The 112,061-nt window shown below is 69.3% G+C and carries 109 protein-coding genes (2 of these 109 cut by a window edge); 36 read left to right on the forward strand and 73 right to left on the reverse strand.

The genetic code is table 11. The annotated features are described in order from the left end of the window. From EV139_RS04485 to EV139_RS04505, 6 genes are all read right to left on the reverse strand, one after another. Window positions 1–545, reverse strand: the 5' portion of a protein-coding gene (locus EV139_RS04485; protein ID WP_157992990.1) for a recombinase RecT. 238 nt of this gene lie to the left of the window's left edge; only the first 545 of its 783 coding nucleotides appear in the window; it begins with the start codon at window positions 543–545; its stop codon lies beyond the left edge, outside the window. Next, window positions 542–1,480, reverse strand: coding sequence for a YqaJ viral recombinase family nuclease (locus tag EV139_RS04490; RefSeq protein WP_130453122.1), 939 nt, complete (start codon window positions 1,478–1,480; stop codon window positions 542–544). The genes EV139_RS04485 and EV139_RS04490 overlap by 4 nt, the downstream gene beginning before the upstream one ends. Before the next feature lie 270 nt (window positions 1,481–1,750). Then, entirely contained in the window at window positions 1,751–2,098 is a 348-nt protein-coding gene (locus EV139_RS04495) for a hypothetical protein (protein ID WP_237464556.1), read from the reverse strand. A 129-nt stretch (window positions 2,099–2,227) separates the two neighbouring features. Beyond that, complete coding sequence (locus EV139_RS15835; protein WP_157992991.1) at window positions 2,228–2,404, reverse strand: hypothetical protein; 177 nt, start codon at window positions 2,402–2,404, stop codon at window positions 2,228–2,230. A gap of 222 nt (window positions 2,405–2,626) precedes the next feature. After that, window positions 2,627–3,298 carry an HNH endonuclease signature motif containing protein gene (locus EV139_RS16290; protein WP_130453124.1) on the reverse strand — a complete coding sequence of 224 codons (672 nt, stop codon included), beginning with the start codon at window positions 3,296–3,298 and terminating at the stop codon, window positions 2,627–2,629. Window positions 3,299–3,454: 156 nt separating this feature from the next. Then, a complete protein-coding gene (locus EV139_RS04505) occupies window positions 3,455–3,895 on the reverse strand; it encodes a hypothetical protein (RefSeq protein WP_130453125.1) in 441 nt (146 codons plus the stop codon). Window positions 3,896–4,307: 412 nt separating this feature from the next. Here EV139_RS04505 and EV139_RS04510 point away from each other — a divergent pair, with 412 nt between their 5' ends. Further along, window positions 4,308–4,499 (forward strand): hypothetical protein, encoded by a 192-nt coding sequence (locus EV139_RS04510; protein ID WP_130453126.1) that lies wholly within the window; start codon window positions 4,308–4,310, stop codon window positions 4,497–4,499. On the opposite strand, the gene EV139_RS04515 is transcribed toward EV139_RS04510, so the two are convergent. The 4 genes from EV139_RS04515 to EV139_RS16295 form a co-directional block, all read right to left on the reverse strand. After that, window positions 4,461–4,931, reverse strand: coding sequence for a hypothetical protein (locus EV139_RS04515; protein WP_130453127.1), 471 nt, complete (start codon window positions 4,929–4,931; stop codon window positions 4,461–4,463). The genes EV139_RS04510 and EV139_RS04515 overlap by 39 nt on opposite strands. Further along, window positions 4,928–5,719 (reverse strand): BRO-N domain-containing protein, encoded by a 792-nt coding sequence (locus tag EV139_RS04520; RefSeq protein ID WP_130453128.1) that lies wholly within the window; start codon window positions 5,717–5,719, stop codon window positions 4,928–4,930. The genes EV139_RS04515 and EV139_RS04520 overlap by 4 nt, the downstream gene beginning before the upstream one ends. A 70-nt stretch (window positions 5,720–5,789) precedes the next feature. Continuing rightward, window positions 5,790–5,987 carry a hypothetical protein gene (locus EV139_RS04525; RefSeq protein WP_130453129.1) on the reverse strand — a complete coding sequence of 66 codons (198 nt, stop codon included), beginning with the start codon at window positions 5,985–5,987 and terminating at the stop codon, window positions 5,790–5,792. Then, on the reverse strand, window positions 5,984–6,196 hold the full coding sequence (locus EV139_RS16295) for a helix-turn-helix domain-containing protein (RefSeq protein ID WP_130453130.1): 213 nt from the start codon (window positions 6,194–6,196) through the stop codon (window positions 5,984–5,986). Before EV139_RS16295 ends, EV139_RS04525 begins: the two co-directional genes overlap by 4 nt. A gap of 130 nt (window positions 6,197–6,326) precedes the next feature. Between EV139_RS16295 and EV139_RS04535 the strand changes: the two genes are divergently transcribed. The 3 genes from EV139_RS04535 to EV139_RS04545 all read left to right on the forward strand — a co-directional run bounded on the left by EV139_RS04535 (window position 6,327) and on the right by EV139_RS04545 (window position 8,546). Next, a complete protein-coding gene (locus EV139_RS04535; protein ID WP_157992993.1) occupies window positions 6,327–6,821 on the forward strand; it encodes a helix-turn-helix transcriptional regulator in 495 nt (164 codons plus the stop codon). Window positions 6,822–6,888: 67 nt separating this feature from the next. Continuing rightward, window positions 6,889–7,371 (forward strand): hypothetical protein, encoded by a 483-nt coding sequence (locus tag EV139_RS04540; protein WP_130453132.1) that lies wholly within the window; start codon window positions 6,889–6,891, stop codon window positions 7,369–7,371. Then, the gene (locus EV139_RS04545; protein ID WP_130453133.1) at window positions 7,371–8,546 is read left to right on the forward strand and encodes a site-specific integrase; all 1,176 of its coding nucleotides are present in this window, start codon (window positions 7,371–7,373) and stop codon (window positions 8,544–8,546) included. Before EV139_RS04540 ends, EV139_RS04545 begins: the two co-directional genes overlap by 1 nt. Window positions 8,547–8,590: 44 nt before the next feature. Here EV139_RS04545 and nrdF read toward each other — a convergent pair whose 3' ends face one another. The 9 genes from nrdF to EV139_RS04590 all read right to left on the reverse strand — a co-directional run bounded on the left by nrdF (window position 8,591) and on the right by EV139_RS04590 (window position 18,054). Next, window positions 8,591–9,559, reverse strand: coding sequence for a class 1b ribonucleoside-diphosphate reductase subunit beta (nrdF, locus tag EV139_RS04550; protein ID WP_130453134.1), 969 nt, complete (start codon window positions 9,557–9,559; stop codon window positions 8,591–8,593). A 49-nt stretch (window positions 9,560–9,608) separates the two neighbouring features. Then, entirely contained in the window at window positions 9,609–11,750 is a 2,142-nt protein-coding gene (nrdE, locus tag EV139_RS04555) for a class 1b ribonucleoside-diphosphate reductase subunit alpha (RefSeq protein ID WP_130453495.1), read from the reverse strand. Further along, window positions 11,750–12,151: a class Ib ribonucleoside-diphosphate reductase assembly flavoprotein NrdI gene (gene nrdI, locus EV139_RS04560; protein ID WP_130453135.1), complete on the reverse strand. Its 402-nt coding sequence runs from the start codon at window positions 12,149–12,151 to the stop codon at window positions 11,750–11,752. Before nrdI ends, nrdE begins: the two co-directional genes overlap by 1 nt. 104 nt (window positions 12,152–12,255) lie before the next feature. Then, on the reverse strand, window positions 12,256–12,492 hold the full coding sequence (nrdH, locus tag EV139_RS04565) for a glutaredoxin-like protein NrdH (RefSeq protein ID WP_130453136.1): 237 nt from the start codon (window positions 12,490–12,492) through the stop codon (window positions 12,256–12,258). A gap of 330 nt (window positions 12,493–12,822) precedes the next feature. After that, entirely contained in the window at window positions 12,823–13,212 is a 390-nt protein-coding gene (locus EV139_RS04570) for a hypothetical protein (protein WP_130453137.1), read from the reverse strand. A gap of 199 nt (window positions 13,213–13,411) precedes the next feature. Continuing rightward, complete coding sequence (locus EV139_RS04575; RefSeq protein ID WP_198677456.1) at window positions 13,412–13,870, reverse strand: 23S rRNA (pseudouridine(1915)-N(3))-methyltransferase RlmH; 459 nt, start codon at window positions 13,868–13,870, stop codon at window positions 13,412–13,414. Continuing rightward, window positions 13,867–15,093, reverse strand: coding sequence for a pyridoxal phosphate-dependent aminotransferase (locus EV139_RS04580; RefSeq protein WP_130453138.1), 1,227 nt, complete (start codon window positions 15,091–15,093; stop codon window positions 13,867–13,869). Before EV139_RS04580 ends, EV139_RS04575 begins: the two co-directional genes overlap by 4 nt. A 9-nt stretch (window positions 15,094–15,102) precedes the next feature. Continuing rightward, the gene (locus EV139_RS04585; RefSeq protein WP_237464558.1) at window positions 15,103–16,983 is read right to left on the reverse strand and encodes an ABC transporter ATP-binding protein; all 1,881 of its coding nucleotides are present in this window, start codon (window positions 16,981–16,983) and stop codon (window positions 15,103–15,105) included. A 195-nt stretch (window positions 16,984–17,178) separates the two neighbouring features. Continuing rightward, complete coding sequence (locus EV139_RS04590) at window positions 17,179–18,054, reverse strand: M48 family metallopeptidase (RefSeq protein WP_130453139.1); 876 nt, start codon at window positions 18,052–18,054, stop codon at window positions 17,179–17,181. Between the two features lie 68 nt (window positions 18,055–18,122). On the opposite strand from EV139_RS04590, the gene EV139_RS04595 reads away from it, so the two are divergent. Continuing rightward, a complete protein-coding gene (locus tag EV139_RS04595) occupies window positions 18,123–18,317 on the forward strand; it encodes a hypothetical protein (RefSeq protein ID WP_130453140.1) in 195 nt (64 codons plus the stop codon). 47 nt (window positions 18,318–18,364) lie between these two features. On the opposite strand, the gene EV139_RS04600 is transcribed toward EV139_RS04595, so the two are convergent. Further along, entirely contained in the window at window positions 18,365–18,694 is a 330-nt protein-coding gene (locus EV139_RS04600) for a thiamine-binding protein (protein WP_130453141.1), read from the reverse strand. A gap of 99 nt (window positions 18,695–18,793) precedes the next feature. After that, window positions 18,794–19,192, reverse strand: coding sequence for a nuclear transport factor 2 family protein (locus tag EV139_RS04605; protein ID WP_130453142.1), 399 nt, complete (start codon window positions 19,190–19,192; stop codon window positions 18,794–18,796). An 88-nt stretch (window positions 19,193–19,280) separates the two neighbouring features. On the opposite strand from EV139_RS04605, the gene EV139_RS04610 reads away from it, so the two are divergent. Then, complete coding sequence (locus EV139_RS04610) at window positions 19,281–19,877, forward strand: TetR/AcrR family transcriptional regulator (RefSeq protein ID WP_130453143.1); 597 nt, start codon at window positions 19,281–19,283, stop codon at window positions 19,875–19,877. Between the two features lie 176 nt (window positions 19,878–20,053). On the opposite strand, the gene EV139_RS04615 is transcribed toward EV139_RS04610, so the two are convergent. From EV139_RS04615 to EV139_RS04630, 4 genes are all read right to left on the reverse strand, one after another. Continuing rightward, window positions 20,054–21,505, reverse strand: a complete 1,452-nt coding sequence (locus EV139_RS04615) for a DHA2 family efflux MFS transporter permease subunit (protein WP_130453498.1) — start codon at window positions 21,503–21,505, stop codon at window positions 20,054–20,056. A 92-nt stretch (window positions 21,506–21,597) separates the two neighbouring features. Next, complete coding sequence (locus EV139_RS04620; protein WP_130453144.1) at window positions 21,598–21,993, reverse strand: cytidine deaminase; 396 nt, start codon at window positions 21,991–21,993, stop codon at window positions 21,598–21,600. 209 nt (window positions 21,994–22,202) lie between these two features. Next, window positions 22,203–23,354: an ABC transporter permease gene (locus EV139_RS04625; protein WP_130453145.1), complete on the reverse strand. Its 1,152-nt coding sequence runs from the start codon at window positions 23,352–23,354 to the stop codon at window positions 22,203–22,205. Next, a complete protein-coding gene (locus EV139_RS04630) occupies window positions 23,351–24,250 on the reverse strand; it encodes an ABC transporter ATP-binding protein (protein ID WP_130453146.1) in 900 nt (299 codons plus the stop codon). Before EV139_RS04630 ends, EV139_RS04625 begins: the two co-directional genes overlap by 4 nt. Before the next feature lie 123 nt (window positions 24,251–24,373). Between EV139_RS04630 and EV139_RS04635 the strand changes: the two genes are divergently transcribed. Continuing rightward, window positions 24,374–25,678, forward strand: a complete 1,305-nt coding sequence (locus tag EV139_RS04635; protein WP_130453147.1) for a sensor histidine kinase — start codon at window positions 24,374–24,376, stop codon at window positions 25,676–25,678. Next, on the forward strand, window positions 25,675–26,517 hold the full coding sequence (locus EV139_RS04640; RefSeq protein WP_130453148.1) for a response regulator: 843 nt from the start codon (window positions 25,675–25,677) through the stop codon (window positions 26,515–26,517). Before EV139_RS04635 ends, EV139_RS04640 begins: the two co-directional genes overlap by 4 nt. A gap of 702 nt (window positions 26,518–27,219) precedes the next feature. Here the strand turns inward: EV139_RS04640 and EV139_RS04645 are convergent. From EV139_RS04645 to EV139_RS04680, 8 genes are all read right to left on the reverse strand, one after another. Then, window positions 27,220–29,949, reverse strand: coding sequence for an ABC transporter ATP-binding protein/permease (locus tag EV139_RS04645; protein WP_130453149.1), 2,730 nt, complete (start codon window positions 29,947–29,949; stop codon window positions 27,220–27,222). After that, entirely contained in the window at window positions 29,946–30,893 is a 948-nt protein-coding gene (locus EV139_RS04650) for an ABC transporter permease (protein ID WP_130453150.1), read from the reverse strand. Before EV139_RS04650 ends, EV139_RS04645 begins: the two co-directional genes overlap by 4 nt. A gap of 230 nt (window positions 30,894–31,123) precedes the next feature. Next, entirely contained in the window at window positions 31,124–32,671 is a 1,548-nt protein-coding gene (locus EV139_RS04655; RefSeq protein ID WP_130453151.1) for an ABC transporter substrate-binding protein, read from the reverse strand. An 87-nt stretch (window positions 32,672–32,758) separates the two neighbouring features. Further along, the gene (locus tag EV139_RS04660) at window positions 32,759–33,187 is read right to left on the reverse strand and encodes a RidA family protein (RefSeq protein ID WP_130453152.1); all 429 of its coding nucleotides are present in this window, start codon (window positions 33,185–33,187) and stop codon (window positions 32,759–32,761) included. A 1-nt stretch (window position 33,188) separates the two neighbouring features. Further along, on the reverse strand, window positions 33,189–34,043 hold the full coding sequence (locus tag EV139_RS04665; RefSeq protein WP_130453153.1) for a fumarylacetoacetate hydrolase family protein: 855 nt from the start codon (window positions 34,041–34,043) through the stop codon (window positions 33,189–33,191). Further along, window positions 34,040–34,501: a YybH family protein gene (locus EV139_RS04670; RefSeq protein ID WP_241988964.1), complete on the reverse strand. Its 462-nt coding sequence runs from the start codon at window positions 34,499–34,501 to the stop codon at window positions 34,040–34,042. Before EV139_RS04670 ends, EV139_RS04665 begins: the two co-directional genes overlap by 4 nt. Beyond that, window positions 34,498–35,790 (reverse strand): FAD-dependent monooxygenase, encoded by a 1,293-nt coding sequence (locus EV139_RS04675; RefSeq protein ID WP_130453154.1) that lies wholly within the window; start codon window positions 35,788–35,790, stop codon window positions 34,498–34,500. Before EV139_RS04675 ends, EV139_RS04670 begins: the two co-directional genes overlap by 4 nt. 87 nt (window positions 35,791–35,877) lie before the next feature. Then, the gene (locus tag EV139_RS04680; RefSeq protein ID WP_130453155.1) at window positions 35,878–36,687 is read right to left on the reverse strand and encodes a dienelactone hydrolase family protein; all 810 of its coding nucleotides are present in this window, start codon (window positions 36,685–36,687) and stop codon (window positions 35,878–35,880) included. A 300-nt stretch (window positions 36,688–36,987) separates the two neighbouring features. On the opposite strand from EV139_RS04680, the gene EV139_RS04685 reads away from it, so the two are divergent. Next, a complete protein-coding gene (locus tag EV139_RS04685) occupies window positions 36,988–38,037 on the forward strand; it encodes an amidohydrolase family protein (protein WP_130453156.1) in 1,050 nt (349 codons plus the stop codon). Window positions 38,038–38,057: 20 nt separating this feature from the next. Further along, window positions 38,058–39,410: a DUF3500 domain-containing protein gene (locus EV139_RS04690; protein WP_130453157.1), complete on the forward strand. Its 1,353-nt coding sequence runs from the start codon at window positions 38,058–38,060 to the stop codon at window positions 39,408–39,410. A 136-nt stretch (window positions 39,411–39,546) separates the two neighbouring features. Here EV139_RS04690 and EV139_RS04695 read toward each other — a convergent pair whose 3' ends face one another. After that, the gene (locus EV139_RS04695; RefSeq protein WP_130453158.1) at window positions 39,547–40,215 is read right to left on the reverse strand and encodes a GntR family transcriptional regulator; all 669 of its coding nucleotides are present in this window, start codon (window positions 40,213–40,215) and stop codon (window positions 39,547–39,549) included. Window positions 40,216–40,291: 76 nt separating this feature from the next. Beyond that, entirely contained in the window at window positions 40,292–41,314 is a 1,023-nt protein-coding gene (locus EV139_RS04700; RefSeq protein ID WP_130453159.1) for a LysR family transcriptional regulator, read from the reverse strand. A gap of 224 nt (window positions 41,315–41,538) precedes the next feature. Here EV139_RS04700 and hpaD point away from each other — a divergent pair, with 224 nt between their 5' ends. After that, window positions 41,539–42,534 carry a 3,4-dihydroxyphenylacetate 2,3-dioxygenase gene (gene hpaD / locus EV139_RS04705; protein ID WP_130453160.1) on the forward strand — a complete coding sequence of 332 codons (996 nt, stop codon included), beginning with the start codon at window positions 41,539–41,541 and terminating at the stop codon, window positions 42,532–42,534. Between the two features lie 530 nt (window positions 42,535–43,064). Here hpaD and EV139_RS04710 read toward each other — a convergent pair. Continuing rightward, window positions 43,065–44,084 (reverse strand): LacI family DNA-binding transcriptional regulator, encoded by a 1,020-nt coding sequence (locus EV139_RS04710; RefSeq protein WP_130453161.1) that lies wholly within the window; start codon window positions 44,082–44,084, stop codon window positions 43,065–43,067. 227 nt (window positions 44,085–44,311) lie between these two features. On the opposite strand from EV139_RS04710, the gene EV139_RS04715 reads away from it, so the two are divergent. The 7 genes from EV139_RS04715 to EV139_RS04745 all read left to right on the forward strand — a co-directional run bounded on the left by EV139_RS04715 (window position 44,312) and on the right by EV139_RS04745 (window position 52,146). Then, window positions 44,312–45,841 carry a sugar ABC transporter ATP-binding protein gene (locus tag EV139_RS04715; RefSeq protein WP_130453162.1) on the forward strand — a complete coding sequence of 510 codons (1,530 nt, stop codon included), beginning with the start codon at window positions 44,312–44,314 and terminating at the stop codon, window positions 45,839–45,841. Further along, a complete protein-coding gene (locus EV139_RS04720) occupies window positions 45,838–46,872 on the forward strand; it encodes an ABC transporter permease (protein ID WP_130453163.1) in 1,035 nt (344 codons plus the stop codon). The genes EV139_RS04715 and EV139_RS04720 overlap by 4 nt, the downstream gene beginning before the upstream one ends. Continuing rightward, the gene (locus tag EV139_RS04725) at window positions 46,869–47,939 is read left to right on the forward strand and encodes an ABC transporter permease (protein WP_130453164.1); all 1,071 of its coding nucleotides are present in this window, start codon (window positions 46,869–46,871) and stop codon (window positions 47,937–47,939) included. The genes EV139_RS04720 and EV139_RS04725 overlap by 4 nt, the downstream gene beginning before the upstream one ends. A gap of 61 nt (window positions 47,940–48,000) precedes the next feature. After that, window positions 48,001–49,050, forward strand: coding sequence for a rhamnose ABC transporter substrate-binding protein (gene rhaS, locus EV139_RS04730; RefSeq protein WP_130453165.1), 1,050 nt, complete (start codon window positions 48,001–48,003; stop codon window positions 49,048–49,050). Window positions 49,051–49,126: 76 nt separating this feature from the next. Then, window positions 49,127–49,480, forward strand: a complete 354-nt coding sequence (locus tag EV139_RS04735; protein WP_130453166.1) for an L-rhamnose mutarotase — start codon at window positions 49,127–49,129, stop codon at window positions 49,478–49,480. A gap of 28 nt (window positions 49,481–49,508) precedes the next feature. Then, the gene (gene rhaI, locus EV139_RS04740) at window positions 49,509–50,678 is read left to right on the forward strand and encodes an L-rhamnose isomerase (RefSeq protein ID WP_130453167.1); all 1,170 of its coding nucleotides are present in this window, start codon (window positions 49,509–49,511) and stop codon (window positions 50,676–50,678) included. Window positions 50,679–50,682: 4 nt separating this feature from the next. Then, the gene (locus EV139_RS04745) at window positions 50,683–52,146 is read left to right on the forward strand and encodes a rhamnulokinase (RefSeq protein WP_130453168.1); all 1,464 of its coding nucleotides are present in this window, start codon (window positions 50,683–50,685) and stop codon (window positions 52,144–52,146) included. A gap of 80 nt (window positions 52,147–52,226) precedes the next feature. Here the strand turns inward: EV139_RS04745 and xylB are convergent, their stop codons facing one another. Both xylB and EV139_RS04755 read right to left on the reverse strand, forming a co-directional pair. After that, window positions 52,227–53,684, reverse strand: a complete 1,458-nt coding sequence (gene xylB, locus EV139_RS04750; protein WP_130453169.1) for a xylulokinase — start codon at window positions 53,682–53,684, stop codon at window positions 52,227–52,229. A 2-nt stretch (window positions 53,685–53,686) separates the two neighbouring features. Continuing rightward, entirely contained in the window at window positions 53,687–54,505 is an 819-nt protein-coding gene (locus tag EV139_RS04755) for a class II fructose-bisphosphate aldolase (RefSeq protein ID WP_130453170.1), read from the reverse strand. 49 nt (window positions 54,506–54,554) lie between these two features. On the opposite strand from EV139_RS04755, the gene EV139_RS04760 reads away from it, so the two are divergent. Continuing rightward, the gene (locus EV139_RS04760; protein WP_130453171.1) at window positions 54,555–55,502 is read left to right on the forward strand and encodes a 1-phosphofructokinase family hexose kinase; all 948 of its coding nucleotides are present in this window, start codon (window positions 54,555–54,557) and stop codon (window positions 55,500–55,502) included. 34 nt (window positions 55,503–55,536) lie between these two features. On the opposite strand, the gene EV139_RS04765 is transcribed toward EV139_RS04760, so the two are convergent. The 8 genes from EV139_RS04765 to EV139_RS04795 form a co-directional block, all read right to left on the reverse strand. Further along, on the reverse strand, window positions 55,537–56,901 hold the full coding sequence (locus EV139_RS04765; RefSeq protein WP_157992994.1) for an FGGY-family carbohydrate kinase: 1,365 nt from the start codon (window positions 56,899–56,901) through the stop codon (window positions 55,537–55,539). Next, entirely contained in the window at window positions 56,898–57,929 is a 1,032-nt protein-coding gene (locus EV139_RS15840; protein WP_157992995.1) for a class I mannose-6-phosphate isomerase, read from the reverse strand. The genes EV139_RS04765 and EV139_RS15840 overlap by 4 nt, the downstream gene beginning before the upstream one ends. 89 nt (window positions 57,930–58,018) lie before the next feature. Next, complete coding sequence (locus EV139_RS04770; RefSeq protein WP_130453173.1) at window positions 58,019–59,029, reverse strand: ABC transporter substrate-binding protein; 1,011 nt, start codon at window positions 59,027–59,029, stop codon at window positions 58,019–58,021. Window positions 59,030–59,106: 77 nt separating this feature from the next. Then, on the reverse strand, window positions 59,107–60,141 hold the full coding sequence (locus EV139_RS04775) for an ABC transporter permease (RefSeq protein WP_130453174.1): 1,035 nt from the start codon (window positions 60,139–60,141) through the stop codon (window positions 59,107–59,109). Window positions 60,142–60,143: 2 nt separating this feature from the next. Then, entirely contained in the window at window positions 60,144–60,920 is a 777-nt protein-coding gene (locus tag EV139_RS04780) for an ATP-binding cassette domain-containing protein (protein WP_130453175.1), read from the reverse strand. Between the two features lies 1 nt (window position 60,921). Next, window positions 60,922–61,647: an SDR family oxidoreductase gene (locus tag EV139_RS04785; RefSeq protein ID WP_130453176.1), complete on the reverse strand. Its 726-nt coding sequence runs from the start codon at window positions 61,645–61,647 to the stop codon at window positions 60,922–60,924. A gap of 62 nt (window positions 61,648–61,709) precedes the next feature. Next, window positions 61,710–62,471 (reverse strand): class II aldolase/adducin family protein, encoded by a 762-nt coding sequence (locus tag EV139_RS04790; RefSeq protein WP_130453177.1) that lies wholly within the window; start codon window positions 62,469–62,471, stop codon window positions 61,710–61,712. After that, window positions 62,468–63,946 carry a rhamnulokinase gene (locus tag EV139_RS04795; protein ID WP_130453178.1) on the reverse strand — a complete coding sequence of 493 codons (1,479 nt, stop codon included), beginning with the start codon at window positions 63,944–63,946 and terminating at the stop codon, window positions 62,468–62,470. Before EV139_RS04795 ends, EV139_RS04790 begins: the two co-directional genes overlap by 4 nt. A gap of 159 nt (window positions 63,947–64,105) precedes the next feature. Between EV139_RS04795 and EV139_RS04800 the strand changes: the two genes are divergently transcribed. Next, complete coding sequence (locus tag EV139_RS04800) at window positions 64,106–64,885, forward strand: DeoR/GlpR family DNA-binding transcription regulator (protein ID WP_130453179.1); 780 nt, start codon at window positions 64,106–64,108, stop codon at window positions 64,883–64,885. Between the two features lie 21 nt (window positions 64,886–64,906). Here the strand turns inward: EV139_RS04800 and EV139_RS04805 are convergent, their stop codons facing one another. Then, complete coding sequence (locus EV139_RS04805) at window positions 64,907–65,674, reverse strand: SDR family oxidoreductase (RefSeq protein ID WP_130453180.1); 768 nt, start codon at window positions 65,672–65,674, stop codon at window positions 64,907–64,909. A gap of 160 nt (window positions 65,675–65,834) precedes the next feature. Beyond that, window positions 65,835–66,611, reverse strand: a complete 777-nt coding sequence (locus EV139_RS04810) for a DeoR/GlpR family DNA-binding transcription regulator (RefSeq protein WP_130453181.1) — start codon at window positions 66,609–66,611, stop codon at window positions 65,835–65,837. Between the two features lie 140 nt (window positions 66,612–66,751). Here EV139_RS04810 and EV139_RS04815 point away from each other — a divergent pair, with 140 nt between their 5' ends. Beyond that, a complete protein-coding gene (locus EV139_RS04815; protein ID WP_130453182.1) occupies window positions 66,752–68,797 on the forward strand; it encodes a bifunctional aldolase/short-chain dehydrogenase in 2,046 nt (681 codons plus the stop codon). Window positions 68,798–68,913: 116 nt separating this feature from the next. Continuing rightward, on the forward strand, window positions 68,914–70,143 hold the full coding sequence (locus tag EV139_RS04820; protein WP_130453183.1) for an alpha-hydroxy acid oxidase: 1,230 nt from the start codon (window positions 68,914–68,916) through the stop codon (window positions 70,141–70,143). Window positions 70,144–70,638: 495 nt separating this feature from the next. Here the strand turns inward: EV139_RS04820 and EV139_RS04825 are convergent, their stop codons facing one another. Together EV139_RS04825 and EV139_RS04830 are read right to left on the reverse strand one after the other, a co-directional pair. Further along, window positions 70,639–71,256, reverse strand: coding sequence for a GNAT family N-acetyltransferase (locus EV139_RS04825; protein WP_130453184.1), 618 nt, complete (start codon window positions 71,254–71,256; stop codon window positions 70,639–70,641). Between the two features lie 5 nt (window positions 71,257–71,261). Continuing rightward, on the reverse strand, window positions 71,262–72,386 hold the full coding sequence (locus EV139_RS04830; RefSeq protein WP_241988965.1) for an alpha/beta hydrolase: 1,125 nt from the start codon (window positions 72,384–72,386) through the stop codon (window positions 71,262–71,264). Between the two features lie 128 nt (window positions 72,387–72,514). Here EV139_RS04830 and EV139_RS04835 point away from each other — a divergent pair, with 128 nt between their 5' ends. Further along, complete coding sequence (locus EV139_RS04835) at window positions 72,515–73,327, forward strand: DUF1684 domain-containing protein (protein WP_130453185.1); 813 nt, start codon at window positions 72,515–72,517, stop codon at window positions 73,325–73,327. Window positions 73,328–73,559: 232 nt separating this feature from the next. Here EV139_RS04835 and EV139_RS04840 read toward each other — a convergent pair whose 3' ends face one another. The 8 genes from EV139_RS04840 to EV139_RS04875 form a co-directional block, all read right to left on the reverse strand. Further along, complete coding sequence (locus tag EV139_RS04840) at window positions 73,560–75,983, reverse strand: FAD/NAD(P)-binding protein (protein ID WP_130453186.1); 2,424 nt, start codon at window positions 75,981–75,983, stop codon at window positions 73,560–73,562. Then, window positions 75,980–76,993 carry a transporter substrate-binding domain-containing protein gene (locus EV139_RS04845; RefSeq protein ID WP_130453187.1) on the reverse strand — a complete coding sequence of 338 codons (1,014 nt, stop codon included), beginning with the start codon at window positions 76,991–76,993 and terminating at the stop codon, window positions 75,980–75,982. The genes EV139_RS04840 and EV139_RS04845 overlap by 4 nt, the downstream gene beginning before the upstream one ends. 91 nt (window positions 76,994–77,084) lie before the next feature. Then, the gene (locus EV139_RS04850; RefSeq protein WP_130453188.1) at window positions 77,085–78,098 is read right to left on the reverse strand and encodes an ABC transporter substrate-binding protein; all 1,014 of its coding nucleotides are present in this window, start codon (window positions 78,096–78,098) and stop codon (window positions 77,085–77,087) included. Window positions 78,099–78,268: 170 nt separating this feature from the next. Further along, complete coding sequence (locus EV139_RS04855; RefSeq protein WP_130453189.1) at window positions 78,269–79,171, reverse strand: amino acid ABC transporter ATP-binding protein; 903 nt, start codon at window positions 79,169–79,171, stop codon at window positions 78,269–78,271. 11 nt (window positions 79,172–79,182) lie between these two features. Next, on the reverse strand, window positions 79,183–80,229 hold the full coding sequence (locus tag EV139_RS04860; RefSeq protein ID WP_130453190.1) for an amino acid ABC transporter permease: 1,047 nt from the start codon (window positions 80,227–80,229) through the stop codon (window positions 79,183–79,185). Then, a complete protein-coding gene (locus tag EV139_RS04865) occupies window positions 80,226–80,774 on the reverse strand; it encodes a GNAT family N-acetyltransferase (RefSeq protein ID WP_198677457.1) in 549 nt (182 codons plus the stop codon). Before EV139_RS04865 ends, EV139_RS04860 begins: the two co-directional genes overlap by 4 nt. Beyond that, window positions 80,771–82,198: an NtaA/DmoA family FMN-dependent monooxygenase gene (locus EV139_RS04870; protein ID WP_130453191.1), complete on the reverse strand. Its 1,428-nt coding sequence runs from the start codon at window positions 82,196–82,198 to the stop codon at window positions 80,771–80,773. Before EV139_RS04870 ends, EV139_RS04865 begins: the two co-directional genes overlap by 4 nt. Then, the gene (locus tag EV139_RS04875) at window positions 82,195–83,520 is read right to left on the reverse strand and encodes an LLM class flavin-dependent oxidoreductase (protein ID WP_130453192.1); all 1,326 of its coding nucleotides are present in this window, start codon (window positions 83,518–83,520) and stop codon (window positions 82,195–82,197) included. Before EV139_RS04875 ends, EV139_RS04870 begins: the two co-directional genes overlap by 4 nt. 260 nt (window positions 83,521–83,780) lie before the next feature. Here EV139_RS04875 and EV139_RS04880 point away from each other — a divergent pair, with 260 nt between their 5' ends. Next, entirely contained in the window at window positions 83,781–84,338 is a 558-nt protein-coding gene (locus EV139_RS04880) for an NADPH-dependent FMN reductase (protein ID WP_130453193.1), read from the forward strand. Continuing rightward, window positions 84,335–84,871, forward strand: a complete 537-nt coding sequence (locus EV139_RS04885) for a flavin reductase family protein (RefSeq protein ID WP_130453194.1) — start codon at window positions 84,335–84,337, stop codon at window positions 84,869–84,871. The genes EV139_RS04880 and EV139_RS04885 overlap by 4 nt, the downstream gene beginning before the upstream one ends. 37 nt (window positions 84,872–84,908) lie before the next feature. Here EV139_RS04885 and EV139_RS04890 read toward each other — a convergent pair whose 3' ends face one another. Next, window positions 84,909–85,514 carry a TetR/AcrR family transcriptional regulator gene (locus EV139_RS04890; RefSeq protein WP_130453195.1) on the reverse strand — a complete coding sequence of 202 codons (606 nt, stop codon included), beginning with the start codon at window positions 85,512–85,514 and terminating at the stop codon, window positions 84,909–84,911. A 131-nt stretch (window positions 85,515–85,645) separates the two neighbouring features. Between EV139_RS04890 and EV139_RS04895 the strand changes: the two genes are divergently transcribed. The 4 genes from EV139_RS04895 (at window position 85,646) to EV139_RS04910 (ending at window position 90,663) form a co-directional block, all read left to right on the forward strand. After that, complete coding sequence (locus EV139_RS04895) at window positions 85,646–86,872, forward strand: MFS transporter (protein ID WP_130453196.1); 1,227 nt, start codon at window positions 85,646–85,648, stop codon at window positions 86,870–86,872. 60 nt (window positions 86,873–86,932) lie between these two features. After that, a complete protein-coding gene (locus EV139_RS04900; RefSeq protein ID WP_130453197.1) occupies window positions 86,933–88,588 on the forward strand; it encodes an amidohydrolase in 1,656 nt (551 codons plus the stop codon). A 72-nt stretch (window positions 88,589–88,660) separates the two neighbouring features. Next, the gene (locus EV139_RS04905; RefSeq protein WP_130453198.1) at window positions 88,661–89,530 is read left to right on the forward strand and encodes an alpha/beta fold hydrolase; all 870 of its coding nucleotides are present in this window, start codon (window positions 88,661–88,663) and stop codon (window positions 89,528–89,530) included. Window positions 89,531–89,613: 83 nt separating this feature from the next. Continuing rightward, a complete protein-coding gene (locus EV139_RS04910) occupies window positions 89,614–90,663 on the forward strand; it encodes a lipoate-protein ligase LplAB (RefSeq protein ID WP_130453502.1) in 1,050 nt (349 codons plus the stop codon). Window positions 90,664–90,909: 246 nt separating this feature from the next. Here EV139_RS04910 and EV139_RS04915 read toward each other — a convergent pair whose 3' ends face one another. From EV139_RS04915 to EV139_RS04955, 9 genes are all read right to left on the reverse strand, one after another. Next, window positions 90,910–91,875, reverse strand: a complete 966-nt coding sequence (locus EV139_RS04915) for a quinone oxidoreductase family protein (protein WP_130453199.1) — start codon at window positions 91,873–91,875, stop codon at window positions 90,910–90,912. 100 nt (window positions 91,876–91,975) lie between these two features. After that, window positions 91,976–93,334 (reverse strand): aldehyde dehydrogenase family protein, encoded by a 1,359-nt coding sequence (locus EV139_RS04920; RefSeq protein WP_130453200.1) that lies wholly within the window; start codon window positions 93,332–93,334, stop codon window positions 91,976–91,978. Window positions 93,335–93,392: 58 nt separating this feature from the next. Further along, the gene (locus EV139_RS04925; RefSeq protein WP_130453201.1) at window positions 93,393–94,571 is read right to left on the reverse strand and encodes a fumarylacetoacetate hydrolase family protein; all 1,179 of its coding nucleotides are present in this window, start codon (window positions 94,569–94,571) and stop codon (window positions 93,393–93,395) included. Continuing rightward, a complete protein-coding gene (locus tag EV139_RS04930) occupies window positions 94,564–95,043 on the reverse strand; it encodes a VOC family protein (protein ID WP_198677458.1) in 480 nt (159 codons plus the stop codon). The genes EV139_RS04925 and EV139_RS04930 overlap by 8 nt, the downstream gene beginning before the upstream one ends. Beyond that, complete coding sequence (locus tag EV139_RS04935) at window positions 95,024–95,464, reverse strand: cytidine/deoxycytidylate deaminase family protein (RefSeq protein ID WP_130453202.1); 441 nt, start codon at window positions 95,462–95,464, stop codon at window positions 95,024–95,026. The genes EV139_RS04930 and EV139_RS04935 overlap by 20 nt, the downstream gene beginning before the upstream one ends. Next, complete coding sequence (locus EV139_RS04940; protein WP_130453203.1) at window positions 95,464–96,387, reverse strand: ABC transporter permease; 924 nt, start codon at window positions 96,385–96,387, stop codon at window positions 95,464–95,466. Before EV139_RS04940 ends, EV139_RS04935 begins: the two co-directional genes overlap by 1 nt. Before the next feature lie 3 nt (window positions 96,388–96,390). Next, window positions 96,391–97,488: an ABC transporter permease gene (locus EV139_RS04945; protein WP_157992996.1), complete on the reverse strand. Its 1,098-nt coding sequence runs from the start codon at window positions 97,486–97,488 to the stop codon at window positions 96,391–96,393. Continuing rightward, window positions 97,485–99,041 carry an ABC transporter ATP-binding protein gene (locus tag EV139_RS04950; protein WP_130453205.1) on the reverse strand — a complete coding sequence of 519 codons (1,557 nt, stop codon included), beginning with the start codon at window positions 99,039–99,041 and terminating at the stop codon, window positions 97,485–97,487. The genes EV139_RS04945 and EV139_RS04950 overlap by 4 nt, the downstream gene beginning before the upstream one ends. Continuing rightward, window positions 99,034–100,056, reverse strand: coding sequence for a BMP family lipoprotein (locus EV139_RS04955; RefSeq protein ID WP_157992997.1), 1,023 nt, complete (start codon window positions 100,054–100,056; stop codon window positions 99,034–99,036). The genes EV139_RS04950 and EV139_RS04955 overlap by 8 nt, the downstream gene beginning before the upstream one ends. A 184-nt stretch (window positions 100,057–100,240) precedes the next feature. On the opposite strand from EV139_RS04955, the gene EV139_RS04960 reads away from it, so the two are divergent. From EV139_RS04960 to EV139_RS04975, 4 genes are read left to right on the forward strand one after another with little or no spacing between them, the layout of a single operon-like run. Then, window positions 100,241–101,197, forward strand: a complete 957-nt coding sequence (locus EV139_RS04960) for a C-terminal binding protein (RefSeq protein WP_130453207.1) — start codon at window positions 100,241–100,243, stop codon at window positions 101,195–101,197. 24 nt (window positions 101,198–101,221) lie between these two features. Beyond that, window positions 101,222–101,956, forward strand: coding sequence for a FadR/GntR family transcriptional regulator (locus tag EV139_RS04965; RefSeq protein ID WP_130453208.1), 735 nt, complete (start codon window positions 101,222–101,224; stop codon window positions 101,954–101,956). Beyond that, window positions 101,953–102,729, forward strand: coding sequence for an SDR family NAD(P)-dependent oxidoreductase (locus tag EV139_RS04970; RefSeq protein WP_130453209.1), 777 nt, complete (start codon window positions 101,953–101,955; stop codon window positions 102,727–102,729). The genes EV139_RS04965 and EV139_RS04970 overlap by 4 nt, the downstream gene beginning before the upstream one ends. Further along, window positions 102,726–104,330: an aldehyde dehydrogenase (NADP(+)) gene (locus EV139_RS04975; protein WP_130453210.1), complete on the forward strand. Its 1,605-nt coding sequence runs from the start codon at window positions 102,726–102,728 to the stop codon at window positions 104,328–104,330. Before EV139_RS04970 ends, EV139_RS04975 begins: the two co-directional genes overlap by 4 nt. A 66-nt stretch (window positions 104,331–104,396) precedes the next feature. Here the strand turns inward: EV139_RS04975 and EV139_RS04980 are convergent, their stop codons facing one another. From EV139_RS04980 to EV139_RS05000, 5 genes are all read right to left on the reverse strand, one after another. Beyond that, complete coding sequence (locus EV139_RS04980; RefSeq protein WP_130453211.1) at window positions 104,397–105,404, reverse strand: sugar kinase; 1,008 nt, start codon at window positions 105,402–105,404, stop codon at window positions 104,397–104,399. Continuing rightward, entirely contained in the window at window positions 105,401–106,078 is a 678-nt protein-coding gene (locus tag EV139_RS04985; protein WP_130453212.1) for a bifunctional 4-hydroxy-2-oxoglutarate aldolase/2-dehydro-3-deoxy-phosphogluconate aldolase, read from the reverse strand. The genes EV139_RS04980 and EV139_RS04985 overlap by 4 nt, the downstream gene beginning before the upstream one ends. Beyond that, complete coding sequence (locus EV139_RS04990; protein WP_130453213.1) at window positions 106,075–106,818, reverse strand: SDR family oxidoreductase; 744 nt, start codon at window positions 106,816–106,818, stop codon at window positions 106,075–106,077. Before EV139_RS04990 ends, EV139_RS04985 begins: the two co-directional genes overlap by 4 nt. Further along, on the reverse strand, window positions 106,811–107,818 hold the full coding sequence (locus tag EV139_RS04995) for a C-terminal binding protein (RefSeq protein WP_241988966.1): 1,008 nt from the start codon (window positions 107,816–107,818) through the stop codon (window positions 106,811–106,813). The genes EV139_RS04990 and EV139_RS04995 overlap by 8 nt, the downstream gene beginning before the upstream one ends. Window positions 107,819–107,909: 91 nt before the next feature. Beyond that, window positions 107,910–108,731: an IclR family transcriptional regulator gene (locus EV139_RS05000; protein ID WP_198677459.1), complete on the reverse strand. Its 822-nt coding sequence runs from the start codon at window positions 108,729–108,731 to the stop codon at window positions 107,910–107,912. A 192-nt stretch (window positions 108,732–108,923) separates the two neighbouring features. On the opposite strand from EV139_RS05000, the gene EV139_RS05005 reads away from it, so the two are divergent. The 3 genes in view from EV139_RS05005 to EV139_RS05015 are tightly spaced (at most 32 nt apart) and all read left to right on the forward strand, a layout consistent with a single transcriptional unit that may run on beyond the window. Beyond that, a complete protein-coding gene (locus tag EV139_RS05005) occupies window positions 108,924–109,289 on the forward strand; it encodes a cupin domain-containing protein (protein WP_130453216.1) in 366 nt (121 codons plus the stop codon). A 32-nt stretch (window positions 109,290–109,321) separates the two neighbouring features. After that, on the forward strand, window positions 109,322–111,067 hold the full coding sequence (locus EV139_RS05010; RefSeq protein WP_130453217.1) for an ABC transporter permease subunit: 1,746 nt from the start codon (window positions 109,322–109,324) through the stop codon (window positions 111,065–111,067). An 8-nt stretch (window positions 111,068–111,075) separates the two neighbouring features. Further along, window positions 111,076–112,061, forward strand: the 5' portion of a protein-coding gene (locus EV139_RS05015) for an ABC transporter ATP-binding protein (RefSeq protein ID WP_157992998.1). Its footprint extends 133 nt past the window's final position; only the first 986 of its 1,119 coding nucleotides appear in the window; it begins with the start codon at window positions 111,076–111,078; its stop codon lies off the right edge, out of view.

Genomic DNA, 112,061 nt, shown 5'->3' on the forward strand with positions numbered 1-112,061 from the left:
CGGCTACGGATCGTGTCGGCATCCAGGAACACGTACTGAGACTCGTCAAAGCCCTTCAGTTTCACGTATGCGATCACGCCGACCACCGGCCCTCGGTCACCGCGCGACTTCTTGAAGTCGTAGAACTCGCCACGCTCTGAGTTGGCGCCCTCATCGAAATAGTCCTTCTCGTAGATCAGGAACGCCCCCACCTTCGAGTACAGGCCCGTGTTCATGATGAGCTGCACGTATCCGCCGAACCCGATGATCGGCAGCACCTCGAGCTTGTCGCCACGCTTCCTCGGGGTCAGGTGGAACTGTGCGAGCGGCCCACCGACAGGGAGCTTGAGTTGGGCCGCGAGGAACAAGGAGCCAAACAGGGTCTGCAAGTCTGCCTGCCCCAGCTGAGGCGTCTGCTTGATCGCGGTCAACGCATCCTGCGAGAACTTCGCCGCGTCCATCGACTTACCAAGTGCCCGTTGAAACTGCGGCTCATACTCCGTCAGATAATCCTCAACGGTCTTACTCTTCTTCACCGCAACAGCAGCCTGACTGAGGTCGCTCACTTCTTCGTCTCCTTCGGTTTGATGGTGCGCATGACCATGAACGGGGCACCCTGTGTCGTGTACTCGGCAGCGACATCCGGGCGCTCTTCTCGCAGACGCTTCTGGTCGAACGATGCCCGCCCGGCCTGCCGCTTGTACGTGAGCAGCTTCTTCCCACCAACCGTGAACACCTCCACGTTGTGGTCAAGCATGAACTGGCCCAGCTCCACCTGGATCTTCTTCGCGTCCTCTTCCGCCTCTTTCGCGGTGGCGAGCAAGAACGCGCGCTGCTCGATCCGCTGCTGCAGCTCTTCGGGGGCTTCCATCTCGTCGCCCGAGTCGTGCCAAGCCTCCGAGATCTCCGCGACCGTCGAAGCCTGCGGCGCTATTCCGGCCTGCAGGTCGACCCAAAACTTCGTGAGCGCCGGGATCATGTGATCCTCGATGAACACGTTGTCCCGCTGCTCCCAGAACAGCTTGAACTCACGCCCACCGATCCACACCACCACCGCGGCCCTCTGCGTGCCAGCCACGAGCATTTCGGCCTGCACCTGCACCCGCACATCAGTCGGGATACCTTCATCCCATTTGTGACCCGTGTAGAAGTGGGCCGTCTTGAACTGCCACGTCGTGAACGGATCCGAACTCAGCCGGTCGAACGACGCATGCAGGAACGGGTACTCGATCGAACGAGCCATGAACGCGGGCTCGAGAGTCACCTGCACACCGCTGAACTTCTCCACCCACTCCGCAATGATCGGCTCCGACGCGTGCCCCACGAACGACAAGAGCGGGTCGAACTCCCGATCGATCCCGCTCTTGCTCTTGTAGATGTCCAGCGCCGTGCTGTACGGGCTGAGCCCCATCACTGCCGCAACCTCTGACGCGCCCACCGAAGCTCGGCGTTCATCTAGCCACGCATCCGAGTCCGGCACCACATCGACAACATCAAACATCACCGAACACCTCCCGTTCCTTCTGCATGTCGTGCAAGTAGTCCGCCTCAGCCCACGGATCCCCATACGGTGACTCCGGGAAGTCGTCCTCGTCCTCCACGTACGGGACGATCTGCGAAGCCAGGTAGCGACCCCACCACCCGCACGCGCATTCCTTGTTGTGCCCGAACGGGTTATGAGAATGGCGGCACTCGGTGACATGAGTAGGGGCCGGCACCCCGTAGATGCCAGCCCCCTTTACTGCGCTCCCGATGGGAGGAACTTCGCGCGTCATCCCGCATCTCCTTCGCCTCGTGCGGCGCCCAAGAGCACCGCGAAATCAGTGAGCGTCATCGTCACGTACGTGCCGCCCATGTTCTTCGCCCCGAACCCGCGGCGTTTGTGGGCCACGACACCGAACACAGCGTCATCGTTGCCTCGCTCCGTTTCGGCTTCGTTCACCCAGCCAGATAGGTTCATCGCGCGAACGTCTTTGCACTCGATGACCACACGGCCACCAGTGAGGGTTCGCACGCTGCCAATGTCGCCACGGTCCTTACTGCCGTTCTTCGCGCGCCGCTCAATCCGGTCATCGCCCAAAGCGTCAGCAAGAAACCAGGCCACATGAGACTCGAACAACGAACCAGCCTGCTTCGCGGTCGCTCTACTTCTTCCCACGCCGCTCCTCCCACCGGTACATGAAGTACACGCACGCGAACATGCCGATGTAGATCAGGATCGACAGGCCGTTGAACAGGCCGGCCGCGGTCACATCGCCCGCCCAAGAACGTCATCCCGGACAGTCGCGAGCGCCGATAACACGGCCTGCCCAAGCTCGCCGCCGACCATCGCCGCCGCCAACTCGAGCTGTTGCTTCTGTTCCAACTCGCTGTCGTATTTACCAACCACCACCCACGACACCGCAGGCTTCTTCACTTCATCCACAATTCACTCCCTCCCATAAAAACGATCGCGGCCACGCAAAACACCAACGCAGCCCAAAAAAACCACCACCCACGCCCAAGCCAACGCATCACACAACCCCCAACAAGCCAGCCAAAATGACCAACCCCTGAGCCGCCGTATACACACAAAACCCAAACGTCACACGGAAATACGACTCATCCACGAGCACCTCCAAAAAGCTGTGCGGGCAGTGAACCAGCACTACCCCGGCAGGGCATGCGTGAACAGCGAAGCTCGCAAGGCGCGAGCAGCACGATCCGCTTCTGCCAAATCTGAAAAGTGGCCACCGTAGTGACCGGCGCCGTTGTGCATGGCATGCACCCGGTACTTCCCGTTCTCGACTGTCACCCCGCGGACACCGGTCGCAGAACCTCGAACAGCGCCTCGGTTCTCTGCGTTCTGTTTCGTCGTTGCGAGGCGCAGATGAGAAGGACGCACACAAGATCGGGTGCGGCAAATGTGATCAATCAGTAAGCCTTCTGGGATCCGGCCATTGCGGGCAGCGAAGGCGAACCGATGAGCCGGCATAGCCTTACCAGAGACTCGAAAAGCGCCATACCCTTTCCGCAGGTGTCCATCCCATAGCCAGCACCCACCCGCAGAAATCACAATCTGACGGACAAACCGCGCAGCATCTGTGGCATCAGCTCGCAAAGTCGAGCGTTGCATTCCTGCTCTGATCTGCTGATAGTGGCCGTCACAACTACCACGGGCAGCATGGGGCCGGCCACACCCTGGGTAGTCACACACTCCCTCGGCGATCACTTCTTTGATCGGCCGAAGCTGCTGCCCCTTCTTGGCCTGCATGTAGTGGGAGTGGCAGTACCCCTTTGCTGCGCACTTCCGTCCGCAGCCATCATATGAACATGGCATTCAACCTCCTACGTTTGGCGGGTGTACACGCCATCACGCCAGCCCTTATCTAGCCATGCCCCATCCGGGGTGCGACCGTCCGCCTCCTACCCGAGGGCGCGCCCCAAACGGGGACTTCAGTACCCGCCGCAGCTTCGACACTGCGCCGGGCTGCAACTACTCCGCCAGAACCGGAGCAGCCGTATCCGCAATCGTCGGAACCTGCACCGACATACCCAGCAGCGACTCCGCCACATCCCGGGTCTGCTTCGCCTTCTCGAGCTTCTTCTCCGCGTCCCGCACAGCGCGCTGCGTGGAGCCGATCAGGCCTGCAACATGCGTTTCGAACTCTTCCCGAGTAGACGGGAAGATCTTGAGATCATCGCTCGTGCCGAACACCTTGAGCTCGACGTTCATGCCGTCGCTGTAAGCCTCCTCGTACTCGAGCGCGGTGATCGCCGCATCATCGCCGTTGTGAAGCGTGCCGGTGACGACACCGAACTTGAGCTTCGCGCCGCTGTAAGACGACTCTTCGAGCCGCTTGTACACGTCACCCACCTTGAGTTCCGCCACTCGCGTGATCGTTGCCGACGCCTGGATAAGGTTCTTGGTCTGCATGACACTCCTCTTTCTCTCGTTGGTTGATGTCGTGGCGGTCAGGGGTTCGAACCCTGCGCGTGGCCGGGTATCCCAGTCACCACGCAGCACCTTGCGCCGCCTGGCACGGCAGAGTCACCTCACCTCCGCACCCCGAATGCCTGCGGGACATACCGCAGGACTTCCCCACCACCACCTCCGCACAACGCCCCCACCACGAGACGGCTGACATGCGAACCGATGATTTATGAAGCGCACCACCTGCGATTTGAGCCGGGCCTTGGTAGGCATCGTCCACAGGGATTACATGTCGCGTTATTCGTGAGTTCGCCGCGCTTGATAGCGACGAACCCTGCTTTTGGGTATGCAGCAGCCCAGGTGGGGTCGAAACCCCCGACCCAAGCCGCGCTAGCTAGGTGGTTAGGATCAGTCCATGAGCAAGATCACCGAAGACCTTCAGCGCAAGATCGACGTTTTCGACGCCTGGTTGAAAGGCGGCGACCCCACCGCGATGAACAGGCGAGTCGAAGAAACCCGCGAAGTTCTCGCCCACGTGGTCGTCGCCATCCAAGAGCTCGACGCCCGCCTAGATCGCTTCGAGGCTGCGCACCCGATCAAGGATTGACCGAGAACTAACCACCTCGCCCGACCGAGCCTCGAGCGCTGCTAGCTCGGCATACTTCCGGGCGATACGAGCGTGAAGTCGGGCCGCTGCCCGCCGCGCGTTCGCGGCCTCGACCGTCTCCCACACGGGCGTGCACTCCACCACAACGGCGCTGCCACCCCATGCGTTGATGATGTCCACGCGACGCTGAGCCGCAGACCGCGACCTGTAGATCCGGTCTGTTGCAGGCCAGAAGAACGGCTTGTACCCCTTTGGCCAATGCTCGCCCTCGCGCGGACCATCAGGCCAACGCTCAAGCGCGTACTCACGCCACCCCTGCGGTTCCGGCTGAGACTGGAAGCCGCTGTCGAACAGCTCTTGCTCCCACTCTTCAAGTTCCTCAGTGACGCCCTCGTGCACCCACTCGGCCTTGTACAGTCGCTGCGAACTCATGCTGCAATCTCCTTCGATGGAAGTTCAAGATGCCCGTGCTCACGGACATAGTTTTCGATGCGGGCCCACGCGTACTCGACACCCTTGGGGGTGAGCATTCCCTGCTCGAAGCTGTGGCCGTTATGTCGGTTCTCACCTTTGTCGGTGCGGGACAGTCCACGCCGTTCACCGGAGAGCGTCGCGTGTCCGTGCGAGCGGAGGCCGGTACCGTGCACGAACATGTCGAGCTTCACACCGATGAACGCGTACACCTGGTTCGCGGTGACATTGCATCCCTCCGCCAATGCCCACGAGACGATCTCACGAGCGAACGCTTGCCGCCCCGTGTTCCCCTTGCGATTGTTGAAGTTACGGGCCTGGGAAGCCAGCGGACGAATCTCGACAAGCTCTGCCTGCTGACGCTGCACTTCTTCAGTGAGCTCCGACAGCAGCGCGAGAGACTTCTCCGCCAGCGTCAGAGGCTTCGCGTAGGACCCTGTGCGGGAGAGCTGCGGCATGACCTCGTCAGTGATGAAGTCCTGCACCTGCTCGGCGTTGGCGGCGTTGGACCGGATCACGAGCCGGTTGAACCCTTGCTCGGTCACAACAGCCATGCTCTGCGTCCCGCCAGGGGTACTCACTTCTGAGTACCCTCTGTGATGATCCCGGAGCAGGCGGCCGGCGTTGGCCGCATCTCGGTAGCCGAGGATCCTCGCGATGTCTGCGAGCACGAGAGCGGGCTTACCGTCGAGAGTTGCGGTGCGGATCTGTTCACCGCCGAACTCGAATGGTACGATGTTGCTAGACATTGATTTTCCTATCAGTTGTTCTGGCCCGCGGCTGCAACCGCGGGCTTCTTCTTTTCCGGGGCGCTACTGCTCATGGCCGGACCTCCACACGAGATGACTCGAACACCTTGTGGATCAGTTCCCGCTCGTAAACGTTGATGTTCGTCCTCGGCGGGTTAGAGAACGGGAACAGACGCCGTTCTGCACGCAAGTTCTGAAGCGTCTTGATCGTCTTCCCAGTGAGCTCGGCAAGCTCAGCCTCAGACATCCACTTCTCGTCCACGCTCATGCTGCAACCCTGGACTGCAAGTGCGAGGCCGCGAATCCAGCGACCTTACCTACGTACTCATCAGAGGGAAACAGCTGACCTCTTTCTACTTTTGAGAGGTAGGCGGTCGATGTATCCGCCCCCTCTGCGACCTGTTGAAGCGTCAGGCCTGCCTTCACGCGCAGATGCCGGAGCGCTTCTCCACTGCTGGTTTCTTGTTGTGCTGCCATGCCAAAGAGCAAAGCACGCTCTTTGGCATTGAGCAACCCAAAATGACAACGTTGTTATTCATTTCTTTGTCTTTATGTCAAATATCAGGGGATGATTGCGGCTATTTCATTGACATGCTACGCTCGCACCATGTCAACAAAAGATTTCAACAATTTGACCTCGCAGCAGCGCGCAGACCTCGCCGCGCAGGTCAAGGAAGTTCGACTTCGCGCTGGCCTCACCCAGCAGCAGTTGGCAGACGAAGCAGGCGTGACACGTCAATCCATCGGGAACATCGAAGGGGGAGACACAACGCCACAGGCAAAGACACTTCTCCCTGTACTCAAAGCGCTAGGTATCGCACCTAGCCCAGCCGAGTTCACCCCCGAGACTTCTCGTTGGCTTGCAATAGTCGGCGGCATCATGGACAGCCTCCCCATTGAACGGCGAGCCCACGCCGGCCAGGCAGCCGTGACCGCGGTAACAAACGAACTCGTCACGGCATCCAGCAACGTCATTGTCGGTGGCTTCGGACAGACTGCTCACATCAGTGATGAAGTGGCCATCCCGGAGAACGTGGAAGAAGTCTGGGGTATCGCCGGAGACATCAAGGGCGACGACCCGATCGATCACAGCCAGAACTAACCCCCTGAATACACAGCGGCACCGACGCCGCGTGGATCAGTGCACCCAAAACACGGAAGGAGACGCCATGTTCGTGCCTGAGTACGATCCGGCCTACGACCCTCTTGAGCACCTGGAGCAACTGAAGGTTCGTCACGTTCGCCACACGCTCAACGGGCACAACGCAATTTGGGTACCCGAACGACGCCTTGTGATCTCAGATCGAAACCTACGCTCTGAGCTCCTGCACCCTACGCTCGCGCACGAATGCGACCACGCAGTCAACGACGACTGCGCCGGCCACCACCCACGCAACGAGTCACGAGCAAACCTGCACTCAGCTTTTCGCTTAGTCGATCCCGCACTCTGGGAATCACTGACCGCACTGCACACGGACTACGACCAGATCTGCCTGGAACTTGGGATCACGCGCCGACAGTTCCGCGCCTACTACGACTACAACAAACGCCTCGCGGCCGCTCAAGAACGGCGCGAACGATTCGGCAACGCCGTCTACCTGAACCCCAAGATGGGGGCCGGGCAGTGGCAGAGGAAGCTTGAGGTTGCATAATGGCTGGCAGCATCACGACTTACAGCACGACCGCCGGGAGCAGATATCGCGTCAGGTACCGAAAGCCGAACGGTGCTCAGACCGACAAGCGTGGGTTCAAAACCAAGCGTGACGCGACAGCTTTCCTTGCTAGCGTTGAAGTCGGCAAGAGCAAGGGCGCATACCTCGACCCAACTGAGGGCAAACGCACCGTGGCCGACTTTGCGGAGTCATGGATCGATGGCCATCTCTCGACCCTGAAAGCGTCCTCACAGAACGTGATGGAGACCGCCTGGCGCGTGCATGTTGAGCCCGAGTGGGGCACCCGTGGTGTTGCCTCTATCCGACCGAGCGAAGTGTCCGCCTGGCTAGGGAGGCTCACCAAGGGGAACGACAAGAAGAAGGGACTCGCGGCCCAGACGGTGCGGCGGTGCGCCTTCGTGCTGTCCTTGATACTCGACCGTGCTGTACAGGACGGAGCTGTTCATTCAAATGCTGCTCGCGGAGTGCGGCTTCCCGCTAAGACCCGCAAACCCGTTGTCTATCTGACACACCAGCAAGTCGAGTTGCTCGCGACTGAGTCAACTCAACCGGACCTTGTGCGCCTCCTCGCTTACACCGGGCTGAGGTGGGGAGAAGCTGCCGCACTGCGCGTGAAGCACCTCGAGCTGCCAAAGAGCAGGATCCGCATCGAGGACAACGTGGTGAAGGTGAAGGGCGAAAACAAGTTCGGTACCCCGAAGAGCGGCGCTTCACGGATCGTCCCTATCCCTGACTTCGTCAGCTTCAGTCTTCGCCGCCTCGCAAAGGGGCGGCCGCAGAAGGCGTTCGTCTTCGGGACCGACACTGACCCGATCCCCCGACCCAACGCCGACTACTCATGGTTCGCAGGTGCAGTCCGAACGTCTATGTCCAAAGACGACACCTTCCCGCGAGTGACGCCCCACGATTTGCGGCACACTGCTGCTTCTCTCGCGGTCAGCGCGGGGGCGAACGTGAAGGCTGTCCAGAGGATGCTCGGACACGCGTCGGCGGCAATGACTTTGGATGTCTACGCGGACCTGTTTGACGATGATCTTGATGAGGTCGCGGCGCGGCTGAGCGAGTCGCGGGCGGCGGCACTTGAAATAAAATGTGGGCAAAATGTGGGCACGGACGAAAAAACCCCCGTTGGGCGGTCCGCTACAGCGAACTGACCCAACGGGGGTGATTCTTGGGAAACTATCCCTGAACTGGTGTTTTAGAAGTCCCAGTCCTCGTCTTCGGTGGCCTCAGCCTTGCCGATGACGTAGGAGGAGCCCGATCCCGAGAAGAAGTCGTGGTTCTCGTCCGCGTTCGGCGAGAGCGACGACAGGATCGCCGGGTTGACGTCGGTCATCTCCTTGGGGAACATCGGCTCGTAGCCGAGGTTCATGAGCGCCTTGTTCGCGTTGTAGTGCAGGAACTTCTTGACGTCCTCGGTGAGGCCCACCGGGTCGTAGAGGTCCTGCGTGTACTTGACCTCGTTCTCGTAGAGCTCGTACATGAGCGAGAACGTGTAGTCCTTGAGCTCCTGGCGGCGCTCCTCGCTCAGGGACTCGAGGCCCTTCTGGAACTTGTAGCCGATGTAGTAACCGTGCACCGCTTCGTCACGAATGATGAGGCGGATCAGGTCTGCCGTGTTCGTGAGCTTCGCGTGCGCCGACCAGTACATGGGCAGGTAGAAGCCGGAGTAGAACAGGAACGACTCGAGCAGCGTCGAGGCGATCTTCCGCTTCAGCGGGTCGTCGCCCTCGTAGTAGTCGACGATGATCTGCGCCTTCTTCTGCAGATTCGGGTTCTCGGTTGACCACCGGAACGCGTCGTCGATCTCCTTCGTGGAGCACAGCGTCGAGAAGATCGACGAGTAGCTCTTCGCGTGCACCGACTCCATGAACGCGATGTTCGTGTAGACGGCCTCCTCGTGCGGGGTGATCGCATCGGGGATCAGCGACACGGCGCCCACGGTGCCCTGGATGGTGTCGAGGAGCGTGAGCCCCGTGAACACGCGCATGGTGAGCAGCTTCTCGTCCTCGGTAAGGGTGGCCCACGACTGCACGTCGTTCGACAGCGGCACCTTCTCGGGCAACCAGAAGTTGTTCACGAGGCGGTTCCAGACCTCAAGGTCTTTCTCGTCCTCGATCCGGTTCCAGTTGATCGCCTGCACCGGGTGCCCCAGCTTGAAATTCATGCTTCGTCCTTGTTTCTCGTCGACCTCAGTGATGGATGCGCGCCGCTGGCTACAGCATGCAGCTGACGCACTCCGTCATGTCCGTGCCCTCGAGCGCGAGCTGGCGCAGGCGGATGTAGTAGATCGTCTTGATCCCCTTGCGCCATGCGTAGATCTGCGCCTTGTTGATATCGCGGGTCGTCGCCGTGTCCTTGAAGAACAGGGTGAGCGAGAGCCCCTGGTCGACGTGCTGCGTTGCCGCGGCGTACGTGTCGATGATCTTCTCCGGGCCGATCTCGTACGCGTCCGTGTAGTACTCGAGGTTGTCGTTCGTCATGAACGGCGCCGGGTAGTACACGCGCCCGAGCTTGCCCTCCTTGCGGATCTCCACCTTCGACGCGATCGGGTGGATCGAGCTCGTCGAGTTGTTGATGTAGGAGATCGACCCGGTGGGCGGCACGGCCTGCAGGTTCTGGTTGTAGATGCCGTGCTCCATGACGCTTGCCTTGAGCTCGCGCCAGTCGTCCTGGCTCGGGATCTCAATGCCGGCGGTCACGAACATCTCGCGCACGCGGTCGGTGGCCGGCTCCCAGGCCTCGTCCGTGTACTTGTCGAAGAACTCGCCGGACGCGTACTTCGAGTCTGCAAAGCCGCCGAAGACTTCCTTGCGCTCGATCGCGATCTTGTTCGACGCGGTGAGTGCGTGGAAGAGCACCGCGTAGAAGTAGATGTTCGTGAAGTCGATGCCCTCCTCCGAGCCGTAGTGCACGTGCTCGCGGGCGAGGTAGCCGTGGAGGTTCATCTGGCCGAGGCCGATCGCGTGCGACTGGGCGTTGCCGTCCTCAATCGAGCGCACGGAGGTGATCGAGCTCATGTCGCTGACCGCGGTGAGTGAGCGGATCGCGAGGTCAACGGTGCCGGCGAGGTCGCCGCCGTCCATCGCCATCGCGATGTTCATCGACCCGAGGTTGCAGGAGATGTCCTTGCCGATGGTGTCGTAGCTGAGATCCTCGTTGTACGTGGTCGGGGTGTTGACCTGGAGGATCTCGGAGCAGAGGTTCGACATGTTGATGCGGCCCTTGATCGGGTTCGCACGGTTGACCGTGTCTTCGAACACGATGTACGGGTAGCCCGACTCGAACTGCAGCTCGGCGACGGTCTGGAAGAAGTGGCGCGCGCTGATCTTCGTCTTCTTGATGCGCGCGTCTGCCACCATCTCCTGGTACTTCTCGGTGACCGAGAGGTCGCCGAACGGCACCCCGTAGACGCGCTCCACGTCGTACGGCGAGAAGAGGTACATGTCCTCGTTCTTCTTCGCGAGCTCGAAGGTGATGTCGGGCACCACGACGCCGAGCGAGAGGGTCTTGATGCGGATCTTCTCGTCCGCGTTCTCGCGCTTCGTGTCGAGGAACTTCATGATGTCGGGGTGGTGCGCGTTGAGGTACACGGCGCCGGCGCCCTGCCGCGCGCCGAGCTGGTTCGCGTAGCTGAAGCTGTCTTCGAGCAGCTTCATCACGGGGATGATGCCCGAGGACTGGTTCTCGATCTTCTTGATCGGGGCGCCGGTCTCACGAATGTTCGAGAGCGACAGCGCCACGCCGCCGCCGCGCTTCGAGAGCTGCAGCGACGAGTTGATCCCGCGCGAGATCGACTCCATGTTGTCCTCGACGCGGAGCAGGAAGCACGAGACGAGCTCGCCGCGCTGCGCCTTGCCGAGGTTCAGGAAAGTGGGGGTGGCCGGCTGGAAGCGGCCCGAGATCATCTCGCGCATGAAGCCGCGCGCGAGCTCCTCGTCGCCGCGGGCGAGGCCCAGCGAGACCATGACGACGCGGTCCTCAAAGCGCTCGAGGTAGCGCTTGCCGTCGAACGTCTTCAGCGCGTACGAGGTGAAGAACTTGAACGCGCCGAGGAACGCCGGGAAGCGGAACTTCATGGCGTACGCCTCGTCGGTGAGCTGCTCAACGAACGACACCGAGTACTGGTCGAGGAGTTCCTTCTCGTAGTACTCGTTGTCGATGAGGTAGCGCACGCGCTCCTCGAAGTTGTGGAAGAACACCATGTTCTGGTTGACGTGCTGCAGGAAGTACTGCCGCGCGGCCTCGCGATCCTTGTCGAACTGGATCTTGCCGTCGGCGTCGTACAGGTTGAGCATCGCGTTCAGTGAGTGGTAATCCATCTCGCTGATCTTCGACGATTCGAGCCCTGGCTCCATTACTGCTGCTTCCAAAACTGCTCCAATCCGTCGTGGACGGCGGTGACGTCGTCCGGGGTTCCAAATAGTTCAAATCGGTAGAGGACGGGCACGTGGCACTTGCGCCCGATGATGTCCGCTGCGAGGCCGTACGCCTCGCCGAAGTTTGTGTTGCCGGCGGACATGACGCCTCTGATCTTGCTCCGGTTTCGCTCGTCGTTGAGGAAACGAATGACCTGCTTCGGGACCGCCTTCGTCGAGGGGCCGCCGCCGTAGGTGGGGACGAGGAGCACGAACGGCTCCTCGACCAAGAGGGGATCTTCTCGCGAGTAGAGGGGGATGCGCAGCGCTGGGCGTCCGAGCTTCTCGATGAATCGGTGGGTATTTCCCGAGACACTGGAGAAGTAGACCAGGTCAGCCATGCGTATCGCCTCCGCTCGAAGTTGATTCCTGACAGCTCTGAAAACGCCCGCGTCCGGTCGCGGCTCTCGCCACCGACCGCCGCGGGCGTTTTCAGAGAAAAGCGCTACTCCGCGAGGCGGCCGGCGAGCTCCGAGATCTTGTCGGGGCGGAAGCCTGACCAGTGTTCCTCGTCGGTCACCACGACGGGCGCCTGCAGGTAGCCGAGCTCCTTGACGGCTTCAAGTGCGGCTTCGTCCTGCGAGAGATCGAGGATGTTGTACTCAATCCCCTTGCTGTCGAGCGCCCGGTAAGTCGCGGTGCACTGCACGCACGACGGCTTCGTGTATACCGTAATGGCCATTTCACGCCCTTCGTCAAAACCTTCGCGCCCCACGCCGAGGCACTACATCTAGTGAACCACACCTATGCCAACCACAACATGATGTAGTTACACCAATGTAGTTTTCCACGCGGTTTCCACCGATTGCCACCCCGGCTTGGGGAGAACTTTCGGCGCGGTTCCGCCCCTCTCGGGGGGTTATCCACAGGGCTGGGGGTGCTGAAGAATTTTGCTCCACACCCTTTCCTCGGCGTGTCGCGGGAGCCGCGATTCGGACCCCGCGCATCGCCCGCTCGGGCACCCACCATCGCACGGTCTGCGGCACCCCACAGCCGCCGCACGGGGACCTCACTAGAGCGCGATCGGCCACAGCAGCTCCGTCCCATCGGGCTGAAACCAGCGGAGCACCAGCATTGCGTCGGGCGCCACGGCGGCCGCCTCGGAGTGCGTGCCCCGGAGGGTCACCCGCAGCCGCTCCCCCGGACCCACCGTGCGCGGCAGCGACAGGCCCAGCATGCCGCTCCCAGCGAGCGCAAACCGCACCGAGTGGAGTGGCCGATCGCCGCACTGCTGCACCTCGATCACCCCCGACGCGGAGCGCAGCGTGACCCGCCACGGCACGGGCACCGGGGCCGGCTCCGCGGTGGGCGGGCGCTCTCCGCACGCGCCGCCCCGGGCGGCCGCGCGCACGCGCACTCCCGGCGGCGGCTGCAACCGAGTGGCGAGTCTGAACGGGTTCATGCAATGAAGCTACCCGGTACCTCGGACATTCATCGCGCGCCGCGGAGGTGCCCCGGCGCGCGGGGCACGGGCACATGGCAGCGGCGAAAACGGGGCCGAGCGCGCGGACCCGGGGCGCGCGCGGGCGCGGGGCGCGCGGGCGCGGCAGCTGCGCCGGGCACCCCGGGCTCGCGGCAGCAGCGCCGACTGGTCCCCGCGCCTACACGTGGTGGTACGCGCGGCCCGCGGAGATCTCCTGCGCGCGGTAGATCTGCTCGGTCAGGATCAGCCGCACCAGCTGGTGCGGGAACACGAGCGCCGACAGGCTCCACACGAAGTCTGCGCGCCGCCGCAGCTCCTCGGTGACCCCGTACGCGCCGCCGATCACCACGACGATCGGGCGACTCGCGTCGAGCGCCGTCCGCAGCCGCTTCGCGAGCTCGGGCGAATCGACGTTGCGGCCGCGCTCGTCGAGCACCACCACGAACGCATCGCGGTCGAGCTTGGCGGCGATCCGCTCGGACTCCTCGGCTCGCGCGGCGTCGCCCTCGCGCGCCGAGTGCGGCAGCAACTGCCACGTCACGTCGAACGGCTTGCGCAGCCGCTGCTCGTAGCGCCCGATCCCGTCGGCGACCCAGGACTCGTGCTTCTTCCCGACCGCGAGCACCTTGACGCTCACGAGACGCGCACCCCGTCGAGGTACTCCCCGATGCGGCCAATCGCCTCGGTCAGCACTTGAACGCTCGGCAGAGTCACGAAGCGCAGGTGATCCGGCGTCGCCAGGTTGAAGCCGCGCCCGTTAGTGACCAGCACGCGGGTGGCGCGCAGCAGGTCGATCACGAACGCCTGATCGTCCTCGATCGGATACCGCTCGGGGTCGAGCCGGGGGAAGAGATACATTGCACCGCCGGGGAGCACGCAGCTCACTCCCGGGATCTCAGTGAGGAGCCGGTGCGCTACGTCGCGCTGCTCGCGGAGCCGCCCGCCCGGCGCGCACAGCTCGGCGATGCCGGACCAGTTCGAGGCGGGATCGAGCGCGATCGGGATCGCGTGCTGTGCCGGCGCGTTGGCGCACATCCGCATGTTTGCGAGCAGGGTGAGCCCCTCGATGAAGTCCTGCGCGCGCTCGCGGTCGCCCGAGAGCGCCACCCAGCCGGCGCGGTACCCGGCGACGCGCTGCGCCTTCGACAGGCCACTGAACGTGAGGCAGAGGGTCTCGTGCACGTGCGCGGCCGCGTGCTCGTGCACCGCGGTGCCGTAGAGGATCCGCTCATAGATCTCGTCGGCCATGAGCACGATCCCGTGCCGCTCAGCGAGCGCCGCGAACCCGCGCACCAGCTCGGCCGAGTACACGCCGCCCGTGGGATTGTTGGGGTTGATCAGCACGATCCCCTTGGTCGCGGGCGTAATGAGGCGCTCGATCGCCGCGAGATCCGGCAGCCACCCATCCCCCTCGTCGCAGGGGTAGTGCACGGCGCGGCCGCCGGAGAGGGTCACCTGGGCCGTCCAAAGCGGGTAGTCGGGTGCGGGGACCAGGATCTCGTCCCCCACGTCGACGAGCGCCTGCAGCACGAGCGAGATCATCTCGCTGACCCCGTTGCCGAGGAACACGTCGTCGGGGCCAATCCCGGGGATCCCCTCGCGCGCGTAGTACTGCGCCACCGCCTCGCGCGCCGGGCGGATTCCGCGCGAGTCAGTGTACCCCTGCGCCTCGGGCAGCACGCGGCGCAGCTCCTCGAGAATCTCGGGCGGCGCCTCGAAGCCGAACGGCGCCGGGTTGCCGATGTTCAGTTTGAGGATCTGCTCGCCCGCGCGCTCGAGGCGCTCGGCCTCCTGCAGGATCGGCCCGCGCACGTCGTAGCGGACTCCGGCCAGTTTGCGGGACTGCGTGATCTTGCGCACGGGAAAATCTTACTGCTGCTGCTCGTACAACTCCGCGTAGGCGCCGCCCAGGTCGAGCAGTTCGGCGTGCGAACCCTGCTCCAGGATCCGCCCGGCGCCCACCACGTAGATGCGGTCGGCGTCCACCACCGTCGAGAGGCGGTGCGCGATCGCGATCGTGGTGCGGCCGCTGCGCGCGTCTTCGAGCGCCTGCTGCACGATCCGCTCATTGACCGTGTCGAGCGCGCTCGTCGCCTCGTCGAGCACGAGCACGCGCGGGTTCTTCAGGAGCACGCGCGCGATCGCGAGGCGCTGCTTCTCTCCGCCGGAGAGCCGGTACCCGCGCTCGCCCACGATCGTGTCGTAGCCCTCGGCGAAGCTCACAATGGTGTCGTGGATGTTCGCGAGCCGCGCCGCGGCCTCCAGCTCCTCGAGGGTCGCGTCTGGCTTCGCGTAGCGGAGGTTCGCCGCGATTGAGGCGTGGAACAGGTAGGCCTCCTGGGTGACCACGCCGATCCGATCCATCAGCGCCTCGTGCGCGAGCTCCTGCACGTCGTCGCCGCCGTACCGCACCGCCCCGGAAGACGCATCGTACAGCCGCGGGATCAGGGATCCGATCGTGGTCTTTCCCGACCCGGATGCGCCCACGAATGCGACGAACTCGCCAGGCTCCACCGCGAACGAGATCCGGTCGAGGGTGGGCCGGTCGTCCGCGCGCGCGTCCGGGTAGCGGAACGTGACCTCGTCGAACTCAATCCGGCCACCGCGGCCCGGCGCGTCAGAGGGCTGCCTGGCGTCCGGTGCGTCAACAATTGCCGGCTTGAGGTCGAGGTACTCGAAGATGCGCGCGAACAGGGCGCTCGACGTCTGCAGATCGAGCGCGATCCGCATGAGCGCCATGAGCGGGAACAGCAGCCGCGACTGCACCGTGGTGAACGCGACGATCGTGCCGGCGGTGATCCCGGGATCGAAGTCGGTGCCGAGTGCGCGCACCATCAGCCAGCCGGACACGAGGTACACGATTGCCGGCACCGCGGACAGGAACACCTGCACGAGCGCGAAGAACACCTGCCCGCTCATGGTCTGCTGCACCTGCAGCGCGATCTGGTTGCGGTTCTCGTCCGCGTAGCGCTCGGTCTCCGCCCGCTGCCGCGAATAGGTCTTGGCGAGCAGCACGCCCGAGACCGAGAGCGCCTCCTGGGTGATCGCCGTCATCTCCGACAGCGATTCCTGCGTGCGCCCAGCGATGCGCGCGCGCACCTGCCCCACGCGGCGCTGCGCGATCACGAGAACCGGCATGAGCACGACCGCGACGAGGGTGAGCTGCCAACTCAGGAGGAGCATCGCGACGGCCGCGGCCACCACGGTGACGGTGTTACCAATGATGTTCGACACCGTGTTGGTGAGCACGTTCGCGACGCCGCCCACGTCGTTCTGGAGCCGGGACTGGATGATGCCCGTCTTCGTGCGCGTGAAGAAGCCGAGCTCCATCGACTGCAGGTGCGCAAACAGCTTGACGCGCAGGTCGCCCATCACGCGGTTGCCCACGCGGGCCGTGAAGTACGTCTGCACGATCCCGAGCCCCGACGACACCACGAACACCACGACCATGGCGAGCACCAGCCAGCTGAGCACCGACATGTTGGGGCCGCCGCCGTCGAGCGGGAACAGGCCGTCGTCGAACACCCGCTGCGTGAGCAGAGGTGGCAGGATCGCGAGCGCCGCCGAAACAATCACGAGCGTGACGATCACGATCAGCGGGCCGCGGTACGGCCGGAACAGCTCAGCGATCCGGCGCCCCAGCCCCGAAACCTTCGGCGCCTGGCGGTTCAGCTCGCGCTGCCGCTCCGCGTCGCCGCCGGAGACCCGGCCCCCGCGTCCGCCGCCGCCCATACCGCCGCCCATACTCATAGTCGGAGACTAGCGGACACCGGCGACGTTGGGCAGGGTTTCTGTGCCCCGCGAGCCCGCCGCTCGGCCGGGGCGCGGTCGTGCGGGGGCCCAGCAACCCCGCGCACTGCACAACTTGCTCTCGCGCCCCACCCGCGACGCCGCGTTCGGCCGCCGCGACGCCATGTTCGGCCGCCGCCACGCCGCGACGCCGCGCTAGAGCATCTTGCCGTGCACGTTCCATCCCTGGCTCGCGGTTTGCTCGATCGCGGCCATTCGACGGAAGCCGAGCGCGTGATCGGCGAAGTAGTTGGCGGCCCTGAGCCAGAGCCCCACCCGGTGACTGCGAATCGAGTCGTAGTATTCCTCCAGGTTGACGCGCTGATACATTCGCTTCCCCGCGAAGAGCACCGCCATGCCCCGCGCCCCTTCTGGCTCGTAGTAGCAGCCCACACGGTCGGCCGAGTATTCCTGCGCGCGGGAAATACTGGGGCGCAGCGTGAGGATCGTGTTCACCGGCCCAAGGATCAGGCGCCAGATGCTCACGTGACGCAGCTTCACGTGTCCCAGCTCGTGCGCGAGCACGAAGCGCACGGTGCGGAAGTCGCCGAGCTCGTAGGCAATATCAAGCAGGTCGCTGTTGATCTGGATATACGCCTTGCGCACCTGGCACTTCGCCGCGGATGCGTTGAGCACACCGTTGCCGTTAATGACGTAGAGCTGCGGCAGCGCCTGCAGTTTTGACCCGGTGAACCCCATCTCAGCGCCGAGCGCTGCGTAGAGTTCGTGCAGCTCGGGGAACTGCTTCGCCGTGACGGGCACCGCATTCGCCATGGTGTTCCAGAATTGGAAACGGATGAAGAACACCGCGAGCACCGGAACAAACAGCGCAGCCAACCCCGCGGATGCCCACTCGGGGATCTCGGTGTCACCCCGCGCGATGAACCAGAGCGCCAGCGCGAACGCCCCCAGCGTCGTGAGTACGCCGAGGATCAGCATCGGCGCCTCAGCGCGATGGCGAAACTGCGCGTTCGTCGGTGCCGAGCCGGAGCCGGGTGTGGCCGATGGGGATGTGGGGGAGAGTGTGGTCACGGACGGTCCTTGTCTCGAAAATGCAGCCCCGGTCCCAGAGCCCTCGCCAGACTACTGCAAAGTGGACCATGAACAATGATTCATGTAGTCCAGAATTCTGCGGCGATCGAGTCCCCCTCGGCGAGGAGCATCGCGAGGCCGCGGACGAGTTCCTCTCACCCGACGCGAACATCTCGCCCACGCACACGATGGCCGATCTGTTCGAGTTGGCCATGGTGCAAGACCACGCCACGGCGACCGAGCTGCTCGACGGCTTTGAGTAGCGCCGCCTGAGCGAGAGGCCGCCATCCAGGGGAGGGCGCTCAGCGCCTCACGCCTCGGCGCCCTCGATCGCCCGCTCCAACCGCTCCAGCTTCCCGTCGAGCTCGCCCTCGAACCCGGGGCGAATGTCGGCCTTCATCACCAGCGAGACGCGGGAGCCGTAGGGCAGCACCGCCTCGGTCGCGCGCTTCACCACGTCGAAGACCTCGTCCCACTCGCCCTCGATCTCGGTGAACATGCTGCTCGTGCGATGGGGCAGGCCCGAGTCGCGGACCACCTGCACGGCGGCGGCGACCGCGTGCGAGACCGAACCCGAGTCGCTCGTTGCCGGGCCAGCGGGGCCGACCCCGTTCGGGGCGACGGAGAATGCGAGGATCATGGCGGGCCTTTCGGTCGGGGCGGGTGTGACAGCAGGCTATCGCGCGGCAGTCGGATCAGGATCAGGATCCCCACCCCGACCCGACCCGCCGCGGGCCGGCTACTGAATCTGGGTGGCCTGCGACCACACCGCCCGCCACTCACTGCCGGAGCGCTCGTACGTGTCCGTGTGCCAGTAGTCGGATCGCGCGACGTGATGCCCTCCAAACGCGACCTCGAGTTCGGCACGGTACCGCAGCGTCGCGGCATCGCCCGCGACTCTCACCTCGATGTCCCCGGCCTCCCAGTGGAGGTAGTCGATCTGCCCGGCGGCGACGGCGCCGAGGTACTGCGCCCGGTCGAGGCGCGCGCCGATCGGCGTGATGAGCTGGAACTCATCGGAGTGCAGCGCCTCGGCCGCGGCGATGTCGGCCGCGACGAGCGCACGCAGCCGCGCCCGCTCGACGCCACGGAGTCGCTCCGCGAGGGCCCCCACATTGTCACTGCTCTGCTCACTCATGGGCACCCCATCCGTCACTGCGTCCGCCAGGTTGGCCCCGCAAGAATGACAGATTGACACTTTGTGATCAAAATGTCAACATTGAGTCATGGCCGTCGCCCCCTCCACCGCAGACCGAATCCTCGACACCTCACTCGGCGTCTTCTGCCGCTACGGGTTCCAGAAGACCTCGATGCAGAACATCGCCGCCGCCGCCGGCATCTCACGCGCGGCGGTGTACCTGCACTTTGCGAACAAGGAGGAGGTGTTCCGCGCCGGATCGCTCCGGGCGCACACGGCGGCGCTTGACGCGGTCGACGCGGCGCTCGGGTCGCCAGCCGACATCTTCGCGGGGGTGCAGGCCGCGCTCACGGCGTACTTCGACGGCCTGATGAGCGAGATCGCCGCGAGCCCGCACGGGCCCGAGCTGTTTGACGCGAACCGCGAGCTCATCGGCGACGTCGTGCGCCACACTCGGGCGGCGCTGCTGGATCGGCTCACGCTGGCGCTTGACGCCGCGGACGCCCGCGGCGAGATCGCCCTCGCCGGCGCCGACATCTCGGGGGCACAGCTCGCGACGCTGCTCGTCGCCACCGCCGAGGGCCTCAAGCACGATCCCCTCGCCGGGGTCTCCCTCGCGGAGGGGATCGGCATGCAGCTGCGCGCCCTGCGCGTCGGGATCGCGGCGTCGCGGGCCGCGGCGTAGTCGCGCGTCGCGGGCAGGCCGCCGGACTCCTGGCCTGCCGGGCCGCCGGACTCCCGGCCTGCCGGGCAGCCGGACCGCCGGACTACCGTCCTGGCCTCCCCGCCCTCCCGGGCAGCCGATGTCCCCGGGCGCTGCAGGCCCCGCTCGGCGGCCGCGCGGCCACCGAGCGCGCGGCCCTACGCGCTCGCGGGCTCCCCAACGACGCGGATCTCGCCGGTGCGCTCGGGTCGCGGGGAGAACCAGATCGCAATGAACGCGCCCACCAGGATCACGGACATGGGCATCACCATCGACTGCATCATCGCGGCGGTGAAGTCTGCGCGCAGCGGCTCGGGGAGCACGGTGAGCCCGCCAGCACCGTGGCCACTGGCCGCGGCGGCGTCACTTCCCAGCAGGGCGGCGATCCGCGATTCCATGAGCATCGCCATCGCGGCAGCTCCCAGCACCGCACCCACCTGGCGGCTCGTGTTGTACACGCCGGATCCGGCCCCCGCAAGCGCCGGGTCGAGGCTGAACGTGGTGAGCGAGGCCATCGGCCCCCACATGCACGCGTTGCCCACGCCGAGCAGTGCGCTCGGGATGAGGAGCACCCAGATCGGGGTGTCCGGGGTCGCGAGCAGCACGTAGCCGAGCATGCCCGCGGCGACGAGCAGCAGACCGAGCACGGGAATGCGGCGCGGATCGCGCCGGTCGATCAGCAGCCCGATCGGGCGTGCCAGCGCGATCGAGAACACGGCCATCGGCACCATCATCAGCGCCGCCTGCGTGGGGGTCTGCCCCAGCACCAGCTGCAGGTAGAACATGAGCGGCAGGCTCATCCCGGTCACGCTGAACCCGACGGTCACGATCGCCGCGGATCCCACCGAGAAGTTGCGATCCTTGAACAGCTGCAGCGGGATCAGTGGTTCGCCGCGCTGCACGCGCTGCCACACCACGAACAGGACGAGCAGCACGAGCCCGGTGATGATCATGCCCCACACCGTGATCGGGCCCCAGATGACGCCCCACTCGTACCCCTGCCCCTCCTGGATGCCGAAGACGAGCAGGAACATGCCGGCGGCGCTCAGGATCACGCCGAGCCAGTCGAAGCGGTGCGCGCTCGTGGGGAGCTTCGGCACGAAGCGCAGCGCCAGGATGAACGCGATCGCGCCCACCGGGACGTTGATGAAGAAGATCCACTCCCACCCCCACGCGTCGAGCAGGAAGCCGCCGAGGATCGGGCCGACGAGCGTCGCCACCCCCGCGGTGACGCCCCACACTGCCATCGCCGAGCCGCGCTCGCGCGGCGCGAAGATCCGCGTGATCACGGCCATCGTCTGCGGGGTCATCAGCGAGGCGCCAAGCCCCTGGAGCACGCGCGCGAGGATCAGCATCTCGATGTTGCCGGCCAGGCCGCAGGCGAGCGAGGACAGCGTGAAGATCGCGAGCCCGAGCAGGTAAATGCGCCGCGTGCCGAAGCGATCGCCGAGGCGGCCCGTGATCAGGAGCGGCACCGCGTAGGCGAGCAGGTAGGCGCTCGTGGCCCAGAGCGTCGCCACCATCGTGGTGTCGAGGCCCTGCATGATCGACGGGTTCGCGACCGACACGATCGTGGTGTCGACCAGGATCATGAAGAATCCGAGCACCATTGACCACAGGGCGGCCCACGGGCGGATGGAGGGGGTGGGCGTCACCTGAGCAGCATTCACCCGCACAGCCTACTCCCGGAGTCAGACAGCGGTCACGGGAGCGCGGCGGGGCCAAACGCCTGGGGCAGGAGCTCGTCGATCGTGCGCGGCCCGGCGGCCGTGGCGAGGAGCATGCCGGGCGCCGCGGCCTCGTGCAGCAGCTGGCGGCAGCGCCCGCACGGGGTGAGCGCGGCGCCCGCCGCGTCGACACACACGAACGCGACGAGCTTTCCACCGCCGCCCAGGTGCAGCGCCCCCACGAGCGCGCACTCGGCGCACAGCGTGAGGCCGTAGCTCGCGTTCTCCACGTTGCAGCCGACGATCACGCGGCCGTCGTCGACGAGCGCGGCGCAGCCGACCGCCAGGCCCGAGTACGGGGCGTAGGAGTGCGCGGTTGCGGCGAGCGCGGCGGTGCGCAGCGCGTCCCAGTCGATCGTGGTCTCGCTCATGCCCCCAGGCTACCCGGGGCGGCGGGTGGGGCGCCCCGGGCCCGGGTCCGGGTCCGGGGCGGCCCCCTCCCCACGAGCGTGCGGCTTCGCCACGAGCGTGCGGCTCCCGCACCGCAGCCGAGCCGCACACTCGTCGCCGGATCCTCCACTCGTGCGGGGTGGGGCTGCGGGCGGGGGCGGGTGGGGCTGCGGGCGGGGCCGGGGCGACCCTACCCCTTGATTGCGTCGCCCAGCTTCACGCGGGCGCCCGTGCGCAGGATCGAGTTGCTGTAGATGCGCGAACCGATCCAGAGCACCACGGCGATCGAGGCGGCGAGGATCCCGAGCGACAGGATCGGCTCCCACCACTCGGCCGTGCCGAGGTACAGGCGCATGGGCATCGCCGTGGGCGCCGAGAACGGGACGTAGCTCATCACCGCGAGCGCCACGGGGTTCTCGAAGAGGAAGATGATCAGGAAGAACGGGATCATCACCAGCATCATCACCGGGCTCGTCACCGATCCGATGTCCTCCTGCCGCGAGACGAGCGCCGCGGCCGCAGCGTAGAGCGCGGCGAGCAGCACGAACCCGAAGGCGAACAGGATCCCGAACCAAATCATCGCCGTCCCCAGCTCGCCGAGCAGCAGGTCCTGCCCCGTCGCGAGCATTCCGACGGCGGCGAGCGCGATGGTCGCAACCACCGTGCCCAGCGCGAGAATGCTGTTGCCGAGGATCTTGCCGGCGAGCATCGCGCGCGCGGACACCGTGGCGAGCAAGATCTCGACGATTCGGGTCTGCTTCTCCTCGACGACGCTCTGCGCGATCGTCGTGCCGAACGTGAGCGCGGTCATGTAGAAGACCATGCCGAACCCCATCGCGATCAGGTACCCGAGCATGAAGCTGGTGCCGCTCGGGTCGAGCAGTTCGACGGTGGGCACCGCCGAGAGCGCCTGCACCAGCTCGGCGGGCGCGCTGTCGGTGGCGATCACCGTGAGGTCGATCGCGGTGTCACCGCCGGGCACCACGGCCGCGGCGACGTCACCGTCACGGACCAGCTGCTCGGCTGCCGCGCGATCCGGCACCGCGCTCACCTCGAATCCGGCGCCCTCAAGCCCGCTCGCCGCGCTCCCCACGGCGGCGACCTTCGTGGGGCCGCCGAAGCCGCCGTTCTGTGAGACCAGCCCGCCGATCACCACGCCGGCGAGGACCACGAGGAGCAGGATCCCCGTGGAGATCAGGAACGCTTTCGAGCGCAGCCGCGTGGTGATCTCGCGCTCGGCGACGATCCAGGCGGCCTGCGGGCCGCTCAGCTGCTGACGGCCGCCGGGGGCGCGCCCGGCGGGAGTTCCGGCGGCCTGGCCGGTGGGTGCGGTGGTGGTCATGCGACGACCTCCTTGAAGATCTGGGCGAGGGACGGGGTGACCGGGGCGAAGCTGCGCACCGTGGTCTCCGGTAGCTCCACCGCACGCGCGAGTACCGCCTGCGCGGCGGCGTCGCTCTCAGCGTCGAAGCGGACGAAGCCACCGTCGAGGTGGGCCACGGTGATGGCCGGCTGCTCGCGCACCCAGCCGGCGTCGGCTGCGGCCCCGGCGAGTTCAAGCTCGAAGGTGCGGCCGGCGTGCTCGGCGCGGAGGGCCTCACGGGAGCCGTGGGCGCGGATCCTGCCCCCGCCGATCACCACGACGTCGTCGCAGAGCCGCTCGACGATGTCGAGCTGGTGCGAGGAGAACAGCACGGGGGCGCCCTGCGCCGCGTAGTCGCGGAGCACGCCGAGGACCACCTCGACGGCCATCGGGTCGAGGCCCGAGAACGGCTCGTCGAGCACGAGGGCGAGCGGCTCGTGCACGAGCGCCGCGGCGATCTGGGCGCGCTGCTGGTTGCCGAGCGAGAGGCTCTCGAGAGTGTCGCCGCTGCGCTCCGCGAGGCCGAGCCGGTCGAGCAGCCCGGTCGCCGACACCTTCGCGGCGGCGGCGCTCATGCCGTGCAGACGGCCGAGGTAGACGAGCTGCTCAAGCACCGCCATCTTCGGGTACAGCCCGCGTTCTTCCGGCATGTAGCCGAACCCGGCGCGATCCGCCGCGGTGAGCGGCGCCCCGTTCATACTCACGGTGCCGCTATCGGCGGAGAGAACCCCGAGGATGATCCGCATCGTGGTGGTCTTCCCGGCGCCGTTCCCGCCGACAAAGCCCGTCATGCGGCCGCTCTGCACCGAAAACGTGACGTCGTCGAGTACCCGGCGGTCGCCGTAGCTGCGAGTGATTCCAGCGATGTCGATCATCCCGCTCCTTTCGTCTCCCCCAAGTCTGGTCACACGCGGCCGCCCGCGCCTCCCCCGCGCGGGTGATCCGGCTCCGCCTCGCGGGGGAGGTCGCTGGCCGCCCCACCGCATACGCTTGAACGCATGACCCCTGTTTCGGCCGAGTGGGCCCGGCCCGCCCCCAGCCGGACACAGCTGCGCACCGACGCACTGATCGCCGGGACGCTCGCCGTTGGTGCCACGACCACCTCGCTGCTCTACGCGCGCACCGGCATCATCGCCGAACCGGCGCCACTGTGGGTGTGGGTGCTGGGGCTCGCCCTGTGCACGCTCCCGCTCGCGCTGCGTCGCCTCGCCCCGATCCCGGTCGCCGTCGTGGTGGCGATCGGGTTCTTCGTGTGCGGCCAGTTCGCGGTGCCCGAGCTCCTGATGGTCAACATTTGCCTCTTCCTCGCGCTCTACACGGTGGGCGCGTGGGAGCGGAATCGCGTTGCGGCGGTCTGGGCACTCATCGGGATCAGCGCCGCGCTCCTGGCCTGGCTCGTGATCGCGCTGATCATTTCGTCCTCGGACGACGAGGAATTTCTCGGGATGCCGCGCTCGGGCCTGTTCTCCGCATACGCAACGTACGCGGTGATCCAGATCATCACGAACCTGCTCTACTTCGGCGGCGCGTTCTGGTTCGGCTATCGGGCCTGGCGCGCCGCGCGCACCCAGGCGATGCTGGAGGCGCAGGGCCAGGAGCTGGAGCTTGAGCGGCAGACCAGCGCCGCCCAGGCCGTCGCGCTCGAACGCCTCGGCATCGCCCGCGAGCTCCACGACGTGGTCGCGCACCACGTGTCGGTGATGGGGATCCAGGCCGCCGCCGCCCGGCGCAGTCTCCACCCGGATCCGGATCGGGCCGTCACGGCGCTCGGGGTCGTCGAGGGCAGCGCACACACCGCGGTGGAAGAGCTCCGGCGGCTCGTGCACACGCTCCGCACCCCCGAGGTCGAGGACGGCTCGACGACGGTGGGGATCGCGCAGCTCGCGCACCTCGTCGCGGAGTCGCAGAGCGCCGGGACCGGCACCGTGCTCATCGTCGCTGGTGCCCGGCGCCCCGTTCCGCTGCTGGTCGACGTCGCGCTGTATCGGGTGGTGCAGGAGGCGCTCACGAATGTGCGCAAGCACGCGGGGCGCGGGGCCGAGGCGACCGTGCGGCTGCGCTTTGACCACGACGCCGTCGAGGTGGAGATCAGCGACGACGGGATCGTGCAGCGCCTCGCGTCCGGCGGCGCAGGCGGTTTCGGGGGCGCGGGCGGCTCTGGCGGCTCTGGGCTCGGGCTGCGCGGGATGCGCGAGCGGGTGGGCGCCGTCGGCGGCGAGGTGTGGGCCGGACGACGCGAGCGGGGCGGCTTCATGGTGCGGGCGCGCGTGCCGCTTTCGAGCGAACCGGGGGGCACCGCATGATCCGCGTGCTCGTCGTCGACGACCAGGCGCTCGTGCGGTCTGGGTTCCGGATCATCCTCGAGTCGGAGCCCGGGATCGAGGTGGTCGGCGAGGCCGCCAACGGCCGCGAGGCGGTGGCGCTCGCCGCGCGGCTGCGCCCGGACGTGATCTGCATGGACGTCGAGATGCCCGAGCTCGACGGGATCGCGGCGGCGCGCCAGATCCTCGAGGCCGGCCCGGACGGCGGTGCTGCGCCAGCTGGCGCCGCGGGCGCCTCTGACGGCGCCGGCAACGCTGACGTCGCTGGCAACGCTGACGGCGCTGGCACCCCGGCGGCGGCACCCGCGATCCTGATCCTCACCACTTTTGGGCACGAGCGCTACCTCTTCGACGCGCTTGCCGCGGGGGTCAGCGGGTTCCTCCTGAAGACCTCGCGCGCGGAGCAGCTCATCGACGCCGTGCGCGAGCTCGCGGCTGGCCACGCGCTACTCGGACCCGACGTGACGCGGGCCGTGCTCGCCCGGGTCGCGGACGACCGCGGTGGGTCGGGCGGGGTCGCCGGTGCCGGCACTTCCGCCGCCGAGGGCGCGGGTGCGGGTGCTGGTGCGGGCTCGGCCGTCCCCGGCGAGACGCCCAAGCCGGGCGCCGGACCCGACCCGTTCGAGCAGGCAGGGCTCACCGAGCGCGAGCGCGAGGTGCTCGGCCTCCTCGCGCAGGGCGCTTCGAACGCCGAGATCGCGGCCGCGCTCTTTCTCGGTGAAGCGACGATCAAGACGCACGTCTCAAACGTGCTGCAAAAGCTCGGCGTCCGCGACCGCATCCAGGCGGTCGTCTGGGCGCACACCCGCGGCGCGGGGTAGCCGGGGCGGGCACGCCAGGCGCTCAGCTCCGCGCACCCCGCCCGCCCCCGGCCTCCCCGGCCTCCACGGCACCCACGGCCCCCGGCCCCCGGCCCTCCACGAGTGGAGGATCCGCGCACGAGCGTGCGGCATCACAACGGTCGCGAAGCCGCACGCTCGACACGAAGCCGCACGCTCGTGGAGGGGCGAAGGAGCGGAGGAGCGAATGGGCGAATGGGCGTGAGCGAGCGGCTGGTTGTGGGCGAACGGCGCGGGGGGGCTCGGGGAACTCGGACGCCGGCCGGGCGGCGCTCGCCTCGCGGGCCGAACCGGCCTCAAGCGCCGACCGAGGCGGGCCACAGGATCAGGACCGCACGATCGGGACCGGCGACTCGACTCGCTCCCCACGAGTGGAGGATCCGCGCACGAGCGTGCGGCATCACAACGGTCGCGAAGCCGCACGCTCGACACGAAGCCGCACACTCGTCGGGGCCCCGCACACCCGCACACCCGACACGAAGCCGCACGCTCGCATCGGAGCCGCACGCTCGTGGAAGGGCGGAGGGGTGGAAGGGTGGAGGGGTGGAAGGGTGGATGGGGTGGAGGAGCGGTGGGGTGGAGCGGAGGGGCGGAGGGGCGACGGGGTGCGAGTGCGCGCCCGGGCACGCGCGCGCTCGCACCCCACCACCCACCGCCCCCGCTGCCGCCGAACGCGCCGCCCCGCTACGGCACGGGGATCTGCCCGGCCGCGTGCGCCCGCGCGTACTCGACGCGAACGCGCCGCCGCTCCTCGCGCCCCTCGGGGTGGTCGGCGGGCGTCGCGCCCAGCAGCCGCTTCGTGTACGGGTGCTCGGGCGCCTCAAACAGCTGCTCGGTCTCCGCGATCTCGACGAGCTTGCCCGAGCGCATCACGGCGATCCGGTCGCAGATATTGCGCACGAGGCCGAGGTCGTGAGCGATGAAGAGGTAGCTGATGCCGGTCTCCTCCTGCAGCTGGGCCAGCAGCTCGATGATCTGCCGCTGGGTGAGGAGGTCGAGCGCGCTCACCGCCTCGTCGCACACGACGAGCCGCGGCCGCAGCACGAGCGCCCGCGCGATAGCGACGCGCTGCTGCTGCCCACCGGAGAGTTCCGCGGGGCGCCGCCGCATGTGGTCGCCCGTGAGCCCCACCTGCGCGAACGCGGTCTCGGCGAGGTGCTCGCGCTCGGCACGATCCCCGATGCCGTGCCTGGTGAGCGCGGCCGTGAGCGCCGCCGATACGGGTTGCTGCGGGTTGAGCGACATCGACGGGTCCTGGAACACCGCCTGCACCTGCTTGCGGTAGCTCAGCGGGGTGTGCGCACCGAAACTCGTGATGTCGGTGCCCTCGAACTCGATGCTGCCCGAGGCGACGGGGAGGAGGCGCAGGATCGCGCGGCCGGTGGTCGATTTGCCGGATCCAGACTCGCCCACGAGGCCGAGCGTCTCGCCGGGGGCGATGTCGAAGCTCACGTCGGAGACGACCGGGTGCGCGGCCCCGCCGAACAGGGTCGGGGTGCGGTACGAGAGCGAGAGGTCGCGCACGCGCAGCAGCGGAGGCGCATGGGTGCTTTGCCCGGCCGCTTCGGCCCCCGCGCCCGGGTCGCGCCGCTCCGCGACGTGCAGGGCGGGGTTGGCGGCGAGCAGCCGCTCCGTGTACTCGTGCTGCGGCCTGTCGAACAGCTCCCACACCCCGGCGGTCTCGACGATCTCGCCCTGGTACATCACGACCACGCGGTCGCACGCTTCCGCGGCCACGCCGAGGCCGTGCGTGATGAAGAGAATGCTCAGCCCCATCTCGTCGCGCAGTTCGAGCAGCAGGTCGAGCACCTGGGCCTGGGTGGTGACGTCGAGCGCGCTCGTCGCCTCGTCGGCGATGATGAGCTCGGGGTTCGAGGCGATGGAGATCGCGATCGCGACGCGCTGCGCCATCCCGCCCGAGAACTGGTGCGGGTAGTCGTCGAGTCGCTGGGCGGCGTTCACCACGCCGACGCGGGTGAGGAGCTCGGCGGCACGCGCCCGGGCCGCTGCCCGTGTGAGCTTCGCGTGGGTGCGGAGCGTCTCCGTGAGCTGCTGGCCCACGGTGTGCACGGGTGAGAGCGACGCCATTGGGTCCTGGAAGATCGCAGCGATCCGTGTGCCGCGGATCCCGCGCAAGCCCTTCTCTCCGAGCCCGGCAATGTCCTCGCCGTCGAGCAGGATCTGACCGCGCGCAACGCCGATGCCGGGCTGCATAAGGCCGAGGATCGCTCGCGCCAGCGTCGACTTGCCCGATCCGGACTCGCCGATCAGGCCGACGATCTCGCCGCGGCCGACGGTGAGGTCGACATTCCGCACGAGTGAGCGGGTCCCGTCGGCGGTGTTCAGCGCGATCTCAAGGTCGCGGACGTCAAGGACCGGACGGGGCTCCGATCCGGATCCGCCAACCGCGGCGGCGGCAGGCACAGCATCCGCACCCGCACCGGCAGCACCCGCACCGGCAGCGCCTGCTCCGCGGCTGGGCGCTGCCGTGCGCTTCACCGGCTTCACCGCTTTGCGCTTCTCCCCGGCGAGCGCGTCGTTAATGCCATCGCCGATCATGTTGAAGGAGAGGACGGTGAGCACGATCGCGACGCCCGGCGGGATTGCGAGGAACGGCTGCACGGCGAGCTTCGTCGCGGCGAGGCCAAGCAGCCCGCCCCAGGAGGGGACCGCCGACTGCAGCCCGATGCCGAGGAAGCTCAGCATCGACTCGATGATGATCGCCGAGCCCGTGAGCACCGCGCCCTGGATCACGAGCGGACCGATGAGGTTGGGCAGGATCTGTTTGAACAGGATCGCCGCCTCGCGCAGGCCAGACACCTTCGCGGCGTCGATGTACATCTTGCCGCGCTCCGTGAGCGTGATCGCGCGAGTCATGCGCGCAAAGTTCATGGCGAAGATCAGACCGATCGCGAGCATGAGCGCCGGCAGCCCGCGACCGAGGATCGCGATCACCGCGACCGCGACGAGCAGGCCGGGCAGCGCGTCGAGGATGTCGACGAAGCGGGTGCCGATCCGGTCCCACCACCCGCCACGGTAGCCGAGCAGCAGCCCGATCGGCACTCCGATCACGATCGCGATCAGCACGGATCCCAGGCCGACGAGCAGCGCGATCCTGGCGCCGAAGATCATGCGGCTGAGCACGTCGCGGCCGTTGTCGTCGGTGCCGAGCCAGTGCTCGGCGCTGGGGCCCTGTAGCAGCGCGTCGGGTGTGAACGTGTTCTGGAGCGGGTCGTAGGGCGCGAGCGCGTCGGCGAACACCGCGCACACCACCACCACGAGCAGCCAGGCGAGCGACAGCAGCGTCGCCGGTTGGGTGAGGAGCCGGCGCACGAACGAGGGACCCTTGGTGCGCGAACCGCCGGCACCGGGAACACCGAGCACCTGCGTCTTGGGAGGGGTGGGGTTGGTCACTGCGGCCTCGCCTTCGGGTTGATGATGCCGTAGCAGATGTCGACGATGAGATTGACGGCGATGATGATGATCGCGACCACGAGCACGGTGCCCTGCACCAGCGGGAAGTCCTTGCCGATCACCGCGTTGACGAGCATTGAGCCCACGCCAGGAAAGGCGAAGACGCGCTCCATCACGAGGCTCGTGCCGAACAGGATCGACACGGCGAGCGCGGAGGCGGCGAGCACGGGCACCATAGCGTTCTTGAGCGCGTACACCCAGATGATGCGCTGCCGCGGCACGCCTGCCGCGGTGAGCGTGTCGGCGTAGCGGGACGAGAGCGCCGCGGCGATCGCGGTGCGCGTCTGCCGCGCGATAAGCGCCGACGCGCCTGCACCGAGCGCGAGTGCCGGCAGGATCAGGCCGCGCGCCCAGCCCCAGAAGTCTTGTTCGGGCGGCACCCAGGCAACCACGGGGGCGACGCCGAGCTGGATCACGAAGACGAGCACGAGGAGCAGGCCGAGCCAGAACTCCGGGATTGCCTGCAGCAGCGAGGTGAAGGCGGTGACCCCGCGATCAATCGGGCGCCGCGCGTGCGTGCCCGCGAGCACGCCGAGGCCGATGCCAACGAGCATCGCGACCAGCAGTCCGCCCGCTATGAGGGACAGCGTGGCCGGCAGCTTCTCGGCGATGAGCTCGGCGACCGGCCGGCCGCTCTGGAGCGAGGTACCGAGGTCGCCCTGCAGCGCTGCGCCGATCCAGTCGAAGAGCCGCACGAAGAATGGCCGGTCGAGTCCCAGCTGGGCCTCGACCCGGGCGATCTCCTCCGGGCTGGCGGCGGCGTCGCCGAGGATCAGCGCGGCCGCGCTCCCCGGCACGAGGTACACGAGCAGGAACACCAGCGCCGAGACGAGGAGGAGCTGCGGCACCGCGAGCGCGAGCCGCGTGCCGATGAGCTTCAGCATGGCGCCTCCCTCGGTGTGGTCACTCGTGATGCCATCGGTTCGTTCTCCTCGGGGTTGGGGTGGATCGGTGCGCTCCTGACGCGGGAGGCGCGGCAGGTTCGGCAGGCTCGGCAGGCGCGACGGGCTCGGCATGCGCGGGACAGGCGCGGGAGACCGGATGCGCCCGGCCCGGGGTGCGCGGTCGACACGGCGGTCGCGCACCCCGGGACCCGGGACGAGCCCGGACTCGGCTAGCTCGCGGGCTTCACCGCGCGGTAGTCGATCAGGTTCTGCTCCCAGACCTGGATCGCGGGCTGCACGTCGGCCACCGTGTCGGTGTTGTAGGCAATGCTCTCGAGGTTCACGGAGTGGCTGCACGCAAGCGCCTCGTCTGAGATCTCCTGCATCACTGCCTGCCAGTTCGCGTCGGCTTCGGGGGTTCCGGTGGAGCCGAGCGCCTTACCGGCGAGGCCCGAGAGCTTCTCGCTCACGGTCTTCGACGTGTTGAGCGGCGCGTTCTCAGAGAACCAGCTGCCGTACCAGTCAGCGGGCGTAATTTGGGCGTTGTTGCCCACGCCGAGCGGGTAGCTGCCGTTGTTCCAGGTCGAGAAGTACTGCGGCGCCGTCAGCTCCTGCACCGTAATGTTCACGTTCGGCAGCTGACTCATCTGCTCGGCGCGCACCGTGATCTCCTGCTTGTTGAACGGCGCCGCGCCAACCTGTGCCGTGATCTCGGGGTTGCCGAGCTCTTCCCAGATCTCCTTCGCCTTCTCGAGGTTCGCGTCGTAGCCCACGATCTCCGGGTTGTAGCCGAACTCGCCCTCGACGAAGTGCTGGGTCTCGGCGGTGCGGTCCTCGCTCAGGCTGGCGATCACGTTGCCGTCGATGGCGTAGCAGAGCGCCTCGCGCACCTGCTGGTCCTCGAAGATTCCGCCGGCACCGCGGTCAAGGAAGTTCAGGTTGACGCGGATCGCGGGGTAGTCGAAGGTGTCGACGTTGCCCGCGGACTCAAGGCGGGGCAGCTCGTCGATCTCGGTGTCGGTGACGTCGAGGTCGCCGCTGAGCAGCGCCGCCGTGGCGGCTGTGTCGTCGGCGATACCGAAGAGTTCGACGTTCGCGAACCCGGGCTTCTCACCCCAGTAGTCGGCGTACTCGCCGAAGAACATCTTCGTGCCGTCGATCGAGCGCTCCGCATCGTACGCCCAGGGGCTCGTGCCGACGGGTGTGGTCTTGATCGAGCCGTCGGCGATCGCGGCCGGGGACGCCATGGGCAGGTTGCGCTGGCTGAGTAGGTCAAGGAACGTGCCGAACGGGCGGCTGAACGTGAGGGATACGTGAGTGTCGTCGATCACGTCCACCGATTCAACGCCCGAGGCGAGCGGCCCGCCGAACTGGCCACCCACCACGTCGCGCACGTACTCGATGTTCGTCTTCACGGCCTCCGCGTTGAACGGGGTGCCGTCGTGGAACGTGACATCGTCGCGCAGGGTGAGCGTGAGCGACTTCGCACCCTCGCCGAACTCCCACTCGGTAGCGAGATACGGCAGGATCGTGCCGTCCTTCTCGCGCAGCACGAGGGTCTCGTACGGCACGCGCATGTACCCGGGCTCCATGGCCTGGGAGCCGGGCTCCCAGGTCTCGGGGAAGCCGCCCCAGTTCGCGCGGAGCGTGTCGCTCGTGGCCGCGGCGGAGCTGCCGCCGTCGCCGGAGCCTCCCGAGCTGCCGGAGCAGCCCGAGAGCAGCAGCCCCGCGATACCCAGCGGGACGATCGCCTTCAACATGAATGATCTGGTGGACATGGACGCCTCCTTGCGTCTAGCAGTGCGAGCAGCAACGGCCGCTGCACATTATTGCGAACTTCGGATTGTGGGGCAGGAAGATCGAGGTCAGGGCGAAGATTCTGCGGTGGACACGTCCGCCGGAGCGGATCCATCAGTGATGATCGCGACGAGGTCGCAGTGGATGAGCGCGCCGCCGTCGAGCGTGGCCGCCATGACCTGCCGGGCCGGGCGATTGCCGGGATCGGGAAACATCGTCTCCCACTCGCTGTTGAGCGCGTCGCGATCCCGGTACTGCGCGAGGTGGCAAGTGAGCTTCGCGATGTTGTCCGTGGTGCCGCCGACGGCCGCCATGAGCTCGCGTACGTGCGCAAACACATTGGCGCACTGCGCGTCGATCCCGGCGGGCATCTCGCCGGTGCGCGGGTCGCGGCCCGTGAGCACGCCCGAGTGCACAAACGGGCCGATCCGGCTCGCGACCGGTACCGGGTTCGAGTGGGCGAACCCGGTGAGGTACACGCTCTCCCGCCCCGACACGTCAGTGCTCCCCGACCACGGTGTTTTCGATGGCGCCGAGCCCCTCGATCTCTGCGCGGACCACGTCGCCGACTCGGAGAAAGTTTCCGGTCGGAGCTCCGATCCCCGCCGGAGTCCCCGTCGCGATGATGTCGCCCGGCATGAGCGTCATCACGGTGCTGAGCTCGGCGATCTGCGCGGCGATGTTGTAGATCATGTCGTCGGTACGCCAGTCCTGCCGCACCTCGCCGTTGACCGTGAGTCGCATCCGCAGCGACTGCGGATCCTCGATCTCGTCGGCGGTGGTGAGCCACGGGCCGATGGGGCCGTGCGTGTCGAACGACTTGCCGAGCGTGAACGTGGGCGAGCGGTGCTGCAGCCAGTCGCGCACCGACACGTCGTTCGCGACGAGGTACCCGGCGATCACCGCGTGCGCGTCGGCCGCCGAAACGTGCCGGCACTGCTGCCCGATCACGACGCCCAGTTCGATCTCGTAGTCGAGCGCGTCCGAGACGCTCGGTTTCACGATGTCGGCGTGCGGGCCGACGATGCACGAGACCTGCTTGTTGAACCACAGCTGATTCTTCGGGGTGGGAATCCCGGCTGCCCGCGCCTCCGCGGCGTGCTCGCGGTAGTTCATTCCGATCGCGAGGTACTTCTGGGGGGCGTCGATCGGGGCTTCGAGGGTCACCTCCGCAAGCGCGTGCGACGCTCCCTCCGCGGCCTCGATGGCGGCGCGGAGCCGGTCGAGCTCGGGGATGAGCTCGCGCAGCGAGGAGGTTCCGCCGGTGACGTCGGCGAGATCGACAACACGCTCGCCGTCGACCCTGCCGAGCCGCACGGCGCCGTCGGCCGCGCGGAAGCGTGCGATCTTCACGACTGTCCCCCCTCGTGCGCCTCGGCGCGCTGCTCCGAGGGCAGTTCGCCCCAGACTTTCTCTCCAAACGGGGTCATGTGAAAGCTCACGAACCGCCACGCGCCGTCGGCGCCGCGGTGGAGCACCTGAGTCACGGGACCGCTGAGTGTCCGCTCCCCGCCGCCCGGGGCGCGCATCCGGTTGGTGAGCGTGCCGGTGACGATTGCCACGTCCCCAAAGACCCGCATCGCGAGTTCACCGCGGGTGATCTCAAGGTAGGGCCGCCGCACGGCGACGTGCTCCAGCAGCTCGGCCTTGCCCTGCACGACGCCGGGGGCGTGAACGTGCACGAGGCTCTCGTCAAAGAGCGCATCGAGCGCGTCAGCGTCGCCGTCGATGAGTGCTCGCTGCCGCCGGCGCTCGGCGTCGAGCAGCGCGGCCGCGGTCTCCGCGGTGGCGGTCCGCTCGGCGGCGCTCACGCGCGCACCCCGGTCGCCGGCTCGGACTGCCAAGTGCGGAATCCGCTCGAGTACGTGTCGTGCCCGGCCCGCAGCGGCTGGCCCACCAGTCGGTGGTAGTTCGAGAACAGCTCGTCCGCCTCGGCGAGGGGCAGGACCTCCTCGATGTCGGCGCGGTCCGCAAGGGGCTTCCCGTCGGTGCGCTCGGCCACCATACGCCGGATCACCTCGTAGCCCTCGCCACGCATGTTCATCACGATGCGGTTGACGGGCACCCGACGGGCGGCGTCGTAGGCCAGGAACGCCTCGTGCGGGTCAGCGTGCGCCGCGAGTTGCTCGGACACGACCCGGGCGTCGAGGAACGCCTGGCAGACGCCGTTGCCGCCGCGCGGGTACATCGCGTGCGCCGCGTCGCCGAGGAGCACCACCCGGCCGTCGACCCACGTCTCGAGCGGGTCGTGACGGATCAGCGGGAACAGGTACACCTCGCGCGCGTCGGCGATCAGCTGCTGGATGTCGATGAAGTCGATGTCGACTCCCTCGTAATAGGGCAGAATCTCGTCGACCGAACCGACCTGATTCCAGTCCTCCACTGTTTCGTCGCGCTCGGCCTCGACTACCCAGTTCACGAGGGTCTTCCCGGTGCCCTCGAAGTTGTCGACGATCGGGTAGACGATCATTGACGAGATGCGCGGGTCGCCGATGTGCAGGATCGTGTGGCCGTCGCGGAACGGCTCGCGCAGCGTCGTGCCGCGGTACATCGTGATACCGGAGTAGTGCGGTTCCGAGAGCTCAGGGTGCATCTGCGCGCGCACCGCCGAGTTGATCCCGTCCGCGGCGATCACGGCGTCGTGCCGCACCCGTTCGGTGCGGCCGTCGCGGTGCTCGAGGCGCAGGGTCACGCCCGCGTCGTCCTGCTCGTAGGAGGTCACGCGGGCCCCCAGCACGATCGCGTCGGCACCGAGCCGATCCTGCACCGTGCGATAGAACAGCATCTGCAGCTCACCGCGATGCACGAAGCGCTGCTCGTGCTCGTACCCCATGTGCACGCCGCACTTCTCGGCGTAGATCTCCTGGCCAAAGTGGTTGTAAAACACCGAATCGACCGCGTCCACCGACATCGCACGGAACTCCTCAAGCAGCCCGATCTCCTCGATCTCCTTGAGCCCGTAGACCTTGATGTCCACCCCGACGCCGAGCGGCTTGAGCTCGGGCACCGTCTCGTAGATCGTCGGCGCGAAGCCCTGCTGCTGCAGCCGGAGAGCGGTGATCAGGCCGCCTGGGCCCGCCCCGATGATGGCGATATTCACGGTGTACTCCTCTGTACGGTGGTGCGGCGCGCGGCCGCGGGTCTCGTGTCCGGACCCGAATCCGGATCCGGGCGGTGCTGGGCGCGGTCAGTGCACGCCGGGTGGCTCCGGGAACCGGGCGGGGAAGAGCTCGCGCAGATACCCCAGGGTGGCCCGCCCGGCGCGCGCGGCGTTCTCCGGGTGATAGTTGAAGACGTGCGGCTCCGGCGAGTGTGCGGCGTGCGGGCTCGTGAACGCGTGCACGGTGCCGCTGTAGAGCACGAGCTCCCACTCGAACCCCGCGCGATCGAGCCCGGCCTGGAGGTCGGCGCGCTGGTCCGGGGTAGCCATCGGATCGTCGGCCCCGGCGCAGATCAGCACGCGAGGTGCGCGCGGGGTGGGCGCTGCGGCGGCAGCGCCAGCGGGCGCTGCGGCGGTAGAAACGGCCGGGGCGCGCCACTCCCCGGCGAGCAGGTCAAGACCCGGGTGGATCGCGATGGCCCCGCAGAGAGCGCCGCCCCCGCGCAACAGCTCGAGCACCGAGGACCCGCCGAAGCAGTGGCCCAGGCCGACAACCGCGCGCGGGTCGACCTCCGGCTGAGCGATCGCCGCTTCAAGCCCGGCCGTGAGTCGCGCATGCCACTCGGCCCGATCCCCCACCATCCCGCCAATGAGCGGCCCCACCTCCGCGGGTGATGCTGGCTGCCGCCGCCCCGACCACACGTCGGCCGCAAACACAGCGAAGCCCTGCGAAGCGAGGCGGTGCGCGATCTCCACGGTCTCGCCGCCGAGGCCGAACGCGTCGTGCACGAGAAAGACGGTGGGGGCGGCGGCGGATCCAGCCGGCGCGCACAGCAACCCCAGCATGTCGGTGCCGCCGCTCCGGTAGGCGATATCTCGCGTCTCCAGATCGATCATGTCGCCCCCATTCCTCGTCGAACGTCGTTTTGTATCGTACGCAGAATCACACACGATTTCAAGTGCGATCACCGGCGAAATGCGATTTCACCGCCGAATCACGCGCGATCACCGCGTGTGATTATTTACAGAAAACCCAGTTTGATCTGGGGGTTTCGCGCCTCTCGGGCATCCCGGGCCATCGTGCAGGCTTCCGCGCTTTCGGTGGATCACGTATGATTTCACACACGATCACCTCCCACTGCGAGTGGGAGTGCTCACCAGGACCGCAACGAAGCAGCACCATAAGGAGCACTCGACATGACCGTCGTCGACATCAACATTCACCACCTCCCCGAGGATCTCTTTACGAACGAGAAGATCCTCAACGGCTTCCTGAACAGCGCACCGCGCGGGTTCGGCGAGATCGCCAGCGTCATCACTATGGACAGCGGCAAGAAGCAGCTCGTCCTCGAGAAGCCCAAGGGGTACCAGAACCTCAACTACGTCGAGGGCGACTACTCGGTCGAGTCAAAGCTCGCCGCGATGGACGAGGCGGGCGTCGACTACGGGGTGATGCGCGTGCCCGTGTGGCAGGAGTGGCTCGACGTCGAGACCTGCCGCGCAGTCAACGACAACGCGGCCGACATCGTCTCGCGATCGGGCGGCCGCCTGTTCTCCACCGCGTGTGTCCCGCCGTGGGGCGGCAAGGAGAACATCTACGAGCTTGAGCGCTGCGTGGGCGAGCTCGGGGCCGTCGGGGTGCAGCTCGCCTGCCACTACGGACAGCTCTACCTCGACGACGAGGTGTTCGAGCCCTATCTCAAGGTGATCGAGAAGCTCGATATCCCGGTCGTGGTGCACCACACCCCGCTGCCCGTCGAGTACAAGTCGGTGATCGACTACACAAACCTCCGCCGCGAGTACGGCCGGATCGTGGACCAGGGCGTCGCCGTGGGCCGCGAGCTCTTCAGCGGCATGTTCGATCGCATGCCCGGCCTGCGCTTCATCCACACGATGATGGGCGGCAACTGGTTCGCCAACACCGCGCTGCTCACCCCGCACCAGACGAACAAGGCCGAGGCGATGCAGCGCCTCGACCCCACGGGCGGCGAGAAGATCAAGCAGTACCTCGACGAGAACATCTTCTTCGATATGACGCACCCGCACTCCTGGGGCAAGGACCAGGTGGAGGCCGCGCTCAAGATCAACGGCGCCGACCACTACCTCTTCGGATCCTCGTTCCCCGTCTTCTACAGCTGGATGGGCCAGGGCGTCGACTTCGTACAGAACGAGCTCGAGATCAGCGCCGCCGACCGCGAACTCGTGCTCTCGGGGAACGCGAAGCGCCTGTTCAACCTGCCCATCTAGGCGCGGAGCACACCGGGATCATGTCGCAGCATCGACCGCAGAACGACATCGACGAGTTCTTCTCCACCGACCGCACGCGCGGCCGCGACGAGGCCGTCGAGCTCTCGACCGGGAGCTACCGCGAGCACCTCTACCCGCTCCAGGACGAGGTGCTCGCGCCCTACCGGGGCATGAGCTACGAGGAGTTCACTGCCGACCGGTACCGCGCGCCGTTCCTCCGCGAGCTGCTCGCCGGCTGGCGCGAGCTCTACGACGAACCTTTCGTGGGGATCACCACCGACGGGCGGATCAGGGACGACGTGTACAGACTCAGCGCCGCTGGCACTGCGGCCAGCGCGGACCCCTTCGCGCCAGGGTCCGCCGAAGCGGCGATGCCCGCGGCGGCTCCGGCCGCGACCGCGCTGCTCGACCTCCTCACGGACGAACAGCGCGCCGCGGTGACCTACCCGCTCGACGCCCCTGAGTGGCGGGGGTGGAGCAACCCGGAGTTCGTGTTCTTCCGCACGGGGCTGCGGCTCGAAGATCAGTCGGCGCTGATCGTCGAGGCGGTGCACGAGGTGCTGCGCGCCTCGCTCAGCGCGCCCGGGTACGCCAGGGTGCGAGAGGCGATGGAGCTCAATGGCTATCTCGGCGAACTCGTCGAGCTGCCGACGATCATGAACCCGGGCAGCTACTGGTTCGCGATCTTCGGCGACCCGGCGGCGGGCTCCCCGTGGGGGTGGCAGCTGTTCGGTCACCACGTCGCGCTCAACTTCGTGACCGTGGGCGGCCGCGACGTGATCGCCCCCGTGTTCATCGGTGCGGAGCCCGCGCTCGCGGCCGACGAGCGCCCCCCGCTCTTCGACGCGCGCGAGCAGTGGGCGATCGAGCTCGCAGAGTCTCTCACTCCGGAACAGCGCGAGCGCGCCGTCGTATTCTCGTCGGTCCTCGACCCGGCGATGCCGGCGGGCCGGCTGCATCCCGCCGACGAGCGGCACGTCGCCGGGGCGTTCCGCGACAACCGGGTGATCCCCTACGAGGGGATCAGCGCCGCCGAGCTCTCTGCCGCGCAGCGCAGGCTACTCGAGCGGATCATCGAGGACTTCCTGCTTCTGCTGCGCCCCGAGCAGCGCCGGGCAACCCTCGCCGAGGCCGTGGCTCACCTCGACGAGACGCACCTGTCCTGGTACGGGGCGACCGACGGCTCGCAGCCCTTCTACTTCCGCGTGCACGGCCCGGGGATCCTCGCGGAACTCGACCATCACGCCGGGGTGTGGCTCAGTAATCGACTGCCCGCTCGCTTCCACGTGCACACGACGCTGCGGCACCCCAACGGGAACGATTACGGCAAGGCCTACCTCGCACAGTGGCGGCGCGCGCACCCGGAGGGCTAGGCCGACCCCACCGCGGCGCGGTGCCCCGTTGCGGCGGGCACCGCGCCGCGGTGGGCATAGGACGCGGTCACGGTTGGGCAATGGGCTCCGTCGCAGCGGGCAATAGGCCCCGTCGCGGCGGGCCCCGCAAATTGCCTCAGACGATCGCCGCTCCCGCGCGCGACTGCTCGTCGTGGTCGAGCACCGCGTCGAGCGTGTTGACCTCGTGCTTGCGCGCGGCGGTTTCGATGGTCTCGGCGTCCTCGCCCGCCTCGATCAGATCCAGCAGAGCGTCGTGCTCGCCCAGCGAGGCCACGGCACGCCCCGGCGCGTACCAGTACGCGGAGCGGCGAATGATGTCCATGCGGGTCCACTCAGCCTCCACCATCGCGGCGAGCCGGTCGTCACCGCAGTGCGAGCAGATGAACTGGTGGAAGCGCCGGTTCAGCCGCCCGAAGCGGTTCGTGTCGAAGTTGGCGATCGCGTCGCGCATCTCGGCGTTGAGGGCGCGCGCCGTGGCGATGTCCTCGGCCGTCATGTTCTCGGCGGCGAGCGCCGTTGCGAGCCCTTCAAGCCGGGCCAGCAGGCGGATCGTGCGCTTCCACGCGCCGGTGTCGAACGTTTTCACGACGGCGCCAGCGTTGGGGATGATCTCCACCCAGTCCTCGGCCTCGAGCTTGCGTAGCGATTCGCGCCAGGGCACTGAGCTGATGCCGTGCTCGCGGCCGAGCTGGTCGATGACGAGTCGGTGGCCGGGACCGTAGGTGCCGTCCATGATGCCGGCCTTCAGAATGTCGTAGCACTGCTCAGACTTGCTCTTCGCCATCGTTCTCTCTCCCGTCCGGAGCGCTCGCGCGGGCCAGACGCGGCGCCGCGAGAACACACCCCAATCCTATCTGATTTCACACACGATTCACCGGATCTGATTCAATTCGCTCGAGCAGGCGCCGCAGCGTCGGATCGGTGGCTGCCCCGCGACGCATCAAGACCAGGGCACGCAGTGGCTTCGGGGCCGGCGTCACTGGGCGCACGCTGACGTTGAACCGCGCCAGGCTCGCCCGATCCGGATCCGGCAGGAGCCCCCACGCGAGACCCGCCTCGATGAGCGGCATCCCGCTCTGGATCGTCTCGACCGAGCGCACCGCCCCGGGCTCGACCCCGTACTGCCGGAACGTCGCCTCGACCGCCTCGGGGAGGCTGGGCACGGCGGCGGTGCGGTGCGGCAGCACCACGGTGGCGCCGTCGAAATCGCGCAGCGACACCGCGGGCGGCGACGCCGTGCGCTGCGGGGGCTCGCTCTCCGGCACGCCGATCCCGCCCGGCGCATCGCTGCGGGGTGGCGCACAGCCGGGGCGCACTCCCCCGCCTGAATCCGTCGCGGCGCCGTGGTCGGGCGGCAGCACCGCCACGAGCGGCACCTCCCCCCAGTCGAGGATGTCGAACTCGTCGCGATGGCGCCGCGAGAACCGCCGCGGGTCGGCGACGAGGATCGCGGCGAGATCGACGCGCCCCTGCTGCAGAAGCTCGATCGCGGCCCACGGCGGCGGGTCGACCGGCCGCACCTCGACGTCCGGCGCGACGGCGGCGAACTCGCGCAGGAGGCGGGGCACTCGCGCCCACATCAGCACCGGTACGGCCGCGAGCGAGATCGTGCCGGCGAGCCCCGCGCCGAACCGCCCCAGGGTCGCGGTGATCTCCGCCACGTCGCCGAGCACGCGCGACGAGGCATCGAGCAGGAACCGGCCCGCCGCGGTCGGTTCAACGCCGCGCGGCGAGCGCGTGAGCAACGGCACCCCCACGTCGGTCTCGAGCCGGGAGATCGCGACGCTCAACGACGGCTGCGAGAGACGAAGCTGCGCGGCGGCGGCGGTCAGTGATCCGGCCTCGACGACCGCGACGAAGTAGCGCAGGGTGCGAAGTTCCATGAGGTGATATCCAGGCCCGTTCCATAGCGAGAAACTATGCCCACTCTAGGCGATCCGGACGTTCCTGTCCCGGGTCGATTGGGCGATGCTGGGGCATACCGCCCGGCGCGCTGCCGGGAACGCCGCCGGGCGGGAACGCCGCCGGGCGGGAACGCCGCCGGGCACGGTCGGGCCGGGCACGGTCGGGCCGGCGGCACCCAGATCCCATCTCCGAGAGGACCCCCATGCTCCCCGTCACGAACCACAACCCAGAATTCAGCATCACGCGCGCAAGCCACGTGTCGCTCGGCGTGACCGACCTCGAACGGAGTCGCGACTTCTACCGCGACGTGGTCGGCCTCGTCGTCACCGCTGAAACCGACGACACGGTGTACCTGCGCGGCCTCGAGGAGGCGGCGCACCACAGCCTCATTCTTGAGCGTTCGGACACCGCACAGGCGCACCGCGTCGGACTGCGCGTGCGCACCGACGCCGACATCTACGCGGCCGAGAGGTTCTTCGCCGCGGCCGGCATCGAGCACCAGCGCGTGGAGCGGGATCACCAGGGCCCCACCCTGCAGTTCCGAGATCCGGTGGGCACGCTCATGGAGTTCACGTCATCCATGGACGTGGTTGAGCGCAAGATGCAGCGCTTCGACGAGTTCGTCGGCGGGGCGCCGCAGCGGCTCGACCACTACCAGGTGGTGACCTACGACGTGCAGACCGCGACGGAGTTCTGGACCGGGCTCGGTATGCGCATGTCCGAGTACACCGCGAAGGACGGCACCGACGAGCTCTGGGGATCGTGGATGGAAGTGAAGGGGAACACGCACGACCTGGTATTCACCAACGGGCGCGGCCCGCGCCTCCACCACTTCGCGTTCGCCGTGCCCGACGGGGCCTCGCTGCTGCACGCCGCGGACGTGGCGGGCGCGCTGGGGTTCGGCGACGAGATCGACCGCGGGCCCGGGCGGCACGGGATCAGCAACGCGCTGTTCCTCTACCTGCGCGATCCAGACCAGCACCGCGTCGAGCTGTTCAACACCCACTACCAGTTCATCGACCTGGAGGCGCCGCCCATCCGCTGGGACATCAGCAACCCGCGCCGCGCGCAGCTCTGGGGGATGCCGGCATCACGCCGCTGGTTCTTTGAGGCGAGCGAGTTCCCCGGCGAAGCGGTGGCGGAGCCGCTGCTGCAGGCGTCGCCCGAGACCCTCGAAACCTACCTCGGGCTGCACTAGCCGGTCCGGCGGGCGCCGCACCCGTCCAGGGCCGCCCCGACACACCCGGCCCGACCCGGGCCCTCCCGGCGCCGGCGGCCCCGCCGGCCTCCACGAGTGGAGGATCCACGCACGAGCGTGCGGCTTCACAACGGTCGCGAAGCCGCACACTCGTCGCGGAGCCGCACACTCGTCGCGAGGTGGCGGTGATGGACGGGCGGGACGGGCGAGGGCCGCACGATCGGGACCGACGGCTCGCCTCGCTCCCCATGAGCGCAGGGTTCGCGCTCGGGCGCCTGGCTCCACGCACGAGTGGAGGATCCACGCACGAGCGTGCGGCTTCACACCGGCCGCGAAGCCGCACACTCGCCGCGAAGCCGCACACTCGTGGGAGGGGGCGGGGCATCGGCCCACGGCGCGGGCCACCGCAGCCACCGCAGCCACCGCGGGCCACGGCGCACGCTGCGCCACCGCGGCGCAGCCCCCGCGGGCCACCACCGCAGCCCCCGCAGCGAGCACCCCACCGCAGCCCCCGCAGCGAGCGCCCCGCCCTACCCCTCGGCGGCCGGGCGGGTCGAGGCGCGCACCACGAGCTCGGGCTGGAACACGATCTGCTCGCGCACCCGCTCTCCCCCGGGGGCCGCCTCGCGCAGCAGCAGCTCGACCGCGGTGCTGCCGATCTCGAACGCGGGCTGGCGCACCGAGGTGATGGGTACCACCGCGGAGTGCGTGAAGTCGATGTCGTCGTAGCCGATGAGCGCGATGTCCTCGGGGACGCGCAGCGACCCGGTCATCACGAGCGCCTGCAGCACGCCGAGCGCGAGCAGGTCGTTGGCGGCGAACACCGCGTCGGGGCGGCTCTCCGCCGGCAGCAGCGCGAGCTCCTCGCCGATCCGCCGCCCCTCGAGCACGCTGAGCGCCTCGGTCTCGAACACCTCGAGCGCTGCGCTGCGCTGCCCCGCGAGCACCTCGGTGACGCCGGCGAGGCGGTCGGCGACCTGCTCGATGCTGCGCGGCCCGCCGACGAACGCGATCCTGGTGCGGCCGATCTCGAGCAGGTGCCGCGCGGCGATGCGGCCCCCCTCGACGTCGTCGACCGAGACCGAGGGGAGGGAGCGGTCGCTTGAGCCGCGGTCGACGAGCACCACCGGGATGCCGCTGTCGCGGAGCTTGCGCAGCTGCGCGAGGTCGGTGTGGACCGGGGTAATGAGCACGCCGGCGACGCGGTGCTCCTCGAACATTTCGAGCAGGCTCGACTCGCGGGCGCTCGAGTCGTCGCTGCCGCCCATGAGCACCGTGTAGCCGTCGTCGAGCGCGCGGCTCTGCGCGCCGTGGGCGACGTCCATGAAGAACGGGTTGCGGGTATCGAGCACCACGAGCCCGAAGCTGCGGCTGCGGCCAGCGCGCAGTTGTCGCGCGGCGTCGTTGCGCACGAAGCCGAGCTGCTCGATGGCCGCGTGGACGCGCGCGATAGTGGTGGCGGCGACCCGGTCGGGCCGGTTGAGCACGTTCGAGACGGTGCCGACTGAGACGCCCGCTTCGCGCGCGACGTCTCTGATACTCGCGGTCATGCTGCTCCTCTCGTCCGCCCACCCTGCCGTGATCTGCCTCATCCTAATTGAGCGCGCGCCGAAATTGAAACGCTTCAATAACGGATCCGCAACGCCGCGGTCATCGACTTGACGACAGAAAAAGACTGTGTTTAAACTCTGCGTAACGTGATTGAAACGATTCATTAATCTCGTCACCAGCCCCACCGCGTGATGCCGCCCGAGCGGCAGGAAGCCCCGTGAATTCAATGAAGAGATCACCCAGCCCCGAGCCCCTGCTTGAGCTCGCCGGTGTGACCAAGGCATTCGGCGCCGTGGTCGCGCTGCGAGACGGCACGATCGCCCTCCACCCGGGCTCGATCCACGCGCTCGTCGGCGAGAACGGCGCGGGCAAGTCGACGATCGTGAAGATCATCGCCGGGCTCTACCGCCGCGACGCCGGCGACATTCGCCTCGCGGGCGAGTCGGTCGACTTCACCACCACCGCCGAGGCGAAGGCAGCGGGCATCGCGGTGATCTACCAGGAGCCCACCCTCTTCCCCGACCTCTCGGTCACCGAGAACATCTTCATGGGCCGGCAGCCGCGCGGCCGCTTTGGCCGCATCGACCGGGCCCGCATGCGCACGGAGACCGAGGCGCTCTTCGCCCGGCTCGGCCTGCGCATGGATCCGGATCGGACGGCCGACGGCCTCTCGATCGCCGACCAGCAGATGATCGAGATCGCGAAGGCAATCTCGCTCGACGCCCGCATCCTGATCATGGACGAGCCGACCGCGGCGCTCTCGGGCATCGAGGTGGATCGCCTCTTCGACGTCGCCCGCGCACTGCGCGACGAGGGCCGCGCCCTCGTGTTCATCTCGCACCGCTTCGACGAGGTGTTCGCCCTGTGCGACACCATCACCGTCATGCGCGACGGCAGCTACATCTCCACGCGCGCGATCGCCGACACCGACCCGGACAGCGTCGTTGCCGAGATGGTGGGCCGCGAGATCACCGAGCTCTTCCCCAAGCTTGAGACCACGATCGGCGAGCCACTGCTCGAGGTGACCGGGCTCACGAGCCCCGGCGTGTTCAGCGACATCAGCTTCACCGTGCGCGCCGGCGAGATCGTGGGCCTCGCCGGGCTCGTTGGCGCCGGCCGCAGCGAGGTCGCCCGCGCAATCTTTGGCGTCGACGACTACCGCAGCGGCGAGGTGCGCCTCTCCGGCAAGCGGGTCCGCAAGGGCGTCCCGACCGCCGCGATGCGCGCCGGCCTCGCACTGGTGCCCGAGGATCGCCGCAAGCAGGGCCTGGTCCTCGAGGAGAGCGTCGCCCGCAACACCTCCGCGGTAATCCTCGACTCGATCGCGAAGCTGGGGCTCGTCACCGCGCGCGCCGAGCAGCGCGCCGCACGGCCATGGTCGGAGCAGCTGGAGGTGAAGACCACGGCGCTCAGCACCCTCGCCGGCACCCTCTCGGGCGGCAACCAGCAGAAGGTGGTGCTCGGCAAGTGGCTCGCGACCAACCCGCGCGTGCTCATCATCGACGAGCCCACCCGCGGCATCGACGTCGGCACGAAGTCTGAGGTGCACCGCCTCCTGTCGACGCTCGCGAGCCAGGGGATGGCCGTGCTCATGATCTCGAGCGAGCTGCCCGAGGTGCTCGGCATGGCCGACCGCGTCGTCGTGATGCGCGAGGGCCGGATCACCGCAACGATCGACCGCGCCGAGGCAACTCAGGAGAACGTGATGCGCGCCGCAACCCAGAACCCGACCACGCAGACGGAGCAGGCCGCATGACCGCAACGACCACAGCCCCGCCCACCCGCGGCGCGTTCAGCACCGCGCTCGGCCGGCTGACACGCGCCCGCGAGGCGAGCATCCTGCTCGCCGTGATCCTCGTGATCGCTGCGGCGACGCTGAAGAACCCAAACTTCCTGTTCTCCGTCGACGGATACCGCGACCTGTGGCTCACACCGTCGCTGCTGATGCTGGTGGCCGTGGGCCAGGCGGTCGTGCTGATCACCCGCAACGTTGACCTGTCGGTCGGCTCGGTGCTCGGCCTGAGCGCGTACCTGACCGGCCGCCTCTTCATCGACATGCCGGGGATCCCGGTGATCGCGGTCGTGGTGATCGCCGTGGTATTCGGCGGCCTGCTCGGGCTCATCAACGGCGCGCTGGTGGCGTTCGCCCGGGTCCCGGCCCTGGTGATCACCCTCGGTACGATGTACGCGTTCCGCGGCATCAACGTGTGGTGGACGGGCTCCGACCGCATCAACGCCTCGGACATGCCGAAGGAGTTCCTCGGCCTCGGCACCGCGCAGGTGTTCTCGATCCCGGTGCTCACCATCATCGCCGTGATCGTGCTCATCGCCGTTGCCTGGTGGATGCGCAACACCCGCGCCGGCCGCGAGAACTACGCGATCGGCTCCGATCCCGACGCGGCCCAGCTCTACGGCCTCCCGGTGACGCGCCGCATCATCACCGCGTTCGTGCTCTCGGGTGCGCTCTCCGGCTTCGCCGGCGTGCTCTACGCGGCGCGCTACGGCACGATCAACTCGCAGGCCGGTTCCGGCTGGGAGCTCGACGCGATCGGTGCGGCCGTGATCGGCGGCGTCGCGATCTTCGGCGGCGTTGGATCCGTGTGGGGCGCCGCGATCGGTGCCCTGCTCCTGCTCACCATCAACCGAGCGCTGCCCGTGCTCGGGGTGCCAGATTTCTGGCAGCGCGCCGTCGTCGGCGTCCTGATCATCGGCGCGATCGTGCTCGATCGGGTGATCGCCGTCAGACAACATCGAAAGCTGATCGAAGCACGGGAGACGACGCGATGAGCGCACCGGTAACCGCCCCAGCACCCACCACCGCTGGGTTCCGCCCCATCGCCGACTACGATCGGCCGCTCTGGCAGCGCCTGCTGCTCACCCGCGAGGCCGCGATCATCGCGCTGTTCGTGGTCGTGGTGATCGCCGCCTCGGCGATCGTGCCAAACTTCGGCAGCCAGATCACGATGACCTACCTGCTCCTCGACATGTTCCCGATCCTCATCATCGCGCTGCCGATGACCGCGATCATCGTGACGGGCGAGATCGACCTCTCGGTCGCCAGCGTCGTCGGATTCTCGAGCGTGCTCACCGGGGTGCTCACGCAGGCCGGCGTCCCGTTCGGGATCACGATCATCATCGCCCTGATCGCTGGCGTGCTCTGCGGCCTGTTCAATGGCTTCCTGATCACCACGGTCGGCCTGCCGTCGCTCGCGGTCACCATCGGCACGCTCGCCCTGTACCGCGGGCTCGCGGTCGGGCTGCTCGGCACCACGGCGGTCACCGACTTCCCCGAGTTCTGGTCCGGTCTCGCGAAGGCAAAGATCGGCTCGACCGGGATCCCCGTCGTCATCCTCCTGTTCGTGGCGCTCGCCGTCGTGTTCGCGATCCTGCTGCACTTCACCCGCTTCGGCCGCGGCGTCTTCGCGATCGGGCTCTCCCCGGAGGCAGCGCGATTCTCGGGAGTCAACGTGGCGCGCACCAAGCTGCTGCTCTTTGCGCTCAGCGGGGCCGTCGCCGCGCTCGCCGGGATCTACTACACGCTCCGCTACGGCAGCGCTCGCGGCGACAACGCGACCGGCATGGAGATGCAGGTGATCGCCGCGGTGCTCCTCGGCGGCGTCTCGATCTTCGGCGGTCGCGGCGCGCTCCACGGCGTCGTCGCCGGTGTGCTCCTCATCGGCGTGCTCGCCAGCGCGCTGCGCCTCGCCAATGTCACCTCCGACGTGATCAACATCATCACCGGCGTGCTGCTCATCGCCGCGGTCGTGTCGTCGAGCGTGTTCGCCGCGTTCAGAAACCGGCGCCGCGCCGGCCCAAAACTCACGCTCGCCGGGTCATCCGGCGCAGCCTCCTAAATGTGCACTCTGCTCCACCTCACCACGGCCCCGCATCGCGGGCACTGAAAGGAAACGAACAATGTGGTTCCAGAAGAATAAGAAGGCGGGCGCACTCGTCGCCCTCGCGGCAAGCGCCGCGCTCCTCCTGTCGGGCTGCTCGGGCGGCACCGACGCGGCAAGCGGATCCGGATCCGACTCGGGCTCCGGCGACGCCGCGGGGGCGAGCGTCACGTTCATCCCGAAAAACCTCGGCAACCCCTACTTCGACACGTCGAGCAAGGGCGGCAAGGCCGCGGTCGAGGCGTTCGGCGGCACCTTCAACGAGGTCGGCCCCGCCGAGGCGACGCCCGACGGGCAGGTCAGCTTCATCAACACCGCGACCCAGCAGGGCGTCGACGCGCTCGCAGTCTCGGCGAACGACCCGAAGGCGATCTGTGACGCCCTGACCGAGGCGCGCGACGCCGGGATCAAGGTCGTCACCTTCGACTCGGACACGAACACCGACTGCCGCGACATCTTCGTGAACCAGGCTGACGCCGAGGGCATCGCCAAGGTGCAGGTCGACATGATCGCCGAGCAGATCGGCGACGCGGGCGAGATCGCCGTACTCTCGGCTGCCGCAAACGCGACGAATCAGAACGCCTGGATCGACATGATGAAGGAAGAGCTCGCCGCGAGCCACCCCGACATCGAGCTCGTTGAGGTCGTGTACGGCGACGACGACGATCAGACCTCCTTCGACAAGACGGCGGCGCTGCTGCAGACGTACCCGGAACTCAAGGGCATCGTGTCGCCGACCACCGTCGGCATCGCCGCTGCGGCGCGCTACCTCTCCACCTCGGACGCAAAGGGGAAGGTCGCGCTGACCGGCCTCGGCACCCCGAACCAGATGCGTGAGTACGTCGAAGACGGCACCGTCACCGAGTTCGCGCTCTGGAACCCGGAGGAGCTCGGCTACCTCACGGCCTACGCGGCAAACGCGCTCGTGGCCGGCGACATCACCGGCGCCGAGGGCGACACCTTCGAGGCGGGCGATCTCGGCGAGTACACCGTCGCAAAGGACGGCGTCGTGCTGCTCGGCGACCCGTACCGCTTCAACAAGGAAAACATCGGCGACTTCGACTTCTAGTCGCCCGTGCGGTGCCCCGGCGCGGCCGGGGCACCACACTCCCCCTCCCCACTCCCCAGCTCACACAGGAGAACCGATGCGCGTCTGCTTCGAACTGCAGGTCAAGCCCGAGCGGCTCGCCGAGTACACGGCCCGTCACGCGGCCGTGTGGCCCGAGATGCTCGCCGCGATCGCCGACGCCGGACGCCGCAACTACTCGCTGTTTCTCCGCCCAGACGGCCTCCTCATCGGCTACTACGAGACCGATGACGACGACGCAGCGCAGCGCGCGCTCGCCGCTGACCCGCGCACCACCCGGTGGGAGGCAGACATGGCGGAGTTCTTCGTCGCCGAGGTCGGCCGCCCCGACCAGGAGGCGCCCCGACTTACCGAGGTGTTCAACCTCGAGAACCAACTCGCCCGCACCCCGTCGGGCTCGGATCGCGCGTAAGCGCGAGACACGAAAGAAAGCGCAGATCATGAGCACGCAGCTGACTCCCGAACACTTCGCCACCCTCGCGCAGCAGGCCGTTGAGGTCCCCTCGTGGGCGTACGGCAACTCGGGCACGCGGTTCAAGGTGTTCTCGACGCCGGGCACCCCGCGCGACCCGTTCGAGAAGATCGCCGACGCCGCGGAGGTGCACCGCCTCACCGGCCTCGCGCCCGCGGTGGCGCTCCACATCCCCTGGGACCTCGTTGACGATTACGCGGCGCTCCGCACGCACGCCGAGAACCTCGGCGTGAGCCTCGGCACGGTCAACTCGAACACGTTCCAGGACGAGGACTACAAGTTTGGCGCCCTCACGCACGTGGATCCCGCGATCCGCCGCAAGGCGATCGACCACCACCTGCGCTGCATCGACGTGATGGACGCCACCGGTTCGCGCGACCTGAAGATCTGGCTCGCGGACGGCTCAAACTACCCCGGTCAGGTCGACATGCGCGGCCGCCAGGACCGGCTGCAGGAGTCCCTGCAGGAGGTCTACGCGCGCCTCTCCGGCGAGCAGCGCCTCGTGCTCGAGTACAAGTTCTTTGAGCCCGCGTTCTACCACACCGACGTGCCCGACTGGGGGACCTCGTACGCGCAGGTCAGCGCCCTCGGCGAGCGCGCGATGGTCTGCCTCGACACCGGCCACCACGCGCCGGGCACCAACATCGAGTTCATCGTGATGCAGCTGCTCCGCCTCGGCAAGCTCGGCGCGTTCGACTTCAACAGCCGCTTCTACGCCGACGATGACCTCATCGTGGGCGCCGCTGACCCGTTCCAGCTGTTCCGGATCATCGCTGAGGTGGTGCGCGGCGGCGGGCTCAACAACCCGGACGTGGCGTTCATGCTCGACCAGTGCCACAACATCGAGGAGAAGATCCCCGGGCAGATCCGCTCGGTGCTCAACGTGCAGGAGATGACCGCGCGCGCCCTGCTGCTCGACCGCGATGCGCTGGCCGCAGCGGAGGCCTCCGGTGACGTGCTCGGCGCGAACGCCGTGTTCATGGACGCGTTCTACACGGACGTGCGCCCGGCGCTCGCCGAGTGGCGCGAGTCGCGCGGCCTGCCGGCCGACCCCATGGCTGCCTACGCCGCCTCCGGCTACCAGCAGCGCATCAACGCCGAGCGCGTCGGCGGCGCGCAGGCGAGCTGGGGGGCGTAGCCGAGTGGCACGCACGGTTCCCGGGCAGGTTGCCGCGGTCGATCTCGGAGCGACAAGTGGCAGGGTCATCGTTGGCCGCATCGAGCATGGTCAGACGGGGCCCGAGCTGCGCACGCAGCACATCGCGCGCTTCGCAAACGACCCGGTGCGCACCCGAGACGGCCTGCACTGGAACCTGCTTGAGCTGTACCGGCAGACCCTCGCCGGTCTCGCCCTCGCCGAGCGCGGAGCGCCGGGCGAGATCGCGTCGGTGGGCATCGACTCGTGGGCGGTCGACTATGGCCTGCTGCGGGGCGGGCGGTCGCTCGGCGTGCCCTACCACTATCGTGACGCGCGCTGTGAGACGGGGGTTGCCGCCGTGCACGCGCGGGTCTCAGCTGCCGAGCTCTACGCGCGCAACGGGCTGCAGCACCTGCCGTTCAACACGGTCTTCCAGCTCGCAACCGAGGGCGATCTGCTCGCCAGCGCGGACCGGCTCCTGCTCATACCCGACCTGCTGGCGCACTGGCTCACCGGCGCTGAGGTCGCGGAGCGCACGAACGCCTCGACCACCGGGCTGCTCGACGCGCGCACGCAGGAGTGGGACCTTGAGCTCGCTGAGTCCCTCGGGATTCCTGGCCGGATCCTGCCGCAGCTCGTCAATCCAGGCACGCGCCTCGGCCCGCTCTCCCCTGAGGTCGCCGCGGTGGTGGGGCGCCCACTCGAGCTGGTCGCGGTTGCGTCGCACGACACCGCCTCTGCGGTCGCTGCGATACCGAGCACCGGTCAGGACTTCGCGTACGTGTCATGCGGGACCTGGGGCCTGGTCGGGCTCGAACTCGACGCCCCGGTGCTGACCGAGGCGGCTCGCGCCGCGAACTTCACCAACGAGGGCGGCGTCGCAGGCACCACCCGCTTCTTGCACAACGTCATGGGGCTGTGGTTGCTCTCCGAGTCGCTGCGACACTGGGAGCGCGGCACTGACGCGCAGCGGTCGAGTCGGCTCGCCGAGCTGCTCGACGCCGCGGCTCGCGTCACGGGGCCGGTGCAGATCTTCGATGTGAACGATGCCGTGTTTATGCCGCCGGGCGATATTCCCGGCCGCATCGGCGCCTGGTTCACCGAGCGCGGTGAGCGAGCACCCGAGGGCGAGGCGGCAATCGTGCGCTCGATCGTTGAGAGCCTCGCAGCGGCATTCGCCGACGCCGTCGCCACGGGGGCCCGGCTTGCCGACCGCGAGGTGCGGGTCATCCATGTGGTGGGTGGCGGATCGCAGAATCGCCTCCTCTGCCAGGCGCTCGCCGACCGCGCCGGGCTGCCCGTGGTTGCCGGTCCCGTCGAGGCGACCGCCATGGGCAACATGCTCGTGCAGGCACAGGCGCTCGGACAGATCGGGCCCGAACTCGCCGACCTGCGCGCGGTCGTCTCCCGCTCAGCACCGGTGGTCACCTACCTGCCGGGATCGGCGCCTGCGGCCGCAGCCCCCTGATTCGGGGCGCCAAGCGCCCGAGGCCAGCGGGAGGACCCCGTGCATCAGGCGCAGGGCGCCGGACGTAAAGCGCCCGGGCGCTACGCGTCGAGCGCGGTGACGGCGGCGGCCTCGCGATACCGCGCGTAACGCTCGGCGGTGAACCCGGCTCCGCGCGGCTCAATCGCGCGGAGCTGCGGCGGCCGCCAGGCTTCGCCGAGTTCACCGACCGTCGCCCCGTGCTGCACCGCGGCGGCCTGCACCGCGGCCCCGCGCGCCACCGGCTCGGCGGCGTCAACGAGCCGCACCTCGCGGTTGAGGGCGTCGGCGAGCACCTGCGTTGTGGCCGCCGAGCGTGCGCCGCCGCCGATGGCGAATACGTCGCCCCCGGTGTCGATTCCCAGCCGGTCGATCCCCTCGACACCAACGCGCAGTCCGAAGACCACGCCCTCCACCGCAGCGCGCGCGATCTCCTCGCGAGTGACCTCGGTCGTAATGTCCGCGAGGAGTCCGGCCGCCCCCGGCCGGTTGGGAGTGCGCTCACCGTCGAGGTAGGCGGCGAGCACCGGGCCGGAGGCACCGGCCGCGAGCGCGAGCCGCGACAGCTCGGCGTGGTCAACTCCGAGAATCCGTGCGAAGGCGTCGGTCACCTTTGCACCGTTGAGCGTGCAGACCAGTGGGAGGAAGCCGCCCGTGAGGTTAGCCGTCCCGCTGACGATCCCGCTCTCGTCGGCGAGCGGGGCGGGCGTCGTGGTCACCACGACTCCCGAGGTGCCGAAGGAGCAGACGAGGTCGCCGTCCCGGATCCCGAGCCCCAGCGCAGACGCGTGCTGATCGCCAGCGCCGGCGCTGACGCGCGCACCCGCCCGGATCCCCAGTTCCGCAGCGACCTCGGGGAGCACCGTCCCAGCGATCCCCTCGGGGCCGAGCACCTCGGGCAGCATCGGAGCCCAGTCGACCTCGGGGTCGATCCGCTGCAGGTGCTCGATCCTGTAGACGTTTTCGGCGGGGTCGAAGTAGCCGGTGCCTGAGGCGTCTGAGCGGTCGGTCGCGAACCGTCCGGTGAGTCGGTACGCGAGGTAGTCATGCGGCAGGAGCACTGTGCGCAGCCGCGCGAAGCTGCTGGGTTCGTGGGCGCGGAGCCACGCGATCTTCGCGATCGTAAACGCGGCGGTTGGCACTGAGCCGATCGACCGCGCGAACTCGGCCGCTCCCACCTCGGCGACGAGCGCCGCAAGCTCCGGGGCAGCGGTCGTGTCGTTCCAGAGCTTTGCGGGCCTGATCACCCGGCCGGCCGCGTCGAGCGGCACGAAACCGTGGCACTGCCCGGCGATGCCAATGCTCACGATGTCCACGTCGCCGGCCGCGCGTCGCGCGTGGCCGAGCGCGATCACGAGGGCTTCCCACCACGCCGCTGGATCTTGTTCGCTGATCGGCGGCACCGTGTGCGGGTGCGGCGCCGAGCCAAAGCCGAGCAGCTCCCCGTCCTCGCTCGCGCGCAGCTCAACCTTGCACGACTGGGTCGACGAGTCGACCCCGACCACCACTGCGCGTGCCACGGCTAGCCGATCACCGTGTTGAGCAGACGAGCGACCTCATCTGCCACGGCTGCCCGCGCCGGGGCAAGGAACTTCCGCGGGTCAACCAGCGTCGGATCCGCGAGCGCGTCGCGCGTCGCGGCGGTAAACGCGACGCCCAGCGCAGTGCCGACGTTGATCTTCGTCACCCCGGCGGCGATCGCATCGCGAATTCCTGCGTCCGAGACCCCCGACGAACCGTGCAGCACGAGCGGTACCGGCACCGCTGCCGCGAGCTCGGCGATGAGCGCCAGGTCGAGGCGCGCGTCGCGTGTGGTCATCGCGTGCTCCGATCCGACCGCGACGGCGAGCGCGTCAACCCCCGTGCGCGAGACGAAGTCAGCGGCCTCAGCGGGGTCGGTGCGGACCCCGGGAGCGTGCGCACCGAGCTTCCCGCCGATCTCACCGAGCTCCGCCTCAACGCGCACGCCGGCAGCGTGCAGCTGTTCGGTCACCTCGTGCGTGCGCGCGACGTTCTCCGCGAACGGCAGCGCGGCGCCGTCGTACATCACCGATCCGAATCCGAGTTCCGGTGCGCGCGCAGCGAGCGCCAGATCGGTGATGTGGTCGAGGTGCAGCACGATCGGCACGGTCGCGAGTTCGGCCGCGGCTCGCGCCGCTGCCGCGATCGGTTCGACGGCTCCGTGGAAGGCAATCGCGTTCTCGCTGAGCTGCAGGATGAGCGGTTTCCCCACCCGCTCGGCCCCGGTAATCGCGCCGATCACGTGCTCAATCGTCACGATATTCACTGCGAGAACGCCCGTCCGCCGCGACTGCGCGACAAGCTCACTTGAAGCGATCATGTGTTCCTCCTCCGGGCCCCGAAACCGGCGCCATTGCTAGACTAAGACGGTGTTGATCACTGTGACCCCATCCCCCGCGATCGACTGGACGATCGGGGTCCCTGAGTTCAGCTTTGGCCTCGTGCACCGCGCCGCACACGAGCTGCGGGAGCCGAGCGGCAAGGGCGTCAACGTCTCGGCGGCGCTGCAGCGCGCCGGAATTCCGACTCACGCAATTCTCGCCGCGGCCGGTGACGGCACAGAGTTCATGGCGCGCGAACTGTCTGCGCTCGGCGTGCCGTACTCGTTCACGCCGGGGGGTCCCGTACGCACCAACGTCACCCTGCTCGTTGACGGGCAGCCCGACACCAAGGTGAACACGTCGAGCCAGGCGCTCGGCGCTGCGGAGCGAGCGGGGCTCGCCGACCGCGTGCGTGCGCTCGCCGCGCAGGGCGCCGACGCGCTGCTCACCGCTGGAAGCTTGCCCCCGGGGACGGACGCGACCCTGCACGCTGAGCTCGTCGCGCTCGGCCGCGAACTCGGGCTGTTCACCGCGGTCGACAGTTCTGGCCCCGCGCTCGTCGCGGCGCTCGCCGCGGCACCCGATCTCGTGAAGCCGAACGCCCACGAGCTCGCGGAGATCGTGGGCCGCGAGCTCGGCACGCTGGGGGAAGTCCGCGACGCCGCACGCGCGCTGCGTGAGCGGCACGGCGTCGGCTGTGTGCTCGTCAGTTTGGGAGCCGACGGCGCGCTGCTGGTCGACGGGGCAGGCGAGCTGTGGGCCGGTGCCCGGCCGGACCGGGTCGTCAACGCCGTCGGCGCCGGCGACGCGACGCTCGCCGGCTTCCTCGCGGCCCGTTCGGATCGACGAAACGCCGTGCGCACCGCGGTGCGCTGGGGGGCCTCCGCCGTCGCCCACCCGACCACGCTCTTCAACGTGCTCCCCGCGGCGGAACTGGATGAGTGGTGCACCGACACGATCGACTGGGATCGGCCGCTGACACCGGACTCTGAGTAGTCGGGTCGCCAGGGACTCACCGGCGCACGTCTTCCTAGAACTCCGAGTTCGCAACACGGTCCCACATTCCCGCCGCGACCCCGGCGAAGAGCGCGGCACCGCGGGCACCGGCCTCCTCGATTTCGGGGAGTTCAACACGGCCGAGCTGCCGCCGCTTCGCGTCAACGAGCGCCGCGCTCGCCGTCCAGCCGCCGACCGCGAGCATGCGCTTGCTCGGCCCGGCGGCGGTGGCCATCAAGTCCGCGAGCTCCCGCGCCTCACCCGTGACGCGTTCGACCGAGCCACGCCACAGCGCTGCAGCCGCCGCTCCGTCGTCAGCGGTGTCCCGCGCCGCCGCTGCGCGCGCTCGGATGTCGGCAGCGCTCGTGTCCGAACCGACGCTCGGCAGCGTGGTGGCGCGAGGCGAGGCGTGCAACGCGCGGGCTCGCGCGTCAATCCCCGCCGTAAGGTCTTGCACCTCGAGCGCCGCGAGGAGCGTGCCGAGTGCACGGCCCCCCTCGGACGCGCCAAGGAGGCACCATTGTCCCGGAAGCGCGTGCCAGCCGACGGTCACCCCGCCAGCGGTGAGCCGTGCGACCGTCTCGGAGCTGAGTCCCGGGTCCGCCGTGCGCACGAGGGCTTCGGCGGTGCCGCACGAGTCGAGGGTGTCCCCGGAGTGCCACGCCCCGGCGCCGACGGCTGCTGCCTGGTGGTCGTGCCCGGCGACGGCGATGCGCGCGCCGGTGAGCCGCGGGTGGATTCCGGCCTGCACTGCGCCGAGATCCGTGCCGGCGTCGGCGAGTTCCGGCACCCACTCGGCCGCCACCCCGGCGTACTCGAGCGCCGCCGGCCAGGGCGCGCGTTCCGCCAGTGCGAGCCAGCCGGTGCGCGAGGCGAGCGAGGGTTCACTCGCCGCTCGCCCGCCGAGGGCGTGCGCGATCCAGTCGCCCATGTTCAGGCGTAACCTTGCGCGCGCCACGGCCTCGGGGTGGTGTCGGCCGAGCCACCGACTCTTCGTGAGCGACCACTGCTGCGCAAGTGGGAGGCCGGTCATCGTTGAGAACTCGCCGCCGAATCGGTCGCTCAACTCCGCGAGTTCACGCGTGTCTCGGCGGTCGTACCACGCGATCACGGGGGCGAGCGATTCCCCGGCGGCGTCGAGCAGCACCCCGGCCTCGGCAAAGCTCGCGATGCCGATCCCGGCGATGCGCCCGGCAGGTGCGTGGTCGAGGGCCGAGCGGATCGCCGCGAACGTAGCGTCCCGGAGCCCCTCTGCGCTCGTCTCGGCGCCATCCGCCGTCACCGTCCAGGGTGTGGCGTGCCTTCCCACGGCAGCGGCACGACCGGCGTGCGTGAATACGACCGCCTTGACGCTCGTGGTGCCGAGGTCGACACCGAGCAGCAGTGGGGTGTCGGTCACGCCGCGTCCTCGGCGGGGCGGCAGACCACCAGGTCGAGCGCCGGGTCGATGCGCAGTTCGCCAGCGTCGTGCCTGGCGAGGAACACGCGGCCCGGCGCCGCGGCTACCGCGCCGCGCGCCGTCCGGATCTCGCCAGAGCCAGCACGCACCACGATGATCGCGAATCCGGCGCGGAGTATCGCGTCCGCCGAGCCCGGCCGCACGCGTTCGGCCGCGTAGAAGGGGTCGGCCGCGGCGGGAAAGAGCCGCTGCACTCGTCCGAGCGCGGTCCGGTTCTCGCGCAGCGCAGCGAGTTCTGCGTGCGGCACCGCGGCGCGCCGGATGGCGGAGAGCGCGCGGTCGCGCGGCATACCAAGCAGCGCGGAGTCGCGATCGAGACCGGGAAAGCCGGTGTACTCGAGAAGGATTGAGAGGTCGGTGGGTTGCTGCAACTCGACCAAGGTCAGCCCGGGGCCGATGCCGTGCGGCACGCCGGCCGGAACGTGAAAGGTGTCGCCCGGCGCGACCGGAATTCGGTGCATCGCCGAGACCATCGCGGCGACGTCCTGCTGCTCAAACCAGTCGGCGAGTTCGGCGGGGGCCACCTCCCGGCTGAAACCGAGCAGCACATATGGCTCGGACCCCTCGGCGACGTCGAGCACGAACCAGGACTCGGTCTTCCCCGTACAGCCGAGGCCGTGCTCGCGGGCAAACTCGTCGCTGGGGTGCGAATGCACGAAGAGCCGCTCGTCGGTGCTGAGGAGCTTGGTGAGGAGCCCGTTCTCACCGGCGCTGGCGCTGGGCGAGGCAGTGCCGAGGAACCCGATCGGGTCCGCCGCGATCGCCTCACGCAGCTGGCGCCCGTCGGGGAGGCGGGTGAGCCCGACGCCGCCACCGGCGTGCACCTCGGTGGTTGAGCCGAGGAAGTCCTCGGGCCTGAACGCGTCCGGCTGCGGTTCGCCACGGAATCGGGCGATACCGCTGCCGCCGCGGTACGGCCGGGCCTCCGGCTGATTCGCTTGGAGTTCGATGATGCCGGTGTCGGTCACGGCGTCTCCTCGGTGCTCGGGGTGTGTGGGCTCGGAATCGAGCGTGACCGGGCGGGCGCGGGCCGCGCGCCCGCCCGGTCGTGGGTCAGCTAGCTGCAGGACTCCTTGTAGATTGCATCCTGCATGCTCTCAAGGTTTTCCTGCGTGATAACGACCGTCTCGGTGCCGATCTGCGGGGTCACGTCGCCACCGGTGAGGTAGGCCACGGCCTGCTCGACGGCCTGCGTGCCGATATCGCTCGGCTTCTGCGCCACGAGCGCCTGCACGTCGCCGCGCTCAAGCTGCTCGATCTGGGTCGAGCCCGCGTCGAAACCGACGATCTTCACGTCACCCTGTGCGTTCGCGTTGCGCAGGCCCGTCGCGGCGCCCTGCGCTGCGAAGAGGTTCGTGGCGAAGATGCCGGTGAGGTCCGGGTTTGCCGCGATCGCTGCCTGCACAATCGACGCGGCCTTTGCGGGGTCGTTGTCGTTGATCTGCGCGCCGATGTACTCGATCCCGCTGTGCGTCGCGATCTGGTCCTCGAAGCCCTTCTGTCGTGCGTCGGAGGTCGAAGCTCCCGCCTTGAACGCGATGACGAGCACCTTGCCCTTGCCGTCAACAAGCTCAGCGAGCGCGTCTGCAGCCGCAGCGCCGCCCTGCTCGTTGTCGGTCGCGACCGAGGTGAACGCCAGTTCTGGGTCGTCGAGCGTGGTGTCGACGAGGCCAACCGGCACTCCCGCGTCGACCGCCTGCTTCAGCGGCGGCTCGAGCGCCTTGCCGTCGGTCGGCGCGATCAGGAGCGCCGCCGGCTTCGTGGCAACCATCGAGTTCACGATGGGCGTCTGCACGGCAGCTTCGAACTGCTCGGGGATCTGCGCGGACACCTTCAGGCCATAGCCCTCAGCCGCGGTCTCGATCGCGCACTGCATCGAGATGTAGAACGGATCGTTGACCCCCGGGATGAAGCCGATGGTCTTACCGGCGAGGTCGGCTTCGGTCAGCTGTCCGGCCGACTCAGTGCTGCCAGACTCGGCGTTCTGGCTTCCCGTGGTGCACGCTGCGAGCGAGACGGCCAGGGCCGACACCGCGAGAAGCGCGGCGCTGCGCTTGATGATGTTCATGTCTTTCCTACTTTCGTGGGTGAGGGGTGGTGCAGTACAAGAGGTAAAGCTGTTGGAGCGATTCGAGCGGCGCACGGCTATCTGCTGTTACCGCGTCGGCGCATCTGGTCGAGATACACGGCACTAAGGAGCACCGCGCCCACCGCGATCTGCTGCCAGTACGGGCTCACATTGAGGATCACGAAGCCGTTCTGCAGGATCACCGGGATGAAGACACCGATCACGGTGCCGATCATGAGGCCACGTCCGCCGAAGAGGCTCGCGCCGCCAATAACGACGGCGGTGATCACCGACAGGTTGTCGGTGGAGTGACCGCCCAGCGTGGTCGTCGAGAACCGCGCGACCGAGAGGTAGCCAGCGAGGCCCGCGAGCAGACCCGCGAGCGCGTAGACCTTGATCAGGTGCCGATCGACGTTCACGCCGGTGCGGCGCAGCGCCTCCGCGTTCGATCCGACCGCGTACGTGTAGCGGCCGAAGCGGGTCTGCGAGAGCACCACCCCGAAGATCACCGCGACGACGATCGCGATCACCGCGAGCACCGGGATCCCCAGGATTCGGCCCGCGCCGATCGCATCGACGAGCTCGAACGGCACGTTGCGCACGTCGACGCCGCCGGTGATGAGCAGCGAGGCGCCGAGCGACGCACCCATCGTCGCGAGCGTCACAATCAGCGCCGGGATCCGGGCCTTCGCGATGAGCACGCCGTTGAGCACGCCCCACGCGGTCCCAGCCGCGAGCGACACGAGGAGCCCGATCAGGAGCGTGAGCGGTGACCCGTCACCGATCGCCGACATGGTCATCGCCCCGGCGACACTCGCGAACACGAGGACACCGCCGACGGAGAGATCAATCCCCGCGGTGATGATCACGTAGGTGGCGCCGGCGGCCATGACGAGCAGGATCGCCGCGTCCGTGAGCAGGTTGATGAAGTTGTTGGGGGTGAAGAACGCCCCGGGACGCAGGAGCCCAAACAGGACAATGAGTGCGACCATGGCGAGGAACAGCCGGAACGTGTCGCTGCTCAGCACCCGCTTGAGCAGCGACGGCCGCTGGTACAGCTCCGCCGAGCCGATGACCGCCGTGGACATGGTTTCTTCGTTGGGAGCGATCATCGCTACTTCCCTTCCTTTTCGCCGCTGGTCATTGCGGCAACGAGGTCCTCGACCGTCGCCTCGGACGCGGTGAACGTCGCGACGCGCTGGCCGAGACGCAGCACCTCGACGCGATCGCTCACCTCGAGCACCTGGGGCATGTTGTGGCTGATGAGCACCACCGCAATGCCGGCGTCGCTGACCCGCTTGATCAGCTCGAGCACCTGCTTGGTCTGGACCACGCCGAGCGCCGCGGTCGGCTCATCCATGAAGATGATCCGTTTCGCCCACATCGCGGCCCTGGCGACGGCGACTGACTGCTTCTGGCCGCCCGAGAGCTCAGCGACCGGGGCGGTGATGTCCTTCAGCTTCACGCCGAGATCCGACATCTCTCGTTCGGCGGTGTCGAGCATTGCGCGCTTGTTCAGAAAACCGAGGGCACCCAGAATCCCGCCGCGGCGCAGCTCGCGGCCGAGGTACAGGTTGGCGGCCGGATCGAGATCCTGCGCGAGCGCGAGGTCCTGGTACACGGTCTCGATCCCGTAGCGGCGAGCGTCCTGCGGGCTCTCGAACGTGATCGGAGTCCCGTCGAAGGTGATCGTGCCCTCGTCTGGGCGCACAGCGCCGGAGAGCATTTTCACCAGCGTGCTCTTGCCAGCACCGTTATCTCCAATGAGGGAGACAATTTCGCCGGGGTAGACCGTGAAGTCAGCGCCGCGCACCGCGCGCACGTGACCGTAGGTCTTCACGATGCCACGAGCCTCCAGCAGGGGCTCGCGAGGTGCAGACGTCTGTGTCATTTCAAATCTCCTGCGAGGTCGGGAGGATCACAAGATCCCGGATGTTGACGTGGCGTGGGCGACTCAGCATGAACAGCACGGCCTCGGCGACGTCGCTCGAGTCGATCCCCGTCGCCGCGGCGATCTGTGCGGCGGTCTCGTCGGCCTCACCGATCCCCCAGAGCTCATTCAGCACCACCCCGGGCGCGATCGCGCCGATGCGCACACCGGTGCCGACGAGTTGGCGTCGCACTCCGTGAGTGAAAGACTGCATGGCATGCTTCGAGGCCGAGTAAACCGGCTCCCAGTGAATCGCCTGGTGTCCAGACACCGAGCTCGTGACAACGATGTCGCCGGTCCCGGCAGCGATCATCGCCGGCAGCGCCTCGCGGATCACGGCCATTGCGCCGAAGACGTTGACGTCGAGGAGCGCGCGCACGGCGGCGAGGTCTGCCTCCGCGAAGTCCCCGGGGAGGTACAGCCCCGCGTTCGCGAGCACGATATCAATGCGACCGAAGTGCTCGACCGCGCGGCGCACAATCTCCGCCGCGCTCCCTGTCTCGGCGACGTCTGCCGGCACCGCGAGGTGCTCGCCGGGCAGCTCCGCGGCGACCTCGCGCAATCGCTCAGCGTTGCGCCCCACCAGCACGACGCTCGCGCCGGCCTCCGCCAACGCGCGCGCATAGGCGCGGCCAATTCCTGAGCTGGCTCCCGTGACGAGCGCCACCTTCGCTGCGACGTTTTCCATCGCTTGTCCCCCTTCTGGTCCCCGACTCGCGCCGGAAGTCTGTGTTTCCATGTGCGTCGCCCCTACCCGGCGAGCAACGAGCGGCGCAGCAGCTCGTCCGGCCGGGTGTCGATGCGGTCAGCGTGCTCCTCGGTGAGGAACACCGGAGCCCCGATCGTGAGTGCGCCGGTGAGCACGCGCGCCGACTTCACGGCCATCTCAGTGATCGACACCGCCTCCTCCGCCGTCTCCGCGAGCGCGAACATGCCGTGATTGCGCAGGTAGATCACCCGCGGCCGCTCACCGTGTTCGCGGAGGTGCGTGTCGAGCGCCGCCGCGACGGCGCGCGCGAGCGGCAGGCCGGGATCGACGTACGGCACCAGCAGGGCGTGGCGCCCCATCACCACGATCTGGTCGGGGAACAGGGAGCCGGCAACCAACAGCTCCGCCTGATCCGAGCAGAGCAGTGTGTTCACTGGAACCGGGTGCGTGTGCACCACGGCATCCACGCCGTCCAGCCTCTGGCATACCGCGTGAAGCAGCGACTCGACTGACGGCCTCCCGCTCCCCCAGGTGGTGGCCCGCGCGAAGAGTTCGCGCACGTGCGCATCATCGGCGGGGCCCTCGTCGATCGCCGCCCAGAATGCGGGCAGGTCGACCTCGACGAAGCTCTCGCTCGTCGCGCCGCTCATCGATGATCCCGTCGCCTTGACGAGCATGCGATCCGGCGCCGTGCGAATCGAGGTGTTTCCCTCGGCGAGAATCGCGAACGCCTGCTCGGGGTCCCCGGCGCGCCGGGTCAGTTCGACGATCTCGTCGATTCGTGCGGTGGCGGTCTCACTCATTGCTGGGGCTCCTCGGCGTCTCGTGCCTGGTCTGTATTCGGATACTGAAAGTGACGGGTGTGGGCGGGGTCGATCGCCGCGAACACGTCTTGCGCGTGCGCGACCTCCCCGCTCGCCAGCGCCTGGAGGGCGACATTGCCAATCGCTGAGGCCTCGGTAGGCCCCGCGAGTACTGGCAGCCGGGCGAGTTCGGCCGTGAGCCTGCAGAGCCGCGCGTTGCGTGAGCCGCCGCCGACGATGCGGATGCGGTCCACGCTGGCACCGCTGAGGCGCGCAAACGCGTCGACGCCCGCGGCGTAGGCCACCGCGAGGCTGTCGATGATCGCATGCACCACGCTGGCGCGGGACTCGGCGAGCGGCCGCCCGGCAGCGGCACAGAGGCGTCGTACTCGGGCTTCCATGTCACCCGCGTGCAGGAGCTCGGGCGCGGACGTGTCGAATGTCCGCGCGTCAAACGGAGCAGATTCGACCTCCGCGAGCAGCGCGTCCCGCTCCTGCGTCCCGGCCCCCCACTCGCGCAGGCACTCCTGCAGCATCCACAGCCCGGTGAGGTTGCGCAGCAGCAGCGTCCCCGATGCGCCGCGCTCGTTCGTGAAACCGAGTGCGGCTGCCTCTGGGGTCGTCACCGGCTCGGGCAGAGCGCCGCCGACGAGCGACCAGGTGCCGCTCGAGATGAGCGCCTCGGTCGCCCCGCCCGCGACTGGCTCAGCGAACGCGAAAGCTGCGGCGGTGTCGTGCCCGGCCACGCGATACACAGGAACCTCGGTAGCCGCCCCGATTCGCTCGCGCAGTTCAGGGGCGAGCGCACCCACCAACGAGGCGACCGGCGCAACCGGTGGCAGGCGAAACCCGGCGAGCCCGTGCGCCGCGGCGAGCGGCGCGGAGAAGGCCCCGGCGTGCGCGGCGAAGAGCTGGCTGGTCGACGCGATGGTCGGGTCAGTGCCGACGACGCCGGTGAGCCAGAAGAGCCAGAGGTCTGGAATGAACAGGAGCTGCTCGCCGGAGAACGTGCGCTGGCCCGCCTCGTCCGCGAGGCGCAGCGCGGTGTTGATCGCCTGATCCGGCACGCCCGTCACCGCAAACGCCTCGGCCGAGCTGACGCCGCTGAGCCCGCGCGCGGCGATCGCGGGCGCGGGATCCGGGGCACCCCGGTAGCTGCGCCCGGGCAACTCGATCTCCCCGTCCGGCGCGCGCAGCACCCAGTCGACGCCCCAGGAATCGACCCCGATGCCGGCGAGCTGCTCGCCGCGTGCGGCACAGCGCGCCACGGCGCGTGCGAGACCCGTGAGCGTCTCAGCGAACAGCCGTTCAAGGTCCCACGCGTCCCCGCGGTGCGTGTCAACGACCTCGTTCGTGAAGCGGTGTACCTCCTCGAACTCCCACGCGGCGCCGCGCCGGGCGCCGAGCACCACCCGACCGCTCGACGCGCCAAGATCCACCGCGGCGTATGCGCGTGGGGCAGTGGGAGCGGCCATCGTGTTTCACTTCCTCGTGAGAGTCATTGCGGTTCGATCACATGTTATATCGTGTTCATACTCACACAAAATATATACGAAACATTCGTGATCCTAGAATGAAGTTCACGCGGAGGTGCTCCAGACCCGGAGCCCGGAGCCCGAGGGAGTGCGACGCACATGGCTGTAAACGGAACGCTTGACACCGAACAGCGGCGCGAGGCGATGTCAGCCGCGCTCGGCAGGGATGGCACGCTCCTCGTGAACGCCGCGGCCACCGAGTGGGGCGTGCACCCGATGACGATCAGGCGGGACTTCGAACACCTGGTAAACCGGGGCATCGCGCGTCGTGTGCGCGGGGGCATCATTGCACTCACCGGCGACAGCTTCATGCACCGACGCCATCTGAACGCCACGGCAAAGGATGCCATCGCGCACAAGCTCGTCGGCCTGGTCGAGCCCGGCTCCGTGATCGCCCTTGACTCGTCCACGACCATCAGCGTGTTCGCCGAGCGCCTGGCGGCGGCTCCCGGGGCAGCGGAGGGGCAGGACCTCACCGTCATCACGAACGGGCTCCCAGCCTTTCAATCGCTCCGCACCAGAGCGCACGCAAGCGTGTTTCTCACCGGGGGCGAGCAGGAGCCGCAGAACGATTCGCTCGTCGGCCCGCTGGCCGAGGCCGCGCTTTCGCACTTCATGATCGGCACCGCGTTTGTCTCGACCCTGAGCCTCGATCAGCAGCTCGGTGCAAGCGAAAACACGCTCGCGCAGGTCTCGTTCAAGCGCACGCTCGCCGGTGCCGCGAATCGCCTGGTCCTCGCACTCGACTCGACCAAGCTCGAGACCCAGGCCCGCTTCCGCTCGCTCGAGCTTGGCGACATCGACGTGCTCGTTACCGAGCTGCACCCGGCCGACCCCCGCCTCGACGTCTACCGGGACCTCATCACCGAGATCTACTAGCCGCGGGGCGGGGCACTCCGGCTAGATGGCGGTGTACCCGCCGTCGATCACAAGATCCTGCCCCGTCAGGTACGAAGACGCGTCGGACGCCAGGAACGTCACGAGGCCGTGCAGATCGCCCGGCTGCCCCATGCGGCCCACCGGGATCCGCGACACCCACTCGCGAGCGAGCTCGGGGTTCTGCTCCGTGAACTGCGCGGTCATATCCGAGAGGAAGTAGCCGGGCGAGATCGAATTGACCCGGATCCCGGCAGCCGCCCACTCAACCGCGAGCGACTTGCCGAGGTGCGCCACGGCGGCCTTGGAGGCGTTGTACGAGGCCTGGAACTGCGGCACGTTCACGATTGAGCCCGACATGGAGGCAACGAACACCGCGCTGCCCGGCAGCCCGGCAGCGAGCAGGCCGCGACCGAACGCCTGGGCCGCAAAGAACGTGCCGTCGAGGTTGACCGACATCACCCGGCGCCACTCGGCGGCCGAGACGTCGACAGAGTCATTCCACACGGTAATCCCCGCGGCGGTGAGGAGGATCTGCGGCGTGCCAATCTCCGCCGCGATCTGCGTGAACGCACTTGCCACAGCGTCCTGGTCAGTGACGTCGACGACGAGCCCGATCGCCCGGACGCCGTACTCCGCCGTGATGCGCGCGGCAGAGTCTGCCACGTCAGGAAGAATGTCGAGGAGCGCGACCGCCGACCCCTGCGCCGCGAGCGCCTGGGCGAGCGAGTACCCAAGCCCACGAGCACCGCCCGTGACAACCGCCGGACCCGTGAGCGAAACTTCCGTCATGCGTATCTCCTTTGATGTGTGAAGCTGTTCGAATTATCGCTTTAGAACACTACATCACACGCGTGCGTCACGTCGCTGGGAGCGTCGCAGCGCGCCACGGACTGACGCGCGACGCCCCGCGCGCGGGAACCTCACGCTCGGGGATCGAGTGATCGGGGGCCTAGTGTTCAGGGATCGCAACGCGCTCAACGGTCACGCCGAGCGCGCGCCACTTCTCGACCTCGGCGGCCGAGAACGCCTCGTCCGTGATGAGGCGCTCAACGTCCCCGGGCGGCACCACTCCGTGCTGCCCAAAACCGGCGGCCTTCGACGAGTCGAACAGCCCCACCACCCGATCGGACACCGAAGCGACCATGCGCTTGGTTTCGGCCTCCGAGAACGCACGCTCGAGCAGCCCCTGCTCGGCCGACAGCGCGGAGACCCCGAGGAACGCGATATCGATCCGCCCGAACCCCTGCAGGAGCTCGACCGGGAACCCCACCGTCGACGACGAGGTGCGGCGCACCGTGCCGCCCAGGAGCACGAGTTCGATCGAGCTGTGCTCGGCAAGCTGTGTTGCAACACGCAACGAGTTGGTCACCACGGTGATGTCATCCCGTTCGGCCAGCTCGAGCGCGAGGTAGTACCCCGTGGAGGACGAATCGAGGGCGATCACCGCGTCCGGGCTCACAAGTTCTGCGGCACGCTTCGCGACAGCGCGCTTCGCCGCCACCCGGTGCCCGAGGCGCACCGAGAGCGCACCCTCTTCGCCGGCGCGCAGCCGCGCGCCCCCGCGGATGCGCTCAACAAGGGAGCTGCGCGCGAGCCGGTCGAGATCTTTTCTGATCGTCACTTCAGACACCCCGAGACGCGCCGAGAGGACACCGACCGCCACTCTCTCCTGCCCCTCGAGCAGGGCGAGGATCCGTTCGTCCCGGGGTTCTGCTGCGCGCGCCATAGTCCCCGACTCTAGCGGGAGAAGCGACACAGCGGTTTCGAGATTTCGAGATTCGATTTCGAACGAAAGCTATTTTGCTTGTTTTCGTAACCCTTAGGACATAGGGTAATCGTGAGATTCCGCCCACCGAAAGGCTCCGCATGTCTGCATCAGACCCCGTCACCGTCGACGACCTCATCTCCCGCTCAAACCGATTGGGTGCGGACAAGAAGAACACGAACTACGCGGGGGGCAACACCTCGGCGAAGGGCCCGGCCACCGACCCCGTCACGGGCGAGACGGTTGAGCTCATGTGGGTGAAGGGCTCCGGGGGCGACCTCGGCACGCTCACCCCCGCCGGGCTCTCGGCCCTGCGCATCGACCGCCTGCGCGCCCTCACCGCCGTCTACCCCGGCATCGAGCGCGAGGACGAGATGGTCGCCGCCCTCGACTACTGCCTCCACGGCAAGGGCGGGGCGACCCCGTCGATCGACACCGCCATGCACGGACTCGTCGACGCGGCACACGTTGACCACCTGCACCCGGACTCCGGCATCGCGATCGCCACCTCGGCCGACGGCGAGGCCCTCACCGAAACGATCTTCGGTGGCGCGGTCGTCTGGGTGCCCTGGCGCCGCCCCGGCTTCCAGCTCGGGCTCGACATCGCGGCGATCAAGGCAGAGCACCCCGAGGCGGTCGGGTGCATCCTCGGCGGGCACGGCATCACCGCGTGGGGCGACACGAGCGAGGAGTGCGAGCGCAACTCGCTCTGGATCATCGACACGGCCGCCGCATACATCGCCGAGCATGGTCGCCCACAGCCCTTCGGCGCGACCGTCGCCGGCTTCGAGGCGCTGCCCGAGGCGGACCGGCACGCGCGCGCCGCACAGCTCGCACCCGTGATCCGGGGCATCGCCTCCCACGACAAGCCGATGGTGGGGCACTACACCGACGGCGCCGAGGTGCTCGACTTCCTCGCGAGCGAGAAGCTCGCGCCGCTCGCTGAACTCGGCACGAGCTGCCCCGACCACTTCCTGCGCACCAAGGTCAAGCCCATGGTGCTCGACCTCCCCACCACCGCGACGCTCGACGAGCAGATCGCCCGCCTGGGCGAGCTGCACGAGGCGTACCGCGCCGACTACCGTGCGTACTACGAGGCGCACGCCGACGACGCGTCCCCCGCAATGCGCGGCGCCGACCCCCTGATCGTGCTCGTGCCCGGCGTCGGCATGTTCAGCTTCGGCGCAAACAAGCAGACGGCGCGCGTGGCCGGCGAGTTCTACGTCAACGCCATCAACGTGATGCGCGGCGCCGAGTCGCTCTCGCGCTACGCGCCGATCAGCGACGCAGAGAAGTTCCGCATCGAGTACTGGGCACTCGAGGAGGCGAAGCTCCAGCGACTCCCCAAGCCCAAGTCACACCAGGGCCGGATCGCGTTCGTCACGGGCGCCGCGTCGGGCATCGGTAAGGCGATCGCCACGCGGCTCGCCGCGGAGGGCGCCTGCGTCGTAGTCGCCGATCTCGATCTTGAGAAGGCACAGGCCGCGGCAGCTGAGCTCGGCAACACCGACGTCGCGATCGGGGTCGCGGCAAACGTCGCCGACGCGGCGGCCGTGCAGGCGGCGGTCGACGCGGCCGTGCTCGCGTTCGGCGGCATCGACCTCGTCGTCAACAACGCCGGGCTCTCGCTCTCGAAGTCGCTGCTCGACACCACCGAGCAGGACTGGAACCTGCAGCACGACGTCATGGCGAAGGGTTCCTTCCTCGTTGCGCAGGCCGCAGCACGCGCAATGATCGCGCAGGGCATGGGCGGCGACGTGATCTACATCTCGTCAAAGAACAGCGTCTTCGCTGGCCCCAACAACATCGCGTACTCGGCCACCAAGGCCGATCAGGCGCACCAGGTGCGGCTGCTCGCCGTCGAGCTCGGCGAGCACGGGATCCGCGTCAACGGCATCAACCCCGACGGCGTCGTCCGCGGCTCCGGCATCTTCGCCTCGGGGTGGGGTGCCAACCGCGCGGCCACCTACGGCGTCGACGAGGAGGACCTCGGCCAGTTCTACGCAAACCGCACGATCCTCAAGCGCGAGGTCGTGCCGGAAAACGTGGCAGACGCCGTCTACGTACTCACCGGCCCCGAGCTGACCCGCACCACGGGCCTGCACATCCCCGTCGACTCCGGCGTCGCCGCCGCGTTCCTGCGCTAACAGGAACCGCTGGGCGGGGCGCCGAGCGCCCCATCGCGCAGACCGCGTCCCGCCCACTCACCCGCTCTCCGCTGCCCGGCCGACCCGGGCGGCACCCCACCAACTCAGGAGATCCAATGGTCAAGCGCCAGGTTCCCAAACCCACCGAGCTGTTCGAGCTCATGCAGTTCAAACGGCCAGACTTCAACGGGAAGCGCCGCCGACTCGAGGGCGCGCTCACCATAGCTGATCTGCGCACGATCGCGAAGCGCCGCACCCCGAAGGCCGCCTTCGACTACACCGACGGCGCCGCGGAGGGCGAGCTGTCGCTCGCGCGCGCACGCCAGGCGTTCGAGGACGTCGAGTTCCACCCGGGGATCCTGCGCCCCGCGCCGGAGGTCGACACGAGCGTCGAGATCCTCGGCGGGCCGAGCGCGCTCCCGTTCGGGATCGCTCCCACCGGCTTCACCCGGCTCATGCAGACCGAGGGCGAGATCGCCGGGGCGGGCGCCGCGGCCGCGGCCGGGATCCCGTTCACCCTCTCAACGCTCGGCACCACGTCGATCGAGGACGTGCGCGACACGAACCCGACCGGGCGCAACTGGTTCCAGCTCTACGTGATGCGCGACCGCGAGATTTCATACGAGCTCACGCGCCGCGCCGCCGCCGCCGGCTTCGACACACTCCACTTCACCGTCGACACCCCCGTTGCCGGCGCGCGCCTGCGCGACAAGCGCAACGGCTTCTCCATCCCGCCCCAGCTCACGCTCGGCACCATCGTCAACGCGATCCCCCGTCCCTGGTGGTGGGTCGACTTCCTCACCACCCCGAAGCTCGAGTTCGCCTCGCTGTCCTCCACGGGCGGCACCGTTGGCGAGATGCTCGACGCAGCGATGGACCCCACGATCAGCTACGACGATCTGGCGATCATTCGCGAGCTGTGGCCCGGCAAGATCGTGATCAAGGGGGTGCAGAACGTCGAGGATGCACTGCGCCTGCGCGACGCTGGCGTCGACGGCATCGTGCTCTCGAACCACGGCGGGCGCCAGCTCGACCGCGCACCGGTGCCGTTCCACCTGCTGCCGCAGGTGCGGAAGGCCGCCGGCGACGACTTCACCGTGATGATCGACACCGGGATCATGAACGGCGCCGACATCGTCGCCTCCGTCGCCCTCGGCGCCGACTTCACCCTCATCGGCCGCGCGTACCTCTACGGCCTCATGGCTGGCGGCCGCGCGGGCGTCGACCGGACGATCGCGATCCTGCGTTCCGAGATCGAGCGCACTATGCGGCTCCTCGGCGTCGCGTCGCTCGCGGAGCTCGAGCCGGGGCACGTGACCCAGCTGCGGCGGCTCGGCCCGCTGTAGGGGCGGGGTTGGGCGCCGGGAGCCGGGCCTGCGCCGGGCCCGCGCCGGGCTTGCGCTGGGCACCGAGCCCTCCCACGAGTGGAGGATCCACGCACGAGCGTGCGGCTCGACTGCCGATGCGAAGCCGCACACTCGCGACGAAGCCGCACGCTCGTCGGGTGGGTGGGGCGCACGGGCGCAGGGGCGCACGGACCCGGGCGGGCGGTACGGCCCGAACACTCCGCCCGGAGCCGGGTCAGCGCCGGGCACCGAACCCACCCACGAGTGGAGGACCCGCGCGCGAGCGTGCGGCTCCACTACCGACGCGAAGCCGCACACTCGCGACGAAGCCGCACGCTCGTCGGGTGGGTGGGTGGGTGGGTGGGTGGGGCGCACGGGCCCACGGGCCCACGGGCACGCGGACCCACGGACCCACGGACCCACGGACCCACGGACCCACGGGCACGCTGCGCAGCCGCCCCGTAGCGCAGCCGCCCCGCCCCGCAGCCCCGCGCGCTAGCCGAGGCGGAGGTCGCCCGCGGCGGCGATGTGCCGGTTGACGCGGTGCTCAAGCCCGCGCCGCACCCCGGGCCACTCCGGCTGGGTGATCGAGAACACCACGGTGTCGCGCAGGTACCCCTCGGCGCGGCGGTGCGCGCGGAGAATGCCGTCCTGCTTCGCCCCGAGCCGGGCGATCGCGGCGCGCGACTGGTGATTGTGGAAGTCCGTGCAGAACTCAACCGCCGTGCAATGCCACTGCTCGAAGGCGTGCTGGAGCAGGAGCAGCTTCGATTCCGGGTTCGTGCCGATCCCCTGCGCGCTCGCAGCGTTCCACGTGGAACCAATCTCGACGCGCGGCGTCTCCGCCTGGATGTTCATGTAGGTCGTCATGCCGATGATCGCCCCGGTGTCGGCCCGGCGCGCGGTGAACGGGATCATCGAGCCGCGCTCCTGCAGCTCGAGCCGACGACGGATCTCCGCGGACATCTGCTCCGGCCGCGGCACGATCGTGTACCAGAGCTCCCAGAGCTCCCCGTCGCGCACGGCGTCAACGAGGCCATCGTGGTGGTCGAGTGACAGCGGCTCGAGGGTAACAAGTCGGCCGCGCAGCGTGCCGGGGTGTGCGAGAGTCATGCCACTCATTCTGCATCGCTCCCGCCCGCGACCGCCACGCCGCGCAGGGCGGCCACGAAGCGGTCGATCGTCGCCTCGGCGTCGGCCAGCGCGCTCGCCGACTCCTCCGGCCGGTTCATGTAGCCGTGCACGGTGCCCGGCTGAATCGACTCGGCCACCGGCACCCCCGCCGCGCGCAGTTGCTCGGCGAACTGCTCTCCGGACGCGCGCAGCTCGTCGGCGTCGGCGTTGACGATGGTGGTGGGCGGCAGCAGGCCGAGCCGTTCGGCGGGGAGCTCACCGGCGACGGCGGTCGCCGCGGCGGCCTCCCCCTCGGCTCCGTCGCCGAGGTAGAACTCGTACATGCCCGCGATCCTGGCCGGATCGAAGCGGCGCTGCTCGGGCAGCTCTGCCGTGGCCGCGGCGATCGCGGCGTCCGGCCGCTGCACCCGGTGCAGGGTGGGGTATTCGAGGATGAGCGCGTCGGCCGGCCTGCCCGCGCCCGCAGCGGCGAGGTCGGCGCGGTCGAGCGCGGCGAGCGTCGCGAGGTGCGCCCCCGCGCTCGCACCGCCGAGCACGAGCGGGGCGTCACGCTCGGCGCGCTCGGCCACCCAGGCGAAGGCCGCGGCGAGGTCCCTGCTCGGGGCGGGCGCCTTCACGGTGTCGCTCACGAGGCCGTAGTCAACCGAGTAGACGTGGATCCCCGCCTCGGCGAACTGCCGCGACACCCAGTCGGCTTCGGGCCAGTCGAGGGTGCCGCGCGAAAAGGATCCGCCGTGCGCCCAGACCAGCGTGGCCCACGGTCGCCCGCCCGGTTCGAGCGCGGGCTCATACTCTCGCACGCGGACCCGCTCGGAGCCGAGGCGGTTGGTCGCCCCCGGCTCGGAGCGTGCGCTCGACGCGGCATCGGCGTCAACGCTCCCGGCCGCGCCTCCCGCGGCGCCGGAGTCGGCCGGCCCCGCTACCTCGACGTCAGTGATCCGCATGGTCGCCTCCTCGGTCCCTGCCCGCACCGTCTGCCCGGCCCGAGCCTCGCCGGCGGCGACAGTGTCGCACGCCGACAGTCCCCCTGCGGCGAGCGCCGCGAGGATCAGCGTCGCCGCGCGCGCGGTTGCCCGGGATCCCCGGGTGGCACGGGCTGGCACTGACACAGTTTCAGTGTAGGTGAGCACGCGGGCCGCGAGTCCGCGCTGCGCGAAACCTCCGGTCACATTCACCCGTTTTCAGGTTCCCCGTGGTTGTGTGGATTGCACAGATCCGGCAGCACCGAGGGAGCGCAATGGCCACGACCGAGAACACCCCGTTTACCGATGCGCACGCCGCCTGGCACGCGGAGGTAGAGAACGCACGCACCGCACCGTTTGGCCCGCTCAGCGCCACCGCGCTGCACTGGCTGTCGCGGGAGCCTGGTCCGCTGCCGGGGCTGCCCGGCGTGTGGAGCGCTGACGAGGGCGGCACGGTGACGGTCGAGCTCGACGCCGCCGATGGCGTGACCCGCGACGGCGCTGCGGTCTCGGGGACGGTCACGCTGGGGCCGCTCACCGGAACCGCGGGCACCGCACTCGCCTGGGGCGACGTGCAGTTGGAGGTCGCCGCGCGCAGCGGCGGGATCATCGTGCGCCCCCGGGACCCCGCGGCGCCGGATCGCACCTCGTACACGGGCACCGGCACGTTCCCGGCGAGCCCCGACTGGGTGATCACGGGACGCTTCGAGCCCGCCGAGCGCCCCGATGTGGAGGTCGCGTCCGCGGCGGGGGCGGATCGCACTCAGCACTACGACTCCCCCGGCCGCGCGGTGTTCACGGTCGACGGTGCAGAGGTGGCGCTCACCCTGTTCGGCTCGGCGGAGGGCGGCGACCTGCGCGCGGTGTTCGCCGACGCCACGGGCACCGACCTGACGTTCCCGGCCGCCCGCTTCGTCTCGGTTACCCCGGTCGACGCGGAGACGGTGCGGATCGACTTCAACCGCACCACCAACCCGCCCTGCGCGTACTCGGCGAGCGCCACCTGCCCGTTCCCCCCGCCCGAGAACCGCCTCGCGGTGCGGATCGCGGCCGGCGAGCTGCGCCCGGGCGTGGAGCTCGCGGCCTAGCCACTCGCGAGCCTGCGACGCGGCCTCGCCCATCCCTGAGCGGGGCGGGCGGGGCCGCATTCGGTGGTGCGCGGCCGCGTGGGCGCCCGGCGCGCACCCGAAGCGCGCTCGCCCGTGGTGGTGGCCGCGGCCAGACAGCGCGGGGGCGCATCACCGCGGGGGCGCGGATGAGTGCCGGGTCGGATCAGCACAGGTGGGGATCAGCGCGGGCGGGGATCAGTGCCGGATCGGATCAGCGCCGGGCGAGCTCCGGCCGCGTCACGTTCGGGCGGCTGACCGGGTCAGGGACCGAGTCAGCCCCCACACCCGCCCCGGCCACGCCAGCGCCCACACCGGCCGCGCCAGCCCCGGCCGCCGCCGCCGCGAGGATCGCCCGCGCGCAGCGGTCGTGCGTGCGAAACGGCAGCGAGTTGAGCCCCGGCCGCGTGAACGCCCCGCCGGTGAGCCCCGCAACGAATGGGCCGAGCGCGAACTGACCCGGTGCCCCCGGCACGCTGCCGTCGTGCGCGACCTCGACCTCGCCCGTCGATGCGACCGCCGCGCCGTCGCGCACCGCGAGCTCGCGCAGCCGCCCGCTCGCAACCAGCTGGCGCAGCAGCGGGTTGTCGCTGGTTGCCGCGCGCGCCTCGGGGAGCCACGCGTCGATCAGGATCTTGGCGGTCGCGCTCGCGCGCGCGGTGCGCGGTGCGGCGGGCTCGGCCGCCCCGGGGCCGGGACCGCCAGCGGCCGCGAGCGCGACGGCCCCGCCGTCGGCAGCCCGAGCCGCGACGACCGCGGTGCCGGACGCGGTGAACACCCCGCGCGCCTCATCAGCGATGAGTTCTACGTCGCCGCCGAGGAACCGGACCACGCCGGCCTCCGCGAGCGCGATCAGCTCCTGCAGCCGGTGCCCGGGCGGCCCGCTCGCGAGGTAGCTGAAGTAGCTGAACCAGCGCCGCGGCAGCGCGGTGGTGCGGCTGCGCGCGTTCCAGCGCTCGGGCTGGATCTCGGCGAGCGCGAGGAACGCGTACAGCCCGGTGAGGAACAGTGCCTGTGTGGCGCTGTGCTGCTGCGAGGTGCGCAGCCGCAGATCCTCGGCGATGTGCGCGATCACCCGCCGCTGCACATCATCCGCGCCGCCGGCGAGCTCGTGAGCACCGGCCTCGGCGTCAGCCCCGAGGCCGGCTCCGGTTCCGGGCCCGGTTCCGGCGCCGTCCGGGGCGAACGCGAGCGGCCTGTCGAAGGCGGCAAGATCGAAGCGGTCGGCGGGGTCCGGGACGTGCGTCCGGATCAGACGCGCGAGCGCCGCCGCGTTCGGCCCGGTCGGCGTACCCGGCCCGCCGGGAGCGCCAGCCCGCCCAGGCCTGCCGGGAGCGCCGGAACCGCCGAGCACCGAGCGCAGGCGGGGGGCGAATGCCGCCCAGCTGCCGCGCACCCGCTCGGGGTGGCCGGTGAACAGCTCGCGGTAGTAGCCCGTGACAAGCTCCGCGGCGATGAGCGGCCACACGTCGCGCTCGAAGTCGAGCGGCTCGGTGCGCGCCGCGACGCCGGCCTGGAAGTCGCGGCCCAGGTATTCGAGCTCCACGGGGTCGCCCACCAGCTGGCTCGTGATCTTCGAGCGGTACGGCACCCCGCGCCGCGACCCGAAGTGCAAGACCGGCTCGCGCCCGCTCGGCTCGTAGCCGAGCGTCCCGTCCGGGCGCGGCGCGAAGCGTCCGCCGCGCCCCTCCGCGAGCATCACGCTGAGGTCGATCGCGGCGAGCCCCATGCCGCGCACGATCACGTCGGCGCCGGGCGGCACCCACGAGAGGTCAACGTCCGCGGTGAACGCCGGCGGCACGTAGCGCAGCCCGTGGCGCCCCGCGAACTCGGCGAGGCGCGCGGCATCCGCTGACGGCTCCGTCCCGTTGTGCCCGAGCGCGTAGACCACCAGGTCGGCGGCGAGCGCCTCCCCCGAGGCGAGCCGCACGAGGTGCCGGCCAGCGCCGCCGGCACCGCCAGCACCGCCCGCGGCGCTCTCCTCGACCGCGACCGCCGTGTCCGCGACCCAGCTCACCGCGACGGTGTCGGCCGCGCGGCGCAGCGTCTCGGCGTGCGCCCACGCGAGGTAGCCGTGGTTGAGGCGGCGCGTGGGAAACTCATCCTCCGCGATCTCCGCGATCTCGCGGTCCAGGGCGGCGTCCGCCCACTCGGGCCGCGCGATCCGCCCGGCCCGCACCTCGCGCACCCACTCCGCGAGCGAGTGCCCGGGAGCGATCGGCCCGGCGATCGTGCACGACTGGTCGGTGAAGAACGCGACGTCGCGCAGCATCGAGTTGAGCTTGAGCAGCGGCGACTGATCGCGGCGCCAGATCCTGCCCCCGGCCGGCCGATGCGGGTCCACGAGGCGCACGCGGAGCGGCAGCTCGGGCGACTCAGCCGCGTGGTTCGCAATGAGCCGCTCGAGCAGCATCGCGGCCCCCGGCCCCGCGCCCACGCACACGATCTCCACGGGCTCGGCCCGCGCGGCCGGTGCGGCCGGCGCAGCGGGCGCCGACGCAGCACCGAACGCACCGGACGCAACACCAGCACCGGGCGCGACGCCCGCGCCGGCCGCCCCGGTCGCACCGGCAGCGCCGGCGACACCGGCCGACTCCGCGGCGCCGGCAGCCCGGCCGGACGTGGGGGCCCCGGTCATGGCTTCGGCAGCCCGGGCGGGTTGATGAGCGACTCGGTCACGGCCTCTTCCTCCTGGCCCCAGCGCTCGAGCACCTCGTCGTAGGTGCCGTCGCTCAGCAGCGCCGAGAAGACGAGCGCGACGGGTTCGATGAGTCCGTTCCCCTTCGCGGTCACAGCGCCGACCTGCCCGTTGACGGGGTAGGCGCTGTTGAAGCTCCCCACCACGCGGGTCTCGCCGAGTGTCGCCTCGCGGAACGCGGCGAGCGAGTGCGGGTCGATGCTCACGTCCGCGCGGCCCGAGGCGAGGGCGAGCGATCCGGCGGCGGAGTCCTCGTAGTAGACGGCTTCGCCCGGCGCGAGCCCGGCGGCCTCGTTCTGGTCGAACCAGTCGAGCAGGAACTTCTCCTGGTTCGTGCCGCTGCCGACGATCACGCGCAGCCCGGAGACGTCGGCCGGCTCAGAGATCTCGGTAATCTCGGACCCGGCAGCCACGGAGAAGCCCATCACCGCGTCGCGGTAGGTGGCGAAGTCGAAGAGCTCCTTGCGCTCCTCGGTGACGCCCACGTTGGTGAGCGCGATGTCGTACTTGCCCGACTCGATGCCGAGCGGCCAGTCGGCCCACGCCACGTTCTCGGGCGCGTACTCGAGGCCGAGCCCCTCGGCGAGCAGCGAGGCGAAGTCGGCGTCGCTCCCGATGATGGTCTGCGCGTCGTCCTCCGCGAAGAACGAGGTGGGCGGGGCGCCGGCGCCGCCCAGGGCGACCGTCAGTTTTCCGGCCTGCACGGGCGTGAATCCGCTCTCCTGCAGCGCGGCGACGGCCTCGGGGACCGCTTCGATGTGCGGCCTCGTGTCGAGATTGCCGGTGGTGAGGTCGAACGCAGCCTCGGCGCTCGCGTTCGTCTCGGCGGCGGGCGCCGGGGCTGCCGGGGCGCCGGCGGTGCTGCACCCGACGAGGCCGGCGAGGCCGAGGGCGAGGGTTGCGGCGGCTGCGAGACGCAGCGCGGGGCGGGCGATACCTGGGGTGGTCATGTGAGTCCTTGAGTGGGAGAGTGCGGCGGTGGTGGACCCGGGCGCCGGGGCCGTCGCGGTGGACGGCCCCGTCCCCGGGGGTGTGTGAGGGTTACGGGCGGGGCAGGCCCGGCGGGTTGACGAGCGACTCGGCAACCGCCTCGTCGCTGAGGTCCCAGCGGTCGAGCGCCTCGGCGTAGGTGCCGTCCTCAATGATTGAGTTGAGCACGATCGCGACCGGGTCGATGAGTCCGTTGCCCTTCGCCGTGGTGACGCCGATCTGGGCGTTCTCGGGGTATCCGCCGTTGAGCGTGCCCACGACCTTCGACCCGCCACTCACCGCCGCGGCGAACGCCGCGGTGGGGTTGGGGCCAAAGATCGCGTCGACGCGGCCAGAGGCGAGAGCGAGCTGCGCGGCGGCGTTGTCGTCGTAGTAGATCGGCTCGCCGGCCGGCAGCCCGGCCGCCTCGTTCTCTGCAAACCAGTCGAGCAGGATCTTCTCCTGGTTCGTGCCGCTGCCGACCACGACCTTCAGGCCAGAGACGTCCTTCGCCTCGGCGATCGAGTCGATGTCGCTGTCGTGCGCCACCGAGAAGGCGAGCACGTCGTTGCGGTGCGTTGCGAAATCGAAGAGGTCCTTGCGCTCCTCGGTCACGGTGACGTTCGACACGACCACGTCGTACTTGCCCGACTCGACGCCGAGCGGCCAGTCGGCCCACGCCACGTTCTCGGGCGCGTACTCGAGGCCGAGCCCGTCGGCGACGAGCTGGGCGATGTCTGGCTCGATCCCCAGCAGGGTCGCGTTGTCGTCCTCGGCGAGGAAGCCGAGCGGCGCTTCGTAGGCGGAGTGCGCCACGGTGAGCTTCCCGTCCTGGATCGGCGCGAAGCCGCTCGCCTCCAGCGCTGCGACGGCCTCGGGGATCGGGTCGATGCGCGGGCGCTCAGCGGCGTTCTCGCTCGTGAGGTCGAACGGCGACTCGGCGGCGACGGCCGTCGATTCCCCGGGCGCCACCGCCCCGTCTGCGGAGTCCGAGACGACCGCGCTGCAGGCGGTGAGTCCGGCCAGGGCGACGGCGCTCAGCACGGCGATGGCGGCGCCGGTGCGCCTGCGGGTGGTGATGGTCATTGGGTGTCCTTTGGTGGTGGTGTGCGACGGATGTGTGGTGCGGGAACAGCGGTGGTGCGGGACAACGGTGGTGCGGGAAAGCGATGGTGCGGTGGTGCCGGATCCGGCCCGGGCGTCCGATCGCGCGGCGGGAGGGGCAGCCGCGCGATGCGGCACCGAGCCGCGGCCGGTCAGATCACCCAGTCGAGGAACTCCTGGGTGCGCGCCTGCTCCGGTGCGCGGAGCACCTGAGCGGGCGGACCCTGCTCGACGACCCGGCCGGCGTCGAGGAACACGACGTGGTCGGCGATCTCGGCGGCAAAGCCGATCTCGTGCGTCACGATGATGAGGGTGGTGCCCCCGGTCGCGAGGTCGCGGATCACGCTGAGCACCTCGGCGACGAGCTCCGGATCGAGCGCGCTCGTCGGCTCGTCGAACAGCAGTACGTCCGGGGCGAGGGCGAGGGCCCGCGCGATGGCGACGCGCTGCTGCTGGCCGCCCGAGAGCTGCCGCGGGTAGTGATCGGCCCGGTCGGCGAGGCCCACACGCTCAAGCAGCACTCGCGCCTGCGCGATCGCCTCCTGCCGGCTGGCCCGCTTCAGCCCGATCGGCGCTTCGATGACGTTCTCGAGCGCGGTGAGGTGCGGGAACAGGTTGAAGTTCTGGAACACCATCCCGACGCGCGTGCGCCGCTGCAGGATCTGCTTCTCGCGCAGCTCGTGCAGCTGCGTGCCCCGGCGCTCGTAGCCGATGTACTCGCCGTCGATCGTGATCGCGCCGGCGTCTATCGTCTCCAGGTGGTTGATCGCGCGCAGCAGCGTTGATTTCCCGGACCCGGACGGACCGAGCAGCGTCACCACCTGGCCGGGGGCGACGCGCAGCGTGATGTCGTGCAGCACCTCGTTCGCCCCGTACGACTTGTGCACGCCGGTGATCTCGACGAGCCCGGTGCTGGGTGGGTGGCGCTCGTCGCCGGTCTGCGGCGCGGCGGCACCGGCCGCGAGGGCTGCGGGATCGGCGACCGTGTCGGCGTTCGCGGCGGGCGCTTCCGCGGCGTCGGCCGCGGAAGCGTTGATCGTGGCTTCAAGAGTCATTCCGGGCCTCCTCAGTGTGCGCTCGTGTTGAGCGCGGCGACGGTGTGCGCGGACGCGCCACCGGTGATCGGCTGCGGCGCCCCGGGCCGCCCGGGCGCGGGGCCCCGGCGCAGGCGAGCCACACCGCCGCGCACCGCGCGACGCACGCGCTGCAGCGGCGTGGGCGGTAGCTCGCGGGCGGTGCCGCGGGCGAAGCGGCGCTCAATGTAGTACTGCGCGACGCTGAGCACGGTCGTGAAGATCGTGTACCAGACGGCGGCGACGAGCAGCAGCGGCACCACCTGCTGGTTGCGGTTGTAGATCACCTGCACGGTGTAGAACAGTTCGGGCAGCGCCACGATGAACACGACCGAGGTCCCCTTGAGCAGCCCGATCACCTCGTTGAACGCGTTCGGGAGGATTGCCCGCGCCGCCTGCGGCAGCACGATCCTGAAGAAACGCCGGCCCCGCGGGATCCCGAGCGCCTTGGCCGCCTCAATCTGGCCCTGGTCCACCGAGAGCAGTCCGCCGCGGATAATCTCGGCCGAGTACGCCGCTTGGTGCAGCGACAGGCCGAGGATTGCGGCCACCGTCGACGAGAGCAAGCGCACGGTGTCGAACTCGACGAGCCAGAAGTCGTAGCTGAACGGCCAGCCGATCCCGAGCGTGGGAAACAGGTAGCCCAGGTTGTACCAGATCACCAGCTGCACCACGAGGGGCACCGAGCGGAAGAACCAGATGAAGCCCCAGGCGAACGAGTTCAGCAGCAGCGAGCCGGAGAGCCTGGCGAGCGCGAGCAGCCCGCCGAGCGCGAAGCCGACGACAGCGGAGACGGCGGTGAGCCACAGCGTGAGCCACAGCCCGCGCAGCACCGCGTCGTTGAAGAAGTACTCGGCGAAGACCGGCCAGCGCCACTGCGGATTGGTGAAGAACGTCCACACGAGCTGCGCGAGCAAGAACACGGCCACCGCGCTCAGCCCCCACCGCCACCAGTGGCGCAGCGGGACGACGGGCTCGGCCACCGGCGGAGCCGTGCGGTTCACGACCTCACCGGGTGAGGCCTCAAGCGTTGCGGTCATGGTCTGGCCTCCTGTGCGGCTGCGGCGGCCCGGCGGTGTGCCGGGCCGAGCTCCTTCGTGAACGGGTGCACGCCGATCTGGTCGGCCGGGCGTGCGGGATCGAACTGCGGCGTGTAGCCGGTGCCCAGGTACAGGGCCACGGCCTCGGGCTGCCGCGGCCCGGTCGTGAGGTAGATCCGCTCGTACCCGAGCCGGGCGGCCTCGTGCTCGAGCGCGGCAAGGACTCGCTTGGCGAGGCCCCGGCCGCGCAGATCGGCGCGGGTCCAGATCCGCTTGAACTCGGCGGTCCGTTCGTCGAAGCGCATGAACGCCCCGCCCGAGACCGCTTCCCCGCCCGAGAGCAGCAGCAGGAAGCTGCCGTGCGGGGCGGTGAACTCGGCCTCCGGGTAGCGGTTGAGCTCGACAGACGCCGGCTCCCCGAACACCTCGACCACGTAGCGTGCGTCATACTCGCGCTCAAGGTCCGCGAGGAGCGGGCGAGCGGGCGGGTCGCCCGGGTGGACCACGCGGACCACCAGCTCGTCGGCCGCGACGGTGGCGCTCACGCTGCCGCCTCCGCGGCGGGCGGTGCGGCCCGCCAGGGCACGTGCGGCGGCCGCGGGAGGCCGAGCGTGTGCCGCAGCGTGGGGTTCGCGCCGGTGTCCGGGTCGGTGTCGTACGCGGTGCGGAACGAGCCGCGCTCCTGCAGCAGCGGCACCACGCGGTCGACGAACTCGTCGAGGCCGCCGGGGGTGAGGTGCGGCACGAGCACGAAGCCGTCCGAGGCGCGCTCCTGCACGGCCCGATCGATCTCGGCGGCGACGGTCGCCGGCGACCCGACGAAGGTGTGCCGCGCGGTCTCGGCTGCAACGAGCTGGCGCAGCGTGAGGCCCTCGCGCGCGGCCCGGTCGCGCAGCTGCGCCGCGCGGGCGACGCGATCCGCCACCTGCGTGGAGACCTGGCCCTGGCGCTGCTGCCCGTCGCTCGGATCGACCGAGGGGAGCGCCCCGTCCGGATCGAGCCCGGGCAGCTCCTGCCCCCAGATCGCCTCGACCCACGCGATCGCGGTCTGCGGGCTCGTCTGCGCGAGCGAGATCTCGCGGGCGCGCTCCCGCGCCTCTGCGTCCGTGTCGCCGAGCGCGAACGTCGCCCCCGGCAGGATGAGCAGCGAGTCTTCACTGCGGCCGACCGCCGGCAGCCGGCCCTTGACGTCGCGGTAGAACTCCTGGCCCTCCGCGAAGCTCGAGTGCCGGGAGAAGATGATCTCGGCGTTCGCGGCGGCGAAGTCGCGGCCGGCGGGCGAGTCGCCCGCCTGCACGATCACGGGGAAGCCCTGCGGGCTGCGCGGCACGGTGCTCGTCGCCGCGACCGAAAACTGGGGCCCGTGATGCACCACGCTGCGCACGCGCGCCGGGTCCACGAAGGTGCCGCTTGCGCGGTCGGCCACGATCGCGTCGGCGTCCCACGAGCTCCATAGCTCCTTCGCCAGCGCCACGAACTCCTCGGCGCGCGTGTAGCGCTCGGCGTAGGGAAGGAACCCGCCGCGGCGGAAGTTGCCGCCGTGGAACGCGTCGGGCGAGGTCACCACGTTCCAGCCGACGCGCCCGTTCGAGAGGTGATCGATCGTGGCGAGCTGGCGCGCGAGCTCGTACGGCTCATTGAACGTGCTCGTGAGCGTGCCCACCACCCCGATGTTGCGGGTCACCGAGGCCATTGCGGTGATCACCGCGAGCGTGGCCGGTCGCCCGGCGACGTCGAGGTCGTGGATCCGGCCGCCGTGCTCGCGCAGGCGCAGGCCCTCGGCCAGGAAGACGTAGTCAAACAGCCCGCGCTCGGCGGTCTGCGCAAAGCGCTTGAACGAGTCGAACGCGATCTGGCTGCCCGAGGCGGGATCGCTCCAGACGGTTGCGCTGTTGACGCCGGGGAAGTGGGCGACCAGGTGGACCTGGCGTGTGCTTGGCTGCGGCGCGTGCGCCGAGGTGCTCCTCATGCTGCGGTCTCCTTGCGGGCTGCGGTGCGTGCTGGGGTGTCTGGGTGCGCGGTGGCCGGGGCGGCGGCGAGGCCGAAGCGCTCGCGCAGGGAGACGGGCTCCGGATCCCCCGCGCGGCCCGGCGCCGCCGCGAGGCCGCGCTCGCGGAGCCGCGGGAGCAGCTCGGCGGCGATCAAGCTCAGGTCGGCCGGGAGCGTGAGCGGGCGCAGCCGCACTCCGTCGACGCCGGCGGCGTGCCACGTCGCGATCAGCTCGGCCACCTCGGCGGCGGATCCGGTGACCACGCGCGCGTCGCTCTCGAAGCGCTCGCCCGCGACCCGGTCGAGGCGCGCGAGGCGATCCGCCCCGGACTCCCCGTCGGCATCGATGGCGACCACCAGGTCGGCGACGATCCTGAGCGGTTCGAGACCGCGCCCCGCGCGATCCACGGCGCCCTCGGCGGCGCGGACCTGCGCCACGAGCTCGGTGACCGAGCGGTCGCGGGAGGCGCCGGCGCGCACGGACGCGTTCTCCGGCGTGATGAACACCACGTCGGCGGCCTGCGCCGCGAGCTCGTGGACGCGCGGCGAGTGCGACAGCACCGTGATCGGCAGCTGCCCCTGCGGCGAGCGCGGCACGATCGACGGGCCGGCGACGGCGAAGCGCTCGCCGGCGAAGTTGATGTGGTGCACGCGGTCTCGGTCGAGGAAGCGGCCGGTCGCGACATCGCGGATCTCGGCGTCGGCGTCCCAGCTGGCCCAGAGCCCGCGGGCCACCTCGGCCACGTCGGCTGCCTCGTCGAGCAGCTCGGCGAGCCCGGCGTCGGGCTCCCCGGCGATGACGCGCTGCACGTCGATCTCGGGCGCGCTGCGGCGCCCGAACGCGGCGGCCGCGGCGGGCTCGCCGGAGATCCGGAGCTGCCAGCCGCCGCGCCCCTCGGAGACGTGATCGAGCGTCTGCAGCGCGGTGGCGACGTGGAACGGCTCGGTGTGGGTGGTGGTCACCGTGGGGATCAGCCCGATGCGCGCGGTGCGCGGGGCGATCCAGCTCGCGGTGAGCAGCGCGTCGAGCCTGCCCGTGACCCGGTCGGCCGGCGGGGCCGAGGGAGCGGACGGCGCAGCCGCTGTGCCGAGCGGGGTGGCGTGCTGCGGCCGCAGCGCGTCCTCGAGCGTCACGTAGTCGAGGCCGGCAGCCTCGGCGGTCTCGACGAGGCCGGACCAGTAATCGGAGGTGAAGAGCGCGTCCGGACTGGCGGCTGGCTCACGCCAGGCGGCGGGGTGCCAGCCGGCACCGTCGAGCGCGATCCCCACCGTAAAGGATGTGGGTTGAGTTATGGGAGACATGCGGCGAGCTTATGGCTAGCCGGTATGGGGTTGTCGAGCTGTGTGACGAAAAATGACCATTACGCTCTGTGTCACCGGGGGCAGCGGCGCCCGCGATGGCCGACCTACACTGACTCAAGTTCCGCCGGATAAGATCCCGCGGCGACTCCGCGACATCACACCGTGGATCACGACCTGTCTGCCACGGCGCCACTCCCGGCGCCACTCACAGTCGAGCGTCGTTCTCGCAGCTGCGCGCTCGACGCCGGAAAGGGATCACCGTGTCCACCATCTCCGTCATCGTCGGCAACCCGAAACCGAACTCGCGCACCCGCGAGATCGCCGAGGAACTCGCCGCCCGCGTCGCCGCCCGCACCGGCGCGACCGCGCACCCAACCGTCGACCTCATCGAGCACGCGGCGGCGCTGTTCTCCTGGCCCGCGCCCGGCATCGATCCGCTGCTTGAGCAGTTGCGCACCGCCACCTACGCGGTGATCGCCACGCCCACGTACAAGGCGAGCTACACCGGCCTCCTCAAAGCGTTCCTCGACCGCTACCCGGCGCAGGCGCTGGCCGGCGTCACCGCGATCCCGGTCTTCACGACCGCCTCAGACGAGCACGCGCTCGCGGTCGAGTTCACGCTCCGCCCGCTCCTCGTGGAGCTCGGCGCGAGCGTGCCCACCCGGGGCCTCGCGTTCCCCACTCCGAAGTTCGACCGCCGGGCCGAGGTGCTCGACGAGTGGTTCGCGAGCCAGGGGCGGCTACTCCCCGGCGCCGCGAGCCCGCCCGCCGCCGCAGGCGAACCCGGCGCTGCGAGCCTGGCGGGGGCGCGGGCATGAGCGCCGAGGCCACGACCGCGGCAGCGACGACGCCACCGCCGACCGCCGTGCAGTTCGACGAGCGCGAGTACCGCGACGTGATGGGCAGCTTCGCCTCCGGCGTCACGGTGATCACCACGCACGGCGCCACGGGCCCGGTGGGGTTCACCTGCCAGTCGTTCTACAGCGTCTCAATCGATCCGCCGCTCATCTCGTTCTCGGTGGCGCGCACCTCGCGGAGCCTCGGCGCCGTGCAGGCGCACCGGCGAGTGGCGGTCAACTTCCTCAGCGCGCAGCAGCAGCACCTCAGCGGGCAGTTCGCCCGATCCGGAACCGACAAGTGGCAGGGCGTCGAGTGGGCGCCCTCCGCCGGCACCGGCGCGCCCACGATCACCGGGGTCACCGGCTGGGTCGCGGGTGAGATCGAGCAGGAGATCGAGGCGGGCGACCACATCATCTTCCTCGTCCGCGTGGCCGAGGTGTCGACGGATCCGGATCGCGCGCCGCTCCTCTTCTATCGCGGCGCGTACCGCGAGCTCGAGTACATGATCTGAGCAGGCCGGGGCCGGGCGCGGGCGGGCGGGCGATCGGCTAGCCGACCGCCCGCGCGCGGATGCCCGCGATGATGAAATCGAGTCCGCGGTCGAACACGCGGCGATTTCGCTCGACCCCGACCGGGTGCCGCCGGATGAGCTCGCCCAGCCCGGGCTCGACGCTCTCGGGGTCAAGAATCGTCTCGGGCGAGAGCGCGTCGAGCGCCGCCCCGAAGGTGAACGCGTCGATCACCTCGATCGTGGTGAGCAGGTGCTCGTCTGGCACGCCCGCGGCGGTGAGCGCCGCGGCGAGTGAGGTGTAGAACCGGAGCACGTCTGGCTCGTCAATGATGACCGTGAGCATGAGCTGCAGCACGCCGGGGTGATCCGCATACATGCGCCAGGTGCGTTCAACCTCGCGCCGGATCCGCTGCTCCCACCCCTCGGCCTCCGGCGCGACGGCGATGTACTCGGGGACGAGCACGTGCCGCATCGCCCGGATCACCCCATCGCGGCCGTCGACGTGGTGGTAGAGCGAGGAAACACTCACACCCAGCTGCTTCGCGAGCGGGACCAGCTGCAGCTCGTGCCCGGCGGTGACGTAGTCGATCGCGGCGCGGCCGATGATCTCTCGACTGAGCCTTGCGGTGCGCGGTCTCGCCACTGGGTCCCTTCCTCGATCCTGCTTGACAGATCCTCTCACACCGTGCAGCATGATTCTTGGATTACCGAAACCATTTCGGTTATTCGTGACGCACGAGCCACGAGCCGCCAACGCCGCCGGAAAGAGCAGAAGTGAACCACACCCCAGCGCCCACCACCGACCCGCGCCACCCGCTGACGCTCCGCAACGGAAGCGCCACGTTCATCGTGGCCCTCGCGAGCCTCATGATGGCAAACCTCGCGCCGTTCATCATGACGGCGCTCGGCCACCTCGGCTTCGACGTCATCGCGAGCGGCAACATCCTCACCTGGGCGCTCCTCGCCTCCGCACTCGTGGGCCTCGGCACCTCGCGCCTCGCGGCCGGCAGCGCACGCCGCACGCTCGCGATCGCCGGCCTCGCGGTCGCGGTCGTCGCGTTCGGGGCGGCCACCCTGATCCAGAACCCCACCGTCGCGGTCACCGGCCTCATCCTCGGCGGCGCCGGCGTCGGCGCCGCAATCTCCACCTCGGGCGCCGCCCTCGCGGCCCTGCGCAACCCGAACCGCATCTCCGCGGCCAGCGGGCTCGTCAACCGGATCCTGATCACGATCGTGCTCGCGATCATCCCCCTCATCGGGATCACGCAGGGCAGCGTCTTCGGCACGCTCGCCCTCATCTCGCTCGTGGGTCTCGCGCTCGCAACCTGGCTCCCCAACGCACCCGAGCACGCCGAACCGGTCGACGTCACCACCAGCCTGCAGATCGCCGAGCCCCGCCGGATCACGATCGCCGGCTTCGCCGTGCTCCTGGTGTTTCCGCTCTGGGGCACGAGTGAGGACGCGATCTGGACGATGGCGCCCGTGCTCGGCGACGCGGTGGGCGTGAGCGAGCAGTCGCTCGGTTTCACGCTCAGCATCGCGGCCGCGGGCGGCATCCTCGGCATGCTCGTCGTCACCATCTTCGGCGCCCGGATCGGCCGCGCGCTCCCCCTCGCGATTGCGCTCGCGCTCGGCGGCGTGCTCAAGATCTGGATCGGCTTCGCCGCGGATCCCGCCCTGCTCGGTGCGCTCATCATCGGCGTCAACACCATCTACGCGTTCGCGTTCTCCCTGTTCATCGCAACCGCCGCCGGGCTCGACGCGCGCGGCCGCTGGTCGGGGCCCCTGCTGGGCGCCTACCTCGTGGGCTCAAGCTTCGCCCCGCTGCTCGGCGGTGCGCTGATCGCGCAGCTCGGGATCCCGGCGTTCGCGCTGATCATGGGCATCGTGAGCTTCGTGGTGATCGTGCCCACCGCCATGATCGCCCGCGTCTCCGTGGGCGCCGAGCGCGCGCTCGCCCGGGCGGCGACGCGGGGCGAAGCGCACACCCTCGTGCCATAGCATCGAAGTCTCGGCGCTCGCGCCCCGCACCACACCACCACCCCACGAAAGTGAGCAGCAATGACCTCCCCGACCACGATCTACACCAACGCCACGGTCTTCACGGGTGAGGCGGCGATCGCGCCGCGCGAGAGCTTCGCGGTGCGCGACGACCGCGTCCTCGCGTCCGGCGACCTCGCCGCGGTGCGCCTCGCCGCGCAGGCGGGCGGCGCGCCCGTCACCGAGGTGGATCTCGGCGGCGCGGTGGTCACCCCCGGAATCATCGAGGGCCACTCGCACATGCTCATGCTCGGTGAGTCGCTCTCGAAGGTCCAGCTCCGCGACGCCGCCTCGATCGAGGTGGTGCAGGAGCGGCTCGCCGCAGCCCGCGCCGCGGCCCCCGACGCGCCACTGCTGCTCGGCACGAGCTGGCTGTTCGATATCTTCCCCGAGGGCGAGCGCCCCACCGCCGCGGTGATCGACGCGGTCGTGCCCGACGTTCCCGTGATCCTCGACGCGAACGACCTCCACTCGGTGTGGGTCAACACGAAGGCGCTCGAGGCGATGGGCATCACGCGCGACACCCCGGACCCCGTGGGCGGCGAAATCGTGCGCGACGCGCAGGGCGACGCGACCGGGTTCCTGCTCGAGACCGCGGCGATGCAGCACGCGTGGGGCTACCTCGACTCAGTGCGCAGCGAGGCGGACGAGGATCGCTACCTCGCCGCGGCGTTTGACGCGTACCTGGAGACGGGCGTCACCGGCGCGACCGAGATGTCGTTCGGCGAGGCAGACCTCGCGGCGTACCGCCGCATCCTCGACCGCGACGGGCGGCTCCCGTTCCCCGTGAACGCGCACTGGCTCCTCACCGCCACGGGCGACACCGCTACCGACGTGGCCCAGATCGAGCGGATCGTGCGCGAGCGCGACGCGGTCGCCGCACAGTACGGCGACGCGTGGCTCCGGATCACCGGCGTCAAGTTCATCCTCGACGGGGTCATCGACGCGTGCACCGCGACGATGCGCGAGCCGTACGCGAACGGCGCGCTCCCCGGCGCGATCTGGGAGCGCGAGTTCGCCCTCCCCATGGCGGTCGCCGCCGACGCCGCCGGGCTGCAGCTCGCGCTGCACGCGATCGGCGACGAGGCGAGCACGATCGCGCTCGACATGGTGCAGGAGTGCATCCGCGTCAACGGGCCGCGCGCGAACCGCCGGGCCCGCGTTGAGCACCTCGAGTCCGTCGCCGACGACACGATTGCCCGCATGGCGGCGCTCGGAGTGACCGCGTCGATGCAGCCGGTGCACTGTGACCCCGCGGTGCTCGATAACTGGCAGGCGGTGCTCGGCGACGAGCGCGCGCGCACCGGCTTCCCGTGGCACAAGTTCCGCGCGGCCGGCGTGCCCCTCGCCCTCGGCACCGACGCGCCCACCGCGCCGCACGTCGCCCCGGACAACCTCTTCATAGCGCTCACCGCCGAGTCGGCGCTCGACCGCAGCCGCGAGGCGTACCAGCCGGAGCGCGTCTTCACGCCGTCGCAGGCGCTCGAGGCGCTCACTCTGGGTGCCGCGTACGCAACCCGCCGCGAAGACGAGCTCGGCCGCATCTCCGCCGGGTACCGCGCGAACGTGGCCGTGTGGGCCGCGAACCCGCTCGCCGGCGCCCCCGCCGAGCTGCTCGGCACTGGCGCCGCGCTCACGCTCGTCGACGGGCAGGTGGCGCACCGCCGCGAGGCGTAACCGCTGCCGCCAGCGGGGCGCGCCGACCACGCCCCGCTGGCGCTTCCCAGCCAGGACCGAGAGAATGGCGACATGAGCACGGCACCGGAGTCCCCCACCGAGTTCACCTATGTCGACGCCGGCGGGGTCGAGATCTTCGCGACCGAGTGGAAGACGGCCGAGCCGATCGGCGTGGTCCAAATCTCGCACGGCATCGGCGAGCACTCGAAGCGCTACGCCGACTTCGCGCAGCACCTCACGCGCGCCGGGTTCGCCGTGTTCGCCGACGACCACCGCGGCCACGGCGAGACCGGGCGCCGCCAGCACGACGGCGACCTGAGCCGGCTCGGGCGCCTCGGCCCCGGCGGCCTCGCCGCGACCGAGGCAGCGATCCTGCAGCTCACCGACATCGCGCGCGAGCGCTACCCGGGCCTGCCCGTGATCATGTTCGCGCACTCCTGGGGCTCCCTCATGGCGCAGCGCAGCCTCAACCAGCACCCGCACCGCTGGGACGCCCTCGTTCTCTCGGGCTCCGCGTTCCGCAGCCCGCGCTTCATGGAGAGCGGCGACCTCAACGCGAAGTGGGCTGGCCCCGACGCGAACGGCTTCGAGTGGCTCAGCCGCGATCCAGCGGTCTCAGCCGAGTTCATCGCCGACCCGCTCTGCTTCGGCGCAGACATCCTTAAGCTCTTCGGCCTCGCCGACGGGCTCAAGCTCTTCGGCAAGCCCGCGACCGGGCTCCCGCAGGATCTGCCGATCCTCATCGTCTCCGGCGCGGCCGACCCGCTCAACCGCGGCGACGGCCTGCAGCGGCTCGGCGAGGCGTACCGGCGGCGCGGCGTGCGCGACGTGTCGGTAAAGCTCTACCCGGACGCGCGGCACGAACTCCTCAACGAGACCAACCGCGAAGAAGTGATCGCCGACATCATCACCTGGATGCTGGAGCGCGTGGCCCCCGAGTAGGGGCGAGCCGCGCCAGAAGAAACGCGCGACACCCCTTTTTCCTCCCACTATCTGGGCCGGAGGCGTACTCTGAGGGCATGAGCATGCACGGCGAGTATAAGGTTCCCGGCGGCAAACTCGTTGTCGTCGACTTCGATGTGCTTGAGGGCCGGATCAGCAACTTCAGGCTTTCGGGCGACTTCTTCCTCGAGCCCGACGACGCGCTCGACTGCATCAACGGCGCCGTCGAGGGCCTCAGCCCCAACGGCACGATCGAGCAGTTCGGCGAGGCGATCCAGCAGGCCCTCCCCAGTGAGGTTCACCTGCTCGGATTCACACCCGACTCCGTGGGTGTGGCGATCCGGCGCGCGGTCACCGGCGCCGCGCACTGGCGCGACTACGACTGGCAGATCCTGCACGAGCCGCCGGTCACGCCGGTGCTCAACGCCGCACTCGACGAGGTTCTCACCACGGCCGTCGGCGAGGGGCTGCGCGGCCCCACGCTCCGCATCTGGGAGTGGAACGAGCCGGCGGTGTTTATCGGCAGCTTCCAGTCGGTGCAGAACGAGGTGGACGAGGAGCGGGCCGCCGCGCACGGCGCGAAGATCGTGCGCCGCATCTCCGGCGGCGGCGCCATGTACATGGAGCCCGAGGCGAGCATCACCTACGCCCTGTACGTGCCCGGCGAGCTGGTGCGCGGCATGAGCTTTGCCGACTCGTACGCCTACCTCGACGAGTGGGTGCTCGAAGCGCTGCAGTCGCTCGGCATCGACGCGCAGTACAAGCCGCTCAACGACATCACGAGCCCGCAGGGGAAAATCGGCGGGGCCGCGCAGAAGCGCCTCGGTTCCGGCGCCGTGCTGCACCACGTCACGATGGCCTACGACATGGACCCCACGGTCATGACCGAGGTACTGCGCATCGGGCGCGAGAAGCTCTCGGACAAGGGCACCACGAGCGCGCAGAAGCGCGTCGACCCGCTCCGCAGCCAGACCGGGCTCAGCCGCGAGGCGATCATCGAGAAGATGATCGACGTGTTCAAGCGCCGCCACGGCGCCACGGAAGGCCAGGTCACCGAGGGCGAGTGGGACGCGGCCGAGCTGCTCGTTGAGCAGAAGTTCACCACTGAGGCCTGGATCCGGCGGGTGCCCTAGGGCGGGCTAGCCTCCCGCGAGCACCCGGTTGCGCGAGCACCCATTTGCGCGAGTGTGCGGCTTCGTTACGAGTGTGCGGCTTCGCTCCCGCAGCGAAGCCGCACACTCGTCGCCGAATCCTCCACTCGTGAGTGGGCCGGCGCGAGCACAACCCGCGCGAGAACGGCCCGCGCGAGCCCGCCCCGCGCAAGCACAACCCGCGCGAGCACGCCCGGCGGGGGCACGCTCGCGCACGGAGGCGGCGGCTCAGACCTCGAGGATCACCTTGCCGGTCGTCTGCCGGCCCTCGAGTGCGGCATGGGCGGCGGCGGCCTCCGCGAGCGGGAAGCGGGCCCCGATCCGGATGTCGAGCCCGCCGGCGGCGATGAGGTCGAACAGCTCGCCGTAGCGCCAGGCGCGCTCCTCGGCGGTCTGGAGGAAGTGCCCGAGCGACGGCCGCGTGACCGAGAGCGACCCGCCGGCGTTGAGGCGCTGCAGGTCGAACGGCGGTACCGGCCCGCTCGCGGCGCCGAACAGCACGAGCTCGCCGCGCACTCGCAGCGCGCGGAGCGAGTCGTCGAAGGTGTCCTTGCCCACGCCGTCGTACACGACCGCGACCCCGGTGCCGCCCGTCAGCTCCCGCGCCCGCTCCGCGAAACCGGCGTAGTCGAGCACCGCGTCCGCGCCGGCCGCGCGGCTCAGCGCCTGCTTCTCGGGCGTCGACGCCGTGGTGAGCACGCGCACGCCGCGCGCGGTCAGGATCTGGGTGAGCAGGAAGCCCACGCCGCCCGCGCCCGCGTGCAGCAGCACCGTCTCGCCGGGCTCCGGCCGCGCGGCCGAGGTGGCGAGGTAGTGCGCGGTGAGGCCCTGCAGGGGCAGGGCGGCGGCGGTGTCCGCCTCGATCCCGCTCGGCACGGCGACGGCGCGGGCCGCCTCCACGATGAACCGCTCGGCGTACGTACCCTGGGCCTCGGCGGTGGTGACGAGCTCACCGACCGCAAAGCCAGTGACCCCGTCGCCGACGGCGAGCACCCGGCCGGCCCCCTCACCCCCCGGGGTGAACGGGAACTGGACCCGGTAGGTGCCGGAGCGCTGGTACGTCTCGATGAAGTTCACCCCGGCGGCGATTGTCTCCACGAGCAGCTCTCCCGCGCCGGGCACGAGCTCCGGGGCATCGGCGAACTGGAGGACCTCTGGGCCACCGGTCTCGGTGGCGATAATTGCGCGTGTCATGCTCCCGAGACTACGCGCCGCCCGCGCACCCGGCCAGGGCCCGCGTCACGCGGGGTCACCGGGCCCCACTGCCCAGCGCGCAGTGGGGCCCGGGACCCGGTTAGTGCCGAACGGTCATGAGGTTCGCGAACTCGTCGATCCCCAACGGACCGAGCTCGCGTCCGATCCCGGAGCGCTTGATGCCGCCGAACGGGAGGTCCGCCTGGGACCCGCCAGCCTGGTTGACGTAGCTCATTCCAGCATCGATACGGGAAGCAACCGCGCGTGCACGCTCGCGGTCGGCGCTAAACACACTCGATCCGAGCCCAAAGGTGGTGTCGTTCGCGAGGCGGACCGCGGCGTCGACGTCATGCGCACGATAGACCACCACCACTGGCCCGAAGATCTCCTCTTCATAGGCGGCAGTCCCCGGCAGCACGCCGCTGAGCACGGCAGGGCTCATGAGCGAGCTCACCGAGTCCACCAGCTCCCCGCCGGTGTGCAGTTCGGCCCCCTCGTCAACCGCACGGCGCACCTGTGCTGCCACCTCCTCGGCTGCGGCGCGTGAGACGAGCGGGGCAACCGTCGTTGACGCAGCCGCCGGGTCGCCTGCGCGATGCGCCCGGGTGGCCGAGACCACGGCGCTCAGCATTTCGTCATACAACTCGTCGAGCACAATGATGCGCTTCGGTGCGTTGCACGCCTGGCCCGCGTTGCTGAGCCGCGACGCAACAATATCGGCCGCGGTCTCAGCGACGTCTTCCGAGTCAAGCACGATCAACGGATCCGATCCACCGAGTTCGAGCACGACCTTGGTGAGGTGCCGGCCCGCGGCCTCCGCGACCGCGCGACCGGCTCGCTCGCTTCCGGTCAGCGAGACGCCCTGCACCGCGGGGTGCGCGATCACAGACTCTACCTGGGCGGCGGAGATGAAGAGGTTTCGGTAGACCCCTGCGGGCACGCCCGCCGCCGCCAGCACCTCGACGATCGCGAGCGCGGTCTCGGGGCAGTTCGAGGCGTGCTTCAGCAGCATCGTGTTGCCGAGCACCAGGTTGGGTGCAACAAACCGCGCCACCTGATAGACGGGGTAGTTCCAGGGCATGACGCCGAGGATCACGCCGGTCGGCCGGCGGCGAATGGTCGCGGCGCCTCCCACGATGTCGAGCGGCTGGTCAGCGAGCAGATCCGCCGCCGCATCCGCGTAGTACCTGAATATCGATGCGACGGTTGAGATCTCCCCGCGCCCCTCAGCTGGGATCTTGCCCATTTCGCGGGCCATCAGCGCGGCAAACTCCTCACTGCGCGCTTCAAACTCATCGGCGATGCGGTGCGCGGTCTCGGCCCGCTCCGCCACCGGGCGCCCGGCCCACTCGGCGAATGCCGCGTGGGCCACAGCGATCTCAGACTGTGCGTGGTCGTCGCTGAGCGTCTCGTATTCGCTCAGGGCTTGCCCGGTCATCGGGTCTACTCCTCGAAACATGAGGTCCTCTCGGTGTGGGTGTGTGCGGTGTGGTCCCGGGGCGCGGCGAAGCGCCGGGTCACAGAAGGCTGCGCTCGCGCAGGTTCGTGAACGTGTCCCAGATGCCGACGGTCCACCTCGGTGCCGTCTGCGCGTGCGTCACGGTGTTGATCAGTGCCCCGAGCTGTGGGTTCGAAATGCTCACCCGATCGCCTAGCTCGTGCGTGAAGCCCGCGCCGGGCGCCCGGCGGTCCTGCGTTGGAGCAAAGAGCGTTCCGGTGAACAGCACGAACCCGTCCGGATACTGGTGGTGGTCGCCCCACGCGTGACGGATCAGATCCGCGGGATCACGGCTGATATTGCGCATCGAGCTGAACCCGTCCAGCACGAATCCCTCGGGCCCGTCGACCCGCAACCGTACGTCGAGCCCCCGCACGGAGTCGAGGTCGAAGCCGTCGTCGAACACGCGCACGAACGGCCCGATCGCGCACGAGGCGTTGTTGTCCTTCGCCTCGGTCAGGAGCAGTGCACTGCGGCCTTCGAAGTCGCGCAGGTTCACGTCGTTCCCAAGCGCCGCACCGATCGCGACCCCGTCCGCGCGCACCACGAGCACCACTTCCGGCTCCGGGTTGTTCCAGCTCGAGTTCGCGTGCACGCCGATCGCCTGCCCCGTGCCCACCGAGGACAGCACCGCCGCCTTCGTGAAGATCTCCGGGTCGGGGCCGATCCCCACTTCGAGGTACTGCGACCAGAGTCCCTCCGCCTGCAGCACCGTCTTCACTCGCGCGGCCTCGGGCGAACCGGGCACAATGCTCGAGATCGCACCACCGATCGTCTCGATCAGCTGATCGCGGATCGCCTCCGCACGGGCCGCATCGCCGCCCGCCCGCTCCTCGATCACGCGCTCGAGCATTGACTCCACGAAGGTCACCCCGGCAGCTTTCACCACCTGCAGGTCGATTGGCGCGAGAAGCCGCAGTTCGGCCCCGACCGGGGCAAGCGTGTCTGCGGCGAGCGCGTCGTCGAGCGACCAGCGGGCACGCGCGGAGTCCTCGCGCGCGGCGCGCAGCGCGGCGGCGAGCTCGGCGCGGGCGAAGAGCACCGAGGTGGTCGGACCAAGGTCAGTGATGTCGACCAGCTCTGCACCGTCCACGAGCACCAGGCAGGCACCGCCCACCGCTGGATCATGCAGCCGCCCGACCAGCAGCGCTCCGGGATCCTCGGGCAGGACATCCTCCCCGCGCAATGCCTCAGACATTTTCAACTCCCTCGTGTGTGCTGCCAACGATGCCCGGTTCGCCGCCCTCGTACCAGGCGAAGAACTCCCAAAACTCCCCGTTCGGCCCGTCGAAGTAGACGCAGCGGGCGTTCCAGGGGTAATCCCGGGGCTCGGAGACGAACTCGACCCCGCGCTCCCGGTACTCCTCGTACACTCGGTCGATCGCTTCCGGAGATTCGAGCTCACACGCGAGCATCACCGTGCGTGCTGGCGCCGCGGCGTCGTGCCCCGGGATTCCCGTGGCGCGTTCAAGCTGCGCGTTCTCCCACACCGCGAGGATCACGCCCGGGCCCTCGAAGTCGGCGAAGCCGGGCATCCGGCTCCGCAGGGTGAAGCCAAGCTGTTGTGTGTAGAAGTCGACGCTGCGATCGACGTCCGGGGTGACAAGGCAGATATCGGTGATGGTCGGCTGGCGCCGCGCCACGGCACCGCTACTTGGTTGAGGGGTCATCAGGGGTCCAATCGTTTTCAAAGGGGAACATCCATCGCTGCGGCAGCAGGAGCTCGGCGGGCGCCATTGCGACCGATCCGCGATCATCGATCATCACGTCGGCGCGCTGCGCGTAGGTGCCCATGAGCTCGCGGCAGACGCCACACGGGTTCGTCACCACGGTCTCGCCCGCGCTGTTGCGACACACCGCGACCATCGCGGTGATCTCGCCGGCGCCGGCCATTTCAGCGTTTGCGATCGCGGACGACTCGGCGCAGACATTGATTCGGCGCGAGCCGATGTGCAGGCCGAGGTACACCCGGCCGTCGCTTGCGCGCACGGCCGCTGCAACCTGGTGCAGTTCGGGGTGATGCCGCGATTCAAGCAGTGCGCGAGCTGCGCGAAACAGTTCGACGTCGTCGGGTGTGGGGGTGTGCAGCATTACGCCTCCTCAAGCTTGGGGGTCGCGATCCGCATACCGCCCGAGCGGGAGGTCCGCGCGAGCACCACGAGCCCGATGAACGCAACAACGTATGGCAGCATCTGCGCGAACTGGGGCGGCATCACCGTCGCATCGACCAGGATCGAGACCGCCGTAGCCAGCCCGAACAGCACGCACATGAGCGTCAGTAGCCCAACCTTCCCGCGGCAGAAAATCACCGCGGCGAGCGCGACGAACCCGAGTCCGCTGGTCATCCCCTCAGTAAAGAGGGAGAGCTGCCCCATGCTGAGCTGCACCCCGGCGAGGGCGCACATCGTGAAGCACCACACCTGGGCGAGAATTCGCATGAGGGTCACGTTGCCGCCCGCGGAGGCAAGCGCCTCGGGGTGTTCACCGGCGGCCTTCATGTGCCGCGCCACAACGGTGTACCGTGCGGCGAGCGCGAGCCCGATGACGATGACCCAGCTGAGGTAGGTGAGGACAGTGTGCCCCGAAAGCACCGCGCCAAGAATCGGGACCTCGTCGATCCCGGGGATGACAATTTTGGGCAGCTTGGGGATCGCGGGATCGCTGAGCGTGCCCTTCACCCCGTAGAGACTTCGCAGCAGATAGACAGTGGCGCCTCCGGCGAAGATGTTCAGCACGATACCGGCAACGAACACGTTGACACGGAACACCGAGACGAGAATCCCGAAAAGCGCACCGGCAATCGCCCCCAGCAGCAGTGTCAGCAGCACAGCGAGCACAGCGTTTCCGGTCGCGAGGCCGATCACCACACCGAAGAACGCACCGAACAGCATGGCCCCTTCGAGTCCAACGTTCAGGTCCTTTGTCCACTCGGTCAGCAAGCAGCCGAGCGCGGCGAGCAAGATCGGCGTGATGAACCGGATTCCCGAAGAGAGAAATGCGTCGAGAATATCCATGATCTAGCGCTCCTTCCGAGCGGTCAGACGAGCCCAGAGGCTCGCGACCCGCGTGAACAGGCCCGCACGTGCCGCGACAACGATGATGATGATGGAGATGAGCACGCTCGAGAGCTCGGAGGGGACCGTCGACACCTGTTCGATGCCGCGCGCGGTGGAGCGCATGATGCTGTAGATCCCAACCCAGATGATCGTGGGAATCGGCTTCGCCCGCGCAACGAGCGCGATGAGCACGGCGTCCCACCCAATTCCCGAGCCAATCTCTGTCCAGTAGCGCCCCTGCGACGCGGTCACGAGCAGGGACCCGGCCACCGCGGCAAACGCACCGCTCACAACCATTGACCTGATCTGGGACCGAGCGGTATCGATCCCCGAGGTGGCGGCGAATCCGGGCGCGCTGCCGGTCATTCGCCAGCGGTAGCCGGTGACGCTGCGCTCGCTGAGCCACCACACAAATCCGGCGACCGCGACCACCAGCACGATGCTCCAGGTCAGTCCCGTGCGGGGAATGATCTCCGTGAACATCGCCGTGTCAAACACGCGCTGCGTGGTGCCGCTCTGACGCGAGGGGTCTCGGAGCGGACCCGTGACCAGGTAGGTGCAGAACAGAATCACGATGTAGTTCGAGAGCAGCGACGAGACCACCTCGTCGACGTTCCATTTCGCGCGCAACCACCCGAGCCCGCCCGCAATGAGGCCACCAACGAGCGCGGCCGCGGCGGTCGCGAGGAGCAGGTGCAGGCCCGAGAACACTGGCCCGATGTAGGCACCGACGATCGCGGCCGCCATCGCTCCCGCATAGACCTGCCCCTCGGCTCCGAGGTTGAACATACCCGAGCGGAACGCGAGCGATACGCCCAGCGCAGCGACAACGAGGGGGAGTCCCCACGCGAGAGTACGAGCGATCGCGGTCGGGCTGCCGAGCGAATACTCAAACCCTGCACCGATCGTGGGCAGCGCCGCATACCCCTGGACCTGGATGAGCACCACTGCTGCGAGCGCAGCGATGATCAGCACAAACGCGCCGTTTCTGATGGTGCGCAGCGTGTGCGCTGACGCGCGCTTCGACTGCGCGATGATGACTGCTGTGGTGTTCGTCACGATTCCTCCCCCGTGGTGCCGGCGCCGACCATGTGCACGCCGAGCAGCTCCCGCGACGTCGCCTCTGCCTGCTCTTCGGCGACGATCTCGCCCTCGTACATGACGAGGATCCGGTCGCTGAGCCGCAGCAGCTCGTCGAGATCAGCCGAGATGAGCAGCACCGCGCTGCCCGCCGCTGCGGCATCAATAATGCGTTCGTAGATGAAATCGATGGCGCCCAGGTCCACGCCACGCGTCGGCTGCGAGAGGACCAGGAGCTTCGGCGTCTCTTCGAGCTCGCGTGCGATGACGATCTTCTGCTGGTTGCCGCCCGAAAGGTACGCGCAACGCGTGTCGATCGAGGCGGTCCGAATTCGATGACGGTCGACCAGGCCGGATGCCCACTCGCGCGTCGCACGCGGGAGTGCTCGCGACAGCCACGGCCACCGTGTCACGCGTCGAATTTTTCCCGCTGCAAGCCCCTCGAGCACGGACCCGTTCATCGGGATTCCCTCGCGCTGCCGGTCCTCGGGCACGAACGAGAGGCCTCGATCCCGGCGCGCTGAGACCGACTGCCCCACGATGCTCTCGCCGTCGAGCGCGACGTCGCCAGCCGTGGCGTCTGCCTGGCCGACAAGCGCTTCCACGAGCGCGCTCTGCCCGTTACCTTCGACGCCCGCGACTCCCACGATTTCGCCCGGCCGCACCGTGAAGCTCACCCCGGCGAGCGCCGCGTCGTGCGCCGCTGCCCCCGTTGCGAGGGCAGACACGCGAAGCATCGGCGCTTCCGCAATGCGGTGGTCTCGCGCCACACGCCCCAGGTTGACGTCGCCCCGCCCCGTCATTGCCGCGACCACGCCCTCCGTTGTGGCGTCGCGCGCGCGGAGCGACTCTACGGTCCGCCCCTGGCGCAGAACAGTGATCCGGTCGGCGATCTCAAAGACCTCTCGCAGTTTGTGCGAGATGAACACGATCGCGGCTTGCTCTTCAACCGCGAGCCGCCGCAGTAGCACGAACAGCTCACGTGTCTCCGCGGGGGTGAGTACCGCGGTCGGTTCGTCAAGCACGATCACGCGCGCGCCGCGGTAGAGCACCTTCATGATCTCGAGCTTCTGCTGCGTGGCGACGCTCAGATCTCCCACGATCGCGTCCGGGTCGACAGTCACCCCGAGGCGCTCGGCTACCGGGGCAATTGCCGCAGCGGCGGCCTGCGCGCTGTAGCCTCCGCCACGGTGCGGCTCCGCACCGAGGACAACGTTCTCGGCCACGGTGAATGACGGAACGAGCATGAAGTGCTGGTGCACCATCCCGATTCCCGCTCGGATCGCGTCGCTGGGCCGGTGAAACTCAACCGCCTGGCCGTCGAGTTTCACCGTTCCGGCGTCTGCCCGATACATTCCGAACAGAATGCGCATGAGCGTCGTTTTTCCCGCGCCGTTCTCACCCACAAGCGCGTGAATCTCACCCGGATACAGCGTGAGGTCGACGCAATCATTTGCGAGCACTTCTCCGAACCGCTTCGTGATCCCACGCAGCTCAAGCGCCGGCGTCGGCGCCCCTGGGGTGTCACTCATTGATCTGCACGTCTCCGGCCACGATCGCTTCCTGCAATTCCTCGAGCGCCGAAATGCCTTCGGAGTCGACGAGCGCCTCGTCATAGGCCATCGCCCAGCCGTCCTCGGCGAATCCGAAGTCGAGCACAGCTCCGCGTTCGAGCGTGCCATCGACGTACTGCTCGGTCAGGTCAACGATCACTGAGTCGACCCGCATGATGAGACTGCCCGGCACACTCCCCGGCGCGAGCGCCGACTTGTCGGCAACCACTCCGATCGGCGCGACCTGTGCCCCGGCCTTCGCGGCGTCGAACACACCCGATCCCGAAAGCCCGGCGTAGGCGAACATCGCGTAGGCGCCGCGCGTGCTCGCAAGCGTGGTGGCAATTTCGGCACCCTTGCCCGGGTCGACGAAGCTCCCGACGTACTGCGATGCGACCGATTGGTCCGCCGCAACCTGAGCCACGCCCTGCGTGTACCCGGATTCGCAGTTCTCGACCACGGGAGCGTTCACCCCTCCGATGAACCCGGCGGTCGAAGCACCGGCCGCCGCGTTCACGGTTGCGGCGAGTGCACCGGCCATGAAGCACCCCTCCTGGGTGCGGAACACCGCCGAGGTGATCTCCGGGCTTCCGGCCTCGCCGTCGATGAAGACGAACTGCGTGTCAGGGTTTGCCTCGGCGGCGTCGACCATCGCATCGATCGCCTCGAACCCGAGCACGTACACGATGTCGTTCCGGTCGGCCGCGTCCTGCAGCAGCGGAGCGAAGTTCTGCGCCTCAAGCTGCCCCTCGTACGTATTGACCGTCGCGCCGAAGCTTTCGACGAGCGTGTCCTCAGCCAGGCTCGCCTGGTCGAAGAAGTCACCGTCGCCAAAGGCGTTATCGACGAAGATCCCGATGTTGAGTGCGTCGGCGTCACCGCCGCCGGCGGACGGAGCCTGCCCGCTGCAGCCGGCGAGCGCCAGGGCGGCGGCCGCGGTGAGTGCGAGTGCCGCGAGCGGCCGGGTGCGGTGCAAAGAGTGGTTCGGAGTCACGAGTTTTCCCTCCATTGGGTGTGCTCAGCGTTCTGTGGGTGACCCTCTGGCCGGGCCGCGCAGAGGCGTCCAGGCCGGTCGAGTTCATTCATACTATGATACGATCAAATAAATTTCCACTCGGATTTCACGCACACACTCATCGCTGAGTCGCGCCGAAGTCCGCCGTCCAGAGAGGATCGGCATGCCCCCACGCATTGTCGTCACCGACCACGCTTTCGCAGACACCCGCCATGAACAATCGGCGGCGGCGGCGCTCGGCGCGGCGTTTGAGGAGCACGCGGTGTCGACGGAGGCCGACACCGCCCGTGTCGTCGCGGAGGCCGACGTCGCCTTCGTGAACTTCGCCCCGATGACCGAGCGCGTGATCGCCGCGATGAAGCCTGGGAGCAGCATCATCCGCTACGGAATCGGAGTCGACAATGTCGACCTCGCCGCGGCCACGGCCCGCGGGGTGCGCGTCGCAAACGTGCCCGATTATGGCGTCGAGACGGTCGCGGATCACGCTGCCGCGTCCCTCGTCGCCCTCGCGCGGCGTCTCCCCTTCTACGATCGCGCAATTCGGACGGACATCTGGGTCGCGCCCACCGGCCTCGGACCGGTTCGCAGCCTGCGCCAGCACACTGTGGGGCTCCTCGGGTTCGGACGCATCGCCCAGGCCGTGCATCAGCGCATGCGCTCGTTCGGAGCGACCACCATCGCCCACGATCCGTTCTGCCCCGCCGAGGTGTTCGCTGCGGCGGGGGTCGAGTCAGTCTCGCTCGCAGAACTCGCGGTGCGCACCACCGCACTCTCGGTTCACGCCCCACTCACACCCGACACCGAGCACGTGATCAACGCCGAGTTCCTCGCGAGCATGCCCCCGGGATCAGTCGTTGTGAACACCGCACGCGGCGGGCTCATCGACGAGGCGGCGCTCGCCGCGGCGCTCGACTCTGGGCACCTCGCTGGGGCGGCCCTCGACGTGACTCGGCCGGAGCCGGTTCCGGCCGACTCCCACCTGCGCGCAACTGCACGCCTCCTCCTGACCCCGCACGCCGCGTTCTACGATGAGGAATCACTAGATAATCTGCAGCGCCTCGCCAGCGAGGAGGCAGTGCGTGCAGTCACTGGCGAGCCGCTCCGGTGCCAGGTTGCCTGAAACAGCACAGACAGGATCCGACCGATGACCGCATCTCCCCTCTCAGCAGACCGCCGACCGCTCTCAGAACAGGTCGCGGATGCCCTCATGTCGCGCATCCTCGAGGAGAACCTCCAGCCCGGGGATCAGTTGCCCACCGAGCCGGAACTCATCGAGAGCTTCGGGGTGAGTCGCACGGTGATCCGCGAGGCCGGCCGTACCCTGATCGCACGCGGCGTTGTCAGCATTCGGCCACGACGCGGCATGCAGGTCGCCGAGTTCGATGAGCGCAACCTCTCGCGCCAGGTTGCACTCATGCTCCGTCTTGGCGGCGGAACATTTGCGCAACTCATGGAGATGCGCGCGGCGCTCGAACCCGACATGGCAGCCGCCGCGGCGCTCCGCCGCAGCGATGCCGAGGTGGCTGAACTGCAACACCTCGTTGACCTCATCGCGGTCACCGAGGGGGTTGACTTCGACCGGGAGGCGCACATCGCCAATGACCTCGAATTTCATTCGGTGATCGCGCGCAGCACCGGAAATCCATTCTTCCGGCACCTGATCCTTCCCTTCAACGAGATCCTCACCGCAACCTATTTGCAGAGCCCCGGCTACGCCCCAGAGCGCTCAAAAACTCACGAGGAGCACGCGCGGATCGCCGAGGCAATCGCATCCGGTGACGCCGATCTCGCGAGGTCACTCTCGATCGTTCACGTGAACCGGGTATCTGCCGCAGCTGAAACACTGACCCCGCACATCAGATTCAAGGACGCACAATGACCCACGACCCCACTCACTCGCCATTTGCGCTCACCGGCACGCACACGGTCGTGACCGGAGGCAGCCGCGGCCTGGGCCGCGGAATCGCCCACGGCATTGCCGCCGCTGGCGGCGCTGTCACGATCGTCGCCCGCAGCGCCGAACAGGCGGCCGCAACCGCGGCGGAGATCGCGGCGAACGGCGGTACCGCGCAGGTCCGCGCGGCAGATATCGGCGCGCTTGACGAGCTCGACTCGCTCATCGCCGACATCGCGGCAGGAGACCCCATCGACGGCATCGTGCACGCCGCGGGAATCCAGCTCCGCAAGCCGGCAATGGAGGTCTCCCCCGCCGAACTCCTGCGGGTTCTCAACGTCAACCTCCACGCACCATACCTGCTGAGCGCCGCGGTGGCGCGCCACCAGACCGCGGCGGAACGCGCGGGATCGCACGTGTTCATCGGTTCCCTGAACTCAAGCATCGGCCTCCCCGGCATCTCCCCCTACGTGGTGGCAAAGACCGGCCTCGTGGGCATGGCGCGCGCGTTCTCAACCGAGTGGTCAGCGGCCGGGATCCGCGCAAACGTTGTCGCCCCGGGGTACTTTGCCACCGAGATGACCGAGGGGCTGCTCGCCAACCCGGCTGATCACGACCGCATCATGGCCCGTATTCCGATGCGCCAGCTCGGCGACCCCGCCGACATCGGAAACGCGTGCGTCTACTTACTCTCACCCGCCGCACGCTACGTGTCCGGCACCCTACTCAATGTCGATGGAGGATGGCTCGCATCATGACCGCACCCCGAACACTTCCCCAGCCCCCCGCAGTGACCGGCTGCTCCCTCATCGCGGGAGCGCTGGTCGTCGGCGACGCCGGCGAACATCGCAGCACCAACCCGGCTGACGGCACACCGATTGAACCAGCGTTCGGGCTCGTGGGCGCCGCCGAGGTCGAACGCGCTGCGGCGGCCGCACTCGCCTGCTTCGACGACTACCGCGCCCGTTCCGACGAGGACCGCGCACTATTCCTCGAGGCCGTCGCGGCTGAGCTCGAGGCGATGCGCCCGCAGCTCGTCGAACGCGCCACCGCAGAGACCGGGCTGCCGAGCGCGCGCATTGAGAACGAGATCGGCCGGGCAAGCGGCCAGTTCAGGCTCTTCGCACGCGAGGTGCGACTCGGCGCCTTCCACGGCCTGCGCCGTGACTCCGCGCTGCCGGAGCGCACCCCGGCGCCGCGGTCGGAGATCGAGATGCGCAAAATCCCGCTCGGGCCGGTCGCCGTATTCGGCGCGAGCAATTTCCCGCTCGCGTTCTCAACCGCGGGCGGCGACACCGCGTCGGCTCTCGCCGCCGGGTGCCCGGTGATCGTCAAGGGACACTCGGCCCACGCCGGCACCGCCGAACTCGCCGGGCAGGCGATCAGCCGCGCGGCCGAGCGCACCGGGATGCCGGCGGGTGTGTGCTCGGTACTCTTCGGCTCGGGCGCCGTGGTGGGGCAGCTACTCGCCGCGCATCCGGCGATCGCCGCGATCGGGTTTACCGGGTCGCAGGCGGCTGGCACGGCGCTCATGGCCACAGCAGCGGCCCGACCCCGCCCGGTTCCGGTGTACGCCGAGATGTCGAGCATTAACCCGGTAGTTCTGACCCGGGACGCACTGCGCGAACGCTGTGTGGCCGAGGCTGCCGGGCTCGTGGGTTCGCTCACGCTCGGATCCGGACAGTTCTGCACGAACCCGGGCCTCGTGTTCGTTGAGGAGTCACCCGAGAGCACGGCATTCCGCAGCGAGATCGCCTCGGCGATTGAGGCGACAACCGGGCAGACGATGCTCACCGCGGGGATCCGTGCGGCGTTTGACGCCGGAGTCGAGCGGATGGAAGCCGCCGGGGCAACCCGGCTCGCCGCCGGGGCGCCCGGCCCCGGGCCAAACGCGCCCGGCCCGCTCGTCCTCCTCACCGACGCGGAGACGTTCGTCGCGGCTTCCGCCATGCACGAGGAGGTCTTTGGGGCGGCGGCCCTGCTGGTCACGTATCGGGACACCGCTGAGCTCCACGCTGCACTTGACGCGCTCGGCGGGCAGCTCACCGCAACCGTCCGCATGACGAACAGCGCGGCTGACCTCGAGTTCGCCAGAGCGCTGCTCCCGCGGCTTGAGCGCCTCGCCGGCCGAATCATCATCAATGAGTGGCCAACCGGCGTCGAGGTGATCGACTCAATGGTGCACGGTGGCCCGTTCCCCGCGACCTCAGACAGCCGCACCACCTCTGTGGGAACTCTGGCGATCGAGCGATTCCTGCGCCCGGTTGCCTACCAGAACCTGCCCGCCGGGTTGCAGCCGGCGCCGTTCGTTGACCGAGTGCTCCCCGGCCGCGTGGACGGGGAGCTGCACGGGAGCTAGCGCGCTCTCGCGCCGTGCTCGGAGCCGCGGGGCACACTGCTGGGATAGCGGTGTGCCCCGCGGCCCCTAACGCTGCACCGGGTCCCCCGCGTCGAGCAGCGCGAAGTCCGCGCGGCGCGGCAGGCCCTCCCAGTCGCCGGCGGTGAGGCACGCGAACGCGCCGGCGCGCACCGCCGTGTCGCAGCGCTGCGCGAGCGGGGCACCCGCCAGCCACTCCGCGAGGTAGCCGGCGACGAACGCGTCACCGGCGCCAACCGTATCGACCGCGGTCACCGGGACCGCCGCGCGGGTGAGGGTCTCGTCGCCGGCCGACACGTAGCAGCCGCGCTCCCCGAGCTTGATGACCGCCTCGCGCGGGCCGAGCCGACGCAGCTCGGCCGCGAGCTCGGCGACCGGGCGCGCGCCAGCGACGAGCGCCGCCTCGTCGTCACCGGCGAACACGAGGTCGGCGAGGGCCACGAGCTCCGAGAGGCGCGCACCCGCGGCGGCGGCGCCCCAGAGCGCGCTGCGGTAGTTGAGATCGATCGAGGTGGGCACCCCGGCGGCGCAGGCGCGCCGGAGGGCCGACTCGACGGCGGCGTCGGCGCTGCCCGAGAGCGCCGGGGTGATCCCGGTGACGTGCACCAGCGCGGCCCCCTCGATCAGCCCGGCGGGCAGGTCGTCGGGGGCCAGCCGCGATCCGGCGCTGCCCGAGCGGTAGTACACCACCCGCGAGGTGCCGGCCGTGGGCCGCTCCTTCAGCATGAGCCCGGTGGGTGCGGCGGCGTCCCAGACGATGCGGGGGTGCACCCCCTCGGCCCGGAGCTCGCGGGCGATCAGCTCGCCCGGGCTGTCGGTGCCGAGCCGACCGCACCAGACCGCCTCGACGCCGAGCCGGCTGAGCGCGATCGCCACGTTCGATTCTGCCCCGCCGAAGCCGAACTCCATCGCCCGCTGCGTGACGAGGCGGCCGGGCACCTGCTGCCGCAGCAGCCCCATCGATTCGCCGAGGGTCACGACGTAGGGCAGCGCCTCCCCGCGCCCCGCAGCGGGCTCGCCCACCGCGATCGTGGCGTTCGACGCGTGGCCGCTCATCGCGCGGCCCCCGCCCCGAACCCGGCGTCGGCGATGCGCGCCATCAGCTCCCGGGCGCGGGCGGTCAGCGCGGCGGGCTCGCCACCGGCGAACGCGTCGCGGAGCAGCGGCCCGCCCATGCTCACGGCGCACGCGCCCGCGCGCAGCCACTCGAGCGCCCCCTCGCCGGTGACGCCGCCGGACGGCACCACCTCGATCCCCGGGAACGGGCCGCGCAGGTCGCCCACGTAGCCGGCACCGAGGTGCGATGCCGGGAACACCTTCACCGCCGTGGCGCCGGCCTGCCAGCCCGCGTGCAGCTCGGTGGGGGTGAAGCCGCCCGGGAACACGGGCAGCCCCGCCGCGGTCGCCACCGCGATGATCTCGCGGTCGGTCGTCGGCGTGACCAGGTACGCGGCGCCCGCCGCGACCGCGGCGTGCGCGTCCGCGAGCCCGGTCACGGTGCCCACACCGATGCGCGCGGCATCGCCAAAGCGAGCGGCGAGCGCGGGGAGCGCGGCGATGGTGCCCGGGGTGCTGAGGGTCACCTCGACGTGGTTCACGCCGCCGGCGAGCAGCGCGTCAACAACGGGCGCGTATGCGGCGGCGGTTGCGGCGCGCAGGACCGCGATCACGGGGGCGGCCCGCAGCTCGGCCGGAACGGTCAGGCGGGCGCTCACAGCTGCGGCGCTCATCGGGCGAGCCAGCCGCCGTCGACGGGCAGCACGGTGCCGTGGATGTACCCGGCGTACGGCGTGCACAGGAACACGACCGCGCTCGCGATGTCCTCTGGCGTGGCCCAGCGCCCGGCGGGGATCCGCTCGCTGAGCTGCCGGAACCGCTCCGGATCCGCGAGCAGCGCCTCGTTCATGTCGGTCTCGACGTAGCCGGGGGCCACGCCGTTGACGTTCACGCCGCGGCCCGCCCACTCGTTGCTGAGCGCCTTGACGAGCTGCGCGACCGCGCCCTTCGAAGCGGCGTATGCGGGGACGCGCAGCCCGCCCTGGAACGAGAGCAGCGACGCGAGGGTGACGATCTTGCCGCTGCCACGGGCGACCATGTGCGCGCCGAAGCCCTGGCTGAGCTGGAACACCGAGCTCGTGTTGATCGCGAGCACCCGGTTGAAGTCGGCGAGCGGGAAGTCGACAGAGTCGTGGCGGATCTGCGTGCCGGCGTTGTTCACGAGGATATCGACCGCGCCCACCTCCGCGATCGCGGCCGCGATCGAGTCTGCGTCCGCAAGGTCGACGGTGACGTGCCGCAGCGCGCGCCCGGTCTCTTCGGCCACGCGTTGCAGCCGCTCGGATCCGGGTCCGCGCTGCAGGGTGGTCACATCGGCGCCGCTGCGCAGGAGCGCGCTGGCGATTGCCTCACCGATGCCCCGCGAGGCGCCCGTGACCACGGCCGACTGGCCGGCGAGTGCGAGATCAAACATTCGCGGCGCTCCCCTCTGCGCGCTGGGCGAGGGCGGCCGCGTTGACCACGTTTGCGGCCGCGCGGCCCCCGCACACGTCGAGCACGTTTGCCACCGCGCGCCGCTTGAGCTCGGCGAATGATTCCTCGCTGTACCAGGCGGCGTGGGGCGTGAGGAGCACCTGATCGTGGTCGAGCAGCCCGCTCGTGACCGGCAGCGGCTCCTCCTCGAACACGTCAAGGCCGGCACCGCCAACGGTGCCGCGCTCGATGGCGCGCAGCAGCGCGGCCGTGTCCAGGACGCCGCCGCGGCAGGTGTTGACGATCTTGGCACCCGGCTTCATCCGCGCGAACGCGTCGTCGCTGATGAGGTGTCGGGTCTGCGGCATGAGCGGCAGGTGGAGCGACAGCAGGTCTGCCTCGGCGAGCAGCGTCTCCGGCGAGACCACCGCCGTGCCGTCCGGCGTCGTCGCGCCCGGCGCGTACCGCGGATCGGTCCCGATCACCCGGAAGCCGAGGCCCCGAGCCTTCCGCGCGGCGGCCTCGCCGATCAGCCCGAGGCCGTACACGCCGAAGGTGCTCGCGGAGAAGCGGTGCAGCGGCCGCACGGGATCGAGCGCCGCGCTACCGCGGCGCACTCCCTTGTCGAGCGCGGGCAGTCCGCGCAGCAGCGCGAGCGCCAGCGCGATCGCGTGGTCGCTGACATCCTCGGTGCCATAGTCGGGCACGTTGCACACCGCGACGCCGCGCTCACTCGCCGCGTCGACGTCGACCGTGTCGACGCCCACGCCGTAGCGGCCGACGGCCACGAGATCCGGGAGGGCATCGAGCACGGCGGCGGTCACCGGCGCGTACTGGGTCACGATCGCGACCGCCCCCTGCGCCGCGGCGATCACGTCGGCCTCGGTCACGCAGGTCGCGAGCACGAGCTCCACGCCCGCCTGCTCCGCGACCGCCCGCTCAATGTCTACACTTCCGTGATCACAGTCCGTGATCACCACTCGGCGCGCTTGCTGCTGCACAGATTCCTCCATCGGAACTAGAAATTTGAAACATCATTTCATATTTCCGATGACGCGCAAAGCGCTGGGCGCAGGCGCCGGGCACTTTCCCTCAGCCGAGCCGCGTTTCCGGGGCGCCCAGCACGCTCGACACGCGGCGCGCGGCGCGCGTCACCATGCCGCCGAACTCCTGAATCGCGTCCTCCGAGTCGAGCCGCGAGGTGGGACCCGCGATGCTCAGCGCGGCGCACACGCTGCCGGTGAAATCGAAGATGGGCGCAGCGAAGCCGCGGATCCCGTCGCGGTTCTCACCGTCGTCGATCGCAAAGCCGCGCTCCCGCGTCTGCGCCAGGTCGAGGTACAGCTGCTCGATCGAGGTGATCGTGCGCGCCGTGCTCCCCGCGAGCGACTCCGGCAGGTGGGCTCGCCGCACGTCGCCGGGCAGCTCCGCCAGGATCGCCTTGCCGATCGCGGTGGCGTAGGCCGGCCGCGAGTCACCCACCTTGCTGAAGATGCGGATCGGCTGCGGGCTGTCGACGAGCTCAATGTAGACCACGTTCTGGCCGGTGAGCACGCCGAGGTGAGCCGTCTCACCAGACTGCGCCACGAGATCGCGCAGCACGGGCAGCGCCGCCTTGCGGTAATCAAGCCGGTTCAGGTACTCCGCGCCGAGCTTCGCCGTGAGCATGCCGAGCGAGTACACGCCCAGCTCCTCGTCGAAGTGCAGCAGGTTGCGCCTGGCGAGGGTGAGCAGCATCCGCTGAGTGGTGGCCTTGCTAAACCCGAGGATCCCGGTGCACTCGGCGAGCGTCACGCCGGGCCCCGGCGCACCGGCGATGTACTCGAGGATGTCGACGGCCTTCTCGAGGCTCTGCGTCCCGGTCACTCGCTCCGAGGAGGTCAGCCCACCGGTCGAAATCACGCGCTCACTCATACGTTCCCGCCCTTCTCGATAACGGGCCCCGCACCATTGCGAGTGGCAGCCCATCACTTCATCTTACGAACCAGCCGGTGCCGGGTCGTCGTGTTGACAACATTTCATCACTTATGAGACAGTGTTTCAAATTTGCAAAGATGCTCGGGGGCGCCGCACCGCGCGCGTCACCGTCAGAAGGGGTCCCGCACGATGACCACGTTCCCGCTCGACCAGCTCTCCCACCTCAACCTCGCCGCGGCCGAACTCGCGCCGGGCGCGGCTCCCGCCAGCGTCATCTCCGGAGAGCCAACGGCACAGGAGCTCGTGCTGCACGAGGACCCGACCACCGAGATCGGCGTCTGGGAGATCACCCCCGGCAGCTTCAACTCGTCGAAGATCGGCGTCTCCGAGTACATGTACTTCCTGAGCGGGGCCGGCACCATCACCCGCGCCTCGGGCGAGGTCGAGACGATCGCCCCCGGCGCGTACGTCGCGCTCCCCGACGGCTCCCGGGTCGTGTGGGACGTGCAGGAGACCACCCGCAAGCTGTACGTCATCACCCAGACCGCGGCCTAACCCGGCAGCCGCCGCTACCCCAAGGATCGAAGATGACCCTGAGCACCACCGGGATCCCCACCGTTCGGCCGCCGCGCCGGTCGCCGTTCAACCTCGCCCGGCTTCCGAAGATCGCGCTCGCCCTCGCCGCGGCCGGGTTCTTCATTATTTTCTTCTTCTGGCCCCTGCTCGACGTCGTGCTGCGCAGCATCAGCGTCGACGGCGTCATGGACTGGGCAAACCCGCAGCTCACCTTCGCGAACTACCTGACGATCCTGCAGGACGAGTACCTGCACCTCGTCGAGTGGCGCACGATCGTGCTCGCCGTGAACTCGACGGTGCTCGCGCTGCTGCTCGGGTTCCCGGCCGCGTACTTCATCTCGCGGCTCTCGGCGAAAGCCGCGGGCGTCGTCCTGCTGCTCGTGCTCATCCCGTTCCAGGTCTCGATCGTGGTGCGCCTCTTCGCGGTCACGTCGATCCTCAGCCCCAACGGCCTGCTGAGCCAGGCGAGCCAGGCGCTGGGCGGCGAGAAGTTCTCGCTGCTCTACACCCAGGGCGGCACGCTGCTCGGCACCGTGATGTACCTGCTGCCGTACATGATCCTGATCCTCTACTCGGGCATGACGAGCGTTGACCACAACGTGATCCTCGCCGCGCGCACGCTCGGCGCCTCCGGCGTGCAGATCTTCGTGCGGGTGTTCCTCCCGCTCGTGCGCACCTCGATCCTCAGCGCCGTGCTGCTGTGCTTCATCCTCGCGCTCAGCTTCTTCATCGTCCCCGCGATCCTCGGCGGCCCGCAGGAGCAGACGGTCGCGGTGTACATCCAGCAGCAGATCGATCTCTTCCAGTGGGGCGTCGCCTCGGCGCTCGGCGTGGTGCTGCTGCTCGCCACGCTCGTGCTCTACGTGGTGGTGATCCGGCTCGGCGGCGGCTTCCAGGCCCCCGGCATGAGCACGCAGGCGAAGGGCGTGAGCTCGGACCAGCGCTTCAGCTGGACCCCCGGAACCGTGGTGACCGGCGCGCTCACCCTCGTGGCGCTCCTCGTGTTGCTCGTCCCCGTGCTGATCGTGTTCCCCCTCTCGGTTGGCGAGACGCAGACCGTCGTGTTCCCCCCGCGCGGCTTCACCCTCGAGTGGTACGGGGAGGTGCTCACCACGACCACGTGGCTCGACCCCACCGCGCGCAGCCTCCTCATCGCCACGCTCACCGGCCTGCTGTCAACGAGCCTCGCGCTCTACCTCGCCCGCGTGGTGCAGACCGCGAAGTCGGCGCGCACGAAGGTGCTGATCTCGGGCCTCGCCTTCGCACCGCTCATCACCCCCGCGATTCTGCTCGCGATCGGGATCTACGCCGTCGAGCTGCGCCTCAACCTCGCCGGCACGATTCCGGGGCTCGTGTTCGCCCACACGCTCGTCGCGTTCCCGCTCGCGTTTGCGATGCTCAACACGGCCCTCTCGTCGCGCGGCCTCGACCTCGAGACGGCGGCCTGGACAATGGGCGCCTCCCGCACCTCCGCCTTCTGGAAGGTCACCGTGCGCGGCATGATCCCCGCGCTCCTCGGGGCGTTCGGGCTCGCGTTCGTCACATCCTGGGACGAGGTGGTGCTCGCGCTCTTCCTGCAGACCGGGCCCGTGAAGACGCTCCCCGTGACGATCTACCAGTACCTCGAGAGCGGCATCGTCCCCACAGTTCCGGCGGTCGCAGCACTGCTCACGCTCGTCGTGGTCGCCATCATCATCATCCAACGCATCATGCAGTCGCGGAAATCGGCTGCCGCAGCCCGCGCCGACCAGAAATGAGGATCGACATGTCTTCTCCCCACGCCTCCACACCGGGCGACAGCAAGCGCGGCGAAGTGATCGTCGACCAGGTGAGCTGCGACTTCAGCGGCACCCGGGTGCTCCACGAGACCGACCTCACGGTGCAGGCCGGCGAGTTCTTCACGCTGCTCGGCCCCTCGGGCTCGGGCAAGACGACGCTGCTGCGCATCATCGCCGGGCTCATCGACTTCACCTCGGGCTCGATCGCGATCGACGGCGCAGACGTGACGAAGCTGCCCACGCAGAAGCGCGACATCGGCTTCGTGTTCCAGAACTACGCGCTCTTCCCGCACCTCACGGTGAGCCAGAACATCGCGTTCGGCCTCAAGCTGCGCAAGGTGCGCGGGCCGCAGCTCGCGAAGCGCGTGGACGAGATCCTCGAACTCACCGAGCTCGGCGCGCTCAAGGACCGGCACCCGGCCCAGCTCTCGGGCGGCCAGCAGCAGCGCGTGGCCCTGGGCCGCGCCCTGGCGCAGCGCCCCCGCGTGCTGCTGCTCGACGAGCCGCTCGGCGCGCTCGACCGGCGCCTCCGCCAAGACCTCGGCTCCGAGATTCGGCGGATCCAGCAGGAGTCGGAGACCACCGCGATCTACGTGACCCACGACCAGGAAGAGGCCTACATCCTCTCCGATCGCATGGGTGTCATGGAGGCCGGCTTCATCCGCCAGGTGGGCGCCCCCCGCGAGGTCTACAGCGCCCCGAACAGCGGCTTCGTCGCAAACTTCCTCGGCGAGACGAACACGTTCCCGGCGGAGGCGCTCGGCCACGCCGCCGCCGGGACCACGGTCCGCGTCGGCGAGTTCACGCTCACCGCGGCGGCGCTGCCCCAGATGAAGGCCGGATCGGTGTGCACGCTCAGCGCGCGCCCCGAGCAGATCCGCCTGAGCACCGACCTCGCGGGCGTCCCAAGCGGCTTCGAGCCCGTGGCGCACGTCACCGTCACCGAGGCCCGCTTCTTCGGCCAGAGCATCCG

The organism is Leucobacter luti, from assembly GCF_004217175.1.
Lineage (GTDB): Bacteria > Actinomycetota > Actinomycetes > Actinomycetales > Microbacteriaceae > Leucobacter > Leucobacter luti.

What these genes read in the sequence shown, in the direction of transcription:
- EV139_RS04490 (WP_130453122.1), bottom strand. Translation starts at nt 1,480, where the DNA reads ATGTTTGATGTTGTCGATGTGGTGCCGGACTCGGATGCGTGGCTAGAT.
- EV139_RS16290 (WP_130453124.1), bottom strand. Translation starts at nt 3,298, where the DNA reads ATGCCATGTTCATATGATGGCTGCGGACGGAAGTGCGCAGCAAAGGGG.
- EV139_RS04505 (WP_130453125.1), bottom strand. Translation starts at nt 3,895, where the DNA reads ATGCAGACCAAGAACCTTATCCAGGCGTCGGCAACGATCACGCGAGTG.
- EV139_RS04510 (WP_130453126.1), top strand. Translation starts at nt 4,308, where the DNA reads ATGAGCAAGATCACCGAAGACCTTCAGCGCAAGATCGACGTTTTCGAC.
- EV139_RS04515 (WP_130453127.1), bottom strand. Translation starts at nt 4,931, where the DNA reads ATGAGTTCGCAGCGACTGTACAAGGCCGAGTGGGTGCACGAGGGCGTC.
- EV139_RS04520 (WP_130453128.1), bottom strand. Translation starts at nt 5,719, where the DNA reads ATGTCTAGCAACATCGTACCATTCGAGTTCGGCGGTGAACAGATCCGC.
- EV139_RS04525 (WP_130453129.1), bottom strand. Translation starts at nt 5,987, where the DNA reads ATGAGCGTGGACGAGAAGTGGATGTCTGAGGCTGAGCTTGCCGAGCTC.
- EV139_RS16295 (WP_130453130.1), bottom strand. Translation starts at nt 6,196, where the DNA reads ATGGCAGCACAACAAGAAACCAGCAGTGGAGAAGCGCTCCGGCATCTG.
- EV139_RS04535 (WP_157992993.1), top strand. Translation starts at nt 6,327, where the DNA reads ATGTCAACAAAAGATTTCAACAATTTGACCTCGCAGCAGCGCGCAGAC.
- EV139_RS04540 (WP_130453132.1), top strand. Translation starts at nt 6,889, where the DNA reads ATGTTCGTGCCTGAGTACGATCCGGCCTACGACCCTCTTGAGCACCTG.
- EV139_RS04545 (WP_130453133.1), top strand. Translation starts at nt 7,371, where the DNA reads ATGGCTGGCAGCATCACGACTTACAGCACGACCGCCGGGAGCAGATAT.
- nrdF (WP_130453134.1), bottom strand. Translation starts at nt 9,559, where the DNA reads ATGAATTTCAAGCTGGGGCACCCGGTGCAGGCGATCAACTGGAACCGG.
- nrdE (WP_130453495.1), bottom strand. Translation starts at nt 11,750, where the DNA reads ATGGAGCCAGGGCTCGAATCGTCGAAGATCAGCGAGATGGATTACCAC.
- nrdI (WP_130453135.1), bottom strand. Translation starts at nt 12,151, where the DNA reads ATGGCTGACCTGGTCTACTTCTCCAGTGTCTCGGGAAATACCCACCGA.
- nrdH (WP_130453136.1), bottom strand. Translation starts at nt 12,492, where the DNA reads ATGGCCATTACGGTATACACGAAGCCGTCGTGCGTGCAGTGCACCGCG.
- EV139_RS04570 (WP_130453137.1), bottom strand. Translation starts at nt 13,212, where the DNA reads ATGAACCCGTTCAGACTCGCCACTCGGTTGCAGCCGCCGCCGGGAGTG.
- EV139_RS04585 (WP_237464558.1), bottom strand. Translation starts at nt 16,983, where the DNA reads ATGAGTATGGGCGGCGGTATGGGCGGCGGCGGACGCGGGGGCCGGGTC.
- EV139_RS04595 (WP_130453140.1), top strand. Translation starts at nt 18,123, where the DNA reads ATGAACAATGATTCATGTAGTCCAGAATTCTGCGGCGATCGAGTCCCC.
- EV139_RS04600 (WP_130453141.1), bottom strand. Translation starts at nt 18,694, where the DNA reads ATGATCCTCGCATTCTCCGTCGCCCCGAACGGGGTCGGCCCCGCTGGC.
- EV139_RS04605 (WP_130453142.1), bottom strand. Translation starts at nt 19,192, where the DNA reads ATGAGTGAGCAGAGCAGTGACAATGTGGGGGCCCTCGCGGAGCGACTC.
- EV139_RS04610 (WP_130453143.1), top strand. Translation starts at nt 19,281, where the DNA reads ATGGCCGTCGCCCCCTCCACCGCAGACCGAATCCTCGACACCTCACTC.
- EV139_RS04615 (WP_130453498.1), bottom strand. Translation starts at nt 21,505, where the DNA reads ATGGTGCTCGGATTCTTCATGATCCTGGTCGACACCACGATCGTGTCG.
- EV139_RS04620 (WP_130453144.1), bottom strand. Translation starts at nt 21,993, where the DNA reads ATGAGCGAGACCACGATCGACTGGGACGCGCTGCGCACCGCCGCGCTC.
- EV139_RS04625 (WP_130453145.1), bottom strand. Translation starts at nt 23,354, where the DNA reads ATGACCACCACCGCACCCACCGGCCAGGCCGCCGGAACTCCCGCCGGG.
- EV139_RS04630 (WP_130453146.1), bottom strand. Translation starts at nt 24,250, where the DNA reads ATGATCGACATCGCTGGAATCACTCGCAGCTACGGCGACCGCCGGGTA.
- EV139_RS04635 (WP_130453147.1), top strand. Translation starts at nt 24,374, where the DNA reads ATGACCCCTGTTTCGGCCGAGTGGGCCCGGCCCGCCCCCAGCCGGACA.
- EV139_RS04640 (WP_130453148.1), top strand. Translation starts at nt 25,675, where the DNA reads ATGATCCGCGTGCTCGTCGTCGACGACCAGGCGCTCGTGCGGTCTGGG.
- EV139_RS04650 (WP_130453150.1), bottom strand. Translation starts at nt 30,893, where the DNA reads ATGCTGAAGCTCATCGGCACGCGGCTCGCGCTCGCGGTGCCGCAGCTC.
- EV139_RS04655 (WP_130453151.1), bottom strand. Translation starts at nt 32,671, where the DNA reads ATGTCCACCAGATCATTCATGTTGAAGGCGATCGTCCCGCTGGGTATC.
- EV139_RS04680 (WP_130453155.1), bottom strand. Translation starts at nt 36,687, where the DNA reads ATGATCGATCTGGAGACGCGAGATATCGCCTACCGGAGCGGCGGCACC.
- EV139_RS04685 (WP_130453156.1), top strand. Translation starts at nt 36,988, where the DNA reads ATGACCGTCGTCGACATCAACATTCACCACCTCCCCGAGGATCTCTTT.
- EV139_RS04690 (WP_130453157.1), top strand. Translation starts at nt 38,058, where the DNA reads ATGTCGCAGCATCGACCGCAGAACGACATCGACGAGTTCTTCTCCACC.
- EV139_RS04695 (WP_130453158.1), bottom strand. Translation starts at nt 40,215, where the DNA reads ATGGCGAAGAGCAAGTCTGAGCAGTGCTACGACATTCTGAAGGCCGGC.
- EV139_RS04700 (WP_130453159.1), bottom strand. Translation starts at nt 41,314, where the DNA reads ATGGAACTTCGCACCCTGCGCTACTTCGTCGCGGTCGTCGAGGCCGGA.
- hpaD (WP_130453160.1), top strand. Translation starts at nt 41,539, where the DNA reads ATGCTCCCCGTCACGAACCACAACCCAGAATTCAGCATCACGCGCGCA.
- EV139_RS04710 (WP_130453161.1), bottom strand. Translation starts at nt 44,084, where the DNA reads ATGACCGCGAGTATCAGAGACGTCGCGCGCGAAGCGGGCGTCTCAGTC.
- EV139_RS04715 (WP_130453162.1), top strand. Translation starts at nt 44,312, where the DNA reads ATGAAGAGATCACCCAGCCCCGAGCCCCTGCTTGAGCTCGCCGGTGTG.
- EV139_RS04720 (WP_130453163.1), top strand. Translation starts at nt 45,838, where the DNA reads ATGACCGCAACGACCACAGCCCCGCCCACCCGCGGCGCGTTCAGCACC.
- EV139_RS04725 (WP_130453164.1), top strand. Translation starts at nt 46,869, where the DNA reads ATGAGCGCACCGGTAACCGCCCCAGCACCCACCACCGCTGGGTTCCGC.
- rhaS (WP_130453165.1), top strand. Translation starts at nt 48,001, where the DNA reads ATGTGGTTCCAGAAGAATAAGAAGGCGGGCGCACTCGTCGCCCTCGCG.
- EV139_RS04735 (WP_130453166.1), top strand. Translation starts at nt 49,127, where the DNA reads ATGCGCGTCTGCTTCGAACTGCAGGTCAAGCCCGAGCGGCTCGCCGAG.
- rhaI (WP_130453167.1), top strand. Translation starts at nt 49,509, where the DNA reads ATGAGCACGCAGCTGACTCCCGAACACTTCGCCACCCTCGCGCAGCAG.
- EV139_RS04755 (WP_130453170.1), bottom strand. Translation starts at nt 54,505, where the DNA reads ATGATCGCTTCAAGTGAGCTTGTCGCGCAGTCGCGGCGGACGGGCGTT.
- EV139_RS04770 (WP_130453173.1), bottom strand. Translation starts at nt 59,029, where the DNA reads ATGAACATCATCAAGCGCAGCGCCGCGCTTCTCGCGGTGTCGGCCCTG.
- EV139_RS04775 (WP_130453174.1), bottom strand. Translation starts at nt 60,141, where the DNA reads ATGATCGCTCCCAACGAAGAAACCATGTCCACGGCGGTCATCGGCTCG.
- EV139_RS04780 (WP_130453175.1), bottom strand. Translation starts at nt 60,920, where the DNA reads ATGACACAGACGTCTGCACCTCGCGAGCCCCTGCTGGAGGCTCGTGGC.
- EV139_RS04785 (WP_130453176.1), bottom strand. Translation starts at nt 61,647, where the DNA reads ATGGAAAACGTCGCAGCGAAGGTGGCGCTCGTCACGGGAGCCAGCTCA.
- EV139_RS04790 (WP_130453177.1), bottom strand. Translation starts at nt 62,471, where the DNA reads ATGAGTGAGACCGCCACCGCACGAATCGACGAGATCGTCGAACTGACC.
- EV139_RS04795 (WP_130453178.1), bottom strand. Translation starts at nt 63,946, where the DNA reads ATGGCCGCTCCCACTGCCCCACGCGCATACGCCGCGGTGGATCTTGGC.
- EV139_RS04800 (WP_130453179.1), top strand. Translation starts at nt 64,106, where the DNA reads ATGGCTGTAAACGGAACGCTTGACACCGAACAGCGGCGCGAGGCGATG.
- EV139_RS04805 (WP_130453180.1), bottom strand. Translation starts at nt 65,674, where the DNA reads ATGACGGAAGTTTCGCTCACGGGTCCGGCGGTTGTCACGGGCGGTGCT.
- EV139_RS04810 (WP_130453181.1), bottom strand. Translation starts at nt 66,611, where the DNA reads ATGGCGCGCGCAGCAGAACCCCGGGACGAACGGATCCTCGCCCTGCTC.
- EV139_RS04815 (WP_130453182.1), top strand. Translation starts at nt 66,752, where the DNA reads ATGTCTGCATCAGACCCCGTCACCGTCGACGACCTCATCTCCCGCTCA.
- EV139_RS04820 (WP_130453183.1), top strand. Translation starts at nt 68,914, where the DNA reads ATGGTCAAGCGCCAGGTTCCCAAACCCACCGAGCTGTTCGAGCTCATG.
- EV139_RS04825 (WP_130453184.1), bottom strand. Translation starts at nt 71,256, where the DNA reads ATGACTCTCGCACACCCCGGCACGCTGCGCGGCCGACTTGTTACCCTC.
- EV139_RS04835 (WP_130453185.1), top strand. Translation starts at nt 72,515, where the DNA reads ATGGCCACGACCGAGAACACCCCGTTTACCGATGCGCACGCCGCCTGG.
- EV139_RS04840 (WP_130453186.1), bottom strand. Translation starts at nt 75,983, where the DNA reads ATGACCGGGGCCCCCACGTCCGGCCGGGCTGCCGGCGCCGCGGAGTCG.
- EV139_RS04845 (WP_130453187.1), bottom strand. Translation starts at nt 76,993, where the DNA reads ATGACCACCCCAGGTATCGCCCGCCCCGCGCTGCGTCTCGCAGCCGCC.
- EV139_RS04850 (WP_130453188.1), bottom strand. Translation starts at nt 78,098, where the DNA reads ATGACCATCACCACCCGCAGGCGCACCGGCGCCGCCATCGCCGTGCTG.
- EV139_RS04855 (WP_130453189.1), bottom strand. Translation starts at nt 79,171, where the DNA reads ATGACTCTTGAAGCCACGATCAACGCTTCCGCGGCCGACGCCGCGGAA.
- EV139_RS04860 (WP_130453190.1), bottom strand. Translation starts at nt 80,229, where the DNA reads ATGACCGCAACGCTTGAGGCCTCACCCGGTGAGGTCGTGAACCGCACG.
- EV139_RS04870 (WP_130453191.1), bottom strand. Translation starts at nt 82,198, where the DNA reads ATGAGGAGCACCTCGGCGCACGCGCCGCAGCCAAGCACACGCCAGGTC.
- EV139_RS04875 (WP_130453192.1), bottom strand. Translation starts at nt 83,520, where the DNA reads ATGTCTCCCATAACTCAACCCACATCCTTTACGGTGGGGATCGCGCTC.
- EV139_RS04885 (WP_130453194.1), top strand. Translation starts at nt 84,335, where the DNA reads ATGAGCGCCGAGGCCACGACCGCGGCAGCGACGACGCCACCGCCGACC.
- EV139_RS04900 (WP_130453197.1), top strand. Translation starts at nt 86,933, where the DNA reads ATGACCTCCCCGACCACGATCTACACCAACGCCACGGTCTTCACGGGT.
- EV139_RS04905 (WP_130453198.1), top strand. Translation starts at nt 88,661, where the DNA reads ATGAGCACGGCACCGGAGTCCCCCACCGAGTTCACCTATGTCGACGCC.
- EV139_RS04910 (WP_130453502.1), top strand. Translation starts at nt 89,614, where the DNA reads ATGCACGGCGAGTATAAGGTTCCCGGCGGCAAACTCGTTGTCGTCGAC.
- EV139_RS04915 (WP_130453199.1), bottom strand. Translation starts at nt 91,875, where the DNA reads ATGACACGCGCAATTATCGCCACCGAGACCGGTGGCCCAGAGGTCCTC.
- EV139_RS04920 (WP_130453200.1), bottom strand. Translation starts at nt 93,334, where the DNA reads ATGTTTCGAGGAGTAGACCCGATGACCGGGCAAGCCCTGAGCGAATAC.
- EV139_RS04925 (WP_130453201.1), bottom strand. Translation starts at nt 94,571, where the DNA reads ATGTCTGAGGCATTGCGCGGGGAGGATGTCCTGCCCGAGGATCCCGGA.
- EV139_RS04930 (WP_198677458.1), bottom strand. Translation starts at nt 95,043, where the DNA reads ATGACCCCTCAACCAAGTAGCGGTGCCGTGGCGCGGCGCCAGCCGACC.
- EV139_RS04935 (WP_130453202.1), bottom strand. Translation starts at nt 95,464, where the DNA reads ATGCTGCACACCCCCACACCCGACGACGTCGAACTGTTTCGCGCAGCT.
- EV139_RS04940 (WP_130453203.1), bottom strand. Translation starts at nt 96,387, where the DNA reads ATGGATATTCTCGACGCATTTCTCTCTTCGGGAATCCGGTTCATCACG.
- EV139_RS04950 (WP_130453205.1), bottom strand. Translation starts at nt 99,041, where the DNA reads ATGAGTGACACCCCAGGGGCGCCGACGCCGGCGCTTGAGCTGCGTGGG.
- EV139_RS04960 (WP_130453207.1), top strand. Translation starts at nt 100,241, where the DNA reads ATGCCCCCACGCATTGTCGTCACCGACCACGCTTTCGCAGACACCCGC.
- EV139_RS04965 (WP_130453208.1), top strand. Translation starts at nt 101,222, where the DNA reads ATGACCGCATCTCCCCTCTCAGCAGACCGCCGACCGCTCTCAGAACAG.
- EV139_RS04970 (WP_130453209.1), top strand. Translation starts at nt 101,953, where the DNA reads ATGACCCACGACCCCACTCACTCGCCATTTGCGCTCACCGGCACGCAC.
- EV139_RS04975 (WP_130453210.1), top strand. Translation starts at nt 102,726, where the DNA reads ATGACCGCACCCCGAACACTTCCCCAGCCCCCCGCAGTGACCGGCTGC.
- EV139_RS04980 (WP_130453211.1), bottom strand. Translation starts at nt 105,404, where the DNA reads ATGAGCGGCCACGCGTCGAACGCCACGATCGCGGTGGGCGAGCCCGCT.
- EV139_RS04985 (WP_130453212.1), bottom strand. Translation starts at nt 106,078, where the DNA reads ATGAGCGCCGCAGCTGTGAGCGCCCGCCTGACCGTTCCGGCCGAGCTG.
- EV139_RS04990 (WP_130453213.1), bottom strand. Translation starts at nt 106,818, where the DNA reads ATGTTTGATCTCGCACTCGCCGGCCAGTCGGCCGTGGTCACGGGCGCC.
- EV139_RS05000 (WP_198677459.1), bottom strand. Translation starts at nt 108,731, where the DNA reads ATGAGTGAGCGCGTGATTTCGACCGGTGGGCTGACCTCCTCGGAGCGA.
- EV139_RS05005 (WP_130453216.1), top strand. Translation starts at nt 108,924, where the DNA reads ATGACCACGTTCCCGCTCGACCAGCTCTCCCACCTCAACCTCGCCGCG.
- EV139_RS05010 (WP_130453217.1), top strand. Translation starts at nt 109,322, where the DNA reads ATGACCCTGAGCACCACCGGGATCCCCACCGTTCGGCCGCCGCGCCGG.